Source organism: Stenotrophomonas sp. YJH_SMC_19, assembly GCF_059367915.1.
In genome coordinates this window covers 1-97,435 of the sequence record NZ_JCAFRI010000017.1, presented here as the reverse complement: position 1 = coordinate 97,435, position 97,435 = coordinate 1, and the positions used below count along the sequence as shown (strand labels likewise).

At 67.2% G+C, this 97,435-nt stretch carries 94 protein-coding genes and 1 riboswitch; of the genes, 40 read left to right on the top strand and 54 right to left on the bottom strand.

Annotation, left to right across the window (positions count from 1 at the left end; all coding sequences use genetic code 11):
- Positions 1-118, top strand: a 118-nt coding sequence (locus AC5P5R_RS16635; RefSeq protein WP_143566020.1) for an integrase core domain-containing protein, incomplete at its 5' end; no start/stop codon positions are given.
- 129 nt (positions 119-247) lie between these two features.
- Here the strand turns inward: AC5P5R_RS16635 and AC5P5R_RS16630 are convergent.
- On the bottom strand, positions 248-1,504 hold the full coding sequence (locus AC5P5R_RS16630; RefSeq protein WP_100438971.1) for an MFS transporter: 1,257 nt from the start codon (positions 1,502-1,504) through the stop codon (positions 248-250).
- Between the two features lie 123 nt (positions 1,505-1,627).
- Positions 1,628-2,254: a signal peptidase I gene (gene lepB, locus AC5P5R_RS16625; RefSeq protein WP_005407648.1), complete on the bottom strand. Its 627-nt coding sequence runs from the start codon at positions 2,252-2,254 to the stop codon at positions 1,628-1,630.
- Between the two features lie 175 nt (positions 2,255-2,429).
- Between lepB and AC5P5R_RS16620 the strand changes: the two genes are divergently transcribed.
- Both AC5P5R_RS16620 and AC5P5R_RS16615 read left to right on the top strand, forming a co-directional pair.
- A complete protein-coding gene (locus AC5P5R_RS16620; RefSeq protein ID WP_005411912.1) occupies positions 2,430-2,831 on the top strand; it encodes a hypothetical protein in 402 nt (133 codons plus the stop codon).
- A 3-nt stretch (positions 2,832-2,834) separates the two neighbouring features.
- Positions 2,835-3,281, top strand: a complete 447-nt coding sequence (locus AC5P5R_RS16615; RefSeq protein ID WP_004153636.1) for a 3-dehydroquinate dehydratase — start codon at positions 2,835-2,837, stop codon at positions 3,279-3,281.
- A gap of 380 nt (positions 3,282-3,661) precedes the next feature.
- On the opposite strand, the gene dcp is transcribed toward AC5P5R_RS16615, so the two are convergent.
- The 3 genes from dcp to arfB all read right to left on the bottom strand — a co-directional run bounded on the left by dcp (position 3,662) and on the right by arfB (position 6,968).
- Complete coding sequence (gene dcp, locus AC5P5R_RS16610) at positions 3,662-5,818, bottom strand: peptidyl-dipeptidase Dcp (RefSeq protein ID WP_065183506.1); 2,157 nt, start codon at positions 5,816-5,818, stop codon at positions 3,662-3,664.
- Positions 5,819-5,929: 111 nt separating this feature from the next.
- Positions 5,930-6,532 (bottom strand): lysophospholipid acyltransferase family protein, encoded by a 603-nt coding sequence (locus tag AC5P5R_RS16605; RefSeq protein ID WP_005407645.1) that lies wholly within the window; start codon positions 6,530-6,532, stop codon positions 5,930-5,932.
- 4 nt (positions 6,533-6,536) lie between these two features.
- Positions 6,537-6,968: an alternative ribosome rescue aminoacyl-tRNA hydrolase ArfB gene (arfB, locus tag AC5P5R_RS16600; RefSeq protein ID WP_005407644.1), complete on the bottom strand. Its 432-nt coding sequence runs from the start codon at positions 6,966-6,968 to the stop codon at positions 6,537-6,539.
- A gap of 133 nt (positions 6,969-7,101) precedes the next feature.
- Between arfB and AC5P5R_RS16595 the strand changes: the two genes are divergently transcribed.
- Positions 7,102-7,629, top strand: a complete 528-nt coding sequence (locus AC5P5R_RS16595; protein WP_005407643.1) for a DUF2059 domain-containing protein — start codon at positions 7,102-7,104, stop codon at positions 7,627-7,629.
- Between the two features lie 76 nt (positions 7,630-7,705).
- On the opposite strand, the gene AC5P5R_RS16590 is transcribed toward AC5P5R_RS16595, so the two are convergent.
- A complete protein-coding gene (locus AC5P5R_RS16590; RefSeq protein ID WP_005411909.1) occupies positions 7,706-8,446 on the bottom strand; it encodes a pseudouridine synthase in 741 nt (246 codons plus the stop codon).
- Positions 8,447-8,625: 179 nt separating this feature from the next.
- On the bottom strand, positions 8,626-9,213 hold the full coding sequence (locus AC5P5R_RS16585; protein ID WP_100438973.1) for an O-methyltransferase: 588 nt from the start codon (positions 9,211-9,213) through the stop codon (positions 8,626-8,628).
- A 166-nt stretch (positions 9,214-9,379) separates the two neighbouring features.
- Between AC5P5R_RS16585 and AC5P5R_RS16580 the strand changes: the two genes are divergently transcribed.
- Genes AC5P5R_RS16580 through AC5P5R_RS16565 form a run of 4 tightly spaced genes read left to right on the top strand, consistent with a single transcriptional unit; the run spans position 9,380 to position 12,512 of the window.
- Entirely contained in the window at positions 9,380-9,991 is a 612-nt protein-coding gene (locus AC5P5R_RS16580) for a PIG-L deacetylase family protein (RefSeq protein ID WP_005407640.1), read from the top strand.
- Positions 9,991-11,130 (top strand): glycosyltransferase family 2 protein, encoded by a 1,140-nt coding sequence (locus AC5P5R_RS16575; RefSeq protein ID WP_043035696.1) that lies wholly within the window; start codon positions 9,991-9,993, stop codon positions 11,128-11,130. The genes AC5P5R_RS16580 and AC5P5R_RS16575 overlap by 1 nt, the downstream gene beginning before the upstream one ends.
- Positions 11,117-11,722, top strand: a complete 606-nt coding sequence (locus tag AC5P5R_RS16570; protein WP_087802879.1) for an LbetaH domain-containing protein — start codon at positions 11,117-11,119, stop codon at positions 11,720-11,722. The genes AC5P5R_RS16575 and AC5P5R_RS16570 overlap by 14 nt, the downstream gene beginning before the upstream one ends.
- A gap of 4 nt (positions 11,723-11,726) precedes the next feature.
- Positions 11,727-12,512: a YaiO family outer membrane beta-barrel protein gene (locus tag AC5P5R_RS16565; protein WP_100438974.1), complete on the top strand. Its 786-nt coding sequence runs from the start codon at positions 11,727-11,729 to the stop codon at positions 12,510-12,512.
- A 52-nt stretch (positions 12,513-12,564) separates the two neighbouring features.
- Here the strand turns inward: AC5P5R_RS16565 and ubiB are convergent, their stop codons facing one another.
- A complete protein-coding gene (gene ubiB, locus AC5P5R_RS16560; protein WP_012478774.1) occupies positions 12,565-14,220 on the bottom strand; it encodes a ubiquinone biosynthesis regulatory protein kinase UbiB in 1,656 nt (551 codons plus the stop codon).
- Complete coding sequence (locus AC5P5R_RS16555) at positions 14,217-14,852, bottom strand: ubiquinone biosynthesis accessory factor UbiJ (RefSeq protein WP_005411902.1); 636 nt, start codon at positions 14,850-14,852, stop codon at positions 14,217-14,219. Before AC5P5R_RS16555 ends, ubiB begins: the two co-directional genes overlap by 4 nt.
- A gap of 419 nt (positions 14,853-15,271) precedes the next feature.
- Here AC5P5R_RS16555 and ddlA point away from each other — a divergent pair, with 419 nt between their 5' ends.
- Positions 15,272-16,366, top strand: coding sequence for a D-alanine--D-alanine ligase (gene ddlA, locus AC5P5R_RS16550; protein ID WP_044571124.1), 1,095 nt, complete (start codon positions 15,272-15,274; stop codon positions 16,364-16,366).
- A gap of 76 nt (positions 16,367-16,442) precedes the next feature.
- On the opposite strand, the gene AC5P5R_RS16545 is transcribed toward ddlA, so the two are convergent.
- From AC5P5R_RS16545 to oleC, 3 genes are all read right to left on the bottom strand, one after another.
- A complete protein-coding gene (locus tag AC5P5R_RS16545) occupies positions 16,443-16,598 on the bottom strand; it encodes a DUF1328 domain-containing protein (RefSeq protein ID WP_005407633.1) in 156 nt (51 codons plus the stop codon).
- An 81-nt stretch (positions 16,599-16,679) separates the two neighbouring features.
- Positions 16,680-17,672: a 2-alkyl-3-oxoalkanoate reductase gene (oleD, locus tag AC5P5R_RS16540; protein WP_005407632.1), complete on the bottom strand. Its 993-nt coding sequence runs from the start codon at positions 17,670-17,672 to the stop codon at positions 16,680-16,682.
- The gene (gene oleC / locus AC5P5R_RS16535) at positions 17,669-19,327 is read right to left on the bottom strand and encodes an olefin beta-lactone synthetase (RefSeq protein WP_024956304.1); all 1,659 of its coding nucleotides are present in this window, start codon (positions 19,325-19,327) and stop codon (positions 17,669-17,671) included. Before oleC ends, oleD begins: the two co-directional genes overlap by 4 nt.
- A 104-nt stretch (positions 19,328-19,431) precedes the next feature.
- Here oleC and AC5P5R_RS16530 point away from each other — a divergent pair, with 104 nt between their 5' ends.
- On the top strand, positions 19,432-19,863 hold the full coding sequence (locus AC5P5R_RS16530; RefSeq protein ID WP_100438977.1) for a YkgJ family cysteine cluster protein: 432 nt from the start codon (positions 19,432-19,434) through the stop codon (positions 19,861-19,863).
- A 114-nt stretch (positions 19,864-19,977) separates the two neighbouring features.
- Here AC5P5R_RS16530 and AC5P5R_RS16525 read toward each other — a convergent pair whose 3' ends face one another.
- The 4 genes from AC5P5R_RS16525 to AC5P5R_RS16510 form a co-directional block, all read right to left on the bottom strand.
- On the bottom strand, positions 19,978-20,868 hold the full coding sequence (locus tag AC5P5R_RS16525; RefSeq protein WP_088435791.1) for an alpha/beta fold hydrolase: 891 nt from the start codon (positions 20,866-20,868) through the stop codon (positions 19,978-19,980).
- A 94-nt stretch (positions 20,869-20,962) separates the two neighbouring features.
- A complete protein-coding gene (locus AC5P5R_RS16520) occupies positions 20,963-21,979 on the bottom strand; it encodes a 3-oxoacyl-ACP synthase III (protein WP_049429808.1) in 1,017 nt (338 codons plus the stop codon).
- A gap of 103 nt (positions 21,980-22,082) precedes the next feature.
- Entirely contained in the window at positions 22,083-22,400 is a 318-nt protein-coding gene (locus AC5P5R_RS16515) for a DUF4156 domain-containing protein (RefSeq protein ID WP_005407628.1), read from the bottom strand.
- A gap of 178 nt (positions 22,401-22,578) precedes the next feature.
- A complete protein-coding gene (locus AC5P5R_RS16510) occupies positions 22,579-25,428 on the bottom strand; it encodes a M16 family metallopeptidase (RefSeq protein WP_100438978.1) in 2,850 nt (949 codons plus the stop codon).
- Between the two features lie 415 nt (positions 25,429-25,843).
- On the opposite strand from AC5P5R_RS16510, the gene AC5P5R_RS16505 reads away from it, so the two are divergent.
- Positions 25,844-26,320 (top strand): XAC0231 family protein, encoded by a 477-nt coding sequence (locus AC5P5R_RS16505; RefSeq protein WP_065183503.1) that lies wholly within the window; start codon positions 25,844-25,846, stop codon positions 26,318-26,320.
- 69 nt (positions 26,321-26,389) lie between these two features.
- Positions 26,390-26,869, top strand: a complete 480-nt coding sequence (locus tag AC5P5R_RS16500) for a tRNA (cytidine(34)-2'-O)-methyltransferase (RefSeq protein WP_005407625.1) — start codon at positions 26,390-26,392, stop codon at positions 26,867-26,869.
- Positions 26,870-27,276: 407 nt separating this feature from the next.
- Here AC5P5R_RS16500 and AC5P5R_RS16495 read toward each other — a convergent pair whose 3' ends face one another.
- Complete coding sequence (locus AC5P5R_RS16495) at positions 27,277-28,440, bottom strand: acyl-CoA dehydrogenase family protein (protein ID WP_032965492.1); 1,164 nt, start codon at positions 28,438-28,440, stop codon at positions 27,277-27,279.
- A gap of 257 nt (positions 28,441-28,697) precedes the next feature.
- On the opposite strand from AC5P5R_RS16495, the gene AC5P5R_RS16490 reads away from it, so the two are divergent.
- Both AC5P5R_RS16490 and AC5P5R_RS16485 read left to right on the top strand, forming a co-directional pair.
- Positions 28,698-30,374 carry an electron transfer flavoprotein-ubiquinone oxidoreductase gene (locus AC5P5R_RS16490; protein WP_005411892.1) on the top strand — a complete coding sequence of 559 codons (1,677 nt, stop codon included), beginning with the start codon at positions 28,698-28,700 and terminating at the stop codon, positions 30,372-30,374.
- A 64-nt stretch (positions 30,375-30,438) separates the two neighbouring features.
- Positions 30,439-30,840 carry a c-type cytochrome gene (locus tag AC5P5R_RS16485; protein WP_062606358.1) on the top strand — a complete coding sequence of 134 codons (402 nt, stop codon included), beginning with the start codon at positions 30,439-30,441 and terminating at the stop codon, positions 30,838-30,840.
- On the opposite strand, the gene AC5P5R_RS16480 is transcribed toward AC5P5R_RS16485, so the two are convergent.
- Positions 30,834-34,433 carry an ATP-binding protein gene (locus AC5P5R_RS16480; protein ID WP_062606359.1) on the bottom strand — a complete coding sequence of 1,200 codons (3,600 nt, stop codon included), beginning with the start codon at positions 34,431-34,433 and terminating at the stop codon, positions 30,834-30,836. The two genes, AC5P5R_RS16485 and AC5P5R_RS16480, sit on opposite strands and share 7 nt — an antisense overlap.
- A gap of 75 nt (positions 34,434-34,508) precedes the next feature.
- Between AC5P5R_RS16480 and AC5P5R_RS16475 the strand changes: the two genes are divergently transcribed.
- The 7 genes from AC5P5R_RS16475 to pnuC all read left to right on the top strand — a co-directional run bounded on the left by AC5P5R_RS16475 (position 34,509) and on the right by pnuC (position 43,360).
- Positions 34,509-35,147 (top strand): response regulator, encoded by a 639-nt coding sequence (locus AC5P5R_RS16475; RefSeq protein ID WP_005407620.1) that lies wholly within the window; start codon positions 34,509-34,511, stop codon positions 35,145-35,147.
- Between the two features lie 378 nt (positions 35,148-35,525).
- A complete protein-coding gene (locus AC5P5R_RS16470; protein WP_005407619.1) occupies positions 35,526-36,296 on the top strand; it encodes a hypothetical protein in 771 nt (256 codons plus the stop codon).
- A 112-nt stretch (positions 36,297-36,408) separates the two neighbouring features.
- Positions 36,409-38,400, top strand: a complete 1,992-nt coding sequence (locus AC5P5R_RS16465) for a peptidoglycan-binding protein (RefSeq protein ID WP_100438989.1) — start codon at positions 36,409-36,411, stop codon at positions 38,398-38,400.
- A gap of 245 nt (positions 38,401-38,645) precedes the next feature.
- Positions 38,646-39,053, top strand: coding sequence for a glycine zipper 2TM domain-containing protein (locus tag AC5P5R_RS16460; RefSeq protein WP_060380664.1), 408 nt, complete (start codon positions 38,646-38,648; stop codon positions 39,051-39,053).
- Positions 39,054-39,178: 125 nt separating this feature from the next.
- Positions 39,179-40,303: a phosphotransferase enzyme family protein gene (locus tag AC5P5R_RS16455; protein ID WP_049396233.1), complete on the top strand. Its 1,125-nt coding sequence runs from the start codon at positions 39,179-39,181 to the stop codon at positions 40,301-40,303.
- Positions 40,304-40,426: 123 nt separating this feature from the next.
- Positions 40,427-40,522: riboswitch (TPP riboswitch) on the top strand.
- Between the two features lie 70 nt (positions 40,523-40,592).
- Positions 40,593-42,782, top strand: coding sequence for a TonB-dependent receptor (locus AC5P5R_RS16450; protein WP_100438979.1), 2,190 nt, complete (start codon positions 40,593-40,595; stop codon positions 42,780-42,782).
- 8 nt (positions 42,783-42,790) lie between these two features.
- Positions 42,791-43,360 (top strand): nicotinamide riboside transporter PnuC, encoded by a 570-nt coding sequence (gene pnuC / locus AC5P5R_RS16445; RefSeq protein ID WP_062606404.1) that lies wholly within the window; start codon positions 42,791-42,793, stop codon positions 43,358-43,360.
- A 104-nt stretch (positions 43,361-43,464) separates the two neighbouring features.
- Here pnuC and AC5P5R_RS16440 read toward each other — a convergent pair whose 3' ends face one another.
- From AC5P5R_RS16440 to AC5P5R_RS16420, 5 genes are all read right to left on the bottom strand, one after another.
- Entirely contained in the window at positions 43,465-43,884 is a 420-nt protein-coding gene (locus AC5P5R_RS16440; protein WP_065183499.1) for a hypothetical protein, read from the bottom strand.
- A 180-nt stretch (positions 43,885-44,064) separates the two neighbouring features.
- Positions 44,065-45,039 (bottom strand): Dyp-type peroxidase, encoded by a 975-nt coding sequence (locus tag AC5P5R_RS16435; protein WP_099472754.1) that lies wholly within the window; start codon positions 45,037-45,039, stop codon positions 44,065-44,067.
- Positions 45,040-45,162: 123 nt separating this feature from the next.
- Positions 45,163-45,531 (bottom strand): VOC family protein, encoded by a 369-nt coding sequence (locus AC5P5R_RS16430; protein ID WP_099472756.1) that lies wholly within the window; start codon positions 45,529-45,531, stop codon positions 45,163-45,165.
- 67 nt (positions 45,532-45,598) lie between these two features.
- Positions 45,599-46,366, bottom strand: coding sequence for a helix-turn-helix transcriptional regulator (locus tag AC5P5R_RS16425; RefSeq protein WP_099472759.1), 768 nt, complete (start codon positions 46,364-46,366; stop codon positions 45,599-45,601).
- Positions 46,367-46,487: 121 nt separating this feature from the next.
- Positions 46,488-47,063 carry an OmpO family porin gene (locus tag AC5P5R_RS16420; protein WP_005411880.1) on the bottom strand — a complete coding sequence of 192 codons (576 nt, stop codon included), beginning with the start codon at positions 47,061-47,063 and terminating at the stop codon, positions 46,488-46,490.
- A gap of 206 nt (positions 47,064-47,269) precedes the next feature.
- On the opposite strand from AC5P5R_RS16420, the gene AC5P5R_RS16415 reads away from it, so the two are divergent.
- The 3 genes from AC5P5R_RS16415 (at position 47,270) to AC5P5R_RS16405 (ending at position 49,557) form a co-directional block, all read left to right on the top strand.
- Positions 47,270-48,220 (top strand): DUF2268 domain-containing putative Zn-dependent protease, encoded by a 951-nt coding sequence (locus AC5P5R_RS16415; protein ID WP_099472760.1) that lies wholly within the window; start codon positions 47,270-47,272, stop codon positions 48,218-48,220.
- Between the two features lie 214 nt (positions 48,221-48,434).
- Complete coding sequence (locus AC5P5R_RS16410; protein WP_005407606.1) at positions 48,435-48,707, top strand: hypothetical protein; 273 nt, start codon at positions 48,435-48,437, stop codon at positions 48,705-48,707.
- Between the two features lie 157 nt (positions 48,708-48,864).
- Positions 48,865-49,557, top strand: a complete 693-nt coding sequence (locus AC5P5R_RS16405; RefSeq protein WP_049402849.1) for a L,D-transpeptidase family protein — start codon at positions 48,865-48,867, stop codon at positions 49,555-49,557.
- Between the two features lie 34 nt (positions 49,558-49,591).
- Here AC5P5R_RS16405 and arsH read toward each other — a convergent pair whose 3' ends face one another.
- Positions 49,592-50,320 (bottom strand): arsenical resistance protein ArsH, encoded by a 729-nt coding sequence (arsH, locus tag AC5P5R_RS16400; RefSeq protein WP_100438980.1) that lies wholly within the window; start codon positions 50,318-50,320, stop codon positions 49,592-49,594.
- Positions 50,321-50,337: 17 nt separating this feature from the next.
- Between arsH and AC5P5R_RS16395 the strand changes: the two genes are divergently transcribed.
- From AC5P5R_RS16395 to AC5P5R_RS16380, 4 genes are all read left to right on the top strand, one after another.
- Complete coding sequence (locus tag AC5P5R_RS16395; RefSeq protein ID WP_024957759.1) at positions 50,338-50,667, top strand: ArsR/SmtB family transcription factor; 330 nt, start codon at positions 50,338-50,340, stop codon at positions 50,665-50,667.
- A gap of 37 nt (positions 50,668-50,704) precedes the next feature.
- Entirely contained in the window at positions 50,705-51,208 is a 504-nt protein-coding gene (locus AC5P5R_RS16390) for an arsenate reductase ArsC (protein ID WP_012478747.1), read from the top strand.
- Between the two features lie 8 nt (positions 51,209-51,216).
- A complete protein-coding gene (arsB, locus tag AC5P5R_RS16385; protein WP_076738909.1) occupies positions 51,217-52,248 on the top strand; it encodes an ACR3 family arsenite efflux transporter in 1,032 nt (343 codons plus the stop codon).
- Between the two features lie 481 nt (positions 52,249-52,729).
- Positions 52,730-53,104, top strand: a complete 375-nt coding sequence (locus AC5P5R_RS16380; RefSeq protein WP_099485225.1) for a hypothetical protein — start codon at positions 52,730-52,732, stop codon at positions 53,102-53,104.
- A 60-nt stretch (positions 53,105-53,164) separates the two neighbouring features.
- Here AC5P5R_RS16380 and AC5P5R_RS16375 read toward each other — a convergent pair whose 3' ends face one another.
- The gene (locus AC5P5R_RS16375) at positions 53,165-53,839 is read right to left on the bottom strand and encodes an Ivy family c-type lysozyme inhibitor (protein ID WP_100438981.1); all 675 of its coding nucleotides are present in this window, start codon (positions 53,837-53,839) and stop codon (positions 53,165-53,167) included.
- Between the two features lie 136 nt (positions 53,840-53,975).
- On the opposite strand from AC5P5R_RS16375, the gene AC5P5R_RS16370 reads away from it, so the two are divergent.
- Positions 53,976-54,431, top strand: a complete 456-nt coding sequence (locus AC5P5R_RS16370; RefSeq protein WP_043034939.1) for a YybH family protein — start codon at positions 53,976-53,978, stop codon at positions 54,429-54,431.
- A gap of 149 nt (positions 54,432-54,580) precedes the next feature.
- On the opposite strand, the gene AC5P5R_RS16365 is transcribed toward AC5P5R_RS16370, so the two are convergent.
- The 5 genes from AC5P5R_RS16365 to AC5P5R_RS16345 all read right to left on the bottom strand — a co-directional run bounded on the left by AC5P5R_RS16365 (position 54,581) and on the right by AC5P5R_RS16345 (position 57,665).
- Positions 54,581-55,606 carry an NAD(P)H-dependent glycerol-3-phosphate dehydrogenase gene (locus AC5P5R_RS16365; RefSeq protein ID WP_005407597.1) on the bottom strand — a complete coding sequence of 342 codons (1,026 nt, stop codon included), beginning with the start codon at positions 55,604-55,606 and terminating at the stop codon, positions 54,581-54,583.
- 20 nt (positions 55,607-55,626) lie between these two features.
- Positions 55,627-56,145 (bottom strand): protein-export chaperone SecB, encoded by a 519-nt coding sequence (gene secB, locus AC5P5R_RS16360; protein ID WP_005407596.1) that lies wholly within the window; start codon positions 56,143-56,145, stop codon positions 55,627-55,629.
- A gap of 99 nt (positions 56,146-56,244) precedes the next feature.
- The gene (locus AC5P5R_RS16355; protein ID WP_088430951.1) at positions 56,245-56,682 is read right to left on the bottom strand and encodes a rhodanese-like domain-containing protein; all 438 of its coding nucleotides are present in this window, start codon (positions 56,680-56,682) and stop codon (positions 56,245-56,247) included.
- Between the two features lie 57 nt (positions 56,683-56,739).
- Positions 56,740-57,165, bottom strand: coding sequence for a hypothetical protein (locus AC5P5R_RS16350; RefSeq protein ID WP_005407594.1), 426 nt, complete (start codon positions 57,163-57,165; stop codon positions 56,740-56,742).
- A 32-nt stretch (positions 57,166-57,197) separates the two neighbouring features.
- Positions 57,198-57,665, bottom strand: coding sequence for a YiiD C-terminal domain-containing protein (locus AC5P5R_RS16345; protein WP_088430953.1), 468 nt, complete (start codon positions 57,663-57,665; stop codon positions 57,198-57,200).
- A 35-nt stretch (positions 57,666-57,700) separates the two neighbouring features.
- Here AC5P5R_RS16345 and AC5P5R_RS16340 point away from each other — a divergent pair, with 35 nt between their 5' ends.
- The 3 genes from AC5P5R_RS16340 to AC5P5R_RS16330 all read left to right on the top strand — a co-directional run bounded on the left by AC5P5R_RS16340 (position 57,701) and on the right by AC5P5R_RS16330 (position 60,894).
- Entirely contained in the window at positions 57,701-58,510 is an 810-nt protein-coding gene (locus AC5P5R_RS16340) for a uroporphyrinogen-III synthase (RefSeq protein ID WP_076738908.1), read from the top strand.
- 104 nt (positions 58,511-58,614) lie between these two features.
- Positions 58,615-59,592, top strand: a complete 978-nt coding sequence (locus AC5P5R_RS16335) for a uroporphyrinogen-III C-methyltransferase (RefSeq protein WP_024957767.1) — start codon at positions 58,615-58,617, stop codon at positions 59,590-59,592.
- A 6-nt stretch (positions 59,593-59,598) separates the two neighbouring features.
- Positions 59,599-60,894, top strand: coding sequence for a heme biosynthesis HemY N-terminal domain-containing protein (locus tag AC5P5R_RS16330; RefSeq protein ID WP_005407590.1), 1,296 nt, complete (start codon positions 59,599-59,601; stop codon positions 60,892-60,894).
- 110 nt (positions 60,895-61,004) lie between these two features.
- Here the strand turns inward: AC5P5R_RS16330 and AC5P5R_RS16325 are convergent, their stop codons facing one another.
- Entirely contained in the window at positions 61,005-62,300 is a 1,296-nt protein-coding gene (locus AC5P5R_RS16325; protein ID WP_012478738.1) for an acetyl-CoA C-acetyltransferase, read from the bottom strand.
- A gap of 93 nt (positions 62,301-62,393) precedes the next feature.
- Here AC5P5R_RS16325 and AC5P5R_RS16320 point away from each other — a divergent pair, with 93 nt between their 5' ends.
- A complete protein-coding gene (locus AC5P5R_RS16320; protein WP_005407588.1) occupies positions 62,394-63,281 on the top strand; it encodes a hypothetical protein in 888 nt (295 codons plus the stop codon).
- 493 nt (positions 63,282-63,774) lie between these two features.
- Here AC5P5R_RS16320 and AC5P5R_RS16315 read toward each other — a convergent pair whose 3' ends face one another.
- The 12 genes from AC5P5R_RS16315 to glnA form a co-directional block, all read right to left on the bottom strand.
- A complete protein-coding gene (locus AC5P5R_RS16315) occupies positions 63,775-64,401 on the bottom strand; it encodes a superoxide dismutase family protein (protein ID WP_076738905.1) in 627 nt (208 codons plus the stop codon).
- 31 nt (positions 64,402-64,432) lie between these two features.
- Positions 64,433-65,002 carry a superoxide dismutase family protein gene (locus tag AC5P5R_RS16310; protein WP_005407586.1) on the bottom strand — a complete coding sequence of 190 codons (570 nt, stop codon included), beginning with the start codon at positions 65,000-65,002 and terminating at the stop codon, positions 64,433-64,435.
- A gap of 93 nt (positions 65,003-65,095) precedes the next feature.
- On the bottom strand, positions 65,096-66,544 hold the full coding sequence (ntrC, locus tag AC5P5R_RS16305) for a nitrogen regulation protein NR(I) (RefSeq protein WP_049449860.1): 1,449 nt from the start codon (positions 66,542-66,544) through the stop codon (positions 65,096-65,098).
- A complete protein-coding gene (locus AC5P5R_RS16300; protein ID WP_099523406.1) occupies positions 66,537-67,598 on the bottom strand; it encodes a two-component system sensor histidine kinase NtrB in 1,062 nt (353 codons plus the stop codon). The genes ntrC and AC5P5R_RS16300 overlap by 8 nt, the downstream gene beginning before the upstream one ends.
- A 170-nt stretch (positions 67,599-67,768) precedes the next feature.
- A complete protein-coding gene (locus tag AC5P5R_RS16295) occupies positions 67,769-69,814 on the bottom strand; it encodes a TonB-dependent receptor (RefSeq protein ID WP_100438982.1) in 2,046 nt (681 codons plus the stop codon).
- Between the two features lie 108 nt (positions 69,815-69,922).
- The gene (locus AC5P5R_RS16290) at positions 69,923-70,237 is read right to left on the bottom strand and encodes a hypothetical protein (RefSeq protein WP_021204073.1); all 315 of its coding nucleotides are present in this window, start codon (positions 70,235-70,237) and stop codon (positions 69,923-69,925) included.
- A 109-nt stretch (positions 70,238-70,346) separates the two neighbouring features.
- Entirely contained in the window at positions 70,347-71,513 is a 1,167-nt protein-coding gene (gene mltA / locus AC5P5R_RS16285) for a murein transglycosylase A (RefSeq protein WP_099523422.1), read from the bottom strand.
- Between the two features lie 58 nt (positions 71,514-71,571).
- Positions 71,572-72,060 carry a cytochrome b gene (locus AC5P5R_RS16280; RefSeq protein ID WP_049459772.1) on the bottom strand — a complete coding sequence of 163 codons (489 nt, stop codon included), beginning with the start codon at positions 72,058-72,060 and terminating at the stop codon, positions 71,572-71,574.
- Positions 72,061-72,185: 125 nt separating this feature from the next.
- Entirely contained in the window at positions 72,186-72,932 is a 747-nt protein-coding gene (locus AC5P5R_RS16275; RefSeq protein ID WP_005407552.1) for an N-acetylmuramoyl-L-alanine amidase, read from the bottom strand.
- A 230-nt stretch (positions 72,933-73,162) separates the two neighbouring features.
- Positions 73,163-74,593 carry an ammonium transporter gene (amt, locus tag AC5P5R_RS16270; RefSeq protein ID WP_100438983.1) on the bottom strand — a complete coding sequence of 477 codons (1,431 nt, stop codon included), beginning with the start codon at positions 74,591-74,593 and terminating at the stop codon, positions 73,163-73,165.
- Positions 74,594-74,614: 21 nt separating this feature from the next.
- Positions 74,615-74,953, bottom strand: coding sequence for a P-II family nitrogen regulator (locus AC5P5R_RS16265; RefSeq protein WP_004134334.1), 339 nt, complete (start codon positions 74,951-74,953; stop codon positions 74,615-74,617).
- A 347-nt stretch (positions 74,954-75,300) separates the two neighbouring features.
- The gene (gene glnA, locus AC5P5R_RS16260; protein WP_005407550.1) at positions 75,301-76,710 is read right to left on the bottom strand and encodes a type I glutamate--ammonia ligase; all 1,410 of its coding nucleotides are present in this window, start codon (positions 76,708-76,710) and stop codon (positions 75,301-75,303) included.
- A gap of 223 nt (positions 76,711-76,933) precedes the next feature.
- Here glnA and AC5P5R_RS16255 point away from each other — a divergent pair, with 223 nt between their 5' ends.
- The 3 genes from AC5P5R_RS16255 to AC5P5R_RS16245 all read left to right on the top strand — a co-directional run bounded on the left by AC5P5R_RS16255 (position 76,934) and on the right by AC5P5R_RS16245 (position 79,248).
- Positions 76,934-77,728 (top strand): undecaprenyl-diphosphate phosphatase, encoded by a 795-nt coding sequence (locus tag AC5P5R_RS16255; RefSeq protein ID WP_024956253.1) that lies wholly within the window; start codon positions 76,934-76,936, stop codon positions 77,726-77,728.
- Between the two features lie 73 nt (positions 77,729-77,801).
- Entirely contained in the window at positions 77,802-78,629 is an 828-nt protein-coding gene (locus AC5P5R_RS16250; protein WP_495226406.1) for an META domain-containing protein, read from the top strand.
- 142 nt (positions 78,630-78,771) lie between these two features.
- Positions 78,772-79,248, top strand: a complete 477-nt coding sequence (locus AC5P5R_RS16245; protein WP_043034985.1) for an META domain-containing protein — start codon at positions 78,772-78,774, stop codon at positions 79,246-79,248.
- A gap of 85 nt (positions 79,249-79,333) precedes the next feature.
- On the opposite strand, the gene AC5P5R_RS16240 is transcribed toward AC5P5R_RS16245, so the two are convergent.
- The 9 genes from AC5P5R_RS16240 to AC5P5R_RS16200 all read right to left on the bottom strand — a co-directional run bounded on the left by AC5P5R_RS16240 (position 79,334) and on the right by AC5P5R_RS16200 (position 88,303).
- The gene (locus tag AC5P5R_RS16240; RefSeq protein ID WP_005407546.1) at positions 79,334-79,945 is read right to left on the bottom strand and encodes a YbhB/YbcL family Raf kinase inhibitor-like protein; all 612 of its coding nucleotides are present in this window, start codon (positions 79,943-79,945) and stop codon (positions 79,334-79,336) included.
- 10 nt (positions 79,946-79,955) lie between these two features.
- Positions 79,956-82,025, bottom strand: a complete 2,070-nt coding sequence (locus tag AC5P5R_RS16235; protein WP_012478722.1) for a tetratricopeptide repeat protein — start codon at positions 82,023-82,025, stop codon at positions 79,956-79,958.
- Between the two features lie 56 nt (positions 82,026-82,081).
- Positions 82,082-83,071 carry a YheT family hydrolase gene (locus AC5P5R_RS16230; protein WP_032965474.1) on the bottom strand — a complete coding sequence of 330 codons (990 nt, stop codon included), beginning with the start codon at positions 83,069-83,071 and terminating at the stop codon, positions 82,082-82,084.
- 52 nt (positions 83,072-83,123) lie between these two features.
- Complete coding sequence (locus AC5P5R_RS16225) at positions 83,124-83,915, bottom strand: lysophospholipid acyltransferase family protein (RefSeq protein WP_043034913.1); 792 nt, start codon at positions 83,913-83,915, stop codon at positions 83,124-83,126.
- A gap of 120 nt (positions 83,916-84,035) precedes the next feature.
- Positions 84,036-84,470: a hotdog fold thioesterase gene (locus AC5P5R_RS16220; RefSeq protein WP_005407542.1), complete on the bottom strand. Its 435-nt coding sequence runs from the start codon at positions 84,468-84,470 to the stop codon at positions 84,036-84,038.
- 10 nt (positions 84,471-84,480) lie between these two features.
- The gene (locus tag AC5P5R_RS16215; protein WP_100438985.1) at positions 84,481-86,529 is read right to left on the bottom strand and encodes a phospholipase D family protein; all 2,049 of its coding nucleotides are present in this window, start codon (positions 86,527-86,529) and stop codon (positions 84,481-84,483) included.
- Complete coding sequence (locus AC5P5R_RS16210; protein WP_005407540.1) at positions 86,526-87,143, bottom strand: YceI family protein; 618 nt, start codon at positions 87,141-87,143, stop codon at positions 86,526-86,528. Before AC5P5R_RS16210 ends, AC5P5R_RS16215 begins: the two co-directional genes overlap by 4 nt.
- 4 nt (positions 87,144-87,147) lie before the next feature.
- Entirely contained in the window at positions 87,148-87,624 is a 477-nt protein-coding gene (locus tag AC5P5R_RS16205; protein WP_005407539.1) for a SixA phosphatase family protein, read from the bottom strand.
- A gap of 49 nt (positions 87,625-87,673) precedes the next feature.
- The gene (locus tag AC5P5R_RS16200; RefSeq protein WP_005407538.1) at positions 87,674-88,303 is read right to left on the bottom strand and encodes a nucleotide-binding protein; all 630 of its coding nucleotides are present in this window, start codon (positions 88,301-88,303) and stop codon (positions 87,674-87,676) included.
- A gap of 123 nt (positions 88,304-88,426) precedes the next feature.
- Between AC5P5R_RS16200 and AC5P5R_RS16195 the strand changes: the two genes are divergently transcribed.
- Positions 88,427-89,911, top strand: a complete 1,485-nt coding sequence (locus AC5P5R_RS16195) for an AAA family ATPase (RefSeq protein WP_005411847.1) — start codon at positions 88,427-88,429, stop codon at positions 89,909-89,911.
- 121 nt (positions 89,912-90,032) lie between these two features.
- On the opposite strand, the gene AC5P5R_RS16190 is transcribed toward AC5P5R_RS16195, so the two are convergent.
- Entirely contained in the window at positions 90,033-90,668 is a 636-nt protein-coding gene (locus AC5P5R_RS16190; protein ID WP_005407536.1) for a tetratricopeptide repeat protein, read from the bottom strand.
- A 171-nt stretch (positions 90,669-90,839) separates the two neighbouring features.
- On the opposite strand from AC5P5R_RS16190, the gene AC5P5R_RS16185 reads away from it, so the two are divergent.
- The 3 genes from AC5P5R_RS16185 (at position 90,840) to AC5P5R_RS16175 (ending at position 96,271) form a co-directional block, all read left to right on the top strand.
- Positions 90,840-94,526 (top strand): indolepyruvate ferredoxin oxidoreductase family protein, encoded by a 3,687-nt coding sequence (locus tag AC5P5R_RS16185; protein WP_495226405.1) that lies wholly within the window; start codon positions 90,840-90,842, stop codon positions 94,524-94,526.
- A 161-nt stretch (positions 94,527-94,687) separates the two neighbouring features.
- Positions 94,688-94,945: a helix-turn-helix domain-containing protein gene (locus AC5P5R_RS16180; protein WP_005407534.1), complete on the top strand. Its 258-nt coding sequence runs from the start codon at positions 94,688-94,690 to the stop codon at positions 94,943-94,945.
- Positions 94,946-94,948: 3 nt separating this feature from the next.
- A complete protein-coding gene (locus AC5P5R_RS16175; protein WP_038646246.1) occupies positions 94,949-96,271 on the top strand; it encodes a type II toxin-antitoxin system HipA family toxin in 1,323 nt (440 codons plus the stop codon).
- Here the strand turns inward: AC5P5R_RS16175 and AC5P5R_RS16170 are convergent, their stop codons facing one another.
- A complete protein-coding gene (locus AC5P5R_RS16170) occupies positions 96,272-96,886 on the bottom strand; it encodes a DUF938 domain-containing protein (protein WP_100438987.1) in 615 nt (204 codons plus the stop codon).
- Between the last annotated feature and the right edge of the window lie 549 nt (positions 96,887-97,435).

Sequence of the window (97,435 nt, the reverse complement as noted above, 5' to 3'; positions counted from 1 at the left end):
TTCCGTGCTGACCCAATGGCTGCACCACTACAACTGGCACCGCCCTCACATGGGGATCGGTGGCCAGCCACCTATTTCCAGAGTCCTGCTGAACAACGTGGTGGGTTTACACAGTTAGTCGACTATCGCGCGCAGCGCGGGGTTTTCGCGATCTGATGGAAGAGCAGTCGACTAACAGTCGACTCTACCTCGGCAGACCCGCCACACCGTGGTTGCCGGCCAGCGGCCGGCACTACCGTGCGTTGGGTCACGCCGTGACCGGCTGCGGCGCGCGCTGCTGCAGCGCCCAGACGATGCCACCGCCGATCAGGGTCAGCACGGCGGCGAACGCACACACGCCAAGCCAGTCCCAGGCTGCATAGGCCAGGCCACCCACACCGCCCAGCACGCTGGACCCCAGGTAGTAGGCGAACAGGTACAGCGCCGAGGCTTCCGCACGCATCGCACCGGCGCGGCTTCCAACCCAGCTGCTGGCCACGGAATGACCACCGAAGAAGCCGAAGGTCACCAGTGCGATACCCAGCGCCATCGTGCTCAGCCACGGCATCGCCAGCAGCGCGATGCCGGCGCCGATCAGCGCGAACGAGATCGACAGGATGCGGCCGCGTCCGTAGCGCGTGGCCTGCTGGCCCATCCACGCCGAACTGAAGGTACCCACCAGATAGACGCTGAAGATCAGCCCGACCACGGTCTGGCTGAGATGGTAGGGCGGCGCCAGCAGGTGATAGCCCAGGTAGTTGTAGAGGGTGACGAACACGCCCATCAGTACGAACGAGGTGGCGAACAGCCACGGCAGGCCCGGGTCGGCGAACAGCGTGCGCCAGCGCGACGGCAATTGGCGCAGGCCGCCGCGACGTGCATGGAAGTGCCGCGACGGTGGCAGCTGCAGCCACAGCAGCACGGTGCTGGCCACGGCGATGATCGAGACCACGCCGATGCCCCAGCGCCAGCCCCAATGGTCGGCGATGATGCCGGCCAGCAGGCGCCCGCTCATGCCACCGATGGCGTTGCCGCCGATGTACAGGCCCATCGCCAGGCCCAGCGCGCGGCTGTCCATTTCCTCGACCAGGTAGGTCATCGCTACCGCCGGCACGCCGCTCAGCGCCAGGCCAAGCAGGGTGCGCAGCACCAGCAGCGTGGTCCAGTCGTCCACCAGCGCGGTGCACAGCGACAGCATGGCCGACGCCAACAGCGCAACGATCATCAACGGGCGACGGCCGACCGCGTCGGACAGCAGGCCGGCCAGCAGCATCGCCACCGCCAGCGTGCCAGTGGTCAACGACAGCGACATCGCGCTGCCGGCGGCGGACACGCCGAAGTGACGGCTGAACTCGGGCAGCAGCGGCTGCACCGTGTACAGCAGGCCGAAGGTGGAGAAGCCGGCCAGGAACAGCGCCAGCGCGGTGCGGCGGAAGGCCGGGGTGCCCTGCTGGATGCGGGTGTCGGTGCCGGTATCGAGAATGGAGGGACGGCCTTCAACGGCCGCCGCAGTTTCGCCAGTCATGGAATCGAAGGGCCGGTGGGGACGGCCGGGCGTGGGAGGGAACGGGCCCAGACTAGGCCCGTCCATCCAGTCGATCCATAACCTGATAAGTCAGGATTGATACTCAAGAAGTATCAATTCAGCTTACAGGCGCTGCCACTCGAAACCGTCGCCGCGGCGGTAGTACACCGCCACCGCACGGCCGTAGACCTTGTCGGCATCTACGAAGCCGAAGAAGCGGCCATCGAAGCTGTTGCCACGGTGGTCACCCAGCACCAGCACCTTGCCGTCCGGCACCACCAGGTCGGCGATGTCCGGGCCGCCCCCCATGTCCAGATCGAGGCTGGCACGGCGTTCACCGAAGGCTTCCACATCCTGCAGGTCCGCAGTCTGCAGCGGCTGGCCGTTGATGGTCAGGTGCCCTTCGTGCAGCTGCACATGGTCACCGGCCACTGCGGCAACGCGCTTGATCAGGCGGGTGCCGTCGGCTGGCGAATCAAATACCGCCACTTCGCCGCGCTGCGGCGTGCCGGTGGACATCAGTTCCCTGCTGGTGAATGGCAGGCGCAGGCCGTAGGCGCGCATGTCCACCACCACCCGGTCGCCGGGCTGCAGGGTCGGCTGCATCGAACCGCTGGGCACCACGTAGTGGTTGGCGAGGGTATCGCGGGCGGCGGCGAGCAGGCCGAGCATCACCAGCAACGGCAGCGCCTCCTTCTTCAGCCAGGCCAGCGCGCGATCGGAAAAGGGAGGGCGGGCAACGGCGTCCATGGCAGGCTCCGGGTGGGTGGTAGCTGCATCAGACCACACATGGGGGGAGAGGTTCCCGGTAGCGCCGGGTTACGCAGGTTTTACGCGCGGGACCGGCCGCGGGCATCGCACCTTTACGGCCAGCGCGCGCATCGTGTGCCCACCGCGCCGCAGGGCGCATTCCGCAAGGTGTTGTATGACCCTCCTGGTGATCCGCCACGCATCTTCGTCCGTGCCGCGCCCGCAGCTGCCGGCGCAGCTGAACGGCCATCGCGTGCTGTGCAGCGACTGCGCCAGCCTGTCCGAAGTGCGCCAGTGCCTGTGCCAGCCACAGGCGCGTTCGGCCGACTGGGTGCTGCTGGATGTCGGCGTGGCCGACGAGGCGCAATGGCAGGCCGAGGGCGGTGCGCTGCAGGCGGCGCTGGAACGGCTGCCGGCGCAGTACATCGAGTTGCAGGCACCCAGCGAGCCCGGCCTGGAGGCGCGCCTGCGACTGCAGCATGGCCCGGCGGCGGTGGTCATCGACCAGCGCAGCCAGCAGGCCGGTTATCCGTTGTCGCTGGCCATCGTCGGCCGCCGCCTGGCGCAGGAGGGCTGAGCCATGTCGATCTTCATCATCCGTGGCCCGGAAGCCGCCGGTGCGCTGATCCGTACCGCCATGCCGCTGCCGGCACCGGTACTGAAGTCGTTGGTGCACCGGGCGATCGACGCCGGCACCAGCGTGGCGATACGCGCCTGCGGCTCGGAACAGGAACTGCTGGACGCCCTGCGCGTGGCCGACCACAGCCGCGGCGAGGTGACGCTGCTGGACCCGGGTGCGTGTGCAAACAGCCTGCGTCTTCAGCGCCTGCTGCCCTACCTGCACAACGCCTACGTGGAAGTACATGACGACGGCGCGGTGGCCGAGCCGTGCCTGCCGGCCGGTGTCGGCCAGCGCCTGGGCATCGCCGCCGGGTACGGTGCGCAGAGCTATGTGCTGGCGCTGGACATCGCGCTGGATCACCTGGGGCTGGCCGAACAGGCCAACCGGGTACACGTGGGGACGTGATGGCCGGGCTGTGCCCGGCACCCGGTAGTGCCGGCCGCTGGCCGGCAACCTCAACAGCAACAGCAACAGCCAAAGCCGGTTTCCTGGGGGATGGCGGGGTGGGTCCGGTTGCGGAGACGCTGCAAGTACGTCCCTGTAAGCTTGGCCGCGGCATCCATGCCGCGGACACCCCCGCAACCGGACCCACCCCGCCTTCGACAGATCTCCGCGAACTGTCGGAACAGCATGGCCTGCTTTTGGTAGGTGTCGACCTTGGTCGATACATGGATCCACGCCATGCGTGGATGAGCGGCAAACTGCGGAATCTGTCGATGGTATCGATTCAACGAAAAACGGCGGGGTTTCCCCCGCCGTTATTTCTTTCGTACTCCAGGTCGCGCTTATTTCAGCCCGCGGAACTTCAGCAGCGGTTCCACCGACGGGTCCTTGCCGCGGAAATCGCGGTACAGGGTCGACAGCTCCACGCTGTTGCCGCGCGAGAGGATCTTGTCGCGGAATTCCTGGCCATTGGCGGCGGTCAGGCCACCGTGTTCGGTGAACCACTGGTAGGCGTCATGGTCCAGCACTTCCGCCCAGAAGTAGGCGTAGTAGCCGGCCGAGTAACCGCCACCCCAGATGTGGTCGAAGTAGGTGGTGCGGTAACGCGGCGGCACCTGCGGCAGGTCGACCTTGAACTTCTTCAGCGCGCTCGCTTCAAAGGCGCCGACATCCTGCAGCGGCGCGTCAGCCTTCTGCGTGTGCCAGGCCAGGTCCAGCAGTGCAGCCGACAGGTACTCGGTGGTCGCATAGCCCTGGTTGAAGCTGCGTGCCTTGAGGATCTTGTCGACCAGCTCCTGCGGCATCGCCTCGCCGGTCTTGTAGTGCTTGGCGTAGTTGGCGAACACCTTCGGGTCCAGCGCCCAGTGCTCGTTGAACTGCGACGGGAACTCGACGAAGTCGCGCGAGGTGGCGGTGCCGGCGATCGACGGATACTTCACGTTCGAGAACATGCCATGCAGTGCATGGCCGAACTCATGGAACATGGTGGTGACGTCGTCGAAGCTGATCAGCGCAGGCTGGCCGGCGGCCGGCTTGGTGAAGTTGCAGACGTTGTAGACCACCGGCTTGGCGCCGGTCAGGCCGTCCTGCTCGACGAACACGTCCATCCAGGCGCCGCCGGACTTGCTGTCACGCTTGAAGTAGTCGGTGTAGAACAGGGCCAGCGAGGTGCCGTCCTTGTCGAAGACTTCGTACACCTTCATGTCCGGGTTGTAGGTCGGAATGTCGGTACGCGGCTTGAAGGTGATGCCGTACAGCTGGGTGGCGGCGTAGAAGACGCCGTTCTGCAGCACGTTGTCCAGTTCGAAGTACGGTTTTACCTGCGACTCGTCCAGATCGTACTTGGCCTTGCGCACCTGCTCGGCGTAGAAATCCCAGTCCGAGGCGGCAACCTGGAAACCGCCCTTCTGCGCGTCGATCACCTTCTGGATCTCGCCGGCTTCGGCGCGGGCCTTGGCGGTGGCGGCCGGCACGGTGTCGGTCAGCAGCTTCAGCGCGGCGGCCGGGGTCTTGGCCATCTGGTCGCCCAGCTGGTAGTCGGCGAAGGTGTCGAAGCCAAGCAGCTTGGCCTTCTGCGCACGCAGCTGGGCCAGGCGCTGCACGGTCTGCCGGGTGTCGTTGGCATCGCCGCGCTCGGCGCGGGTTTCCGAAGCCTTCAGCACGGCGGCACGCTGGTCGCGGTCACTCAGCGAGCCGAGCACCGGCTGCTGGGTGGTGTTCTGCAGCGGCAGCAGGAACTTGCCATCCAGCTTGCGCTCCTTCGCTGCGTTGGCGGCGTTGTTGATCGCATCCTCGTCCAGGCCGGCCAGCTTGGCCTTGTCGTCGACGACCACGGCGGCGGCCGCGGTGGCAGCCACCAGGCGAGTATGGAACTGGGTGGAGAGCGTGGTCTCTTCCACGTTGAGCTTGCGCAGCGATGCCTTGTCGGCGTCGGACAGCTGTGCACCGGCGCGCACCAGGCCATCGTAGTAGTGCTCGACCAGGCGCTTCTGCACCGGATCCAGTTCAAGGGTGTCGCGCTGGTCATAGATCGACTTCACGCGCGCGAACAGCTTCGGGTCGAGGTTGATCTCGTCCTGGTGCGCGGCCAGCTTCGGCGCCACTTCTTCCTGGATCTTCTGGCGTGCATCGTTGGTATCGGCCTGGACCAGGCCGAAGAAGATGCGCGACACGCGGGTCAGGGTCTCGCCGCTGCGCTCCATCGCCACGATGGTGTTGTCGAAGGTGGCCGGCTCGCTGCTGTCGGCGATCTTGCGAACGTCGGCCAGGTGCTGGCGCATGCCTTCTTCGAAGGCCGGCAGGTAGTCGCTGTCCTTGATCTTGTCGAACTGCGGCGCCTGGAACGGCAGCGTGCTGGCGCTCAGCAGCGGATTGGTGGAGGCTTCGGCCGGTTGCTGGGCCGGGGCTTTCTGGGCATCGGACACGGGGGTGGACTCCTTGCCGGAACAGGCCGCCAGCGCCAGGCTGATGGCGGCGGCCAGGACTACGGTACGCGACATGTAAAACGCTCCTTGGGCAGACGGTATGGAATACCAGCCCTCCACCCTACTCCTGTCGCGCTCGCCCGGCATGTGCCGGACGTGGCGTCTATGCGACGGCCTGCGACCGGCTCAGACCGTGCCGCGGGTCTTGCCGATCCACGGCCGGTAGAACTCGCGGATGGCGGCCATGTCGGCAGCATCGTCGCCGGTCGGCTGGAACAGCGGGCCGATGCCGATGGTCTTTTCCGGGTAATGGAAATAGGCGGCCAGGATCGGCACATCGGCCATCCGGGCGATCTTCAGGAAGCCGGCCTTCCACTCCTTCACCGCCTTTCGGGTGCCCTCGGGGGTGATGGCGAACCACATCTTCTCGTTGTTGCGCAGCAGGTCCACCGCCTGGCCCACCGTGCCCTGCGGCGAGCTGCGGTCCAGCGGGATCACGCCCAGCTTGTGCAGCAGCGGCCCCAGCGGCCACCAGAACAGCGAGGCCTTGCCCAGCACCTTCACCTTCATGCCCAGCGCGATCTTGGCCGCCATGCCCCACAGGCCGTCCCAGTTGGACGAATGCGGCGCGATGATGAACACCAGGCGCGGGATGTCAGGCAGGGTGCCGGTCACCTTCCAGCCGCCCATGCGCAGGGTGCAGCGCGCCAGCCAGCGCAGGAAGGCGTTGGGTTTGACCTGTGGCATCTGCGGCGGCACGGCCGGCAGCAGCGGAGTCGGGTTGTTCAAGCAATCACTCCCAGTCACGTGATGAGCGCCCGCGCTTGATCTGCGCGCGCCCGCGTTTGGCGTCCAGACGACGCAGTTTCGACCCGAGGGTCGGCTTGGTGGCCTTGCGCGGTTTGGGCACGCTCAGCCCGGCCTGGATGAAGGCCGCCAGCCGCTCGCGCGCATCCTCGCGATTGCGATCCTGGGTGCGGAAACGTTGCGCGTCGATGACCAGCACGCCTTCGCCGGTCATGCGCCGGTCACGCCGCGCCAGCAGGCGCGTGCGCAACGGTTCGGGCAACGAGGGCGAGTTGGCCACGTCGAAACGCAGTTCCACCGCAGTGGAGACCTTGTTGACGTTCTGGCCACCGGCACCGCTGGCACGCACGAACCGCTCGACGATCTCGCCGTCGGGGATTTCAAGCTGCGCGTTGATGGTGACCGGTCCACTGCCCATCCGCGCATTGTAGCGGCAGCCACGTGTCGGAGTGCGCATCGCGCGCCGTATGCCGCCGATCAGGTACCGAACACGCCGCCTTCGCCTTGGCTGCGGGTATGCTGGCCGTCCCATGTACCGCAGGAAGCTTCGCATGACCCGCTCCGCACCCGCCCTGCCCTCCCTGCTGCGCCGCGCCGCCCTGCTGCTGGCGCTGGCCGTGGCCAGTGTCCCCGCCCTGGCCGCGCCGCCGACCGATGGCGACATCAACCGTCTGCTGTCCGCGTCACGTGCGCAGAGCATGATCGACACCATGCTGCCGCAGATCGAGGCGATGCAGCAGCAGCAGTTCCAGCAGGTGGCCGCACAGCGCCAGCTCAATGCCCAGCAGCAGGAGCAGCTGAAGCGGATCCAGGCACGGACCAGCCAGACCCTGCGCCAGGCACTGTCCTGGCAGCAGCTGCGGCCGATGTACGTGGACCTGTACAAGAAGACTTTCAGCAAGGAAGACGTGCTGGCGATGGCCGAGTTCTACGAGAGCGCGGCCGGCCAGAGCCTGCTGGACAAGACCCCGGCCCTGATGCAGAACGTGATGGTGGCGATCCAGGCGCGCATGCAGCCGCTGTTCGCGGATCTGCAGAAGGACCTGGAAGCGATCGTCAACGAGCCGGAAAAGAAGTGAGGTCGTGCCGGCCGCTGGCCGGCAACCTCGTACGGTTGGGATCAGGCAGATGCCGGCCAGCGGCCGGCACTACCGTCTATAGGTCCACCTGCCAGCCGAACAGGTCCAGCGCCTTCTGGAACTCACGATCCAGCGGCGCACTGACATCCACGTTGCCACCCTCAGGATGCGGGAAGCGCAGGCGCTCGGCGTGCAGCAGCATGCGGTGCACGCCCTGCATGCGGAAGATGCGGTTGTGGCGGCCATCACCATGGCTGGTGTCGCCGATCATGTGATGCGACAGGTGCTTGAGGTGCCGGCGGATCTGCCGGAAGCGCCCGGTCTGTGGCTGGCAGCGCAGCAACGCATAACGCGAGCTGGTGAATTCACCGACCGGCACCGACAACTCGCCGGTGGCCAGGCGCTGGAAGTCGGTGACCGCCGGCTTTTTCACCGGTTTGCCCGGGCCGCCGTCCAGATCATGATCGACCTGCCAGGCGAGTTCGGCCGGCCAGCCCCGGCAGACGGTCAGGTAGTCCTTCAGCACCTCGCCACCCATCAGCGCCTTGCCCAGCGCACTGGCGGTCTCGCGGTCAAAGGCCAGCAGCAGGCAGCCACTGGTGGCCCGGTCCAGGCGATGCACGAGGAAGATCGGGCGGCCCAGCTGCTCGCGCAGGCGGTCGGCCAGGAAGTCGTCTTCGCCACGGGCCAGCTTGCTGTCGTGGACCATCAGCCCGGCAGGCTTGTTGACCACGGCCAGGCGCTCATCCAGGTGCAGCAGCTGCAGGGGCGCGGTTTCAGTCTCGACCGCGGCGAGGGTGTCAGGTTCGGTGCTCACGGCGGGATTATCGAGGCTGGGCACTGAATGCGGTAGAGCCGGCCGCTGGCCGGCTGCCTGCGGATCGTCTGGCTGCTGGGCTTGCCGGCCAGCGGCCGGCACTACCAGATCAGGCGCGGCCAGCACTACCGGATCATGCGCGGCCAGCACTACCGGATCAGGCGCGGGCAGCACGGCGGTCAGGCGTTGCGTACGGCCAGCAGCTCGCCGTTGCCCACCGGCACCAGGCTGGTGCTGAAGTCCGGATCAGCGTCCAGCAGCACGCGCAGCGGTTCCATCTCTCCCGCATGCGAGGTGGCGTTGTCCACCACCAGCAGGCCACCCGGACGCAGCACGCGGCGCAGCTGCGGCCACCAGCCGGCGTATTGCCCGCGGTCCGAATCGAGGAACAGCAGGTCAATGCTGGCATCGGCGGCCTCTGCAAGCCACGGCCCGGCATCGTCGTGGACCAGCGTGATGCGATCGGCCAGGCCACTGCGCGCGAAGGTGTCACGCGCCATCGCCGCCTTGTCCTCGGCGTATTCCAGCGTAGTCACGTGGCCGTCGATGGCGGCGGCGGCCTCGGCCAGCCACAGCGTCGAATAGCCGTTGGAGGTGCCGATCTCCAGCACCCGGCGCGCAGTGCCGAAGCGCACCAGCACCGCGAGGAATTCGCCCGTGTCTGGCGTGATGTTGAGCATGCGGCGGCCGCGTTCGACTTCACGGGCGTCGTTTTCGGCACCGAAGTGGGCCAGTTCGTTCTTCAGTTCCGACAGATGCAAGGCCATATCCCCGTGAATTCGCTACGAATCAGCGCCCATTGTGGCCTATGCAGGAACAGTTCCAATAATTCCTAGCTCCGCAGCAACTTCCACGTTGCGATAGTTCCCGCCTCCTTCGCGCGGGGACAGCATGCCTGGCCGCCGCGCACCCGGCTTCCGCTAGGACACGGCCATGACATTGAACATTCTGGCAATCGGTGCCCATCCAGATGACATCGAACTCGGTTGCGGTGGCAGCCTGGCAAAGCTCGCCCGCGCCGGCTCACGCATCCATGCACTGGTACTCAGCCGTGGCGGCCGGGGCTGCCACGCCGGCGTCGACCGCAGCGATGAATCGCACCGCGCCCTGCGCCGGCTCGGGGTGGCCGAGGTGATCCAGCAGGATTTCCCGGACACACGATTCCCCACCTGCCGCAACGACATCATTGCGTCGATCGAACAGGTCTGCACGCTGATCGAACCAGGCCGCATCTACACGATGTGTGGCGAGGATCATCACCAGGACCATCGCACCGTTCACGAAGCGTCGATCATCGCCTGCCGCCACATTCCGCAGATCCTCTGTTATGAGAGCCCCAGCACCCTGCCGCAGTTCGCGCCGCAGGTGTTCGAGGACATCAGCGCGCAGCTGGAGCTGAAGATCCACGCGCTGCGCGAGCATGCCAGCCAAGGCGATCGCCACTACATGCAGGAAAGCCACCTCCGCTGCCATGCGCAGTTCCGTGGTCAGCAGATCGGCATCGGTCCCAGCGAGGGCTTCCTGCCCTACCGTCTGGTGCTTTGATGAAGACGCTGTTGTTCCTGGCCATGTGCGCTTTCATCCTGGTACGAATCTGCGTGCAGGCCTCGCGCAGGCCCAGCACCCGCCTGTACAGCATCGACGCGATCGTGCCGGCCTACAACGAAGCCCCCTGCCTGGAGCGCTCGCTGGCCAGCCTGCTGGAAAACCCGTACGTGGCGCGGGTGATCTGTGTCAACGATGGTTCCACCGACAACACGGCTCAGGTGCTTGATGCGCTGCAGGCGCGCTGGCCCGGGCGCCTGGTGGCCGTGCACCAGGCCAACACCGGCAAGGGGGGGGCGCTGATGCACGGATTGCAGCACGCAACCGCCGAGCAGGTGTTCCTGACCGATGCAGATACCCATATCGATCCGCGCAGCCATGGCCTGGGTTATCTGCTGGCCGAGATCGAGCGCGGCGCCGATGCGGTTGGCGGGGTCCCCTCGTCCAGCCTGCAGGGCGCCGGCTTCCTCCCCCATGTGCGCGCCAGCCTGAAACTGCCGATGATCGTGATCAAGCGCAGCTTCCAGCAATGGCTGGGCGGCGCACCGTTCATCGTTTCCGGCTCGTGTGGCCTGTTCCGTACTTCGGTGCTGCGCAAGGTCGGATTTTCCGATCGCACCCGCGTGGAAGACCTCGACATGTCCTGGTCGCTGGTTGCGCAGGGCTATCGGGTTCGCCAGAGCATCCGCTGCGTGGTCTACCCGCAGGAATGCAACACGCTGGTGGAGGAATGGCGGCGCTGGCGACGCTGGATCGTCGGCTATGCGGTATGCATGCGCCTGCATCGCCACCTGCTGCTGACACGCTTCGGCATTTTCAGCATCCTGCCGATGATGCTGCTCGCCCTGGCCGGCATCATGCTGTCGCTGCAGGTATGGTTCGGCGCGGCCCGGCTGCACGGACCGGGTGGCCTTGCCCTGTCGGTGATGCCGCTGTTCTGGACCGGCATCGTCATGCTGCTGGCAGTGATCAGTGCCATCCACCACCGACGTGCGTGGCTGGTGCCGGCGGCGGCCTTCTCGATGCTGTATGTACTGCTCGCCTATGCGATCTGGCTGTTTCATGGCCTGGCGGGGCTGTTCACCGGCCGCGAACCCGTGCGCGACAAGCCGACGAGGTACCCGCATGTGGTGGAATGACCTCGCCGCGATGGCCGAGGCACTGTCGACACTTGCGCCCCACACTGATCCCGACGCGGGGGTCTCGCCACGGGCCACCCTGCAGGGCGCCGTTCGGATCGGTGCCGGCAGTCGCATCTGCGACGGCGCCCATGTCCAGGGTCCGGTGTCGATCGGCCGCGACTGCCTGATCGGCAACAACGCACTGCTGCGCGGCCCGCTGTGCATCGGTGACGGCACGCGTATCGGCTTTGCCAGCGAACTGAAGAACGCACGGTTGGGCAACCAGGTCAGCATCGGCCCGCAGTGCTTCATCGCCGACAGCCGCATCGATGACCGGGTCTATCTCGGCGCCCTGGTGCGTACCAGCAACCATCGCCTGGATGGGGCAACGGTCACCGTCCACATCGGCGACACCGTCATCGACAGCCAGCGCGACAAGCTCGGCGCCTGGATCGGCGAAGGTGCCGCGCTGGGCGTCGGCGTGATCATCCTGCCCGGCCGCATCGTCGCGCCGGGAAGCCAGTTCGGGCCGCGCATCACCGTGGAACGAAACCTGCCGCCCGGCCGCTACCGGCTGCTGCAGTCATTGCATTCCCAACCCCTGGAGTAACCCCATGCGATTGATCATCCGTGGCGCACTGCCATGCGCCCTGCTGCTGGCTGTCTGCAGCGCCCACGCCGGCGTCGACCGTGTCACGGTGCAGCTGGACCATGCCGACTACAGCGATGGCTTCGGCAAGCGCGACGTACAGACCGTGGACGTGGCCGGACGCAGTGGCGGCAGCAGCTGGCACCTGGGGTTGGCCCATGGCGAGCGTGACTACGGCAGCAGGCGATTCGGCGGCAACCGCATGCAGGGCTCGCTGCACCATCGCTGGAGCCCGCGCCTGTCCACCCGCACCGCTGTCACGGCATCCAACGATGATCCGGTGTTCGTCAACCGCCAGGTGAACCAGGACATCCAGTGGAAAGTGACACCGCAGACCGTACTGAGCGTGGGCGGCAAATACGCCCAGTACCATGCCGGCGCCCATGTGAGCGGCTGGTCGGTGGGTGCCTCGCATTACTTCCCGCGCGTGACTGCCTCACTGCGCCACGAGCGGCACCGCCAGTCCAATGGACCGGATGGGCATGGCACCACACTGTCGCTGCGGCTGAAGGATGGGCAAGGCCGTGGTTCGACCCAGCTGTGGCTGGGCAGCGGCACGTCCGGCTACACCGCCGAGTCCGATCCGCTGCTGCTGCGCGAGCACGATGCACGGCGTGCCTTCCTGCGCCGCAGCCAGCCATTGGGTGAGCATCTGGTGCTGGACGTGGGTATCGGCAAGACCTGGCACAAGACGCGCCTGGACAGCTTCCAGAGTGTGCAGTCGCACCTGGGCCTGGGCTACCACTGGTGAGCCCGTGGTTGGTCGGCGGCATGCAGTGCCGCCGATCTTCAGCCCGCAGGAGTCAGCGCCACCATGCGCGCGCCAGCGCCACCACGCCGACCGCACCGGACAGCCAGCTCCACGCCGGCACGTCGCCCCAGTACCAGCCCGGCGGCTGCAGCACATACATCAGTGCAGCGATGGCGAGCAGGCCCACACCGGTGATCGCGCCCACGGCGCGCTTCTGCAGGCGCTGCAGGCTGGCGTCGAGCGCGACCAGATCGCGCGAACGCATCGCCAGTTCGTGGCGGCCTTCCACCTGCTGGGTCAGCCAGGCGTGCACCAGCCGCGGCATGTCCGGCGCATGGGTCATGATTTCCGGCAGGCGCTTGCCCAGCTCGCGCACCACCCGGCGCGGGCTGTAGCGCTCGCGCAGGATCTTCGCCAGCACCGGCTTGGCCACCGCCCAGATGTCGATCTGCGGGTCCAGCTGGCGGCCGACGCCCTCGATGTTCAGCAGGGTCTTCTGCAGCAGGATCAGCTGCGGCTGCAGCGTCAGCTGGTAGCGCTGCGCCACCCGGAACAGCTTCATCAGCACTTCGGCCAGCGAGATCTGCGACAGCGGACGGGTGAAGTACGGCTCGCACACTGAACGCACGGCCGCTTCCAGATCGTCGATGCGTACGTGGTCGGGCATCCAGCGTGCCTGCACGTGCAGTTCGGCGATGCGGCGGTAATCGCGGTTGAAGATGGCCATGAAGTTCTCGGCCAGGTAGTACTGATCTTCCTGCGACAGCTGGCCCATGATGCCGAAGTCCAGCGCGATGAAGCGCGGATTGGCACGGCGCGCCGGATCGGTGTCGACCCAGATGTTGCCGGCGTGCGCGTCGGCGTGGAAGAAGTTGTCGCGGAACACCTGGGTATAGAACACCCGCACGCCCTTGGCGGCCAGCGCCTTGCGGTCGATGCCGGCCTTGTCCAGTGCAGCGATGTCATCGGACGGAATGCCCCAAACGCGCTCCAGGGTCAGCGCGCGCTCGGCGGTATGGCTCCAGATCACTTCCGGCACGTACAGGTCGTCGCTGTTTTCCCAGAAGCGGCGCAGCACGCTGGCATTGGCGCCTTCGCGCTGCAGGTCCAGCTCGGCGGCCAGGGTGTTCTCGACCTCGGCCACCACTTCGCGCGGCCGGATCTTGTCGGCGCGCGGATGGGTGCGCTCGACCAGGGCGGCCAGCGAATTGAGCAGGGCGATGTCGGCGTCGATCTGCTTCTCGATGCCCGGGCGAAGTACCTTGACCACCACCTGGCGGCCATCGGCCAGCGTGGCCGCATGCACCTGCGCGATCGAGGCCGAGGCCAGCGGTTCGGTGTCGAAGCTGGCGAAGGCCTCGCTGACCGGCAGGCCGAGCGCGTCCTCGACGATGCGGCGCGCGGTCTCGCCATCGAACGGCTTGACCCGGTCCTGCAGCAGGGTCAGCTCGTTGGCCACGTCCGGCGGCACCAGGTCGCGGCGGGTGGACAGGATCTGGCCGAACTTGACGAAGATCGGGCCGAGGTCCTGCAGCGCCAGGCGCAGGCGCGCACCGCGCGACTGCGAGGCGATGCTGGCCGAGGCGCGCGGCACGAACGGCTTGGCCAGGCGCAGCCAGCGTTCGGCCGGCGTGCCCTGCAGCAGGTCGTCGAGGCGGTAACGCAGGATCACCCGGCCGATGCGGCTGGCCCGCAGCACGGCCTTCATGCGGCACCCCGCAGGCGCTGCACGCGTGCACCAAGGCGCTCCACGTCATCGCGCAGCACATCCACGTCGTCGTGGAAGGCATCCAGCTCGGCGCGCGGCACCACATCGCGCGACTCCTCGGTGATGAACTCAGCGGCGCTGTGGGCCAGATCGATCGCCCCCTGGCGCGCGTGCTGCAGGGCGCTGCGCAGGGTGTTGGCGACCTGCACGCCCAGTACTTCGCCGAATACGCTGACGAAAGGCTGCTGCCAGTCCGGATCGAAGCCCTTGGCCAGCTGCTGCAGGCGGCGCGCCAGCTCGGCATCGCCGGCCACGCGCACACGGCCCTTGCCGTTGTTGTCGCCGCGTCGTGCGTTGGCCAGCAGTGGCAGCTGCGCCAGCACGCCGGCCAGGCTGCTGCGCACGGCCAGGTCGGCTTCCTGTGCATCCACCGGGCCGACCCGCAGCTGGTCGCCGTCGACGCTGATGCGCATCGCCAGCGACGGCGCTTCCAGGGTCAGGTCGATATGCCGGCCGTCGAGGCTGGCCAATGCATGGCGGGTATCCGGATCCAGCGCCAGCGCGCGGTTCAGGGCGATCTGCAGGGCGCGGCCAGCGACCGGCTTGAGGGACTTGAGCAGGGAGAGAGCCATGTGTGCATTCTACCTGCGTGGGTGGGGGGCTTGGACCGGGCTGCCGGGCTGCCGCCCGGCACCCGTGGTAGTGCCGGCCGCTGGCCGGCAAGATCAACATCAAAAGCTGGCTATCCGTGGGATGGCGGGGTGGGTCCGGTTGCGGGGGACGCTGCAAGTACGTCCATGTAAGCTCGGTCGCCGCATCCATGCGGCTCACGCCCCCACAACCGGACCCACCCCGCCTTCGACAGTTTCCTGTCGTCCGTGGGGTCGGATCCCGTTGTAGCGCAACGGGCTCCGACCCCTGTTGATGGGCCATGAGGACGGTAGATCCACGCCATGCGTGGATGGATTTCTGGTTCATCTGTGCCTCACGCGGTGGGCCGATGAAGGTTCATGCTATGGGGCCACGCAACGCACAGGACATCGCATTCCCCATGGCACGGACCCGGGTTGGCATCATTTTCGGGGGCAAGTCTTCCGAGCACGAAGTTTCGCTGCAGTCGGCGAAGAACATCCTCGATGCGCTTGATCGCGAGCGCTTCGAGCCGGTGCTGGTCGGCATCGACAAGCAGGGCCAGTGGCATCTGAGCCAGCCGGATACCTTCCTGATCAATGCCGATGATCCGTCGCTCATCGCGCTGCATCGCTCGGGCCAGTCGCTGGCGGTGCGCCCGGGCGCCGAGCAGGCGCAGCTGCAGCCGTCCGATGCGGCCAGTGCGCTGGGCCAGATCGATGTGGTGTTGCCGATCGTGCATGGGCCACTCGGCGAAGACGGTGCGCTGCAGGGGCTGCTGCGCATGATCAACCTGCCCTTCGTCGGTTCGCCGGTACTGGGCTCGGCGGTGGCGATGGACAAGGACGTGACCAAGCGCCTGCTGCGCGACGCGGGGCTGCAGGTGGCGCCGTGGCTGTGCATCCGCCGCCATGAGGCCGCGGAGGTGGATGCCGATGCGGTGATCGCCCAGCTCGGCCTGCCGCTGTTCGTGAAGCCGGCCAACCAGGGTTCGTCGGTGGGTGTGAGCAAGGTCAAGGATGCGGCGGGCTTTGCCGAGGCACTGGCATTGGCGCTGCGCTACGACCACAAGGTGCTGGTGGAATCGGCGGTGGTCGGCCGCGAGATCGAATGCGCGGTGCTGGGCAACGAGCACCCGCAGGCCAGCGTATGCGGCGAGGTGGTGGTGCACGACGAGTTCTACGCCTACGACACCAAGTACATCAATGCCAATGGCGCTGACGTGGTGGTGCCGGCCGACATCGACGCCGCCACCCAGGCGCGTATCCGGCAGATCGCGCGGCAGGCCTACCAGACGCTGGAGTGTGCGGGCATGGCGCGCGTGGATGTGTTCCTCACCGCAGACGGCGAGATCGTCATCAACGAGGTCAACACGCTGCCGGGCTTCACCCGCATCAGCATGTACCCGAAGTTGTGGGGCGCCAGCGGTGTTGACTACACCACGCTGATCACGCGCCTGATCGAACTGGCGTTGGAACGCCATGAGGCCGATCGCGGGCTGCAGAGCGCTGTGTAACGTGGTGATCGCCCGCAGAGTCGAGCATGGCTCGACTCTGCGGAAAGCGATGCCGGCCAGCGGCCGGCACTACCGGCTAGCCTCGCTTGCGGAACATCGAGATCACCGCAAGAATCAGGAACACCACGAACAGGATCCAGGCGATGTTCGTTGCGGCGCCGGCGATACCGGAGAAACCCAGAACGGCGGCGATGATGGCGATGACAAAGAAAATGATGGCGTAATGCAGCATGGCGCTCCTCGCGGGTGGTCGAGCCTTGGATGGCGTGGCTCCATCCTCCCGATCCTGCGGTGTGCAACCAGTGATGGCGATCTATGCAGCAGATGAAGCCTTCAGCCTCCGCAGCCCTTCTTCGATGCTGACCTGCGGCACATAGCCGAAGTCACGGCGCGCCGGCTCCATGCTGTACCAGTGCGGCGTGCACAGCTGTTCGGCCAGGAACCGGGTCAACGGCGGTTCGCCGCGCAGGCGCAGCAGCGGCCACAGCCGCTCGCAGATGGCGCCGATACGGTACGCGGTCTTGAAGCTGATCGCCTTGTCCACGGTCGGTGCACCCACCGCCTGCAGCAGCTTGTTGACCAGCTCGCGCATCGGCAGCGGTTCGCCGTTGGAAATGAAGTAGGCCTTGCCTGCACATGCGGCACCGGGCGCCAGTGCCTCGAAGGCGAGGAAGTGGGCAAGCGCGGCGTTGTCGATGTAGGTGGTATCGACCTTGTTGCTGCCATCGCCCACCAGGCGCAGGCGGCCCTGTCGTGCACGTTCGGCCAGGCGCGGTACCAGTTGCTGGTCGCCAGGGCCCCAGATCAGGCGCGGACGCAGCGCCACCGTCGCCAGCGACGCGTCATTGGCTGCCAGCACGCGCTGTTCGGCAATCGCCTTGGTGGCCGCATAGGGCGCCTGGAAATCTTCGCCGTACGGCACCTCGTCGGCGCCGAGGCCTTCCACCGGGTGGGTAGCCCGGTGCGTCACGCTGGGCGTGGAGGTGTACACCAGCCGGCCGATACCGTGCGCGCGGCAGGCGGCGATGACGTTGTCGGTGCCGACCACATTGGCCTGGTGGTAGCTGTCATAGCTGCCCCACGCACCGGCCTTGGCACCGTTGTGGAATACCGCATCGACGCCGGCCACCGCATGCAGGACCGCCTGCGGGTCGGCCAGGTCGCCACGGATCTGGCCCACGCCCATCACCTGCAGCTCCGGGTAATGGCTGCGGTTGAACGCCAGTACCTGGTGGCCACGTTCGACCAGCCCGCGGCACAGCGCCTGGCCAAGGAACCCACCACCACCGGTGACCAGGATCTTCATGCGCGCTTCTCCAGTTCGGCGCTGGCCCAGACGGCGAGCTTCTCGCGGCCGATCTTGGCGTTGTGACGGATATCGACGGGGAACGCCGGATGCACCAGGAAGTGCTGCAGGCCGGCCTCAGGCGTGCGCGCTGCGGCATGCGCACGCAGCGCTTCCTGCAGCGCCGGGCTGTCGGACTGGCCGCGCAGCAGTTCCACGCACAGCACCGGCACCTGCGCACCGGCGGCGCCGACACCGACCAGCGCGGTGCGCGCCACGCCTGCGACGGTGTTGAACACCGGCTCGACCTGTTCGGTGTACAGCGGTCCGCGCGCGGTTTCCACGCGCTGCGTCTTGCGCCCGCAGAACCACAGGCGACCCTGCGCATCGAAGTAACCGACGTCGCCCATGCGATGCACCACGCGGGTGCTGCCATCGGCCAGCGTCTCGCGGATCTTCGCTGCAGCCGTGGCCTGCGGGCGGTTGAAGTAGCTGTCGGTGGCGGTCGGGCCAGCCACCGTGATTTCTCCCACTTCGCCAACCGCCAGCACGCGCGCCTGCGACCAGTCGGCCAGCGGCGCGTCATCGATGGCGATGATGCGCACTTCGTTCGGCGCCACCACGCTGCCCACGCAGGTGCCGGCGCCGGCCTCGGTGGCGGCGCGCGTGCGTTCCAGCTCGCGGCCTTCGACCACCGCTACCGGCAGGCACTCGGTGGCGCCATACGGCGTCCAGAACTGCGCGTCGGCCGGCAGCAGGCTGCGGATGGTGGCGACCACGTCCGGCGGCACCGGCGCACCCGCCGAGGTCACCCGGGTCACCGTCGGCAGCGGCCGGCCATGCTTCGCCAGCACCCGCATCAGCGCCGGCGAGCCGAACAGCTGGGTCACGCCGAAGCGCTGGATGGCGTCGTGCAGGCGGGCCGGGTCGGCCTGTGCCGGCCGGGTCGGGTCCATGTCCGGGATGACCGAGGTCAGGCCCAGCGCAGGATCGAACAGGGCGAACGGCGGGAAAGTCGGCAGGTCCACCCCGCCCGCTTCCATGCCGAAGGCGCTGCCCAGCAGCTGGATCTGGCCGACGAAGTGGCGGTGGCGGTAGACCACGCCCTTGGGCACGCCGGTGGAGCCGCTGGTGAACAGGATCGCGGCCATGTCCTCGCCGTCGGTGGCGGCCAGCATCGGCCCACCCTTGGCGCCGGCGCGCTCCAGCGCGGCCAGCGTGGTCCCGCCCCAGCCGAGGCGGCGGCCCACGGTCACCAGGCGCGCCGCCGAGGGTGCCCAGCGCAGCACCAGCCGCGCCACGTGCGCCAGCGGAATGCCGATGAAGGCCTCCGGCTGCGCCTCGTCCAGGCACTGCTTCAGCGCGCGCCTGTCGATGCCCGGGTCGACCAGCACCGGCACCGCGCCCAGCTTGAACAGGGCAAACATCAGCAGGAAGAACTCCGGCGACGGCCGCACCATCACCACCGTGCGCACTCCACGGCCGATCCCGTAGCCGGCCAGGCCGGCCGCCATGGCGTCGCTGCGGGCGTCCAGCTGGCGGTAATCCAGGGTCACGTCGTAGGCGGCCATGCCGTTGCCGGCGCCACGGCGGCCAGGGCAGCGGATGGCGATCTGATCAGGCCGTTCACGCGCCAGTTCAGGCAAGCGGGCGGCAATATTGCAGGGTCGGTTCATCCGTTCATTGTCGCCGCTTACGGAATTTCTTGCGCGGCGGCCCACTTCGTGGAAAATCCGCACCCTCGTTCCTGATTCCGACTGCCGCCCGAGGCGGCTTGCCCATGCAACATCCCTGCATGACCTGCGGCGCCTGCTGCACCCAGTACCGCGTGGCCTTCCACTGGATGGAATCAGACGAGGTCACCCCCGGCGGCGTGCCGCACCAGCTCACCGAGGTGCTGGACCCGCACCGCCTGTGCATGCGCGGCACCCATTCCAAGCCGGTGCGCTGCGTGGCGCTGGATGCGCAGATCGGCGTGTATTCACGCTGCACCATCCATCCCAACCGGCCCAGCGTGTGCCGCGAGGTGGATGCATCGTGGGAGTATGGCAAGGCCAGCCCGCAGTGCGACAAGGCGCGCATCACCTATGGCCTGGATCCGTTGACGCCGGCCGACTGGCGCTGGCGCGATGACGCCGACAACGACGACGACCATCCGGACGACAACGGCAACAGCCCTTCCTCGCCGCCGCAGGCGCCGGTCGCCGCGTAATGGTAGTGCCGGCCGCTGGCCGGCAACCTCATCAACCCTTCGGGTGTGCCGACCCACGGTCGGCACCCACCGGAAGAGGAAGGGGTGGGTGCCGACCGTTGGTCGGCACACCGATCAGATCGGGTTGGCGTCCAGGAACGCGCGGATCTCCGGCACCAGCACCTCGTGCTTGTCTTCCAGCACGTAGTGGCCGGCGTCCTCGAACGCATGCACCTGGGCCCGCGGCAGCGCGGCCTGGAAGCCCTTCAGGAAGTGGTGGTCGAACACGAAGTCGCGCAGGCCCCAGCCGAGGAAGGCCGGCCGGTCGGCGAACGACGGCAGCGCCTTGCCGGCACGCTCCAGCAGCGACCACGCCTTGTCGGCCGGCGACAGCGGGATGTCCTGCATGAAGCGGATGGTGCTGATGCGGTTGGCCCAGCTGTTGTACGGCGACACGTAGGCGCGGCGCACGTCGGCCGGCATCTTCCGCTCCACGCCCAGCCACGAGGCACCGGAGGAGAACGCGTTGAAGGTGCGGATGATCCACTCGCCGATCTTCCAGTGGCGGCCCAGCGCGATCTGCCACGGCATCTTCTTCGCCGCCGGCATCGGGAATGCAGCGGTATTGAGCACCACCAGGCGCTTGACCTGGTCGTGGTGCGACAGCGCCCAGCCGAAACCGATCATGCCGCCCCAGTCGTGCACCGCCAGGGTCACCGGACCGGTGATGCCCAGGTGCTTAAGCAGCGCATCGAGGTCGTCAACGCGCGACTGCAGCGTGTACTCGTAGCGGCTGTCATCGGGCTTGTCCGACAGGCCCATGCCGATGTGGTCCGGCACGATGCAGCGGTACGTGTCCGACAGGCCGGCGACCAGCGTGCGCCAGTAATAGCTCCACGACGGGTTGCCATGCACCATCACCACCACCTCGCCGTCGCGCGGGCCTTCGTCGAGATAGTTCATCGACAGGCCGGGGCGTACCTCGAAGCGCTGCGGGTGGGCGGGGTAACCGGGAAGCTGGGACATCGGATCGCACCTGTAGAAAGGGCCGGTAAACCGGCCCTTGAACACTTGGAAAAATCATCGCTGCCCGTCGTGCAGCAGGTCAGCGGTGACTCTTTTACCAGACCACTTCAGCCATCGAGCAGTTCAGGCCCGAGCCGATACCCAGAAGCGCGATGCGATCGCCCTTCTTCAGCTTGCCCAGCTGCTTGAGCTTGCTCAGCACGATCGGCACCGAGGCCGGGCCGATGTTGCCGTGCTCGCCGAAGATGGTCATCACCTTCTTCGGGTCGATGCCGAAGTTCTTGATGAACGCCGCGGTGTGCGGCTGGCTGACCTGGTGGATCACGAACTGGTCCAGCTCTTCCACGGCCCAGCCCAAGGCGATCTTGGCAGCGCTGAAGGTCTTCTGTGCCAGCTTGATGCCTTCGATCAGCAGCAGGCGGGTGTCGGTGACCATGCGGTCCAGGTTGCCCAGGCACAGCTGGTTCCACTCGGTGGCCGAGCGCGTCACGCCGCCCTTGTAGCGCGGCGCGTCCGGCACCAGCTCCGAGCGCGCCATCACCATCGCCGCGGCACCCGAACCGGTGGTCAGGGCGGCTAGCTCGTTGCGGAAATCGTCGGCGGTGACGTCCGGGGCGGTCATGCGCTCCAGGGTCTTCTCGTACACCAGGTTGGCGGTCTCGCCGTCCACCACCAGCGCGTAGTCGATGTCACCGCGCTCGATCATGCGCGCGGCGATGTCCATGCCGTTGATGAAGGCCAGGCAGGCATTGGCGACGTCGAAGGTCATGCACTCGTCGCTGACGCCGAGGTTGCCCGAGACGATGGAAGCCGTGGACGGCTCCAGGTAGTCGCGGCTGACCGAGGTGTTGACCAGCAGGCCAACCTGCGTCGCATTGATGCCTGCGTCTTCCAGTGCCTTGCGGCCTGCCATGGTGGCAGCGTCGGACGCCAGCACGCCGTTGTCCCACAGGCGGCGCGCGTGGATGCCGGCGATGTCGCCGAGCACGTCGGTGCGGATACCCAGGCGATCCAACGTCGGCTGCAGGCGTTCGTTGATTTCCTTGGTGGTCAGCGTATGCGGCGCGTCGACGTGTGCCAGGCCGGCGATCGAGACATTCTTGAAGAGCATCGAGGTTAGCGCCAAGGCTCAGGCAAAAGGGGGCGCTATTCTATAACCCCCGGGGCCTTCACCGCATCTTTACGAATTCAGCCTTGGCCGTATGGTGAAGCGTTCAGCGCGGCGGGCACTGGAATGCGGCGAAGCGCTGGCTGCCATCGGCCGGGGCCGCGGCGGCCTGCACGGCATTGGCGCCTGCGCTCGGGGCCTCGTTGCGGGCCAGGGTTTCCAGCTCTTCCTGCACGCGCAGCGGGTTGCGGTTGTAGAAGCCGACCTTGCTCTTCACGGTCACCACCACCTCGCCCTTGGCGATGCAGCCAGCGGGAACCGGGCCTGCCGGCAGCACGCGGGTCGCCTTGCCGGCCGGTTCGATCGGCACCCAGGTACAGGCGGTGACGGTGAGCAGCAGGGAGGAAAGCAGCAGAACGCGCATGGGCAGATCCTGGAAGGGTATGGAGGGATTCTGCCTGAACCGCCTGAATCGGGGGTAGCCGGTGGGGGAACGGATCCCCCGCAGGGGGTTGTGACCCCGCCTTCGGGTCACGGCGTTGCCGGCCAGCGGCCGGCACTACTTGGGGAGGCCTGCCCGCGGGGGCGGGCAGGCGCATCCCTTATTTCTTGACCGGGTTGCCTTCGGCGTCGATCACCGTCACCTCGCCCAGGTTCAGCGCACGCACGGCCGCTTCGGTCTGCTTGAGATCACCCACCACCACCCAGGTCAGCGCCTGCGGCTTGATCTCGGCGGCGGCCTGCTGCACCTGCGCCGGGGTCATCGCCTCGATCTCGGCCTTGCGGCGCAGCACGTAGTCGTCCGGACGCTTGAACTGCACGATCGAACCGATGGTCGAGGCGACCGCGCTGGCGGTCTCGTAGGCACCGGGCAGGCTCAGGGTCTGGATGTTGCGGATGCGGTTGACCTCGGCGGCGGTGGCCGGCTTGCTGCCATCGGCGAACGCGGCGATTTCCTTGCGCATTTCCGCCATCGCCGGGCCGGTCTTGTCGATCTGCACCGGCGCGCTGGCCATCCACGGGCGCTGGCCCACCGAGTTGATCGCGCTGCTGCGCGCACCGTACGACCAGTGCTTGTCCTCACGCAGGTTCATGTTCAGGCGCGAGGTGAAGTCGCCGCCGATCACGCCGTTGGCAATATCGAAGCGGGTCGAGCTGGTGGCGCTGGACGGCGCCACCACCTGCCCTGCGAACAGGTTGGCCTGCACCGCACCCGGCTGGTCGATCAGGAACACGCGCGGGCCCTTCGGCAATGCCACGTCGGTGGCGGCCTTCACCTGCGGGGCGTCGCCCGCAGCCTTCCAGTCGCCCAGCTGCTTGTCCAGCAACGGCACGATCTCGGCCAGGGTGGTGTCACCGACCACGATAAGGGTGCCGTTCTGCGGGCGCAGCCAGTCGTGGTGGAAGTCGACCAGGTCTTCGCGGGTCAGGCCGTTGATCGCTGCTTCGTCACCGCTGCCGGTGAACGGAATGGCATACGGGTGGCCCTTGCCGTACAGCAGCGGCGGCAGCACGCGCATCGCCACCGCACCCGGGTTGACCTTCTCCTGCTGGATGCCGGCAATCCAGCTCGCCTTGACCCGGTCGATCTCGCCCTGCTCGAAGCGCGGTTCGCGCAGCAGGTCCCGATACAGCGCCAGCGACGGTGCCAGGTTTTCCTTCAGCGCCGACAGGTCCACGCTCATGGAGTCCAGGCCGGCCGAGGCATCCAGGCTGGCGCCCAGTGCGTCAGCAGCATCGGCGAAGGCCAGCGAGCCGAGCTTGCCGGCGCCTTCGGTCATCAGGCTCATGGTGAAGTTGGCGGTGCCCGGCTTGCGGCCCTGGTCGGCGCTGAAGCCACCCGGGAACTGGTAGCTGAACTGCACCACCGGAATCTCGTGGCGCTCGGCCAGGATCACCTGGGTGCCGTTCTTCAGCGTGGCGCGCTGCAGCGCCGGGAACTTCAGCTGCGGGAACTCGCGGGTCTGCGGTACGCCGGCCTTGCGGTCGACCTGCTCGGGCAGCGTGCTGTACTTGGGATCCACCGCCGGCACGCTGAACGGCTTCGGCGCCTGGCTCGGGTCTTCCTTCAGCGCCACGCGCTCACCCGGTGCAATCACCAGGGTGTGGCTGCCCTTGTCCAGCCACTGCGCGCCCAGACGGCTCAGATCAGCAGCACTGGCCTTCTCGATGTTGGCCAGCGAGGTGCGGAAGCAGCCCGGGTCGCCGGTGAACACCGCGCACTCGGCCAGTGCGTCGGCCTTGCCGCCGAAGCCGCCGATGCGTTCGATGCCGCGGATGAAACCGGCGCGGGCACCGGTCTTGGCGCGTTCCAGCTCGGCCGCGGTCGGGCCCTGCTTGATCAGCCGGTCCAGTTCCTCGTCGATGATCTTCTCGACCTTGGCAGGGTCCTGGCCCTGCTTGACCGTCGCCATGATCACGAAGTTCGAACCCAGCTGCGACGTCGACAGGCCTGCCGCGATGCTGTCCACCAGCTTGTCCTGGTGCTGCAGGCGCTGGCTCAGCCGCGAGGACTTGGCACCGCCCAGTACCTGCGCGAACAACTGCAGCTGATCGACCTCGGTGGTACCGACCTGCGGCACGTTCCAGGCGCGGTAGATACGCGCCTGCGGCACCTTGTCGGTCATCGTCTCGCGCGTGTCGGCGCTGCGCTTGGCCACGTTCACCGCCGGCTGCGCCATGGTCGGGCCGGCCGGGATGCTGCCGAAGTACTTGCCAACCTTTTCCTTGGCGGTGGCCAGGTCTATGTCGCCAGCCAGCACCAGCACGGCGTTGTTCGGGCCGTACCAGGTGCGGAACCAGGTCTTCACGTCATCCAGCGACGCCGCGTTCAGATCGTTCATCGAACCGATCACGCCGTGGTGGTACGGGTGGCCAACTGGATACAGCGCCTTGTTGAGCTGGTCCCAGGCCTGGCCGTAGGGCTGGTTCTCGCCCTGGCGCTTCTCGTTCTGCACCACGCCACGCTGCTCGTCCAGCGCCGCCTGGTCGATCGCACCGACCAGATGGCCCATGCGGTCCGATTCCATCCACAGCGCCATGTCCAGCGCAGTGGTGGGCACGTTCTCGAAGTAGTTGGTGCGGTCGGTATTGGTGGTGCCGTTCTGGTTGGTGGCGCCGACCTGCTTGAACGGCTCGAAGAACTCGCCGTCGTGGTTTTCGCTGCCCTGGAACATCAGGTGTTCGAACAGGTGCGCGAAGCCGGTGCGGCCGGCCGGTTCGTCCTTGCTGCCGACGTGATACCAGACGTTGACCGCGACGATCGGCGCCTTGCGATCGGTGTGCACGATCACGCGCAGGCCGTTGGGCAGGGTGAACTGCTCATACGGGATATCGACCTTGGCCGGTGCGGCCGGCTTTGCCGCCAACGCATGGGAAGGCACAAGCGTGCCCAGGGCGGTGCTGAGGGCAACGGCCAGCAGCGCAGTGCGCGGGCGAAGGGCGAGAGACATATCCGGATCCTTGGTCACATAGGTGAACCCCGATCCTAGCGTGCGCGCGCAACGGCAGGAATCGGTCGCCAGTCACTGGGGGTGTTTGCCCCTGTGCGCCATCCGCAGCGCCGATCTGCCCTGTCCGAGCCGTCACAAGCACCCGCCAGCAACGTCCGGACAGTGTCCGCAGCACATCGAATGGACAGGTGTCCGCCCGCCGGACACTTTTCGATGACCATAAAACCCTTGCAAATCAATGATTAAAAGTTGGCACGGGGATTGCTTGGTAGTTCCTGCACCAGGAAGGGCTTCAGACAAAAGCTGACTGAAGACTGAACAAACGCAGGAAATCGAAAATTTTCCTTGCAAGCCCAGAATTGGTGTACTACCTTACTACCACACCACTGATCACCAACACTAAACAGGCCCCGTCATGAACGCCAAGACCATTGCCATCGCCATCGCCCTGATCGCCGGCACCGCGGTTGTTTCGTCGGTGCAGGCCTCCGAATCCATCAAGACCCTGTCCACCGTGCAGGTTCGCCCGGCCGCCGACCAGTTGGCCCAGCGGGCCTGGGAACAGGCCAGTGGCATCCCGACCCTGGCCACCGTGGAAGTGCGCCCAAGTGCCGACCAGCTGGCCGAGCGCAGCGGCTACGTCGCCGCCCCGGTCGCCGCCGCGATGCCGATCACCACCCTGGCCTCGGTGGAAGTGCGCCCGAGCCTGGAACAGCGCGTCGCCCTGGCCGCCGAGCTGGAAGCCCAGCGCTACGCCGCCACCCTGGCCGCAGCCGCCACCAGCGTCGCCAACCAGGTGATCGTCAACCTGCCGGCCCTGCAGGTGCGTCCGAGCGCCGCCGACCTGCAGGCCCTGGCCACCGAAACCGCCCAGGTCCTGCTGCGCCCGTAAGCGGTGCCGCCCTGCCTCGCGCAGGGCGTGCGCCGTAAAGGCGGCGGTCGTCGCAGGTACACTGCGCCGATGAATGCCGCGCCCCAGTTCCACGTGATCCTGTTCCAACCGGAAATCCCGCCCAACACGGGCAATGTGATCCGGCTCTGCGCCAACACCGGCGCGCAGCTGCACCTGGTCGAGCCGCTCGGCTTCGCACTGGAAGACAAGCAGCTCAAGCGCGCCGGCCTGGACTACCACGAGTATTCGCGCCTGCAGGTGCACCCCGACCTGGACACCGCGCTGGCGCGGATCGCACCGAAGCGGTTGTTCGCCCTCAGTACGCGTGCCAGCGTCCGCTATGACAGCGTGGCGTTCGAAGACGGTGATGCCTTCCTGTTCGGCCCGGAAAGCCGCGGCCTGCCGCAGGACGTGCTCGATGCCTTGCCCGATGGCCGCCGCCTGCGCCTGCCAATGCGGCCGGACAACCGCAGCCTCAATCTTTCCAACACCGTTGCCGTGGTGATGTACGAGGCGTGGCGGCAGCACGGGTTTGCCGGCGGGGCGTAACGCCACGCGTCTCTCTTCTGCCTGGTCGTTGCTGTGGCGGGCGCATGCGTTCATGGGCGTTACTTTTCTTTCCGCGCGGAAAGAAAAGTAACCAAAAGAAACGCGCCGCCATCCGCGAGCCGGTGCTGCGCACCGGTGCCCTGCGCTCCTCGGCCCGCCGGGGGGCGGCGCGGAACTCGCTGCGCTCAGACACCCGCGCCTCTTCGCCCCCGCCGGACCTGCGGTGCTCGGCTCGCTTCAAGGCGGACCCAACAGCCGCGCGGTACAGGCTGTCCTTGAACCCATCTCGGTACAGTGCGCGGTTCGATACACCGATCGCTCGCCTGCGAGTACGCTACTGGGCAATGCCGGCCAGCGGCCGGCACTACCAACTCAATGCCGGCCAGCGGCCGGCACTACCGGTGCACTCAGAACGCGTTGATGCCGGTCAGTTCGCGGCCGATCACCAGCTGGTGCACGGTCTCGGTGCCTTCATAGGTGATCACCGATTCGAGGTTCAGCGCGTGCCGGATCGCCACGTGTTCGGTGGTGATGCCGGCGCCACCCAGCAGGTCACGGCATTCGCGGGCGATGTCGATCGCCATGCGGCAGTTGTTCCACTTGGCCAGGCTGACCTGCTGCGGCTGCAGCTGGCCGGCCTCCTTCAGGCGGCCCAGCTGCAGGGCCAGCAGCTGCGCGGTGGTGATGCGGCGGGCCATCTCGGCCAGCTTGATCTGCGCGCTCTGCGTGGCCGCCAGCGGGCGACCGAACAGCACGCGCTCCTTGGCATAACCCAGTGCTTCATCCAGGCAGGCAATCGCCGCACCGATCGGGCCCCAGCTGATGCCATAGCGGGCCTGGGTCAGGCAGCCCAGCGGCCCCTTCAGGCCCTTCACGTTCGGCAGCCGGTGGCTGTCAGGCACGCGCACGTCATCGAAGAACAGCGCCCCGGTCAGCGATGCGCGCAGGCTCATCTTGTGCTTGATCTCCTGCGTGGTGAAGCCGGCCATGCCCTTTTCCAGCACGAAACCCTGGATGCCGTCCTCGGTCTGCGCCCAGACGATGGCCAGGTCGGCCACCGGGCCGCTGGTGATCCACATCTTGCTGCCGCTGATGCGCCAGTCGCTGCCGTCGCGCACCGCGCGGGTCTTCATGCTGGCCGGATCGGAACCCCCATGCGCCTCGGTCAGGCCGAAGCAGCCGATCAGCTCGCCGCGCGCCATCGCCGGCAGCCACTGCCGGCGCTGTTCCTCGCTGCCATAGGCGTAGATCGGGTACATGCACAGCGAGCTCTGCACCGAGACGAAGCTGCGCAGGCCCGAATCGCCGCGCTCCAGCTCCTGGCAGATCAGGCCGTAGCTGACCGCGCCGAGGCCACCACCGCCGTACTCGGTCGGCAGGGTCGCACCGAGCAGGCCCAGTGACGCGATCTCCGGCACCAGTTCATCGGGGAAGCGGGCCTGGTCGAAGGCATCGCCGATGATCGGCAGCACGCGCTCGTTGGTGAAACGGGCGACGCTCTCCTGCACCGCGCGCTCTTCCTCGTTGAGCAGGGAACGGACATCGAACAGATCGTACGGATGCAAAGCCATGGCACTCACGCGCAGTCAGGACCGGGCCATTGTCGGTCATCCGGGCAGAGCGTGCCGACCAAGGTCGGCACCCACCAGAGCTGCGGCCCTACGCTGCATTGCAGCAATCCGGGTGTGAACATCGGCGATCTAGCTCGATCACGCGCGTCCCGGTACCCTGACACATTCAAACAACCGTTTCGCCCGTGGCCGCACGCGCGATTCCCAGGCACCGCCGGTGGCCCCGATGCCGGCCCTACCCACGAGTCATGCAATCGATGAGCGCTGAAGCCAACGCCCTGCCCCCGCGTGAAGTAATGGAATTCGACGTGGTGATCGTCGGCGCCGGCCCCGCCGGCCTGGCCACCGCGATCCGCCTGCGCCAGCGCGCGATCGAAGCCGGCCGCGAGTTGTCGGTGTGCGTGCTGGAGAAGGGGTCCGAACCAGGCGCGCACGTGCTGTCCGGCGCGGTGATGGATCCGCGCGCGCTGACCGAACTGTTCCCGGACTGGGCCGAGCGTGGCGCACCGCTGAAGCAGAAGGTCACCCGCGACGAATTCCTGTTCCTCAGCGAAACCGGCGCACGCAGCACGCCCAACGCGCTGCTGCCGGAGTGCTTCCACAACGAAGGCAACTACATCATCAGCCTGGGCGAAGTGACCCGCTGGCTGGCGCAGCAGGCCGAGGCGCTGGAAGTGGCGATCTTCCCGGGCTTCGCCGCCGCCGAAGTGCTGTATGGCGACAACGGTGAAGTGATCGGCGTAGCGACCGGCGACATGGGCATCGAGAAGGACGGCAGCATCGGCCCGGCCTTCGAGCGCGGCATGGCGCTGCACGCCAGGTACACGATCTTCGCCGAAGGCGCACGCGGCCACCTCGGCCGCCAGCTGATCGCCCGCTACAAGCTGGACGAAGGCAAGGACCCGCAGGCCTACGGCATCGGCATCAAGGAACTGTGGCAGATCGACCCGGCCAAGCATGAGCCGGGCCTGGTGGTGCATGCCGCCGGCTGGCCGCTGGACAGCGACACCTACGGCGGCGCGTTCCTGTACCACGCCGACGGCGGCAAGGTCGCCATCGGCTACGTGGTCGGCCTGGACTACAGGAACCCGTGGCTGAGCCCGTTTGAAGAGTTCCAGCGTTTCAAGACCCATCCGTCCATCCGCAAGCACCTGGAGGGTGGCACCCGCATCGGTTACGGCGCGCGTGCGATCACCGCCGGTGGCCTGCTGTCGCTGCCGAAGACCGTGTTCCCCGGTGGCGCGCTGGTCGGCTGCGAGGCCGGCTACCTCAACGCCAGCCGCATCAAGGGCAGCCACGCCGCGATCAAGACCGGCATGCTGTGCGCCGACGCCGCGTTCGATGCACTGGCCGCCGACCGCCAGCACGATGAACTGAGTGCCTACCCGACGGCGTTCGAAGCCAGCTGGCTGTTCACCGAACTGCAGCAGGCCAAGAACTTCAAGCAGTGGTTCAAGAAGGGCCAGACCGTGGCCACGCTGATGACCGGCGTGGAGCAATGGCTGCTTCCCAAGCTGGGCGTGCGCAACCCGCCGTGGACCCTGCACCGCACCCAGCCCGACCACGCCTGCCTGGAACCGGCGGCCAAGCACACCCGCATCGCCTACCCGAAGCCGGATGGCGTGCTGACTTTCGACCGGCTCAGCTCGGTGTTCCTGAGCAGCACCAACCACGACGAGAACCAGCCCAGCCACCTGACGCTGAAGGACCCGAGCATTCCGGTGAAGGTGAACCTGGCCGAGTACGCAGGCCCGGAAGCGCGCTACTGCCCGGCCGGCGTGTACGAGTTCGTTGGCGAAGCCGACAGCGCGCGCCTGCAGATCAACGCGCAGAACTGCGTGCACTGCAAGACCTGCGACATCAAGGACCCCACCCAGAACATCGTGTGGGTGACCCCGCAGGGCGGCGGCGGCCCGAACTACTCGGGCATGTGACGCCACGGGCTGCGACCGAGCGTCGCAGCCCGTCGCCTGCCGCGCACCGCTATCCTGCCCGCCCATGCGTGCATCATTCCTGCTCATCGCTGTTGCCGTGGCCCTGGCCGCCACGGCCTGCCGGCGCCCGCCTGCAGCGCCCGCCACGCCGGAACAGGCGCAGCAGCAGGCCATGCAACGCGCGTTCGAGTTGTGTGCCGGCTGCCACACCGTGCAGCCTGGCGGCATCCACCGCTTCGGCCCGAACCTGCACGGCGTGATCGGCCGGCGCGCCGGCAGCCTGCCCGACTACGGCTATTCCGACGGCATGCGCCGCGCCGACATCACCTGGTCCGCGCAGACCCTGGATGCGTTCCTGCAGTCACCCACCCATGTTGTACCGGGCACACGCATGTACAACGCCTTCCCCAGCGCCGAACGCCGTGCGCTGGTGATCGCCTACCTGCAGCAGCAGTCGGCTCAGTGAGCCAGGCGCTGCAACTGCTGTTGCAGCCGCGCCACGAATGCCGCCACCGCGGTGAACAACGGCACCGGATCGGTCTCGGCCGCATCCTGCAGGCGCTCGACCAGGGCATTGGCCTGCGCAGCCAGCACCGTCGCTCCCACCGCGCCCAAGCCACCGGCCTGGCGATGCAGGTGCAGCGCGGCAGCCTCACGGTCGCCGGCCTCCAGCGCGCACTGCACAGCGGCCAGGTCACCTGCACTGGCCTGCAGCAGGCTGTCGCGCAACTGCTCGGCGACCGCACGTGAGCCGAAGCGCCGCTGCAGGCTGTCCAGATCGGGCAGCGTCCTGTCATCGACGGCAGCGGACTCGGCCAGCGGCTCCTCGAACCGTTGCCCCTGCGCCTGCGGCAACCAGCGCAGCAGTGCCGCGCGCAGTGTCGCCAATGACAATGGCTTGGCCAGCACCTCATCCATCCCGGCTTCACGGCAACGACGTGCATCGTCGTCCAGCACGCTGGCGGTCAGCGCCAGTACGGTCAGCCGCGGCTGGCCGTTGCGGCCTTCGCGTTCGCGCAGCAGGCGGGTGAAGGCGAAACCATCCAGTACCGGCATCCGGCAATCGGTAATGACCAGATCAAAGTGCTCCGATGCCAGGCGATCCAGCCCCTGCTGGCCATCGCCGACCAGCACATGTGGTACACCCAGTTGCTGCAGCCGCCAGGCCATCATCGCCTGGTTGGTCGGATGATCTTCGATCACCAGCACGCGTGCCTGGCGCAGCGCCGGCGGCAGCAGCGCCGCCTGTTCCTGCTCGGCGACCAGCGCTTCAACATCACTGCTGCCGGCTTCCACCAGCGACAGCCGCACCTCGGCGCGGGTGCCCTCGCCCAGCGTGCTGTGCAGTTCCAGCTCGCCGTCCATCATCTGCACCAGGCGCTGGCAGATGCTCAGGCCCAGGCCGGTTCCACCATGGTCGCGCTGGATGTACGCACCGGCCTGGGTGAACGGCGCAAACAGGTGCTGCAGCTGTTCCGGTGCGATGCCGATGCCGGTATCGGTGACGCTCAGGCACAGCGGCTGGCTGCCGTCTTCGGCGGTCGGCCCCAGCACTTCCAGCTGCAGCCGCACTTCGCCGCGCACGGTGAACTTGATGGCGTTGCTGAGCAGGTTGAACACGATCTGGCGCAGACGCACGCCATCCACTTCGTGCGCGGCTGCCAGCTGCGGATCGATCTGCACGTGCAGGCCCAGCCCACGTGCACTGGCCTGCGCCGACAACAACCGGCACACGCTTTCCAGCAACGGCCGCAGCGGCTGCGGTACCGGCTCCAGCCGCAATGCGTTGGCCTCCAGCCGCGAGTAGTCAAGGATGTCGTCAAGGATCTGCCGGAGCATCTGCGCCGAATCCTCGATCACGCCAAGGATGCGTTTCTGTTCTGCATCCAGCGGTGAGTGCGCCAGCACTTCCAGCATCCCCAGCACGCCACTCATCGGCGTGCGGATCTCATGGCTCATGGTGGCCAGGAAGCGGGATTTCGCCTCGGCCGCCTGCTCGGCCTCGGCCTTGGCTGCGGTCAGGGCGTCCGCTTGTGCACGAGCCTCGCTGGCATCCACCCAGTAGCCACTCCAGGTCACCACACCGGCTTCGGCGGCATAGGGTTGCGCCTGGGTGCGCACCCAACGCGGGCCCGCTCCATCGCCCCGCAGGCGGAATTCCAGCATGAGCGGTGCGAACTGGTGCGCGGCCTGTTCGACCACCTGCAGGATGCGCGCGCGATCGTCCTCTTCGACGCGTTCCAGCAACATCGTGGCGTCCTGCTCAGCCTGCTGCCGGGTGATCCCGAACAGCGCCTGGAGGTCACCGGCAATGAACGGGAAGCTGAGCGTGCCATCAACCTCGCGACGGGCCTGGTAGACCACGGCAGGCAGGTTGTCGGTCACTTCGGCCAGGCGCTGCTCCAGCTGGCGGCGCCCGGCCACCTCGCGACGCAGGCGCCAGTAGCCGATGCCATGCACCAGCAGCGCGGTCAGCAGCACCAGCAGCAGCGGTACACCCCAGCGCAGCGTGCTTCGCCAGTCGATGCCGTTGTGGTACTCCACCGCCAGCCAGTCGCCGCGCAGCGCTTCGCGCTCGCGTGGCGTCATCTGCAGCAGCAAGCGATCGAAGGTCGTGGCGAGCGCCGCATGCCGGCGCTCCACGGCCAGTGCCAGCTGGTCGTTGAAGCCCGCGGGCGCGGCAACCTGCAGGCGCCCCGGGAAACGCGTGCGCAGCAGGTGGTCGACCAGGGCCAGATTGCCCACGTAGGCGTCGGCCTCGCCATCGATCAGGCGTTGCATGGCCTGTTCGGCGCTGCGCGCGGCGACGATCCTGGCCTGCGGCGCCTGCTGCAGCACGTAACCGCGTACGCGCTCCGGATCCGACAGCAGTACGCGCTTGTCCTGGAGGTCGGACAGGCCCAGCAGCGCCGGGCTGTCGTGGCGGCTGACGATCACGTTCGGCACGCTGATGAAGGGTTGGCTGTACACCCAGTCCGGGCCCAGATAGTGCGAATCGACCGGAATGCCCATCACCGCCTGCAGCTCGCCGCGGCGCGCCTTCTCGCGCACCTCGTACCAGTCATGGCTGTTCTGCGCCTGCAGGTTGGCACCGGCCTGCATCAGCCGCGCCAGGTACTCGCTGGCCAGGCCGCTGGGCCTGCCATCCTCGTCGGCGAACGACAATGGGGCGGCGTTCGGCGCAAAGCCGATCTTCAACGGCTGTTGCAGAACCCGCTTCTCGGCCTGGCTGAGCGCCAGCTGCGCCGATGCCGACCACTGCGGCAGGGGCAGCCAGCGTTGTGCCAGTGCATCGCGCTGGGCCTGGCTGGTCGCGGCCAGCGCCAGGTCCAGCGCTTCGGCCAGCGGTTGCTTGCTGTTGGGAACGCCGAAGTGCATCCGTTCGGGAGGCAGGTCGCTCGGACGCAGCAGGACGACACCCTGCAGGTGCTGGCGTGCGATCAGTTCGGTGGCAACGTAGGCATTGCCTATGTAGACATCAGCTTTGTCGTCTCTGACCATCTGCAGCGCAGCCAATGAGCTGTTTGCGACAAGCTGCACCGCACGCGGGAAACGTGCCCGCACCTGCGGTCCGGTCAGGAAATCCTGCTCGATGACCACCCGCAATCCGTCCAGGTCGGGCATGTTCGAAGCACGCAGATCGCCCGGCCTCCCCACCAGCGCCAACGGCGCCTCGCCATAGGCAGCGGTATAGACCATGCACTGGGTGCGGTCGGCACTGAGACCGACATTCATTACCACGTCGATCTCGCCACGACAGGCCGCATCCAGCACGGATGTCCAGTCGGAATAACGCCTCGCCTCGACCTTCACGCCCAGCTGACGGGCGAGAAGCGACAGATAATCCGGCCCCAGGCCAACCTGCTGGCCATCACGGAGGGACTCGAACGGCGGCCAGCCGCTGTCATACTGGCCCACGACGATGCTTGGATGGGCGGCGAGGTACTCGCGCTGCAGGGGACTGAGCGGCAACAGCCCAGGCACTGCCTGTGCCAGCGCCACGGGCAGCACCAGCACGGCCAGCAGCAGGACCAGCCCGCGAACAGCCCAGCTACGCATCGGCGTCGATCTCCTAGAATCCTGACAGGGCCGCGATGGTCGCGGCCCGGCTTGCCCGGTGGCCATACTAGAGCAATGAGCTTGCGCATCATCATCGCAGACGACCACCCTGTGGTCCGTATCGGTACCCGCGCCGTCATCGAATCGAGCGGGGTCGGCCGCGTGGTCGGCGAGGCTGACAGCGCGCAGGCGCTGATGGCCCTGCTCGGCAGCCAACCCTGCGACCTGCTGGTGACCGACTATTCCATGCCGGGCAGCCCACAGGCCGACGGCTTCGCCATGATCGGCATGATCCGCCGCCGCTTCCCCGACCTGCCGGTGCTGATGCTCAGCGTCTCCAACAACCTGGCGATCCTGCGCATGGTGCTCGACAGCGGCGTGCTCGGCCTGGTCGACAAGAGCTCGTCGATGGACGAACTGCCGCAGGCCATCCAGGCGGTCTATCGGGGCCAGCCCTACATCAGCCGGAGCCTGCGTGAGCGGGTCGAGGCTGCGGGCAGCTGGCGCATGCGCGAGGGCGACGGCAAGCCGTTGTCGCCACGCGAGGTGGAAGTGCTGCGGCTGCTCGGCACCGGCATGACAGTGAAGGAGATCTCGCTGCAGCTGCACAAGAGCGTCAGCACCATCAGCCGGCAGAAAGGCGACGCCATGCTCAAACTGGGCCTGAAGGGCGACGCCGAATTGTTCGACTACCTGCGCGACGGCAAGATCTGAGAACCAGATCACACTGTAAGGGCATCTGTCACCGCCCTCTTTGACCGGCCGCCGTTCTGTGCCAAGATGACCCGGCATGGGTTTTCAATGCGAGGTCGAAGGAATCGACCGGCTCATGTCCTCGCTCCCGTCCCAGGTGGATGGGGTGCGGTTTCCTGCCGGCCGTCTGGCCCGGCAACGCTGACCATGGAGAGGCGCATGCATCACCCCCCCGAGCCATGTTGGACCCTGCCGTTGCGGCCCCTGCGCGCATTCGCGGCGTGCCTGCTCGTCTCTCTTTCCGCTGCGGCCTGCAGCGCCGCCGATCCGGCCCCCTCGTCCTCCCAGCCTGGCGCTCCCGTGCAGGCTGCCGATGCGCCCCGACAGGATGTTGCCCCGATGCAGAACACCTCTCCCGACACCGCCGTCACCCCGCCCGACGCGCCGACCGTGATGTATTTCACCTACCAGGTGGACGGTGATGGCGCGACCTCCTACGAGGTCCAGAACGGCAGCGTGGCGACCTTCTGGTTCGGCCACACCTTCACCCTCGATGGCACCACGTATTACACGGGTTTCTCCTGGGATACCCGCGAGCACTACGGCAAGCCGGGCGAGCAGTCGCCGGCTGGCCCGGATGATCGCGCCAACCTCGCCGAGGCCACTTTCGTGCTGGCCGGCGCCGACGCGAAGAAGCCATGGAAGTTCCGTGGCCAGGAATGGACCATCGGCGCGCTGGGCGCGTACGACAAGGCCGACGATGTCGATACCCGGCGCAAGCCGCTTGAACATCGCACCGCCGACGGTCGCCTGCTGCTGGCGGTGCCGACCAGCAGCTTCGACCGCGGCATCAGCAGCACCGGCTATGCACTGCTGCTGTTCAACCCCAAGCGCAGCGAAGACGACGTGGACAGCAAGGTCTGGCGCTATGTCGGCTCGGTGCGTACGGGCGAGGACAACAGCGCCGCCTGCGACGAAGGCAACGTGATGCCCTGCACCGACAGCGATGGCGAACTGGCCTTCGCTGCCGACGGCAACGGCCTGCCGCGACTGACCGTGACCTTCAAGGGCACCACCATCGAAGGCCCCGGCAAGACCCGTGCACTGGGCGCCGGCGACGCCGTGCACTACACCTTCGACAGCGCGACCCAGCAGTACGTCGCGCCCTGATAGCACCCGCCCACGCGCGGGTTTCCTGTTGACCGACATGTTCTTGACTCACGGATGAGTCCGGTTGGCGATTCGCGGCATGCGCCGCTCCATCAACCCCGAGGAAAACGTCATGGCACAGCATGACTACAGCAGAAAGGAAGTCCTGGACATCGTCGAGCAGGTCGCCCGGCAGAAAGGCCTTCCGGTCGATGACTTCATGCGCTTCGCGCACATCGAGACCGGCGGCACCTTCAACGAGCGCGCCCACAACACCTCGTCCGGCGCCAAGGGCCTGTTCCAGTTCGTGCCCGGCTCCGCGCGCCAGTACCACCTGACCGGCCACGAGTTCGACCCCACCCGCAACACTGAAGCGGCCGCGCAGATGTACCAGGACAACCTGGACTCGATGGCACGCCGCAACGAGCGCACCGGCAACCCCTACCTGTCCGGCGGCGACACGCCCACCGGGCTGGACCTGTACCTGGCCCACCAGCAGGGCAGCGCCGGCTATGGCTCGGTACAGACCGCCATTGCCACCGGCACCTTCGGCGTGGTCCGCAACAGCCACGGCGAAGAGATCAACATGCGCCGCAACGTGCTGAACCAGATCGGTTCCGACGCGAAGGCGCTGACCGGCCACACCCTGGCCGAGATGCGCGGCATGAACGACGGCGACCTGGCACGCACCTTCTCCAGCTACTACATCCACAAGTACGCGGCGATCAGCATTCCGGAAAAGAACATCGAACCGCAGGCGGTGGCGCAGGGCCAGGGCCAGACCCCAGCAGCGCCTGCACAGGCCAGCGCAGCCGTGGTGGCGGGTGCAACCACGCTGGCGGCAACTGCAACGGCGGCTGCCACACCGAAACCGGGCATCGAACTGCAGGCCGCCTACGAGGCCGGCGTGAAGTACGACCACGTGAAGTACGCCATCAACATTCCGGGTCACGCGCTGTACGTACCGGGCAAGACCGGCAAGAACGTGGAGCAGGGTTACATCGACTGTTCCGGCTGGGTCGGCACCCTGCAGAACCGGACCATGGACGAGATCAACCAGAAGGCCGGGCACGCGGTGTTCAGCAAGGCTGATCGCATCGACCTGGGCAACCTGGGTTCCGGCGGCATCGTGCGCAAGGCGTTCGACCAGTCCGGCGTGCTGCTGGACCGCGACGCGATCCTGAAGCCCGATGCGCTGAAGGAAGGCATGATCATCGGCCTGGATACGGCCAGGACCCGCCACGAGCACTGGAACGGCATCGACCACATCGTGATGGTGGTGCGCGACCCCACCACCGACAAGCTGCTGATCAGCCAGTCCTCCGGCAGCAAGGGCGTGCACACCATGCCGGTCGAGGACTACCTCAAGCAGGTGAAGGACCACCCGAACTGGAAGCTGTACGCCTCCGATCCACTGTCCAAGGCGCGCGACCTGCTGGAAAACCGCACCCCATCGCACGAGCAGGCCCAGGGCAAGCCTGCCGCCGAGCACAAGGCCGCTGCCACGCCGCACGCCGAACTGTACAAGCAGGGCGCGCACAGCGAAGGCGTGCGCAAGGTGCAGGAACAGCTGGGACATCTGGGCTACGTCGGTGCCGACGGCAAGCCGCTGGTCGAGGATGGCCGCTTCGGCCGCAACACCGACGCGGCGGTGCGCCAGCTGCAGAAGGACAACGGCCTGGTGGCCGACGGCATTGTCGGGGCGAAGACGCTGGAGGCCATCAAGGAAGCCCGCGAGCGCCCGCTGCTGAACGACGAACGGCACCCGCGCAATCCGCTCTTCATCCAGGCCAGCAAGGGTCTGGAACTGTTGCCGGCCGGCACCTTCAAGGATCGCCACGCGCTGGAAAGCGCCGCGGCGGCCCTGACCAAGGAGGCGCATGCCGCCGGCCTGCAGCGCATCGACACGGTGGTGCCCAGCCCGAACGGTGAACGCCTGTTTGCCGTGCAGGGCACGATCGGTGACCCGGCGGCCAGCCGCGTGGCGGTGGAGGCCCGAGCCGCCAGCGAGCAGAGCATCGCGCTCAGCAGCGGTGCCGTGCAGGGCGCGCCTAACGTGCTGCACCAGCAGCAGGACGCCCAGCAGGAGCAGGCCCGGCAGGCACAGAAGGCGATGGGCGTCTAAGCCCGCAACGCCTTGGCAGAGAAGGGAGGGCCACGTCCGCGTGGCCTTTTCCCTTTCTGCCAGCTGAGCGGCCGAGGCCGCTTTCAGCCTTGCTTCATGCCGCCTGCCGCTAGATGAATGCGCAAGCCGCACGGTGGACCAGGCAATGTTCCGGCAATGTTGGAACGCCAGCGTGGTCTCCACGGCAGCCGGGGCGCCCGCGCCCTCCCTGCCCAGCGTGGCATGCACCTCACAGGAGAACGAACATGCTCAGTACTTCCACACTCAGCTTCCGTGGTCTGGCGATGGCCCTGGCACTGGTGGCCGGTATCGCCGTGGTCAGCGATGCCAGCGCGATGTCGAGGAAGGACAAGCGCACCCTGGTCGGCGCCGTGGTCGGTGGCGTGGCCGGCAACCTGCTCTCCAACGGTGATCCGGCTGCCACCGTCGGCGGCGCCGTGGCCGGCGGCGCGATCGGCAACCTGACCACCTCCGACCGCCGCGACCGCCGTTACTACGACAATCACCGTTACGACGACCGCTACGATCGCCGTTACGACCGTGGCTACTACCGCAGCGGCTACTACGACCGCGGTGATGACCGTCGCTGGCAACGCGAGCGCTACTACGACAACCGCTACTACCACGACCGCGGTCGCCATCGCGGCTGGTAAGCAGCGCGGCATCTTCCATGCCGATGCACGGACGGGCGGGTCGATGACCCGCCCGTTTGCGTTGGCCGCGTGCATGGCGTTGAATGCGCAGCCTTGGATGTGACTTTCCCCACTGGGGCTGCGGCATGACTTCTTCCTCCCACCGCGTGCAGGGCCTCAACAACGACGAGGTCGCTGCCGACTGGCCACCGATCAGCGCGGCGGACATCGCGTGGCTGCGCCAGCGCTACCCGCAGCTGCACATCGGCAGCGAACCGCGCTGGCACAGCCCGCGGCCGCTGTCGGCTGCCGCCATCGTCAACGGCGCGAACGGCGCGGTGTTCGTCAAGCGCCATCACCACAGCGTGCGCAGTGCGGCCTGCCTGGAAGAAGAGCACCACTTCATCGCCCATCTCGCCGCAGCGGGCGTACCGGTGGTGCAGGTGCTGCCAGCGGCCGATGGCCACACTGCGGCCGAACATGGCGAATGGACGTTCGAGCTGCATGCGATCGGCGTCGGCGAGGACCTGTACCGCGACGCCGTGTCGTGGTCGCTGCTGACCGATGTCGCGCAGGCCCGCGAAGCCGGGCGCACACTCGCGCAGCTGCACCGGGCCGCCGCCAGCTACCACGCGCCCCAACGCAGCACCCATGTGCTGGTCGCGCGCGACGATCTGATCCGTGCCGACGATCCGATCGCGGCCATCAAGGCAGGGCTGCACGAGCGTCCCGGGCTGGCCCGCTATCTCGCGCGCATTCCATGGGAAGCGCAGCTGCAGCGCGACGTGCTGCCGTGGCATGCCGGCCTGGCCGAGCGCCTGCGCGATGAGCCACGATTGTGGGCGCACAACGACTGGCACGTTTCCAACCTGCTGTGGCGCGATGGGCAGATCAGTACCGTGCTGGATTTTGGCCTGGCCTCGCCCACCAGTGCGCTGTTCGACCTCGCCACGGCGATCGAGCGCAACGCGGTGGCGTGGCTGGAACTGGAGCGCGGCATGGAGACGGTGCGCATCGATATCGCGCTGGCCCTGCTCGACGGCTATCGCCAGGTGCTGCCGCTGTCGGCGGCACGCGTGCACCTGCTGGCCGACCTGCTGCCGATGGTTCATTTCGACTTCGCACTGTCCGAAGTGGAGTACTTCGAAGGCGTCACCGGCTCGACCGCCAATGCCGACGTCGCGTGGCAGCCCTTCATGCTGGGGCATCCGGCGTGGTTCCACAGCGCGCCGGGACAGGCACTGCTGCAGGCGCTGCACGCGGCGGCGTGACCCGGTTGGCGCACCATTGGGGTCAGATCCCTTTCCTGCGGAAAGGGATCTGACCCCGCAGCCTGGACCCCGCAGCCTGAAGGACGTCGGCTCGCAAATCCGTACCATTTGTAGTGAAATGGTCACCTGAAGCGGGGGTGCCTGGATCTGCCAGGCTGAGAGAGTCCCTTGGAACCTGATCCGGTTTGCACCGGCGTAGGGAGCTTTGAGCCGCAGCCACACCCCCATCATGGGCCGGTGCACCTGCGCGCCGTCGCTTCGTCTCCCTTGTTGTCCGAAGACGAACCGAATGAACCGCTGCCTGCGCCCCACCCTGCTCTCCCTCGCCCTCTGCGCCGCGCTGCCGCTGCACGCCAGCGAGGCCGAGGCGTCCCCTGATGCGGCTGCCGCCGGCGCCGAGCGCTCGCCCACCGAACTGGCGGCGGTACGCGTGCAGGCCGGCAAACCGAAGGCCGATACCTCACGCGTGAACGCCTTCGGTGGCGGCAGCTGGAAGGACACGCCGGCCTCGGTGAACGTGCTCGAGCGCGATTACCTCGACCGCCGCCAGGTGCGTTCGCTGTCCGAGCTGGCCAGCAACGATGCCTCGCTGGGTGATGCGTATGCGCCGGTGGGTTACTACCAGAACATCGCCATCCGTGGCTTCGCGCTGGACGCGGCCACCGGCTACCGCTTCAACGGCCTGTCCATCGCCGGCGAACAGCGCCTGGCGCTGGAGAACGTGCAGTCGGTGGAGATCCTCAAGGGTGAAGCCGGCCTGGCCGCAGGCGTGATGGCGCCGGGCGGCATCATCAACTACATCGGCAAGCGCCCGGCCGAAGTGCGCACCGCCACGCTCGGTACCGATTCGGAAGGCTCGCGCTACGTCGCCGTCGATGTCGGCCACTGGATCACCCCGCGTTTCGGCCTGCGCCTGAATGCCGCCTGGGATTCCAGCAATTCCTACGTCGAGCACGCCGATGGCCGCCGTAACTTCTACTCGCTGGCCGCCGACTGGCTGATCGGCGAGCGCGGCAAGCTGGAAGTGGATGCCAACTACCAGACCAGCTCGCAGCGTTCGGTGTCCGGCTACCAGCTGCTGGGCGCACGCGACCTGCCGCGTGGCATCGACCGCGAGCACCTGCTCGGCTACCAGCCGTGGCAGCGCCCGGTGGACATCGCCAGCACCAACATCACCGCGCTGCATACCTACGACTTCAACGAGGCCTGGCAGTCGCGCGTTTCGGTCGGCCACAGCCGCTCGGTCATCGATGACAACGTCGCCTTCGCCTATGGCTGCTACTACGCCGTGCAGTGCGCCGATGGCAGCGTGCCGGGCAACTACTTCGCGCCCAATGGCGACTACGACGTCTACGACTACCGCAGCCCGGATGACACCCGCCGCAACCAGCAGGCCCGTGCCGAGCTGCGTGGCCGCTTCGAGACCGGCAGCGTCGGCCATGAGCTGACCGTCGGTGCCGACTACTTCCGCCGCACCGTGGACAAGCGCCCGAGCGTCAACGAGTACGTCGGCACCAGCAACATCCACGAAGCACCGGTGCCGGTGTTCGCGCCGTCGCCGAAGATGCCGGGCCCGTCCGCACGTCGCCTGGACAGCCGCCAGACCGCGTTCTTCGCGCTGGACCGGATCAGCTTCGGCGATGACTGGCAGTGGCTGGCCGGTGGCCGCTTCGTGCGCCTGGACGAGCGTGCCTACGACAAGCGTGGCACCCCGCAGCGGCACAGCCGCCTGTCGCGCTTCCTGCCGCAGACTGCGGTGGTGTGGAAGGCCACCGACCAGCTCAACGCCTATGCCAGCTACGTGCGCGGCATTTCGCTGGGCCAGGAAGCGCCGTTCTGGACCAGCAACGCCGACACCTTCCTGCCGTCGGTGCAGTCGCGGCAGCTGGAAGTGGGCGTGAAGTACGTGCCGGTCGAGGCGCTGACCCTGGGCGCGGCGGTGTTCCGCATTTCGCAGCCGTACCAGTACGCCAAGCCCGACAACAGCGACGTCGGCTACACCTTCGTCGAGGAAGGCACCCAAACCCACACCGGCCTGGAGCTGACCGCCAACGGCCAGCTGACCGACGCGCTGCAGATCGTGGCCAGCGCCAGCGTGCTGCAGGCGCGCGCGCGCGACACCGGTACCCCGGCCTATGAAGGCCATCAGCTGGTGAACGTGCCGAAGGTGCGCGCCAGCGTGCACGTAGCCTACGCGCTGCCGTTCGTGCAGGGCCTGGACGTGACCGGCGGCTGGCGCTATGCCAGTGCCAACGTGGCCCGCGCCGACGGTGGCGTGCGCGCACCCGACTATTCAGTGTTCGACGCTGGCCTGCGTTTCCAGCATCGCCTGCGTGAGCGCGCAGTGACCTGGAACCTGTCGGTGGACAACGTGTTCAACCGCTTCTACTGGCGCGATACCGGCAGCAGCGGCGGTGACTACTACCTGTTCCCCGGCGCACCGCGACAGGCCCGCCTGTCGGTGACGTTCGCGCTGTGAGCGGCGTGATGCTCGAGTGGACCGCCGCACTGTGCAGCATCCTCGGCGTCTGGCTGATGGCCCGGCGCCGGCTGGCGGCGTGGCCGGTGGGCCTGCTGTCGGTGGCGCTGTATGGCCTGGTGTTCGCCGAGGCCAAGCTGTACTCGGACACCCTGCTGCAGATCGCCTTCGGTGGTTTCCTGGTCTATGGCTGGCTCAACTGGCGGCAGCATGCCGCCGATGAAGGCAGCATCCGCATCGTGCCGCTGGCACGCGGCATGCTGCTGCGCGACCTGGCCATCGGCCTGTGCGGTGGCGTGGTGCTGGGTGCAGCCATGCACAGCTTCACCGACGCTGCCCTGCCGTGGTTGGATGCGCTGCTGACCGGTCTGAGCCTGGTCGGGCAATGGTGGCAGGCCCGCCGCCACGTGGCCTGCTGGTGGGTGTGGATCGCAGTGGACGTGGTCTATGTGGGTGCGTACCTGTTCAAGTCGCTGCACGTGACCGCCGCGCTGTACGTGTTCTTCCTCGGCCTGGCCGTGTTCGGCCTGCGCGCATGGAGCGCCGCCGCTCGCGAGCCACAGGTGGCAACGCAGTAGAGCCACGCCATGCGTGGCTGGGCCACTGGTAGTCGCCAACCTTGGTTGGCGTGCGTGCCGACCAAGGTCGGCATCTACCCAGAACATCCACGCATGGCGTGGATCTACTTCGGCTCCAGCACCAGGCCCAGCCGCAGCGGCTGGCGCATGTCGGCTGGCGGAGCCGCCTGCAACGGTGCGGCCTGCAGCGTCGCACGCAGGTCAGCATCGACCTGGGCATCACCCAGGCTGTCGAATTCCAGCTTCGAGATGCGGCCATCCGCCGCGATCCACACGCTCACCGGTAGCGGCGTCGGTGCGTCCGGATGTGCCTGCAGCCATTCCAGCACGCGCTGCGCCTGCGGGTCCTGCTCCTGCTGCAGGCGCTGCTGCAGCTGCCCCCCCACGGCGGCGGCATAGGCCATCCAGTGTGCAGGAGCTTCCTGCGCGGACACCCCGGCGCTACCCAGTGCCAGCGCACCGAACAACCCGGCCAGTGGCCGCCACCAGCGGCGTGCACCGGTTGTGTTCCTTGCCATCGCCATCGCCCGCCCCTGCGCTCTCATCCAACCGCTGATGGTCGGCGCGGTAGATGACAGACAGATGGCGGTACAGTAGAGCCACGCCATGCGTGGCTGCTACGGGCAACGTGCGCACCATCCACGCGTGGCGTGGATCTACTGGAACAGAGCGGCCAGTAGCATGCGCAAGGACGAGAGCCGCGATCAGTCGCCCAGGTCGGCCAGCACCTTGCGCGAGGGCGCGAAGAAGGTCACGCCGGTGGTGGCGGTGGAGAAATCAAGGATGCGGTCATGCAGCGGTGCGGGATTGCCGATGAACATGCGCTCGAGCATCTTCTCGATCACCCACAGGCGGCGCGTGTAGCCGATGAAGTAGGTGCCGTACTCGCCGCGACCCGGCTTGGCGAACGGCATGTTGTCGCGCAGGATCTCGTGCTCGCCGTCGGCATCCTCGATGGTGCACAGCGTCTTGTGCGACTTCTGCGCATCGGCCGGCGCATCGTCCAGCTCGATGTTGTCGTGCTTGGTACGACCGATGATTGCTTCCTGCGCCTCGGTCTTCTGCGCGCGCCAGGCATCGAGGTTGTGCAGGTACTTCTGCACCACCACGTAACTGCCGCCGGCATGTTCCGGATCCTCTTCACCCACGATGGTGGCTTCCGGCAGTGACAGCCCTTCCGGGTTGGCGGTGCCGTCGACGAAATCGAGCAGGTCGCGGCCATCGAAATAGCGGAAGCCGGCCACGTCATCGACCGTCTCCACCGCATCGCCAAAGGCCATCAGCAGGTTGCGCTCGAACGCCACGATCAGATCCATCGTGCGTGCACGGATGTGGTACAGCAGGTCGCCCGGCGTGGACACAGCGGTATGGGTCGCGCCCTTGATCTCGCGGAACGGCTGCAGCTCACGCGGTGGCGTGGTGCCTACCAGCGGCTTCCACACGCGGTGGCCGATGGCCACGTTGCAGGTGAAGGTGCGTTCGATCTCGCGGATGGCGGTGTTCTTGATCAGGTCGTCGGTGCTGGCCAGCACCTCGCGTGCCTTGGCGATCGACGCCTCGTCATCCTTCACCTTCAGCACCAGGAACGCCGCCGAATGGGTCAGTGGCGCGGTGATCTGCTGCGGCTCGTTGTCGAGCGTGTGGTTGACGGCGGTGATCGGTGCGGGCTGGGAGTTCACGGCGGTTCCTGCTGGCTTGAGGCGGACGCATCGCGTGTGGCGATGTGCGGGCGATCATAGCGGAACCGCCTGACCGGGGACGGAGCGGTTCTCGTTCCGTCCACCGACGAAGCTACGAAGGCCTCAGTCCACATCACTCCAGACCGCCAGTTCGTAGCCATCCAGATCGCGGAAGTGGAAGCGGCGACCACCGGGGAAGGCGAACACCGCCTGCACCACCTCGCCACCGGCGGCCACTACGCGTTGCTGCGCATCGGCCAGGTCCGCGCAGTAGAGGATCACCAGCGGTCCTCCCTGGGCGCGCAACGGCGCGTCAGACACGAAGCCACCTTTCAGGCGGCCATCGTCGAACTCGGTGTAGGCCGGTCCATAGTCGGTGAAGCGCCAACCGAACACCTCGCCGTAGAAGCGCTTGCTGCGGGCGACGTCGGCGACGTTGAATTCGATGTTGTCGATGCGGCGTTCGGCATCGTGGGGTGCGGCAGGATTCATGGCGTGGCTCCGTGGTGGGAGCCCAGCATCGATCAATGCAGCACCGTGGTCTTGAACAAAACGGCCATCATTGCCCCCACTCCAGGCGCAGCTCGCTGGCGGTCATGCCCGCCAGTTCGCGCGCCTCGCGGCTGAGATGGGCCTGGTCGGCATAGCCGGCATCAGCAGCCAGCATCGCCAACGAATGCTGTGGCAGCGCGCGGCTCTGGCGCAGGAAACGTTGCAGCCGCAGGATCCGCTCCAGCGTCTTGGCGCCGTAGCCGAACTGCGACTGGCTGAAACGCCGCAGGCTGCGCGGGCTCAGGCCCAGGTGCGCCGCCAGCGTATCCAGCGTGGCGTGACCCGCGGCGAGCGCCTGGAACAGGACATGGCCGCGCTGCGCCGGCGTACCCAGCGCGGCCGCACCCATGTGCTGTTGCAGGCAGTGCGCCATTCGCTGCAGGCGCTGTGCAGGCGCGGTGTCGCCGATGGAGGCCGCCGCCTTGTTCGCCCACGCGCCCTTCAGGTCGGCCAGTGGCACGGCCTGGCCGATGATCCCGGCCAAGGGCAGGCCCAGCGCGGCCAATGCCTGGCCGGGACGGAAGCGTGCGCCCAGCACCTGCGCACCGGGTGCCAGCGCCGGGTGCGCGGCCACGCGGTCCGGGCCGACGACGAACAGCGCACCGTCGCGCCAGAGGATATCCACGCAGCCATCGGGCAATACGGTGATGTGCCCATCGGCATCGGCAGGAAGCTGGCTCTGCCACAGCTGGCCAAAGTGGCCGCGCAGCGGCGCAGGCGCCAGATGCTCCTGGTAGGTCGTGCCGGTGCCTGCAAGAGAGGAAGGGTCGCCCATGCCGCATTGTGGCGCCACGGGGCCCATAAAAGTGAAGCCCGGCGCGAGGCCGGGCTTCGGTTGGCGTGTGGGAGAGAGAGAGTCACACGCCAGCACAACACGCACTAACGACAGGCGTTTGTTACCAGGTGAAGCGCGGGCCCACGAACCACTCGCGGTCGCCGGCCTTGGCCAGCTTCACTTCGCCACTCAGGCCCCAGTTCTGGTTGAACTTGGCGGTGGCGCCGACACGGCCATAGAACTCGCCGTCCGGGTTGATGCCGTGCTTCTTGGTGTAGTCCTCGTAGCCGGCCATCACGTAGCCTTCCACGTACGGGTTGAACGCGGTGCGCACGCCAACTTCGGTCGAGTAGCCGTTGAAGTCCAGGCCATGCTTCATGTCGAACTTCTGGTACGCAACGCGAGCCACCAGGTCGGTGTTCGGTGCGATGCCGTAGTTGTAGCCGGCGCCGATGCGCCACTGGTCGACGTCATTCTTGAACTTGTCGGTCTCCTGCGCGCTGTAGTCGCCGAAGATGTGGAAGTTCGGGTGCACCGCCACCGAACCCTTCACCTTCCAGCCATCGGCGTCGCCGCCCTTGGCATCGGTGTTCACGTAGCCGCCTTCAACATAGTTGTACGACAGGCCATCGGTTGCCGATGCAGCGAACGGCAGAGCAGCCAGAAGACCCAGGGCGAGCAGCGAATTCTTGTTCATCGGGACACACCTTTAATTATTTTGGTTTCGTCGGCCGCCTCCCGGGAGGGGGAGAGAGAAGAGGCGGTCGACAGGTGTGAATTATCCGTTAGGGGGTCTAATCAACCCTGAATATTGAACTGACTGGTGTATAAATAAGGCTGGCGTTCAGGGAACTCCGCATGGGACCGCTGTCGGCTTCTTACGCGCACCACGCTCGATGCGTGATGCGGGCACTGATCCTGATCGCCTCGCCGGTTGCGCTACTGCAGGCACAGGCCGCTGAGCGCATCGTTTCTGCCAGGCACATCGTCGTACAGACAGACGATGTCACGCGCTTCTTCAAGGTGCTGGACGCCAACCAAGGGCGCCCAAGCGCCGATGATCTGCAACACGGCTATCTGGATGCGGGTACGGATGCCCTGCGCAGCTTCACCGACCGCCGTATCGGCTCGATGGAGCGGCTGGCCAGGGCCATCCAGGACAAGCCGGCATTGTTTGCGAAAGCGAGAACCTGCGCGACCGCATTGCCATCGATCCGCACGCGCGTCGCCGCTGCCGTCGATCGACTTGGCGCCCTGTTGCCGTCTGCGCGCTTTCCCCCGGTCACCGTACTGGTGGGCCGCGGCAACAGTGGTGGCGTGACTACCGAAGCAGGTGTGGTCATCGGACTGGAAGCACTGTGCAACGCCGACTGGATGCAGACCGATGTAGGTGACCGCTTCGTGCATCTGATCGCGCATGAGTATGTGCACGTGCAACAGCCCGGTGCACGCGTGGACATCGAGCAGCCCACCCTGCTCTATCAGACCCTGCTGGAAGGGGGCGCCGAATACGTGGCCGAACGGAGCTCCGGGCAACCGGCCAACGCGCATCTGCAGCGTTGGACACAGGGTCGCGAGTGTGCGCTGGAGCGCGCGTTCCTGCAGGACAGCATGGGTACCGATCTTTCAAGGTGGCTGTACAACGGTCCCGGCGACGATGCGCGCCGCGGAGATCTCGGCTACTGGATCGGCTACCGCATCGCCCATGCCTATGTTGCGCGCGCGGCCGACACGCGCAGCGGCGTCGCCGAACTGCTGGATGTCCAGCCTGGGAACGCTGCAGCGCTGCTCGAAGCAAGTGGATGGCAACCTGCGTGCGGAGCAGGCGGAAGCACGCAGACGCGCATGCCGTGATGCCGGCTTCATGCAGGTGAATGGGTAACGTTTAACAGGCACAAGGCGCTCCGCCGATGCAGATCAGTTCGCTTGATCCCGCTTGTTAAGGTTTGTTGGTCTACAGGCCTTCACAGCCCATCCACGTACTCAAATTCCAGCTGAAAGCACGGGCTGGCGCCGGGAACAAACGCCGCTATATTCCAGCTTCCCCAGACGAAGGAGGGAGTTGGAAATGAAACTGACCAAGCAGCACATCAACGCAGCACGCGCCATCACCGTCGCCATCGTGGCCACCGTAAGCCTCGGCGCTTGCGCCACCTACAAGGACGAGTTCGCAACCATCAACTCGCGCCTCGATCAGCTCGACGTAAAGGTGCAGGGCGCTGCCCAGAGTGCCGAGTCCGCCAACCAGTCGGCGCAGCAGGCCAACCAGCGTCTGGACCAGATCGAAGGCCGCGTACAGCAGCTTGAAAGGGCACCGGCCGGTCGCAAGCCGCGCGGCTGATAGCTCCCTCATCCTTTGAATTGATCCACCTCTGTATCGGGAACCAGTGGCCTTCGCCGGCCACTGGCATCCTTCCACCCAGGATTGCATTGCAAGGAGCCGTCCCATTCGTACCTCCTCCTCCCCTGCACGCCGCGCCCTCCATGCCGCACTGGCGATGGCACTGGCCGTTGCGTGTAGCGGCGCAGCCAGCGCCAAGGGCAAGGACAAGGAAGCCCCTGAACAGCGAATTGCCGCCGTTGATGAACTTCCACCCGACCAGAGCGTGTCCGAAACAGTGATCGAGCTGGCCGGCTGGGTGGTTGCCAGCAAGGACAACCAGGGCTACCCGTTCGCAATCATGGACAAGGCCGCCGCGCAGGTCCTGATCTTCGGCGGCGACGGTAAGCTGCGCGGCGCGGCACCGGCGCTGTTCGGTTCGGCCATCGGTGATCACTCGGCCCCTGGTGTTGCCAAGCTCGCACTGAGCGCGATTCCCGGCCATGACCGCACCACCCCTGCCGGCCGTTTCATTGGTGGCTACGGCCCCTCCGACGATGCCGGGCGCGTGCTGTGGGTGGACTACGATTCCGCCGTCTCGATGCACCCGCTGCCGCCAGGCACCCCGAAAGAGAAACGCGCCCAGCGGCTGGCAACGCCGACGCCGGACGACAACCGCGTCACCCACGGCTGCATCAACGTCTCGCCCGCGTTCTACGAGCAGATCGTGCAGTCCACGTTCGAGAAGGGCGGTGTGTTCTACATCCTGCCGGACAAGGATTCGATCGCGAAGACGTTCCCGGAGTTCGCGCAGAGCCGTGGCGATGCAAAGGACGAAGACGAGAAAGGCGCGCGGCGCGCAAGCAAGTAGAAGTGGGTAGTGGAAAGCGTTTGCGTACCGGAAGTCAGGAAGCCGCAGCGCCCGCCGCCCGCGCCAATGCAGCGGCATGCGCATCGCCCTTCCTCTCGCTGTAACGGTCCACCAGGTAGTCCGTCCTGCCACGCGTCAGCAGCGTGAACTTCACCAGCTCTTCCATCACATCCACCACCCGATCGTAGTACGGCGAGGGTTTCATCCGGCCGTCGTCATCGAATTCCTGCCAGGCCTTGGCCACTGACGACTGGTTGGGGATGGTCAGCATGCGCATCCAACGGCCGAGCACACGCAACGTGTTGACCGTATTGAACGACTGCGAGCCGCCACTCACCTGCAGCAGCGCCAGCGTCCTGCCCTGCGTGGGCCGCACGCTGCCATCTTCCAGCGGCAACCAGTCGATCTGGTTCTTGAACACGCCGGTGACCGTGCCATGCCGCTCGGGGCTGACCCAGACCTGGCCTTCCGACCACTGCGACCATTCGCGCAGTCGCTGCACTTCAGGGTGGTGCGGGTGCACGCTGTCCAGCATGGGCAGCGCATGCGGATCGAACACGCGGGTCTCGCACCCCAGGTGACGCAGCAATCGCTCGGTTTCCAGCGCCAGCTTGCGACTGAACGACTGCGGCCGAAGCGAGCCGTAGAGCAGGAGGATGCGTGGCGGTCCCGGATCTGCCGCGGCGAGCTGGTGGTGATCGGGCTGGGGCAGCGAGGCGTCTACCAGATTCGGTAGATGGGGGCTTGTGATGGGCTTATTCATTCGATTATTCTAGAAATATGGAAACGTTGAATGCAATTGCTGCCCTGACTGCCCTGGGCCATGCCACCCGCCTGGCTGCCTTCCGCTTGCTGGTGGAGGCTGGCCCGGCAGGTCGCATGGCGGGCGACATCGCCACGGCCCTGCAGGTGCCCCCAGCCACGCTCAGCTTCCACCTGAAGGAGCTGGTGCAGGCCGGCCTGGTGGAGAGCGAAAGCCAGGGTCGCCATGTCTGCTACCGCGCCAACTTCGATGCGATGAACGGCTTGATCGAGTACCTGACGCACAACTGCTGCGCGGGCTCGCCAACCGAGCAATGCATGCCCACGGCGCCCGCCTGCAAGGGCTGACCCCACACAGATCCTCTCCTCTCAAGGCAATTGCTCCATGACCCGCAATGTCCTGTTCCTCTGCACCGGCAACAGCGCCCGCAGCGTGCTTGCCGAAGCCACCCTGCGTGCATGGGGCGGTGATCGCTTCAGCGCATTCAGTGCGGGCAGCCAGCCCAATGGCCAGATCAACCCCTTCGCGCTGGCCCAGTTGCAGGCCGAAGGAATGCCCATTGAAGGGCTGCGCAGCAAGTCGTGGGATGAGTTCGTGGATGCAGCACCGATGGATCTGGTGATCACCGTGTGTGATGCAGCCGCAGCGGAAGCCTGCCCTGTGGTGTTCGGTGACTTCGTCCGCAGCCACTGGGGCCTGCCCGATCCGGCCGCCGTGGCAGGCAGCGATGCCGACAAGACCGCAGCCTTCGCGCTGGCTCATGCCATCGTGAAGGCGCGACTGCGTGCATTGCTCGCCTTGCCTGACTCATTGTGGTCCGACCGCGAAGCGCTGCAGCACGCGCTGGATCAGATTGGACAGTTGCAGCCGACCGACAGCATGCCGTGACTTCCCGCATGAATCTGTTCGAACGCCACCTGACGCTTTGGGTCGGGCTTTGCATTGCGGTCGGCACGCTGCTGGGCCACTTCCTACCCGGTGCTTTCGCGGTGCTGGCGTCCGCCGAAGTCGCCAAGGTCAACCTGCCGGTTGCCGCGCTGATCTGGCTGATGATCATCCCGATGCTGCTGAAGGTCGACTTCCGCGCGATGCGCCAGTTGCAGCAACACTGGAAGGGCATCGGGGTAACACTGTTCATCAACTGGGCGGTCAAGCCGTTCTCGATGGCGCTGCTGGGCTGGCTGTTCCTGCGCCATGCCTTCGCGGACTGGCTGCCCGCAGCACAGATCGACAGCTACATCGCCGGTTTGATCCTGCTGGCGGCCGCGCCCTGCACTGCCATGGTGTTCGTCTGGAGCAACCTGTGCCGCGGCGATGCCAACTTCACCCTGAGCCAGGTGGCGTTGAACGACGCGATCATGGTGGTCGCATACGCACCGGTGGTGGCGCTGTTGCTGGGCCTGTCAGCGATCACTGTGCCGTGGGACACGCTGCTGTTGTCGGTGGGTCTCTACATTGTGGTGCCCGTGCTGGTGGCCGCCCTGCTGCGGCACTGGATCCTTTCGCGCAGCGGCGAGGCGGGCCTGCAGCGTGCGCTTCGAAGGCTGGGACCGCTGTCCCTGTCAGCGCTGCTGCTGACGCTGGTGGTGCTGTTCGGGTTCCAGGGCCAGCAGATCGTGAAGCAACCGCTGGTGATTGCGTTGATTGCAGTGCCGATCCTGATCCAGGTCTACTTCACTTCAGGCCTGGCCTACCTGCTCAACCGCCGCTTGGGCGTGGCGCATTGCGTGGCCGGCCCGTCAGCGCTGATCGGGGCCAGCAACTTCTTCGAGCTGGCTGTGGCCACAGCGGTGGGACTGTTCGGCGTGCACTCGGGAGCGGCGCTGGCCACCGTGGTGGGTGTGCTGATCGAGGTACCGGTCATGCTGTCCGTGGTGCGGATCGTGAACCGTACACAAGCCTGGTACGAGAGACGCGAAGAGCACTGACAGATCAAAGTGTGTGGGAATCGATTTACGTTCTTCGCCCCGCACTGTCGTCATCGACTTGGTGGGGTGCCCGTACGCCACGTCATCAACTTCGACCCATGTCGCATATTCCCCATGCCGCTACGGCCGTTGCGGCGCCTGCGTCTGCGACAGCTTAACAGCGTGCAAAAATGCCAGAAGCGTCTTTGATCAAGCGTTGAATGCAACTGTTCTGATTGGCACCGCGCAGCAGCACGCGTACAGATGACGTGCCATCGAAAAAGGATGGCCGGGCTTCGAAAACCCGTGCGCTTGTTTGACAACGCTTGCCCGCCGGCGTCACCCCTCGTGGCGCCGGCGGGCAATCCGTCTGCCGGCTATGGCGGGCGGAGCGTGGAGGCCCTGTGCCTGCCGGTTTCAACAAGCGCCCGGTTTTCGAGCCACGTCTCCGCCCGCCACCTTTGCGTGGCGGCTGCCGTCTGTCCTGCACGGAGCCTTTGCCATGAGCACCCCCGAATCCTCCCGACTACGCGCGCAGTACGTGCCCGCCAACGCGGACGCGCCTTCGGAAGCACCGCACCCGCACGATCCGCACGGTTTCATCGCCACCCTCGACCGCATTAGCAAGGGCGCCGCCGCCGACGGCCAGCCCTGGCCGGAACGTCATCAGATGCCCGGCCGCCGCGTGGCCTTGGCCGACGCGGACTGCGCATTGACCGGCCTGCGCGTGGCGCTGGAAATGCTGCTGGCTGCCGAGCGCGTGCGCCAGAACGGACCCGACGAGGAGTACGTGGGCGACCGGGTGATGGAGGGCCTGATGATGGTCAGTCTGTCGCTGACAGCACAGGTCAGCGCACGCATGCGGCCGGAAGGGTGATACGGGGAACAACGCTCACTGCAACGCCGGGCACGGCCCGGCGCTGCGGCGCGCGCCACATCACTCGCAGAGTGCGCTGTCTTCCTTCAACGCGGCATCCTGCAGTGGCTGGCGCTGTTCGATCTGCGCACGTTGTTCCGCCGTCGGCTCGCCCAGCCACCATACACGGCAGCGCGCGGTAAGACGGCCAACCATCTTCGACTGATCGGGCGAATACAGCATCGCCAACGCGGTGCCGGGGCAGTCGTGGGCCTGGCAGGCGGTATAGAACCACCACGGCTCACCCTGCAGCACTACCAGTTCGCCAGGACCGCTGGGCCCGCTCAACAGGCGTTCGCGCAGCGATGGAATCTCCTTGTCAGCGGATTCGGCTGCGGCCGTGTTCTTCATCAGGGCGTTGAACGCGGCCAGCACCTTCGGATCCTTGCGGCCGCAGTCGTCCACAGTATTGCCGCCCACCAGGGTGAAGAAATGCGTCGCCAGCGGGTTGTCCGCGCAGGTGAGTTCCCCGCCGGCGCTCGGGTCTTCCGGTTCGCCTTCGTTGTCCCACACCGAGGGGTCCACACCGTCTTCGGCGGACGGTTCCTTCTCGACCACCGTCGCTACGGCGGCCGGTGCTTCGGTGGTCGGCGCTGGCGCCACAGCAGGTGCAGTCTCGCCAGTCTTTTCCGGTGCCTGTCCGCAGGCTGCCAGCAGCGCGGCCATCATCGCCATCCCTGTGATTCGCATCTTCATTCCGTGTCCTTGTCTGATCTGCGCTGCATCCACCAAATCGGCGGCCGCGTGATTCTAACCAGCGGCGCGCTAGGATGCGTCTGAAGCCTTCCCATCATCGCCAGGGCCTGGACGCATGCGCCGCACACGACTCGCCATGATCTTCTGCAGTGCCCTGCTGATGGCATCGCCGGCAATTGCCCACGATGCCGAAGGCGCGAAGCCCGCACAGCCGCTTCCCGATATCGCGCTGCCCGCACCGCTGGACCGTGTACTGCGCGACTACGAGCAGGCGTGGCGCACGGGTGATGCCAAGGCATTGGGTGCGCTGTTCGCCGAGGATGGCTTTGTGCTGCAGAGCAACCAGCCGCCGGTGCGCGGCCGCAGTGCGATCGAGGCCGCGTATGCCGGCCAGGGCAGCAGTCCGTTGCGGCTGCGTGCCTTGGCGTATGCGGTGGAGGGGAATACGGGCTACATCATTGGTGCGTACAGCTACGGCAACAACGTGGGCGATACCGGCAAGTTCACGCTCACGTTGAAGCGCGTGGGGGATGGGCCGTGGCTGATCTTTTCGGACATGGACAACACCAGCGCGCCGCCGCGGGCGCGGTGATCGGCGTTGCAGTAGATCCACGCCATGCGTGGATATGCAGGGCGCGTGATGCCAAGCAAGCTTGGCACCCACCAAAGCCTGTCTCCCGTCCGGCACCCGCGTGTACTCCCTGATGAAAAAACCCCGGCACGTAGCCGGGGTTTTTCGATTCACTTGAACAGCGTGTCCGGGTATTCCGGTTTCTGTTCCCGCGCCAGCAATGCGCGCAGGCCTTCTTCCGGCGTCTGCTCACCGTGCAGCACGGCACGCACGCGGTCGGAGATCGGCAGGTCGATGCCATGGCGGCGCGCCTGTCGCATCACTTCGTCGGCGGTCTGCACCGATTCGACCACCTGGCCGATTTCGCGCACGGCGTCCTGCAGCGTCTGGCCACGGCCCAGGGCCAGGCCCAGGCGGCGGTTGCGCGACAGGTCGCCGGTACAGGTCAGAACCAGATCGCCCAGGCCCGCCAGGCCCATCAGCGTTTCCGGCTTGGCACCGATGGCAGCGGCCAGACGCAGCATCTCGTTGAGGCCGCGCGTGATCAGGCCGGCACGGGCGTTGAGGCCCAGCTGCATGCCATCGGCCACGCCGGTGGCCACGGCCAGCACGTTCTTCATCGCGCCGCCCAGCTCGGCACCGACCATGTCGTCGCCGGTGTAGGCGCGGAACGCCGGGCCATGCATCGCCTCGGCCACCGTCTGCGCGAACTCGGGCACGTCGCCGTGCACCGTGATCGCGGTCGGCAGGCCCTGGGTGACTTCCTTGGCGAACGACGGCCCGGTGACGACGGCCAGCGGCACGTCCTCACCCAGCACTTCGCGCGCCACTTCATGCAGGAAGCGGCCCGAACCGGGTTCGAAGCCCTTGGTGGCCCAGGCCACGCCGGCACCGGCCGGGCGCAGCGGCGCCAGCGCACGCACGGTTTCGCCGAAGGCATGCGAGGGGGTCACCACCAGGATCCAGGCCGCGCCCTCCACCGCCGACGCCAGGTCGGTGGTGGCACGCAGGCTGTCCGGCAGCGGGATGCCCGGCAGGTAACGCGGGTTCTCGTGGCGCTGGTCGATGGCTTCGACCACGGCAGCATCGCGCCCCCACAGCACGGTCGGATGACCGTGCCGTGCGAGCAGGCTGGCCAGCGCGGTTCCCCAGGAACCGGCGCCAAGCACGGCGATCTTGTCAGCGGTAGTGCTCATCCGTGACGTCGCGGCAGGAATCAGGCGTTGCCAGCCGGCTCGGAGTCAGCCAGCGACGGTGCGTCGCCCTGCTCCTGGCGCTGGCGCAGGGTTTCTGCGTACAGGCCTTCGAAGTTGATCGGCTGCAGGAAGAACGGCGGGAAGCCGCCGGCCTGGATCAGGTCGCTGATCAGCTGGCGCACGTACGGGAACAGGATATTCGGGCACTGGGTGCCGAGCAGCACGTCGATCGACTGCGGGTCCAGGCCGACCAGGCCGAACACGCCGGCCTGCTTCACTTCGGCCACGTAGGCGGTGCGCTCACCGGCCTGGCAGGTCAGGGTCACGGCCAGCACGACTTCGAAGGCGTTCTCACCCAGGCGCTGCACCTGCTGGTTCAGGTTCAGCTGCAGCTCCGGCTGCACCTGGTCATTGAAGATGGTCGGGGCGTTCGGCGACTCGAAGGAGACGTCCTTGACGTAGATCTTCTCGACGGTGAAAGCGGGGCCGGTGGCGGCATCGACCGGCGCAGCAGCGCCGTTGGTGATCTCTTCGGACATTTCCAGTAACTCCAATGAATGCAATGAAAACGATGGTCGAATTACTGCGATGGGGGCGGGATCAGGCCCATACAAGGCCGGATCCGCCACCTGCGGCAATCAGTTGCGGCCCTTGACCAGCGGCAGCTCGGCCTGCTGCCAGGCGGGAATGCCGCCCTCGAGCACGTAGACCTTCTCGAAGCCGGCCTTCTTCAGCGCCTTGGCGGCGGTTTCCGAGGCATTGCCGCTGCGGCACACCAGCACCACCGGCGACTGCTTGGCGTTGGCCACCAGCTTGTGGTCCGGGCCGAAGGCACTGGCCTGGGCGTTGCGGCTGCCGGCAATGTGGCCCTTCTCGAAGTCACCGCTGGCCGACAGGTCGACCACCACCGTGCCGCCCGCGTTCATCAGCTGGGTCAGTTCGGCGGGCTTGATGCCCTTGAAGCCCCGGAACAGGCGGCGGATCTCGGTGACGATGATGGCCACGGTCAGGCCGACCAGGGCCGCGGACAGCATCGGGTTTCGGCCTGCAAAGGCCAGCAACTCTTCGTAATTCACTCAGGTCACGGGTCGATTAAGCGGGCGCCGATTGTCGCACAAGCCGGACGCGGCCCGTCACTGCCCCTTCCACAGGTCCGGCAGGCCGGCGGTCTGCCACCAGCGCTTGGCCTCCGGATCCCAGCGCCAGCGCTCGACCACCATCACGGTGCGTTCGGCCTGGGTGTTCTGGTTGATCACCCCGATTTCGACCCGGCGCTCGACCAGGCCGCCTTCCAGCGCCGCGCTGCTGCGCTCGCGGTAGGACGACACGCGCAGCTGCGCGTAGCGGTTGAGCTCGAACTCGGTGGGCGGCTTTTCCTTGCGCAGCTTGGGGTCCAGATAGCCGATGGCATCGTCCATGCTGCCCCAGCGGATGGTGGCGCCGTAGGCGATCTGGGTCTCTTCCAGCAGCTTGCGCTGCTTGCGGCTCAGGTCGTCGGCCGAAGCCACGGCGCTGACCAGCAGCAGGGAACACATCAGGAACTGGATGAGGCGGCGCATCGGTGGTTTCCCCAGAACGTCAGCCTGCCATCCTACCCTTTGGCGAAGGCAACAAAGCGACCGCTGAACTCGGCGGCAGGCTTGCCATCGACACCGGGCTGGGTGGCGATGATGCTGATGCGGGCCTTGCGGCGCTGGCGGAAGGTGTTCAGGAAGGCGTCCCAGCCGGTGGCCTCGGCCGCTTCGGCGTGGGCGTGCAGGTCTTCGTAGACCGGGGCCAGGTAGCGCAGGTTGCTGTCGGCCACGTAGACCTCGGCATCGTGGCCGGCCAGGCGCAGGCGCAGGCTGACCAGCGCCCAGCCGGACAGGGTCAGCACCGAGGCCAGGCTGCCACCGAAGGCGTTGCCCTTGTCGTTGACGTTGGCGGCCAGCGGCGCGGTGATGCGCAGCACGCCGTCGGCATAGCCGTCGAGCTGGATCTGCATGGCGCGCACCGCCGGCATGCAGTCCAGCACGTCCTGCAGGGCGGCCAGCGAGGAAGTCAGAGCATCAACGGACATCGGAGCAGAGACCACGACAACGAAGGGCCCGCATAATGCAGGCAATGGCCGACCATACGATACCCACTGGCGCCGCCGGTTCCGAGCCGGGCTGGACCTTCATTTCGCTGCGACCGCAGGGCCAGAATTCCGCACTGCGCCGCGCCGTTGCTGGGCTGGGCGGGCATGTGGTGGCCCTGCCACCCTGGCGCCTGCAGCGCTTGAACGGCATGCCAGTGGTGCGTCAGCTGCAACGCGCGCTGAACTGCGATCGGGTGGTGTTCACCAGCCCGGCCGCCGTGACCGCGGCCGCCACCCTGCTGCCACTGGCCGAGGCGCAACGCAGCCCGTGGCTGACCGTGGGCGAAGGCACCGCGCGCGCACTGCGGGCGCAGGGCGTCGGCGAGGTGCATGCACCGCAGCGGATGGACAGCGAGGGCCTGCTGGCGCTGCCGGTGCTGGCCGAGGCGCGGGGCCTGCGCATCGGACTGGTCACCGCGCCCGGCGGACGCGGGCTGATTGCTGCACACCTGCAGGCCGCAGGCGCCACGATCGAACGTGCCGATGTCTACCAGCGCCGCCTGCTGCGCCTGTCGCCCCGCACGCTGGTTCGATTGGCGCATTCAGCGCAGCCGTGGGTGTTGGCGGCGAGCAGTGGTGAGGCGTTGCTGCATTTCTGGCAGCAGCTTCCGCCGGCATTGCAGCAACGCCTGCAGACCCAGGCCACCGTCGTCGTGGCCAGCGAACGGCTGGGCGATCAGGCGCATGCACTGGGGCTGCAGCGCGTGGTGCGCGCGGCCGGGCCCACCACGGCACAGCTGGTGGCCGCTGCACACGCCACGCTCACCGTCCCGGCAGCGACCTGAACAGGGACGTGGGTCACGCTTGCCGCTGTGGTCGGCAACAGTGATGCTGTGCACAACGCGGCCTGCCGGATCCTGACCGGCGACGTTGCCGACAAGGAAGCCCTATGAACGAGACTCCGCCCGTTTCCCCGCCCCGTCGCCCCGCGCGCTGGCTGCTGCCGCTGGCCGGGGTGGTCGTGCTTGGCGTGGGCGGCTATGCCGGCTGGTACGTCTGGCAGCAGCAACAGCACGAACAGGAAGCGCAGGCACAGACCATGGCCGTGCAGCTGCAGGGCCTGGAGGCGACGCTGGATGCACTGCGCCGCGACCAGCGCGCGACCAGCCAGCGCCTGCAGGATGCGGCGACCACCAACCGCGTGCTGCGCGACGAGATGCTGGGCCTTTCGCAGCGCAGTGCGCTGCTGGAAGAGAACCTGGCCAAGCTGGCCGACAGCGCCAACCAAGGCCGCCAGGCGGTACAGCGCGATGAGGCCGAACTGCTGCTGACCCAGGCGGCGCAGCGGCTGAATTATGCCGACGACGTGGAAGGCGCGCGCCGCCTGTATGCACAGGCCGCCACCGCGCTGGCCGATCTGCCCGACAGCGATGGCCTGAACCTGCGCCAGGCATTGGTGCAGGAGCGCGATGCACTCGATGCGCTGGGCGCCGGCCCGCGCGTGCGGTCGCTGCAGCGGCTGGATGCCTTGGCCAGGGCACTGCAGGGGCTGCCGTCGCAGGTGACCGGCAACGCTGCGACCGACACCGCAAAACCGTGGTGGCAATCGACGCTGGCCCCGTTCGTGGACATCACCCCGAGCCGCCAGAATGGCCCGCTGACCGCCGCCGAACGTCGCAATGCCGACGACGCCCTGCAGCTGGAACTGACCCTGGCGCGCGCCGCGATCGAACGCGGCGACCGCACGGGCCGCGATACCGCACTGGAACGCGTGGAGCACTGGGCACAGCGGCGTTGGCCGGATTCACCGGCCCTGCGCGCGCAACGTGCTGAACTGAAGGCCTTGCGCGAGCTTCCGCTGCAGGCCAGCAACACCGTGCTTGGCAGCACCCTGCAGCAACTGCGCACCCAGACCGACCGGAGGTAGTCCCGCATGAAACCCCTGCAATCCCTGGTTGTGCTGTTGCTGGCGGTGGCCATCGGCGTGGTGGCCGCGCAATGGCTGGGCGCCGATGACCTCAACCGTTTCGGTGAAGTAACCCTGCGCTACGGCGGTTACGACTACCACAGCAACCTGCCGAAGGTGGCGCTGCTGTCGGTGATCGCAGTGCTGGTGCTGTGGCTGCTGTGGAGCCTGATTGCCGCACCGTTCCGCGCCTGGGGCCGCTACCGCCGCAAGCAGGGCCGGGTGCGCCTGATCGACGGCCTGCAGGCCTACGAGCACGGCCAGTGGCAGCGTGCCGAGAAGCTGCTGGATGGCGCTGCCAAGGACCCGGAAGTGAGCGCGGTGGCGCTGGCCAATGCCGTGCGCAGCGCACAGGCACGTGCCGACGGCCCCGCCGGTGAAGCGCTGCTGCAGCGTCTTGGCGAGAGCGATGCCACCCTGCAGGCGCTGCTGCGCGCCGAACAGCTGCTGGCGCGCGATCTGCCGGTGGATGCGATCAACGCATTGGACGTGGCGGCGATCCAGCCGCTGCCGCCGCGCGGCCTGTGGCTGCGTACCGAAGCGCTGGCGCGTGCCGGCCGCGCACACGAGGCCTATGGCCAGCTGGGTGCGCTGCGCCAGAGCAAGGTACTGCCGGCCGAATCAAACAGCGAACTGGAAGCCCGCCTGGCCGCACAGGCGCTGCTGGAAGCGGCCGACGTCAACGCATTGGCCGCACAGTGGGAAGCCACGCCGAAGGCGCTGCGGCCGACCCCGGACGTGGTGGGCGCCTATGCCAGCCGTGCGGTGGCCCTGAACTGGGATGAGCCGGCGCTGCTGGCGCTGGAACAGGCGCTGGACCAGCGCTGGGACGACGAACTGGTGGCGCTGTACGGCCGCCTGCCGGCCGAGCGCCTGGCAACCCGCCAGGCCAACCTGGCGCGCTGGCGCAATGTGCATGATGGCTCGGCCGCACTGCATCTGGCGCAGGGCCGCGTGGCCCTGGCCCAGCAGCAGTGGGATGCCGCCGATACGTTCCTGCACGAGGCCATCGCCGCCGGCGCCGGTGCCCCGGCGTGGGAAGCGCTGGGTGAACTGTTCGCGCAGCGTGGCGAGCACGCGCTGGCCGCGCAGTGCCTGGCCAATGCGCTGCGACTGCAGCGCGGCGAGGACAGCGTGGCGCTGGTGCGCGGCAGCGAGGCGCCGCTACGTGCCACGGTGGAAGAGCAGCCGATCACGGTGCAGCCGCCGGTGTATGACGCCAACGAAGAGCGCGACGAGTTCGGCAACCCGCGGTTGCCGTGAGGCGTGCCGACCAACGGTCGGCACCCACCGGAGCAACAAAAAAAACGCCGCCCATTGGGCGGCGTTTTCGTGCCAGCGCTGCCGGCCAGCGGCCGGCACTACCGTGATGCTCAGCGTTCGACGATCGCCACCACGCCCATGCCGCCGGCGGTGCAGATCGACACCAGCGCGCGGCCACCGCCGCGTTCGGCCAGCTGCTTGGCTGCGGTAGCAATCACACGTGCACCGGTGGCGGCGAACGGATGGCCGGTGGCCAGCGACGAGCCCAGCAGGTTGATCTTGTCCGGGTCGATACGGCCCATCGGTGCATCCAGGCCCAGGCGGTTGCGGCAGTAATCCTCGCTCTCCCACGCACGCAGGGTGCACAGCACCTGTGCAGCGAAGGCCTCGTGGATCTCGTAGATGTCGAAGTCCTGCAGGGTCAGGCCATTGCGCTTGAGCATCTCCGGCACGGCCACGGTCGGTGCCATCAGCAGGCCTTCGCCATGCACGAAGTCCACCGCAGAGACGTGCGCATCGCGCAGGTACGCCTGCGGCTCATGGCCGTGCGCACGCGCCCACTCTTCACTGGCCAGCAGCACCGCGGCGGCGCCATCGGTCAACGGCGTGGAGTTGGCGGCGGTCAGGGTGCCACGGCCGGAGACCTTGTCGAAGGCCGGCTTCAGCGTGGCCAGCTTTTCCAGCGAGGTATCCGGACGCAGGATGTTGTCGCGCTCGACGCCACGGAACGGTGCGATCAGATCGTTGAAGAAACCGCGCTCATAGGCAGCGGCCAGCTTCTTGTGCGAGGACACCGCCCACTCGTCCTGCGAGTCGCGCGAGATGTTCCATTCCTTGGCCATGTCCTCGCAGTGGTCGCCCATGCTCTTGCCGGTGCGCGGCTCGGCCACGCCCGGGAACTCGGGCTTGAGCTCGGAGAACTTGAAGCCGGAAGTGAGCGCGCGGATCTTGTCGCCAGTGCTCTTGGCACGGTTGGCGGCCAGCAGGCGCGCGCGCAGCTTCTTGCCGTAGACGATCGGCACGTCGGAGGTGGTGTCCGAACCGCCGCCGATGCCCGATTCGATCTGGCCCAGCGCGATCTTGTTGGCGACGGTGATGATGCTGTCCAGCGAGGTGCCACAGGCGCGCTGCAGTGTGATGCCCGGGGTCAGCGGCGACAGGCCGGACGACAGCGTGGCTTCACGGCCCAGGTTCCAGTCGCTGGAGTGCTTGATCACCGCACCCATCGCCACTTCACCCAGCTGCTGGCCGTGCAGGCCGAACCGTTCGACCAGCGCGCCCAGCGTACGGACCGACATGCCGAGGTTGCCGACATCCGAATACGCGGTGTTCTGGCGGCAGAACGGAATGCGGACGCCACCGAGGATGGCGACGGGACGAGCGTTGGGCATGGAGATACCTGGCATGGATGAGGGTGTCTGCAACATGGCCTGCACGGCGGAGCAGGCATAATGGAGCCAAGTGTAGCTGCCGCCCTGTGATGGGCCAACCGTGGAACCATGAGCAAACCCGACCCCGCGATGAATGCCCTTGGCGTGCTGGCCCTGGAACTGGCCGGCGGTGAAATCCCCCGCCAGGCGGTACTCAGCGCCGAACAGGCCGGTGAACTGGCCGATCGCGTCGGCCGCGACCTGTCCAAGCTGGTGCCGCAGGTGGCCGAGCTGGACCTGGTGTTCGCCGCCGCCCATTTCGACCCGGCCGAAGTGCTGCGCCCGGGCTGGCCGATCCACCGCCGCCTGGAAGAACTGCAGATGCGTGCCCCGGGCCGCAACCAGGGCCCGCGCCTGCTGGCCTTTGGTACCGACGCCCAGGGCGACGTGCCGCTGCCGTTCCAGGCCGACGCCAGCCTGGTGGGCGGCGGCCTGCGCGTGGTGCCGTTCCTGCTGACCGGCAGCGACGTGGCGACGACCAATGCGGTGGCCGAGGCGCTGGAAGACACGCTGCTGGCCAACGGCATGGCCCATGCCGACACCGCGTTGATGGCGCAGAACACCTTCGGTGCCCGCATCGAGCACGCGCGCTATTTCACCGTGAATGATCTGGCCGCGATGATGTCGATGCAGTACGACAACCAGGGCCTGGCCGCACTGTGGCCGCTGATCGAGACCGCGATCATGGCCCCCGGTGAAGACGAATGGCTCAACGCCGCGCCCGAGCCGCTGCTGCGTTACACGCATGGCGAAGCACGCATGGCGCTGTTCGATCCGGCCGGCTGGTGCGCGCACTACGATCACGGCAAGAACGATTGCGACCGCCTGAAGGGCATCTACGAGCAGTTCCTGATGCGCCAGCGGCAGATGGCCGCCGTGCTGGAAGCACATGGCGTGCCGGTACTGTTCGTGCACTGCGAGGCCGGCCAGGACGCGCGCGAACTGCTGGCGCGCTGAAGGCGGGTAGTGCCGGCCGCTGGCCGGCAACATCTGGATCTACGATTGCCGGCCAGCGGCCGGCACTACCGATCAGGAAAAACGCCGGCTTGCGCCGGCGTTTTCCGTTTCAGCAGAAATAGCCGCAGTGCTGTTCGTGCACTGCGAGGCCGGCCAGGATGCGCGCGAACTGCTGGCGCGCTGAAGGCGGGTAGTGCCGGCCGCTGGCCGGCAACATCCGGATCTGCGATTGCCGGCCAGCGGCCGGCACTACCGATCAGGAAAAACGCCGCCTTGCGCCGGCGTTTTCCGTTTCAGCAGAAATAGCCGCAGTGCTGTTCGTGCACTGCGAGGCCGGCCAGGACGCGCGCGAACTGCTGGCGCGCTGAAGACGGGTAGTGCCGGCCGCTGGCCGGCAACCTCCGCATTTGCGATTGCCGGCCAGCGGCCGGCACGACCGATCAAGAAAAACGCCGGCTTCTGCCGGCGTCCTCCGTTTCCAGCAGGAGCGCGCTTACGGCGCCTTCTGGATCACCGCACACGCCAGGCGCGCGCCGGCATTGCCGGTCGGCTGGGTCTTGTAGTCATCCGCATCGGCGTGGACGATCAGGCCACGGCCGATGATGTCGAAGTCATCACCCTTGCCGATGTTGACGTTGCTCGACACCGGGCCGTCGATGGTGGCCACGCCCTTGTCGTCGGCCTTGATGTTGGGCATGTCGCCGCCGTGGTGCGGATCGGTGGCGACATTGCCGTGATCCTGCTTGCCCGGGTTGAAGTGGCCACCGGCGCTCATGCCGTCCGGGGCGCTGCAGTCGCCCTTCTCGTGGATGTGGAAGCCGTGCTCGCTGCCCGGCTTCAGGCCGCTGATCTGGCCGGTCACGTGGACCTTGCCGTCAACCACCTTGAAGGTGACGCTGCCCTTGGTCTCGTTACCCTGGGTCGGTGCCAGTTCGGCGGTGGCGGTGGCATCGGTGGCCGCTGCAGCGGCCGGCGCCGGCGTTGCGGCCGGTTCGGTGGTGGCGCCGTCGGCCGGTGCGGCCGGCGGGGTTTCAGCCTGCGGCGCGGCCGGCTGCTGGCTGCAGGCCGCCAGGCCCAGTGCAGCAATGGCTGCGAACAGCGACGTGTGGATCAAACGCATGGAATCTCTCCCTGGATGATGCCTGCAGTGATCAGCGGACAACCCGGATCACGCCACAGGCGATGCGGACGCCGGCATTGCCGGCGGGCTGGCTGCGATAGTCGTCGGCGTTGGCATGCACGACCAGTGCACGTCCGGCGATATCGGTGGCGGCGCCTCCGCCAAGGGTAACGCCCTTGAGGTGGATATCGACGTTGGCGCGGCCCTGGGCGTCGGCACGCAGATTGTCCATGTCGCCCAGGTGGTGCTTGCCGGTGCCGGCGCGGCCATGCGCAGCGCCACCGGGATTGAAGTGATTGCCGGCACTGCTGGCATCCACCGCACTGCAGTCGCCGCGCTCGTGGATGTGGAAGCCGGCCTGCTGCATCGGCTGCAGGCCACCGATCAGGCCGGTGATGTGGATACCGCCGGGCTCCACCATCAGTGCGATGCGGCCACTGACAATGCTGGCCGAGGCCGGCGCAAGATTGGCCTCGCCCTGCTTCGCTGCGCTGACCACGGTCGGCGGCGGCGGAGTAGGTTCGGTCTTTTTCGGCGCGCTGCCGCAGGCAGACAGCAGCACGGCGGCGGACAACGGCAGGATGGCAAAGGACAGACGCATCAAGGACTCCTTGCAGATGACACTAAGCGTTGCATCGTCCATGAACGATCAACAGTTCGGCAAGCGGGCGCGAGGATCGCGTGCAGGGGCCGTTCAATGGCCCCCGCGGCGGCGTCCGGCGCCCAGCTTGCGGGTAAGGGTATTGCGGCCAAGGCCCAGGCGGGCCGCGGCTTCGGCACGGCGGCCGTGGGTGATCTGCAGCGCGGCCTCCAGCAGGGCATGGTCGACCCGCTCGCGCACCTGCGCGTGCAGCCCTTCTACGCCTTCGGCCAGCTGACGGCGTGCCCATTCGGCCAGCAGCGCTTCCCACTGCCCCGGATCGGCGATGGTGGTGCTGCTGCGACGACCGCGCGTACGGTTGAGCGCGGTATCGACGTCGGCCACGCCGATGGTGTCGGCGGCCGCCAACGCCGCCATCCGCCAGCACACGTTTTCCAGTTCGCGCACGTTGCCCGGCCAGTCGTGTTCGCGCAGCGCCTGCAGTGCGGCCGCGGTCAGGCGCTTCGGCGGCGTATCCAGCTTGCGCGCGGCGGCGGCCAGGAACGTACTGGCCAGCTGTGCGATGTCCTCGCGGCGCTCGCGCAGCGGTGGCAGCTGCAGGCGCACCACGTCGAGGCGGTGCAGCAGGTCGGCGCGGAACTTTCCTTGTGCAACCAGCCCTTCCAGGTCCTGGTGGGTGGCGGCGACCACGCGCACGTCGACGCGGATCAGTTCACGGCCACCGACGCGGAAGAACTCGCCCTGCGCCAGCACGCGCAGCAGCCGGGTCTGCAACGGCAGCGGCATGTCGCCGATCTCATCCAGGAACAGTGTGCCGCCATCGGCCTGCTCGAAGCGGCCGATATGGCGGCGCTGCGCGCCGGTGAAGGCGCCGGCCTCGTGGCCGAACAACTCGCTTTCCAGCAGCTCGGACGGGATTGCAGCGGTATTGAGCGCGACGAAGGGCCCCTGCGCGCGCGGTGATTCGCGATGCAGCGCATTGGCCACCAGCTCCTTGCCGGTGCCGGTCTCGCCGGTGATCAGCACCGCCAGCGGTGCCTGCGCCAGGCGACCGATGGCGCGGAACAGCGCGCGCATCGGCGGGGTATCGCCCACCAGTTGCGGCGGTTGGTCGCTATGCGCTTCGGCCGCAGGTGTGGCCGCTGCCAATGCCGGTGCGACGGCCGGCAGCACCCGTTGCGCCAGTGCCACCGCATCGTCCAGATCGAACGGCTTGGACAGGAATTCATGCGCACCACCGCGGAACGCGCCGGCCGTGCTGGCTACATCGGTATAGGCCGACATCACCACCACCGGCAGCTGCGGCAGCGCGGCCTTGAGCTTGTCCAGCAGCACAAGGCCATCGTCGCCGGGCATGCGCACATCGGTGAACAGCAGCGCCGGTGGCGGGCCTTCGCTCAACGCCTGCAGGGCGGGTGCGGCGCTGTCGAAATCCAGGACCTGGTAGCCCGCCTCGCGTAGCGCGGTGCACAGCACGAAGCGCACGGCCCGATCGTCATCGACCACCCAGATGCACTGCGGGGACGAAGAGGACTCAGACATCGCGCGGGGCCTCCTCGGCCGGGGCAGCGCCGCTGACGATCGGCAGCAGCAGAGTGAACACGGTATGGCCCGGGCGCGAGCGGTAGGTCAGCGTGCCGCGATGCTCGCGCGCCACCTGCTGGGCCAGCGCCAGACCCAGGCCAGTGCCTTCGGCACGGCCACTGACCAAGGGCAGGAACAGGTGTTCAGCCAGTTCCTCGGGAACGCCACGGCCGTCGTCGGCGATTTCCAGGCGCAACGCCAGCGTGTGCAGCTGCTCGGCAATGCGCACGCCATGCTCCACCCGGGTACGCAGGGTGATGTTGCCGGCGCCGGCCTGGATCGCGTTGCGCACCAGGTTCCAGACCGCCTGGGTGAGGCGGTCGGCGTCACCATGGAATTCGGGGATGCTGGGGTCGTAGTCACGCTGCAGGCGCACCGCCCAGCCGGCTTCGCTCTCGGCCAGGCGCAGCACGCGTTCCAGCGCGGCATGGATGTTCAGTTCGGCATGCGGCGCGGCCGGGGCCGGCGACAGCAGCTGGTCGAGCAGGCCGTTGAGGCGCTCGATCTCCGAGCCGATCAGTTCGATCAGCTCACGTTCGCTGGCGTCGCGCTGCGCCGCACGCCGGGCAAGCAGCTGGGCCGCGCCCTTCAGTCCGGCCAGCGGGTTGCGCAGCTCGTGGGCCAGGCCCTTCAGCGCCGCGCTGAGCGCGCTGGGCAGCGCCTGGGTGGGATCGAGTCCTGGGAACTCATCGACCGGATGCGCCTCCAGCAGCCAGCCGCCATCGTCGCGGCGGCTCATCCAGCCCTCGGCGAAGCGCGGCGCCTCGCCGGGCACCGCCAGCGCCAGCCGGTTCAGGCGCAGGCTGTCGCGCTCGTCGCGGGCCAGGAAATGGGCCAACGCCTCGCCCTGCACTTCCAAGGCGACCAATGGCCGACCCAGCAGGCGCCGGACGCTGACGCCCAGCCAGCGGGCGAAGGCCGGATTGCAGCCGGCAATGCAGCCATCGGCCCCGGCCCAGGCCAGCGGCGTGCCCAGGGCATCGAGGGACGGCGGGGGTGCGGGGTCGGACATTGCACCAATGTAGTGCAAAACGGGGGTTCGGGGTCAGAGCCCTTTCCTCGGGGAAAGGGATCTGACCCCTTGCGCTGCGGGGTCCGGGGTCGGATCCCATTCCGTCAGGAAAGGGCTCTGACCCCTGCCGCAGGTCGAGCAAGCTCGACCACTACCAGATGCGTGGCCGGTTACAGCTTCATGTTCAGGCCGACGAACACGCTGCGGCCCGGGGCCGGCGAGAACATCGGGCGGGCGCTGTCCCAGAAGAAGCTGTCGTACCAGGCGTAGGCGTACTCGCGGCCGGTAACGTTCTTCAGCTGCAGGTCCACGCTGAAACGCGGGGTGAGCTGATAGGCAGCACTGAGGTCGAGCACGGCGAAACCTCCGAACTTGCCGGCCACGTTGCGCTCTTCCAGGTAGTAATCGCCCTGTGCACGCGCCTGCAGGCCCAGCCGCAGCGCGGCCGTGGCGCGGTAGTCCACGCCCAGATTGCTGATATGGCGCGGGGTGGCAGCCACTTCGCGGCCGTGCAGGGAAATGCCGGCATCGCGGTCGTCGCGGGTGATCTTCGCTTCCTGGTAGGCGTGCGAGGCCCATACCGTCCAGTCGTCGCCCAGTTGCAGGCTCAGCTGCGCATCCACCCCGCGTCGGCGGGTCTTGCCCAGGGTGACCGTGGTGCCGGTGGCCGGCATGTTGGATACCTCGTTTTCCGCGTCCTGCTGCCACACCGCCAGGCGCGCCTGGGCGCCCTGGAACGGCTGGAACTTCAGGCCCAGCTCCATGCCGGTATTGGTGGACGGCTGCAGCGGCGCCTGCCCCGGAGTGAGATAGGCCGGTGCGGTGGAGCCGGTCAGCACCTGGAAGGTGCGGCCCCAGTTGGCATAGACGTGGGTGGTCTGGCCCAGGCTGTGGATGACGCTCAGCTTGGGCTGACCGATGGTGCCGTAGTCCTGCAGGCGTCCGCGGACGCCGTTCATCAGGTGCGTGCTGCCACTGAAGCGATCGATACGATAGGCCGGCACGATCTTCCAGGCCTCGACGGGCTGGTAGATGGCCTGCACGTAAGCGCCCCAGTTGTCGAAGCTGTGGCGATCGTTGTTCTGCACCCGCGCCGGCGGCTGGCTGAAATCGGTGGGTTCGGCGTAGGCGTAGCGCTCGCGGATGTAGCCGTTGTCCTGCTGCTCGTAGTTCAGGCCGCCCTCGACAGTAAGCGCGGAGCTGGCCTGCCAGGTCAGGGTGCTGAGCAGTCCGGCCTGACGCTCGTCCCACATGCGGCGCTGGCGCGGCAGGTTGCCGGTGGGCAGGTCGCTGAAGGTCACGCGGCGGTCGTCTTCGTAGCGGTTGTAGTAGAGCCGCGTGCCGAAGGTGAGTGCGTCGGACAGCTTCAGGTCGACGTGCGCGGCGATCTGCCGCATGTCGCGGTCATCGCCATCATTGCCGTTGCGCAGCTCGCTGCCACGGCGGTGCGTGCGCAGTTCCTCAGCGGTCATGAAGCCGGGTTCGTCGGCCTCATGGTGATAGGCGCGCGCGGTCAGGCCCACGCGCAGCCCTTCGTCCAGCGTGCCGAAGAACCACTTGCCGCCCAGTGAATACTTCCTGGAGGTGTCGTGGTCGCGATAACCATCGCTGGCCTGGGTGCCGACGAAATAGTTCTGCGCGAAGCCATTGGCTTCGCGGCCAACCGCCAGCTGTGCATCACGGGTGTTGTAGCTGCCGTAGGCCAGGCGCGCATCGGTGTAGCTGCCGCCCTGACGCGTACCGAAGTTCACGTTGCCACCGATGTTGTGCAGCCCATAGCGCGGGTCGTTGGTCCCGCGCACCACTTCGATGTAGCTGATGTCCAGCGGGAACAGCATGTCGATGAAGCGCTGGTTGCCGCTGTTGACGTTGCTGGGGATGCCGTCGATGAGGGTCTTGATGGCGTTGAGGTAGCCCTCGCCGTTGAAGGCGCGGAAGCTGACCTTGCCCGATTCGGCACCCTGCCGCGTTTCGGTGAGCTGGATGCCGGGCATCTGCCCCAGCAGCTCCCAGCTGTGCGAGACGTTGCGGTCTTCGATCTGGTCCGCGCCGAGCACGTCCACCGAAGTCAGCACCTGGTGCGCGCTGAGCTGGCCTTCGCCATGCTGGTGCACCTGCACCTTGCCGAGGGTGAGCGCGGCATCGGCGGACTGTGCGAAAGCTTCAGGGGCGAGCGGAGCGGCCGCCAGGGCGGCCACAAGGGTGGGAGTCTTCATGGGAAGGGGCGGCTGCGGTGAAACGTAATCATATAACATTTCACATGCCCGCTTTTTGCAGCGTCGAGCAAGGCTCGGCGCTACAAGGGCGGGTGCCGGGGGCTTGGATTACACCGGGTAGCCGGTGGCTTCCCGTGCTTTCTTCCAGGCGGCTTCGAATTCACGCGCGGAGATTTCGTCGTCCTCGTCGAAATCCAGGAACGACACCGGCTGGTCGGCCAGCAGGAAGCGGTCGTCGCTGTGGGCATGCTCGTCGGCCCAGACCATCCTGGTGCCGTAGATTTCCACCTGGCGCACGATCTTCTCGCCACGGGCTTCCATCAGCACGTTGCCCTTGCCCAGGCCCGATTCGGCCCAGTGCTTGTAGTACTTCTTTGCGGCGGATTTCGCGCCGGGTTTTGCGTTGTGCTTTGCGTAGGTCATTGCAGGGGTCCTGGCCGCAGGCGCGGCCGGAAAGTTCGGAATAGCGCCATTATCAGGCATCCGGGGGTCAGAGCCCTTTCCTTTGGAAAGGGATCCGACCCCTGCTGCTTCAATTCGGCAGGGGCACGCCCTTCGGCCACAGCATCCAGATATTGCCCTTCTGCTTCATGTCGCCGGCCAGCTTGCCGGCGGCATCCCCGCTGCCCCAGTACAGGTCGGCGCGCACCTCACCGGCGATGGCGCCGCCGGTGTCCTGCGCGGCCACCGGTCGCACCACCGGGCTGCCGTCCGGGCGCGTGGTGGAGAGCCACAGCAGGCTGCCCAGTGGCACCACGCTGCGGTCCACCGCCACGCTGTAGCCGGCGGTGAGCGGCACGTTCAGCGAACCACGCGGGCCTTCCGGGCTGTCCGGGTTGCGCACGAAGAACACGTAGCTGGGGTTGCTGCGCAGCAGTTCCGGCACGCGCGCGGGATTGGCCCGTGCCCAGGCGCGGATCGCGTCCATGGTGACGTCTTCCTTCTTCAGCTGGCCCTGGTCCACCAGCCAGCGCCCGATGGCGCGGTAGGGGTGGCCATTCTGTTCCGCATAGGCCAGACGCACCTGCTTGCCATCGGCCAGGCGCACGCGGCCGGACCCCTGGATCTGCAGCAGCTGCAGGTCCATCGGGTCGGTCAGCCAGGCCAGCACCGGGGCGTTGGCGCCCTTGGCCGCGATGGTGCCGGCGTCGTCATAGGGCTTGAGCACCTTGCCTTCGACGCGACCGCGCAGGCGCTTGCCCTTCAGTTCCGGGTAGAGGCTGTCCAGCTGCACCACCACCAGATCATCCGGCGTGCCGTAGACCGGTACGGTCGCCGTAGCGGTACGGGTCAGGCTGCCGGCATAGATCGGCTCGTAGTAGCCGGTAATCAGTCCGTCGGCCTGGTGGCCACCGGCACGCAGCGCATAGGCATCAAGGTCGCGCTGCAGGAACTGGCGGATCGCGGCCGGGTCCTTGTCTGACACCGCTGCGGCGGTGGCGCAGGGTTTGGCCCAGACCGCATCGTTCTTCAGGCGGGTGCAGCTGCTGCGCCAGGCAACGAAACCGGCCTGCAGATCGCTGTCGGAGACGGATGGCAGCGCGCTCCATGCAGCCTTGGCATAGGTGGCCGCGGGCGGCGTGACCGGCGTCGGCACTTCAGATCCGGTGCGGGGGGCGGTGGTGGCGCAACCGGCGAGCACGGCCGCTGCCAGCAGGATGCAGTGCCTGCGCTTGAAGAAGGTGGCGGAATCGATCATGCCGCCATGGTGGCGGGCCGGCCGCTGGCGAGCAAGCCATGCCAGGAGTCCGCGTTCATCACCAACGCATCCGGCCCAGCACCGGATTGCCCGCCAGGTGATGCCGGGCGACGGCCGCCACGTGCAGTGCAACCAGGCCCGCCAGCACCATGCAGGCGTATTTGTGGGTGGCGTTGAATGCAGCGGTGGCCACGGGTTCGGAGAGCGGCGCGGGGATCACGACAAGATGGAACACGTCGATGTCCCGTTCCATCATCAGCACACCGGTTACCAACACGACGGTGGTTACCGCGTAGAGGGCCCAGTGCGCGATTCGTGCCACCGCCTCGCCAGGATTGTGGCGACGGCCGCCGGCGATCGCCAGGCACAGGCGCAGCACGAAGAACGGAATCAGCACCGTGGTGAGCGAGACATTGATGAAGCCGATGCCCTGCTTGAGGCCGGCCGGGGCATCGGCGAATGCCACGTAGAAGCCACTGAACGTAGCCCACAGGATAATGGCGGCAGAAAACCAGTGCAGCAGCACCTGTGTTCTGGAATAAGGCATGGCGTGTCGCTCCGGCAATCAAGCGCAGCGACCTTAGACGTTTGCCGACGCGTACTGAATCAGACACCTTGCAAATGCAGGCCGCACCGCTGCAATTCCCAACGCAGGTCACGCCCTGCCGGCGATCACGGCGTCTGCAGCAGAAGCGAATGCAGGATGCGGGCGTCCTCTGCGTCCAGCGTCATCGGCAGGTCGTCGCGGCCACGGAAGCGGCGGTGGAAGGCGGCGACGGTGGCTTCGCGGTTGTCCAGTGGATAGCCGAAGCGGGCCAGCGCATTCCACGCGTCGAAGCCTTCCGGTGCCGCGCCGTCGGCGGCGCGCGGCCACACCCCGAAGCCGGCCTCGGCCAGCTGCTGCCAAGGGAAGAAGCGGCTCGGATCCTGCTTGCGCGTCGGCGCCAGGTCGGCATGGGCGATGACCTGACGCGGCGGGATGTTCAGGCGGGTGGTGAGATCGCGCAGCAGCAAGATCAATGATTCGATCTGCGCCTGGCTGAACGGGCTGCGGCCATCGTTGTCGAGCTCGATGCCGATCGAGGCCGAGTTGAGATCGGTGATGGTGCCCCAGCGCCCGGCACCGGCGTGCCATGCACGGCGCTCATCGGCGACCAGCTGGTAACGTCGGCCATCGGCGCCGATCAGGTAGTGCGCACTGACCGGCCCACCGCTGTTGGCGGTACGCAGCGTATGCAGGCTCTGCTGCACCGACTTCTGCTCGGTGTGGTGGATGACGATGATGACCGGCGTGCGCGCGTTCTGGTTGGGTGATGGCACCCAGGTGGCGAGCGGGTTGCGGGTTTCCTGCGGCGCGGAGGCACAGGCAGCCAGCAGCAGGCAGGCCGAGAGCATCAGGACAGTGCGGATCGGGTGCATGGCCTGATTGTGCGCGATCAGGCGCGATGATGCATGTCACAAGGAAGATTCTGTAGGTCCACGCCAGGCGTGGATGCGCCACTCCGGCTGTGCCGACCAACGGTCGGCACCCACCAGAGCAGACCCAGACCCCGTGCCAAGCAAGCTTGGCACCTACCAGAACGAGGACAGTGGAAGTGCCGACCAACGGTCGGCACCCACAACATCAATGCAATAGCTCTGCCGCTACTTCAGGCCTCGTAGGCGGATTCGCCGTGCGAAGTCACATCCAGGCCGGTGCGTTCGGCCTCTTCGGTCACGCGCAGGCCGACCACGACCTTGACCACCAGCAGGATGACCGCGGTCACCACCGCCGACCACACCACGGTGAGGCCGACGCTGACCACCTGCACCCACACCTGGTGGGCGATATCCAGACCGGCCTTGGTACCACCCAGCGACTGTGCACTGAACACACCGGTGAGAATCGCGCCGACGATGCCGCCGACACCATGCACACCGAACACGTCGGCAGTGTCGTCCACCTTCAGCAGGCGCTTGAGGCCGGTCACGCCCCAGACGCAGACCACGCCGGCGACGAAGCCGATGATGATCGCGCCGAGTGGGCCGACGGTGCCACATGCCGGGGTGATGCCGACCAGGCCGGCCACCGCGCCCGAGGCCGCGCCCAGTGCCGACGGCTTGCCCTTGCTGATTGCTTCCACCAGCGTCCAGCCGAGCACCGCAGCTGCCGTAGCCAGCACGGTGTTGAGGAAGGCCAGCGAGGCCACGGTATCGGCGGCGGCAGCGGAACCGGCATTGAAGCCGAACCAGCCCACCCACAGCAGCATCGCGCCGATGTAGGTGAACGGCACGTTGTGCGGCTTCAGCGCGGTCTGGCCGTAGCCCAGGCGCTTGCCGACAAACCAGGCAGCCACCAGGCCGGCAACGCCCGCATTGATGTGGACCACGGTGCCGCCGGCGAAATCGATCGCGCCCAGCTCGCCCAGGTAACCGCCACCCCAGACGATATGTGCCATCGGGATGTAGCTGAGGGTGAACCACAGCGCCGAGAACAGCAGCACCGCGCGGAACTTGATGCGCTCGGCGAACGCGCCGACGATCAGTGCGGTGGTGATGCCGGCGAAGGTCGACTGGAAGGCGACGAACAGGTAGTCCGGCAGGCCCTTGATCGGCGTGTTGCCCACCGACTCCGGGGTGAAGCCCTTGAGGAAGGCGAATTCGGTGAACGAGCCGAAGAACGGATTGCCGGCGCTGAACACCGCGCTGTAGCCATAGGCCACCCACAGCAGCAGCACCAGCGAGAACACCACCAGAATCTGGCTGAGTACCGACAGCACGTTCTTCGAACGCACCAGGCCGCCGTAGAACAGGGCCAGGCCCGGCACGACCATCAGCAGCACCAGCAGGGTGGACGTGAGCATCCAGGCCACGTCGCCATGATCATAGGCGGCGGCCGCTTCGGCCACGGCCGGCGCCGCGGCTGCCGCTGCAGGGTCCTGCAGCGGTTCAACGGCCACGCTTTCGCTCGGCAGTGGCGACACCTGCGCCTGGGCTTGGGCATTGCCCGGCCAGGCACCCGCAGCCAGCGCACTCAGCAGCATCAACAGGCACACGATATGGAACCGGGCTTGCCACCCGGTGAGAAGGCGCATCTTCATGGGGGAGTCTCCGGAAGGGGGTTACAGCGCGTCGGCACCGATTTCGCCGGTGCGGATGCGGATGACCTGTTCGACGGCGGTGACGAAGATCTTGCCGTCACCGATCTTGCCGGTGCCTGCCGACGATTGGATCGCTTCGATCACCGCATCGGCACGCTCGTCGGTGACTACGGTTTCGATCTTGATCTTGGGCAGGAAATCGACGACGTACTCGGCGCCGCGATACAGCTCGGTGTGGCCCTTCTGGCGGCCGAAGCCTTTCACTTCGGTCACGGTAATGCCCGACACGCCTGCGTCGGACAAGGCCTCGCGGACCTCGTCGAGCTTGAACGGCCGGATGATGGCGGAGATCAGTTTCATGCGCATGTCCCGAGGGTGGATGGGGCCAGCACGCCAGCGCGCGTTGGCATCAGGCAACCACGGGTCATCAGGATGATGACCGTGGCTGTTGCACCGGACACGTACAGGGCCGGGACGGCCGTGCCTCTCTCCTTGCACGACCGACGCGGGAGGGAGGGCGGCCCTGGTCGCGTATCCGGTCTTTCTCTTGCCCCTGGATAAGCGGGCCAATGGCCCGCGTTCCAATGCAGCGGACTGACAGTCCGCTCTACAACGGCGGGCCTGCGCCCGCCTTGCGGCTCCCCAGCCGCGAAAACGGAAGCGATGGCGGCGGGTGGGAGGGGGAAGCCCACCGCCATCGCATCCGGTCAGCTGGCGTAGTACAGCTGGTATTCCAGCGGGTGGGTGGCCGCGCGGAACTTGGTCACCTCCTGCATCTTCAGCGCGATGTAGCCGTCGATGAAGTCATCGCTCATCACGCCACCGGCCTTCAGGAACTCGCGGTCCTTGTCCAGCGCTTCCAGCGCCTGGTCCAGCGAGGAGCAGACCTGCGGGATCAGCTTCTCTTCTTCCGGCGGCAGGTCATACAGGTCCTTGTCGCTCGGTGCTCCCGGGTCGATCTGGTTCTTGATGCCGTCCAGGCCGGCCATCATCAGCGCGGTGAAGGTCAGGTAGCCCGACTGGATCGGATCCGGGAAGCGCATTTCAATGCGGCGCGCCTTCGGGTTGGACACCCACGGAATGCGGCACGAGGCCGAACGGTTGCGGGCCGAGTAGGCCAGCATCACCGGCGCTTCGAAGCCCGGCACCAGGCGCTTGTAGCTGTTGGTGCCCGAGTTGGCGAAGGCATTGATGGCCTTGGCGTGCTTGAAGATGCCGCCGATGTACCACAGCGCCAGCTGGCTCAGGCCGCCGTAGCCGTCACCGGAAAACAGGTTGGTGCCGCCCTTGGACAGCGACTGGTGCACGTGCATGCCGCTGCCGTTGTCGCCGACGATCGGCTTGGGCATGAAGGTGACGGTCTTGCCGTTGCGGTGCGCGACGTTCTTGATCACGTACTTCATGCGCAGCAGTTCGTCGGCCTTCTGCACCAGGGTGCTGAACTTGGTGCCGATCTCGCACTGGCCGGCGGTGGCCACTTCGTGGTGCTGCACTTCCACTTCGATGCCGACCTGTTCCAGGGTCTTGCACATCTCGGCGCGCAGGTCGTGCAGGGTGTCGGTCGGCGGAACCGGGAAATAGCCACCCTTCACGCCCGGACGGTAACCGCTGTTGGCGCCGTCGTACTTGGCGCCGCTGTTCCAGGCGGCTTCTTCGGAATCGACCTTGAAGAAAGTGTTGCCCATTTCATTGGCGAAACGGACCGAGTCGAAGATGAAGAATTCCGGCTCCGGGCCGAAGAACGCGGTTTCGGCGATGCCGGAGGACTTCAGGTAGGCCTCGGCGCGCTTGGCGATGCCGCGCGGGCAACGGCCATACGGCTGCATGGTGGCCGGGTCGAGGATGTCGCAGCTGATCACGATGGTCGGATCGGCGTAGAACGGGTCGACGTAGGCGCTGGCGGTATCCGGCAGCAGCACCATGTCCGACTCGTTGATGCCCTTCCAGCCGGCGATCGAGCTGCCATCGAACATCTTGCCTTCTTCGAACAGCGACGGTTCGACGATGCTGACCGGGAAGGTCACGTGCTGCTCGACACCACGCATGTCGACAAAGCGCAGATCGACGAATTCGATCTGGTTGTCCTTGATCAGCTTCTCAACGTTTTCCACGGACATCGGTACGACCTCGGATGGGGATGAATGCCTGCTGAGGTAGAGCAACGACCGTGCCAACTTTTCAGATGCCGCAAGTCATTGATTTCATGAAGGCCGCCCCGTGCGGGTGCAGAACGCGGCGCACCAAACGAGTGCACCAACCACCAGACGCACCCGTTTGGTGCAGCGCGGATCGTCTATCCTCTCGCCCTTCTTCCTTCCGCCGCGCGTGCACGCACCGTCCATGTCCGACCTGCTCTCCGCCCTGCTGCTGGGCATCCTCGAAGGCTTGACCGAGTTCCTGCCGATCTCCAGCACCGGCCACCTGCTCATCGCCCAGCACTGGCTGGGTGCCCGTTCGGACTTCTTCAACATCGTCATCCAGGCCGGCGCCATCGTGGCCGTGGTACTGGTGTTCCGCCAGCGCCTGCTGCAGCTGGCCACCGGCTTCAACCAGCGCGGGAACCGCGAGTACGTGTTCAAGCTGGGCGCGGCGTTCCTGGTCACCGCGGTGGTCGGCCTGGTGGTACGCAAGGCCGGCTGGTCGCTGCCGGAAACGGTCAGCCCGGTGGCCTGGGCGCTGATCATCGGTGGCGTCTGGATGCTGCTGGTGGAGGCCTACACCGCGCGCCTGCCCGACCGCGACCAGGTGACCTGGACGGTGGCGATCGGCGTCGGCCTGGCGCAGGTCGTGGCCGGCGTGTTCCCCGGCACCTCGCGCTCGGCCTCGGCCATCTTCCTGGCCATGCTGCTGGGCCTGAGCCGCCGCGCGGCCGCCGCCGAGTTCGTGTTCCTGGTCGGCATTCCCACCATGTTCGCCGCCAGCGCCTACACCTTCCTGGAAATGGCCAAGGCTGGGCAGCTGGGCAGCGAGAACTGGACCGACGTGGGCGTGGCCTTCCTTGCCGCGGCCGTCACCGGCTTCGTCGTAGTGAAGTGGCTGATGGGCTACATCAAGTCGCACAGGTTCACCGCCTTCGCCATCTACCGCATCGCGCTGGGCGCGGCACTGCTGCTGTGGCTGCCTTCCGGCAGCTGAACAGCACCGGGGCATGGCAACCCCGTTGCCGGCCCTACCCCGTTTCCCCCACGGTTCCCCAAGGAGAATCACCATGAACCGCAAGCTCACCCTGCTCCTCCCGCTGGCCCTGATGGCCGCCTGCAGCCAGACCCCGGCACCGGCCGGCACCGGCGGCGGCGACGTGGCCCCGGCCGCGGCCAAGGCAGCAGACCAGCAGACGCTGGCGCACCTGGATGCGCAGCGCCTGCAGAGCCAGCACTGGCTGCTGCAGCAGGCCACCGGCGCCGACGGCAAGCGCATCGACGCGCTGTTCGCCCGCGAGGACAAGCCGGTCACCCTGGACTTCGCTGATGGCCGCCTGTCGGTCAGCAACGCCTGCAACCACATGGGTGGCGGCTACACCCTGGCCGACGGCAAGCTGACGGTCAGTGCGATGGCCTCGACCATGATGGCCTGCAACGACAAGGCGCTGATGGCGCTGGACGAGGCTGTGTCGAGCCGCCTGCAGGGCGAGCTGAAGGCCGAGCAGGATGCCGATGGCAAGCTGACCCTGACCACCGCCAAGGGCGACGTGCTGGTGTTCAACCCGGAACCGACCGCTGAAACCCGCTACGGCGGCGCCGGCGAAACCGTGTTCCTGGAAGTGGCTGCGAAGACCGAGAAGTGCTCGCACCCGCTGATCCCGGACTACCAGTGCCTGCAGGTGCGCGAAGTGAAGTTCGACGACAAGGGCCTGAAGCAGGGCGAGCCGGGCAAGTTCGAGAACTTCTACGGCAACATCGAGGGTTACACCCACGAAGACGGCGTGCGCAACGTGGTGCGCGTGAAGCGCTACGAGGTGAAGAACCCGCCGGCCGATGCGCCGCCGCAGGCGTACGTGCTGGACATGGTGGTCGAGTCGGCCATCGAGAAGAAATAAAACGATGGAAGGGCGGCCGAGAGGCCGCCCTTCTTCATGGTCGGTAGGGCCGGCCGCTGGCCGGCTGCCCTGCGCGGCACTGCCAACACACGGATGCTGCCGGCCAGCGGCCGGCACTACGCGGATGCATCGGGAGATCGGCATGAAGCACGTCCCCGTCCTCATCATTGCTGCGCTGCTGGCCATGTCCGCGAATGTGGCCGCTGCCAGCACGCCCAGCACGCCCAGCACCGATCAGCTTGAAGCGCACCTGTGGCAACTGGTGCGTGCCACCAACGCGCAAGGAAAGCGCATCGACGCGTTGTTCGTCCGCGGTCGCGCGCCCTACACACTGCGCTTCCAGTCCGGTTTCATGAGCGAGTTGAACCTGTGCAACCACGTCAGCAACGAGTACCGGCTGCAGGGCAACCTGCTGATCCTGCGCAACAGCGTGCAGACCACAGCGCTATGCGTCGATCAGAGACTGCCCACGCAGCAGAAGCTCGCCGGAAAGCTGATGCACGGCGAAGGCTCGGCACCGACGCTTGCGCTTGACGACCGCGGCGCGCTGGTGCTGCGCAACGCGAGAGGCGACACCGCAGTGTTCGAACCGGCGGCGCTGCAAGCGGATGGAAGGTAGGGCCGGCCGCTGGCCGGCATCTTCCCTGTGTTGCCGCCGTTGCCTGCAGCAGCCGGCCCGCGGCCGGCTCTACCCTGTGTGCTGCTCAGCCCAGCGCCGGGTTCAACGTGTAGGTGCCGTGCAGTGCGGCTTCGGCCAGCACGTGGCCGTGCATGGCGCGGTACGCGTCGGCGGCGGTGAAGCGCTGCGGCAGGTCCAGCGACGCCACGTCCAGCGCGAATACCCGGAAGAAATAGCGGTGCATGCGCTCGTCGTTGAACGGCGGATACGGGCCGTCATAGCCCAGGTAATCACCGGCCATGTCCGGGTTGCCCGCGAACCAGCCGGTGAAGTCGTTCAGGCCCTGGCGGCTGCCGGCCGGGCCGGCGGGTGCGGGCTTGCCCTTCACCACGAAGCCGTCGCTGCAGCTGCCAGCGGCGATCTCCTGCACCGTGGCCGGGATATCGGCCATCACCCAGTGCACGAAATCGCAGCGCGGCTGGTCGCGCGGCACGCTCATGTCGCTGCGGCCAACCGTCTCCGGCACGGTCGGTACGTCCGGGTCCACGCATACCAGCAGGAACGAACGGGTGCCGGCCGGCGCCCCGCTCCAGGCCAGGTGCGGGTTGCGGTCCGGGGCGAAACCGTTGGCGTCGCCCGCGGCGAACTCACGATCGATCGGTGCGCCGTTGGTCAGGCTGTGGCTGGTCAACTGCATCGGACTCTCCTCACTCTTCCGGGTAACCCAGGCGCACCGCAACCGGGGTGAGCTGGGCGAAGGCGGCGCTCATCACGTCGCGGTAGTTGCGCCAGTGGCCGGCCGGCAGGCGCGGGGCTCCCAGCTGTGCCGCCGGCGGCATCGGCCGCTCGAACAGGCGGCCCAGCAGTTCGGCCATCGCCTGCGGATCGTTGCCGATCTGGTCGATGCGCAGCAGCACGTGCGGGTACAGGTCGTCCTCATGCAGCGTGGCGATCTGGGTCAGCGCGCGGGTCAGCCATTCACTGGCTTCGGCCAGCGACGTCATCGCCAGCGGCGCGGCGGCACCGTAGGCCACCCAGTCCAGCAGCATGTCGCGCGGGTCGCGCAGCACCAGCACCAGGCGGCCCTGCGGCAGCTGCGGGCGCAGCGCCCACAGCAGGGCGTTGTCCCACCACAGCAGCCAGTCGATCACGGTGTCGCTCTGCAGGCCACGTGCCGGCAGCTGTTCACGCCAGCGCTGCACCAGCCGCTCCGGCGTCAGCACGCCTGAGGCCAAGTCCTGCAATGTGTTGTAGTTCTGGAACGCATCATCGGGCGGCGTGTTGGTGTAGCGGTCGCTGCGCAGCACCGGGCTGGCAGCAGCCAGGCCGGTCGCCACCCGCTCAACGCCCGAACCCGGCGGGCCCCAGAGGAAGATCGGCGCGGAGCTGGCATCGCCGTCGATGCTGCCCTTGTCCGGCCAGCTCGGCGGGGACTTGGCCTGTGGCGGCAGTGGCAAGCGCTGCGGCGCCTGGTCAGCCTGCAGCGACAGCCAGGTGCGCAGGGCGTCCTGCGGCTGCCCGGCGCGGTCCTGGATCTCGCCCATCCACGTCCGCAGGTCGGCGCGATGCTCTTCCGGCGCCAGCTCGATCAGCGCCTGCACGCGGGCCACGGCGGCGGCGGGATCGCGCTGCAGCAGGCCTTCGACCAGCCGCGTCTCGCCGCTTACGCGGCCCGGTTCCAGGCTGACGATGCGTTCGGCGATCGCTTCGGCCTGAGCATGTTCGCCGGCCATGTCATGCAGGCGCAGGCGCGCCTCCAGGGCCGGCAGATGCGCGGGCATCGCCGCCATCCAGCGCTCGACCGCGGTCACGGCGCTTTCGCTGCCCACCTGCTCGATGGCCAGCCGTGCCAGCCACACATCGTGCAGCTGGTCATCGGTATCCAGTACCGCATCCAGGCGTGCACGCGCTTCATCCTCGCGCCCCAGGCGCTGCCATGACATCAGCAGCAGCTGCAGCACCTGGCGGTCTTCCGGCTGCGTCTCCAGCAGCGGCAGCAGGTAGTCCAGGGCCTGCAGCGGCTGGCCATTGCGCAGCGACAGTTCACCCGCCAGGCGGCGCATCGACGGTACGTCCATCTCCGGCTGCTGCAGGGCCACCTGCATGGCTTCGGCGGCGGCAGGTACGTTGCCCTGGCGCAGTGCCAGCTGCACCACCAGCCCATGCAGCGAGGACAGCGACGGATTGAGTTCCAGCACGCGGCGGAACGACTGCTCTGCAAACGCCAGCATGTCCTTGCCCAGGTAGGCAAAGCCCAGTGCGTACAGCACGCGGGTATCGTCCGGCAGTGCCTTGCTGGCAGCCGACAGCAGCGCCAGTGCACGGTCGGCGTCACCGCGGCGCAGTGCAACCATGCCGTCGATGGTCAGCAGTTCCGGATGATCCGGCTCCACGCGCGCGGCCAGGGTGGAGATGCGCTGCGCTTCGTCGAAGTCATTGCGGCCGATTGCCAAGTGCGCCTGCATCAGATAGGCGGAGAACGAGTTCGGATCGAGGCCGGTGGTGCGCACCAGTGCTTCGTCGGCACCCTCGAACTGGCGCAGTGCCAGCAGCAGGCCGGCATGTTGCAGGTGCAGCTGGGCGTCGTCCGGGGCCAGCCGCAGCGCCTGCTGCAGGGCCTCCATCGCCTCCTCGGCGTTGCCCTGCTGCTGCAGCGCAAGCGCCAGCCAGCGGTGGGCGTTGGCCTGGCCGGGTTCGTCACGGGTCCACGCCTGGGCCAGCTGCACGGCCTGGTCGGCCTGGTTCTGGCGCAACGCTTGGATGATCTGGTCTTGCATGGCAGTCCGGTTCAAGTGCAAAGCCGCATTGTAGCGGGCTGCGCGCTGTCGCCGGTTCAGGCCTGCAGGACCCGCTGCAGGCGCTGGGCGACCCAGCGCTCGGAGAAGCCGTCGCCGCGCCAGTTTTCGATGAACCCGCAGTGGCCGCCCCAGCAGGCGGTTTCCAGGCGCGCCTGGCCCGGCAGCTGCCAGTTGCTGAAGGTCGCGTACGGAATCACCGGGTCATCCTGCGCCATCAGGATGTCGGCCGGTACCTGCAGGGTCGACAGGCGGTCGCCGGCGATCGAGTAGCCGTCGAAATAGGCCTGCAGCGAACCGAAGCTGGTGTGGCGCTCGACCAGCCAGGCGGTCAGCGCGCGGATGTCCAGCTTCAGCACGCGGTCGTCGCAGTCGCTCAGCTCGGGGAACAGATCGCGCTTGCGGCGCAGCGAGCCGGCCCACTTGCGGCGGAAGTACCAGTCGTACATCGCCGGGCCGTTCTCGATGCTCTCCATCGTCAGCGCCGGGTCCAGCACCGGGCACACCGAGGCGACGCGCAGCAGCGGCACGCCGGCCGCCGGCGCGCGCAGGGCCAGGCGCAGCACGAAGTTGCCACCCAGCGAATAACCGGCGGCCACCAGCGGCAGCTGCGGCCAGCGCTGGGCGATATCGCCCGCGGCGTGCACCACTTCATCGATGAGATTGGAGTGGAAGATGCCGGGGTTCAGGTGATGGGTGTTGCCGTGGTCGCGGAAGTTCAGCCGCACCACGTCGAAGCCCTGCTCGATCATGCGCGCGGCGGCCATGCGCATGTAGCTGGATTCGGCACTGCCTTCCCAGCCATGCAGCAGCAGCGCGATGCCCTTGGGCTCGCGGCCTTCGACATGGCTGTGCCAGCCCTGCAGGCGCACGCCATCACCACCATCGAGGATCAGCTCTTCGCTGACCGCACCGGTGGCCGCCAGCAGCAGCAGGCCGCGCTGCAGGCGCATGCGGCTGGAGCTGAGCATCGACTGCAGGTGCGGATTGCGCAGCCAGCGCGGCGGCTGATAGTCAGCCGCATGCAGCGTCGGCGTACCGGCGTCCAGGACAGGTGGCGGGATCAGGGCCACCGCAGCCTCACCCGGCGCTCATGGCCGCCACGATGCGCGCGCGCGAGGTTTCCGCGATGCGCCGACGGCCTTCCAGGTCCTGTGCACCGATCGGCGCCAGGAAGTGCACTTCCGCACGTCGCACCGGCTCGCCGAGCAGGCGCAGGAAATTGGCAAAGAAGCTCTCGTTCGGACCGAACGCGACGATGGTCTGCGCGTCGCCCTTCGCCCCGTACACCAGGGCCACCGGCTGCACCGGCACGCCGGTCTCGACCGCGGCCTGGAAGATGCGGGCGTGGAACGGGCCCACTTCGTGACCGCCGCGGGTCCGCCCTTCCGGGAACACGCCCACGGCCTTGCCCTCGCGCAGGCGGTCGGCCATCACCTGCATCACGCCACCGAGCGATTCGGTGTTGCCACGCTGGTGGAAGATGGTCTGGCCACGCGCGGCCAGCCAACCCACCAGCGGCCAGCTGGCGATCTCGCGCTTGGCGACGAAGCCCATCATGCGCTGGCTGTGGAGGATGCAGATATCCACCCAGCTGACATGGTTGGCCACGAACAGCACGGCTCCGGGCAGCGGCGCGCCGACCTGCACCAGGCGGAAGCCGAAGATCCACATCAGCCCGCCCTGCCACCAGTTGACCACCTTGGCGCCGAAGGTCGCCTCGCCCACGCGCAGTTCGCCCCACGGCGGAAGCATGCCGATCAGGATGAGCGGCAGGAACACGATGATGTGGACCAACAGCAGCGGTACGCGGTACAGGTAACGGCACACACGCGCCACGCCGCCACGGGGGGCCGGAGTGGGGGAAGTCATCCGCGCACGATACCGGAGGGCCGTCATCGCTGCCAGCCGATTTAGGCCATAACCGCCATCGACCGGGGCAATCGGCGGGGAACGCTGGGTTCCGCTGCCGTCAACGAGCCCCAGGGGGGCTCAGCCGTGACCGGCAGCCACCACCGCCAGGGTCAGCCGCGAGATGCATACCAGGCGGCCCTGCTCGTCCTCGATGCGGATCTCCCACAGCTGGGTGCTGCGGCCGACGTGCAGCGCGCGGGCGGTGCCGGTGACCGTGCCCGAGCGCACGGCGCGCACGTGGTTGGCATTGATCTCCAGGCCTACGCAGACCTGCTTGCCGGTATCCACGCACAGGTTGCCGGCGCTGCTGCCCAGGGTCTCGGCCAGCACCACCGAGGCACCGCCGTGCAGGATGCCGTAGGGCTGGCGGGTGCGCTCATCCACCGGCATGGTGGCCTGCAGCCAGTCCTCGCCGGCGGCACTGAAGACGATGCCCAGGGATTCAATCGCCGTGTTGCGGCTGAGCGCGTTGAGCTGCTCGATGGAAACGGCTTCGCGGAACACCTGGGCCATGCGGGTACCTTCAGAGGATGGGAACGAGACCGGCGCCGAATGCGGTCAGCATGCGCACCAGCAGCCACTTCGGGCCGACGTTGACTTCGGGGAAGTCGCCGACGGCGACGTAGCAGCGATGGAAATCAGGATCCTGCCGCGGCAGCGGCTGCGGGCACTCCGGGCCGGGCTTGAACTCGTAGTCGGTGGCGTAGCGCCAGGGCCAGAAATCAAGGATGGGCAGCGCTTCGGAGGCCTTGCCGACGCTGTAGTTCAGCCCCGACAGCACCGGTGGCTTGGCCCGTGGCGCCACCGTCCAGGAGTTCTGTGGGTGGGTGTCACGCAGGATGCTCTGCGCCAGTTCCTCGGCAAAAACCGGGTCGTCGATGATCACCGCGCCTTCGGTGTTGTAGTTCTCGCTGCGCGGATCGAAGTTGTGGGTGCCGACCACGCCGATGCGGCGGTCGACCACCAGCGACTTGGCGTGCAGGCCCATGCGCGCGCCCTTGCGGGTGACCGGCAACGGCTTGTTGACCGCCTTGCTGCCCAGGAACGACGGCCGCGTCTCGGTGCGCAGCAGGCGCGTTTCCACCTCGCTGCCGGCGGCGCGACGGCGTGCGCGTGCGTTGTCGTAGGCACCATCGCTGTGGCGATTCAACGGGCCCTGCCTGCTGCCGGCATCCGAACCACTGCTGCTGCCACCGCGTGCGTTGCTGCCGGCAGCACTGCCACCGATCAGCGGATTGCGATCGCCCTCGTCTTCCCCCCCGGGCGCAGCGATCGGGTCGGGCAGCAGGTTGCGGTAGTCAACCGGCGCGTCCAGCGGGAACGGCTTGTATTCGAAGATGTTGAAGCCCAGTTCGCGCATGTTGCGCCGCTTGTACTTGTACGACAACGCATACACGATCGGGTTGTCAGTCGCCGCCAGGCTGTTGCTGGACACCACCACGCGCGGTGGCTGCGGGCGCTTGCGCAGTTCACGGAACAGCTTCTGCGCCGGCTTGGACAGCACCAGGTACGGCGTCTGCAGGATCACTTCCTTCTGCGCACTGGCGATCAGCGCATCCAGCTGGGGCTCGGTCACATGCTGGCCGGCCAGCGGTGCATCGGCCTTCTCGCGGCGATGCTTGCGTGGCAGGTCGGCCACGTAGCGCACCGAAGCCACCGGTAGCGCGGTATCCACGAAGGAACGGGTGACGAACTCGGTGTCGTTGGCTTCGGCACTGACCCGCTGTACCCGTTCCGGGCGGCGGAAGCTGGCCGGCGGCAGCGTTGGCACGCCCTCGCGCAGCAACGTGCGGCCCACGTCGTTGAGGCGCTCGGCCGGCACGCTGCGGTGTGCGCGCCAGAACGCGTCGAAGTTGGCCGCCATCGCACGTGCTTCCGGGCCGGCGATGAGTACATCGCGGTCGCGGAAGTTGTACTCGCGGTCCCAGTCGTAATAGTCGTCCTGGTAGTTGCGGCCACCGACCACGCCGATCGCATCGTCGATCACCAGCAGCTTGTTGTGCATGCGCTGGTTGAACCGGCGGAAGCAGCACAGCACGCTGCCGGCATAGTCGAAGTAGTTCAGCCGGGCCTTGCCGAAGGTCGGGTTGTAGACCCGCAGCTGGAAGTTCTGGTGGGCGCCGGACAGGGCGCCGAGGATCTGCAGGTCGGAGATCGCCGAGAGCTGGTCGATCAGCAGCCGCACCTTCACCCCGCGCCGCGATGCGGCCAGCAGTTCGTCGATGACCAGACGGGCGCTGTCGTCCTTGTCGAAGATGTAGGTCTGCAGGTCGATGCTGCGGGTGGCGCTGCGCAGCAGGTTCAGGCGTGCGACCAGGGCGCCCTCGCCCTCATCGAGCAGGGTGGCGTAGTGGCGCGGTCGTTCCGGGGTGGATTCGGTGAACGCCCGGCCGGCCAGCGCCCGCAGCGGCGAATCCTGTGCACAGCGGTCTGCACGCTGGCAGTCGACCACGGTCGAACGTGCCTGCACGGCGATTGCCTCGGCGCGGTCGCGCTCGGCATTCGACAGCGATGCACAACCGCTGCCCAGCAACACGGTTGCCAGCGCCAGTACACGCAGCAGGAGGTTCACGGTTTCGGCGCCTCGCTCAGGCGCGCACGCAATACGAAAGTCACTCGGTCACTCAAGGCAAGCTGCCAGCTGTCCATGCCATACCGGCCTCGCTGCACGGTACCGCGGCTGACGACGTCGCAATCATAGCCGGGTCGGGCGCACTCCGCCTTCTCGACCTTCAGTGTCTCGGGGTGGCTGATCCCGCGCAGGGTCAGCCGGCCGTTGATGTCGCCACCGCTCTCCACGGTTTCCGGCCAGTACGGCAGCGAGTCGAACTCGACCACCGGATGGCGGCCGGCATCAAAGAACTCCTCGCCGCGCATCCACCCGGTATAGCGCGCCTTGCCGGGGATCTCGACCGAGCGCGTGAACATCTTCAGGTGCACCTGGTGGCGGCCGTCGGAGAGGATCTCGATGCGTCCTTCGAAGTGCGGGAACAGGCCTTCGATACGCTGCCCGAAACGGGTGCGCACCTCGAAGCCGATCTGCGAACGCTGGGTATCCAGGCGCATTACCCGGTGCGCTTCGGCGACCACCGGTGGCAGGGTGGTCGGCGTGGGCACGGCCGCCCAGGCCGGGCCGAGTGCCAGCAGCGCGGGCAGCAGATAGCGGCTGCGCCGCGCCAGGCTCATCGGATCACGGCCACCAGAATGCGTTCAGGCTGGCCACGCCTGGCTCGATCGAGGCCTCGCGCGGGAAGCCGAGCACGGCGATGCCGGCCGGCGGCATGCCGCGGTAGTCGCTGCTGGTGCCCTCGGTCATCAACGCCACCAGCCGCTCCAGGCCCGGGTTGTGGCCGACGATCAGCACCCGGTCGAGATCACGGCGGTCGTCCACCAATGCCGCCAGGGTGCCGGGGGTGGCTTCGTAGATGCGGTCTTCCAGGCGCTTTTCCACGTAACCGATGGTGCCGAGCACGGCTTCCAGGGTTTCGCGGGTACGCCGCGCGGGTGAGCACAACACGCAGTCCGGCAGCAGGTTGTTCTCCTTCAGCCACTTGCCGGCGGCTTCGGCTTCGGCGAGCCCCACCGGCGACAACGGCCGGTCGAGGTCGGCCTGGCCGGGGGTAGCCGGTTCGGCATGAGCATGGCGCAGCAGGATCAGTTCACGCATCGCGGGTTTCCATGAAGAAGAGGATGCAGCAGAAAGAGTGACGCAGGCATCAAAGCTTGAGCCAGGACAGCAGCGGCTCCCAGTCGGCCTGATGCTCCCGCACCTGGGCCGAGCGGTAGTCGAACAGGCTGCGGCCGAGGCCGGTCATGACCACGTAGCTCTGGCTGTCACGCAGCTGCGCGACCACCGGGTACGGCCATTCGGCCAGCATCTGCAACGCCTGCTGCGAGGTCTGGGTCCAGGGCTTGGTGCGGTTGAGGACCAGCCCCACCGGCAGCTTGCGGCTGTGCACCCGCGGGTTCTGGGCCAGGCTGTTGAGGAAGCCGACGATGGCTTCGATGTCGAGCGCCGAGGGCAGCACCGGCACCACCACCGCGTCGGCAGCGTCAAGGAAATGGGGGATATCGTCGGCCAACGCGCCCGCCGGTGCGTCGATGATGACGGTTTCGGTGCCATCGGGCAGCTTCTGCGCCCACTGCTTCTTCCGATACACATCAATGGGGAGCACCGCGCTTTCCAGCCCGGCCCGCCGTTGCGCCCAGCGGGTGCTGGAGCCCTGAGGGTCGGCGTCGGCGATCACCGTGGCCCTGCCCTGCAATGCCGCGTACGCGGCCAGGTGGGTGGCGACGGTGGTCTTGCCCACCCCGCCCTTGGAACCGGCCACCAGGATCGTCTTCATGCCAGCCTCGCTTCCGGGTACGTGCCCCGAGCGTACACCGGCGGTGGTGACGGGAGGTAGCACCGCGCTGAACCTGCGGCCATCGCCTTTGCTATCGTGGCGCCCCCGAAGGATCGAACCGGCATGAGCGAGCTGCAGGACCTGAGCGCACTGATCCGCGCCAACACCCCCCTGATCGTGATCGAGACCCAGGACGAGGGTCGCATCGTCGACCTGTTCCGGCAGACGCTGATGCACGTCTGGCGGGCGCTGCACCGGTGGTCGATCACCGAAGGCCTGCGCCGCATCGACCTGGACAGCGAAGATCCGCCGGCCGGGCCACCCGACGCCAGCGCGGCCCTGCAGATGATCCGCCAGGCCGGGCAGCGCGGGGTCTACCTGCTGCTCGATTTCCACCCCTACCTGGGCTATGCCAGCCACCAGCGCGCCCTGCGCGACCTGATCCAGCGCCGTCACAGCGAACCGCACGTGCTGGTGCTGATCGGCGCCAAGGTCGAACTGCCGGCCGAGCTGGAAGCGCTGGCGGTCCGCTTCAACCCGCGCCTGCCCGATGCCAACGCCCTGCTGAAGATGCTGCGCGAGGAGGCCGATGCCTACGCCCGCGAACATGGCGGCCGCCGCGTCGAAGTCGACAGCGAGGCGGTGAAGAAGATCCTGAAGAACCTGCAGGGCCTGAGCCTGGTCGACGCCCGGCGCATCGCCCGGCAGCTGATCTACGCCGACGGCGCGCTGCGCGACGACGACCTGCCGCAGCTGGCACGGCTGAAGTTCGAGCTGCTCAACCGCAGCGGCCACCTGTTCTTCGAGCATGACAGCGCGCGGTTCGGCGACGTGGCCGGCGCCAACCGGCTCAAGCGCTGGATCAACCAGCGGCGTGTGGCGTTCATCGCTGGCTCCGCACCGGCCGGGCTGGACCCACCGCGCGGCATGCTGCTGCTGGGCGTGCAGGGTTGCGGCAAGTCGATGCTGGCCAAGGCCACCGCCGCCGGTTTCGGCGTACCGCTGCTGCGCCTGGACGTGGGCGCGCTGTACAACAAGTACCACGGCGAGACCGAGGCCAACCTGCGCCAGGCCTTGGCCTCGGCCGAGCAGCTGGCGCCCTGCGTGCTGTGGATGGATGAAATCGAGAAGGGCCTGGCCAGCGGTGGCGAGGACGGTGGCGTGTCACGCCGCGTGCTGGGCCATCTGCTGACCTGGATGGCCGAGCGCAAGGCACCGGTGTTCATCGTGGCCACTGCCAACCAGGTGCACGAGCTGCCTGCCGAGCTGCTGCGCAAGGGCCGCTTCGACGAGATCTTCTTCGTTGACCTGCCTTCGCCGGAGGTGCGCGTGGAACTGCTGCGGCTGCACCTGGGTCGGCGCCAGCTCAATGCCGACGACTTCGCGCTGCCGGCGCTGGCGGCCGCGGCGAATGGTTTCTCAGGTGCGGAGATCGAGCAGGCGATCGTGGCCGGGCTGTATGCGGCGCACGCCGAAGGGCGGCCGCTGGATACCGAGCTGCTGATGAACGAGATCCGTGCGACGCGGCCGCTGTCGGTGCTGATGGCCGAGCAGGTCGAGGCGCTGCGGGCGTGGGCATCGGGGCGGACGGTTTCCGCGGACGATTGAGGTTTCCCGCGAACGGCGCAGCCCCTCGTGGCGGCTGGTTGGCTGTGAACATCAAAAAGCCACGCTTGGCCGGGCGGGGTGGATTCGCGGGGGACGCCGTGAACCCGGCCGAACCCCTCCCTCAGGGCCACGCAGGCGGGGCCGCCGCCCAGGCCTGCTGCACTTCGGCCAACGACGCGCGCTCATCCTCGCGCCACTGCGGCAGCAGCTGCGCGTAATTGGCACTGGTGCTCCATTGCGACGGCTCGGTACGCACTGCTGCGGCATACCACTGCACGGCCTCCTGCTTCTGCCCCATCCGCCATAGGGCCAGCGCGTACGTGGGTGGCACCCAGCTGGGCTTGCTGCGCGCATTGCCGGCCGACGACAACCATTGCTCCAGCGCCGCCTCCGGCTTGCCCTGGCGCAGCAGGTCCCAGCCATAGTTCCAACGCACGCTGCGGCCCGCGCTGCTCTGTGCCGGCGCCTCCTTCAGGGCCTCGCCATACAGCTGGTCGGCCAGCTCGGCACGGCCCTGGGTGCTGGCCACCGAAGCCAGCTGCACGGTGGCTTCCACCGCGCGCCGGCCGCGCTCGCGCAGCCTCACCAGCTGGGTGACCAGCTCATCGCCTTCGCCCTGCATCGCCACCATCGGTGCCGCCGCCAGGTCGCTGTCGAAGTAGAACTCCTGTGGTGCCGGCATGGCCGGCGCGGCCCACGCCGTGGCCGCTCCCGAGGCCAGCAGCACGCTGGCCAGGATCTTTCCTGGAACTGACATCCCTTCTCCCCAGGCTGCACAACCGCAGCCTCCCTCTCTCGCCCCGATCCTAACCCCAGCAGCGGCGCGGGCGCGAGTGCCGGGCCCACCACGGCCCCGCTGCTACAATTCGCGCCTTTCCCGCCGCGTGCCTGCACGCGGCCGGTGCCAGCCGATCCTACCGGGCCAGCCATGACCAGTACCGCGCAACTCACTTCGCCCTCTTCCGCCGACCTGCTCGACCGTGATTACACGCTCGACCACAAGTACACCCGCAACGAGGGGCGGATCTACCTGAGTGGCGTGCAGGCACTGGTGCGGCTGCCGCTGATGCAGCGCCTGCGCGATGCCGCCGAAGGCATCGACAGCGCTGGCTTCGTCAGTGGCTACCGTGGCAGCCCGCTGGGTGGCTTCGACCTGGAACTGTGGCGCGCGCGCAAGCATCTGGAAGCGGCCAAGGTGAAGTTCACCCCCGGCCTGAACGAGGACCTGGGCGCCACCATGGTATGGGGCACCCAGCAGACCAACCTGTTCCCCGGCGCCAACGTGCAGGGCGTGTTCGGCATGTGGTACGGCAAGGGACCGGGCGTGGACCGCTGCGGCGACGTGTTCAAGCATGCCAATGCGGCCGGCACCTCGCGCCATGGTGGCGTGCTGGCACTGGCCGCCGATGACCATGCCTGCCGCAGTTCGACCCTGCCGCATGGCAGCGAGGACGAGTTCGTCAGCGCGATGATGCCGGTGCTGAACCCGGCCGGCGTGCAGGACATCCTCGACATGGGCCTGCTGGGCTGGGCGATGAGCCGCTATACCGGCCGCTGGGTCGGCTTCAAGACGATCGCCGAGACGGTGGAATCGTCGGCGTCGGTGCAGGTCGATCCGATGGCGCGCCGCATCGTGCTGCCGGAAGACTTCGAGATGCCGTCGGGTGGCCTCAACATCCGCTGGCCGGACCCGCCGCTGGACCAGGAAATGCGCCTGCACCGCTATGCGGTGAAGGCCGCGCAGGCCTTTGCCCGCGCCAACGGCATCGACAAGGTGGTGATGGATGCGCCGCGCGCGCGGCTGGGCATCGTCACCACCGGCAAGAGCTACCTGGACGTGCTGCAGGCGCTGGAGTACCTGGGCCTGGACGAAGCCGCGTGCGCCGACATCGGCATCCGCGTGTACAAGGTCGGCATGACCTGGCCGCTGGAACCGCAGGGCATCGCGCGCTTCGCGCAGGGCCTGGAAGACATCATCGTGGTGGAGGAGAAGCGTGCCTTCATCGAGCGCCAGATGAAGGAACAGTTCTTCAACTGGCCGGCCAGCTGGGGCCAGCGCCCGTCCATCGTCGGCAAGTACGACGAGAGTGGCGAATGGATCCTGCCGTCCACCGGCGAACTGACCCCGGCCACCATCGCCGGCGTGATCGGCCGCCGCATCCAGAAGTTCTTCAACAACGAATCCATTGAACAACGCCTGCAGTGGATGCAGCAGAAGGAAGCCGAGCTTGCGTTGCCGCGCGCCAGCTTCCCGCGCGTGCCGCACTACTGCTCGGGCTGCCCGCACAACACCTCCACCCAGGTGCCGGAAGGCTCGCGGGCACTGGCCGGCATCGGTTGCCATTACATGGTGACCTGGATGGACCGCAGCACCGACACCTTCACCCACATGGGCGGCGAAGGCGTGACCTGGGCCGGGCAGGCGCCGTTCACCGATACCCCGCACGTGTTCCAGAACCTGGGCGACGGCACCTATTTCCACAGCGGCTCGCTGGCGATCCGCCAGGCGGTCGCGGCCGGCGTCAACATCACCTACAAGATCCTCTACAACGATGCGGTGGCGATGACCGGCGGCCAGCCGGTGGACGGCCCGCTGAGCGTGCCCGACATCGCACGGCAGATGCGCGCCGAAGGCATCCACACCATCGTGGTGCTGTCGGACAACATCGGCAAGTGGACCGGCCAGCGCGAGCACTTCCCCAGCGACGTGGAGTTCCACGACCGCAGCGAACTGGAGGAGGTGCAGAAGCGCCTGCGCGAAGTGAAGGGTGTTTCGATCCTGATCTACGAACAGACCTGCGCCACCGAGAAGCGTCGCCGCCGCAAGCGCGGCAAGCTGGAAGATCCGCAGAAGCGGGTGCTGATCAATTCGCTGGTCTGCGAGGGTTGCGGCGACTGCGGCAAGAAGAGCTTCTGCGTGTCGGTGCTGCCGAAGGAAACCGAGTTCGGGCGCAAGCGCGAGATCGACCAGTCCAACTGCAACAAGGACTATTCGTGCGTGAACGGCTTCTGCCCGAGCTTCGTCACCGTACACGGTGGCCAGCCGCGCAAGGGCAGCAAGCGCGATGCCTCCACGCTGCTGGACAATCTGCCGGCACCAACCATCCGCGGCACGCTGGAACAACCCTGGAACATCCTGATCACCGGCGTCGGCGGTACCGGCGTGGTGACCATCGGTGCACTGCTGGGCATGGCCGGCCACCTGGAAGGCAAGGGCGCGACCGTGCTCGACCAGACCGGCCTGGCGCAGAAGGGTGGCGCGGTGACCACGCACATCCGCATCGCACGCCGCCCGGATGACATCCACGCCGTGCGCATCGCCGCCGGTGAAGCCGACCTGGTGCTGGGCTGCGACATGGTGGTGGTCAACGACTACTGGGCGCTTTCGAAGGTGCGCGCCGGCCGTTCGCAGGTGGTGCTGAACACCTACGAAGCGATGCCGGGCACGTTCACCACCCGTCCGGACATGCAGTTCCCCGCCGCCGACATCATCGCCGGTGTGCGCGTAGCCCTGGGCGGCCAGGAGCCGCTGCTGCTCGATGCCACCCAGCTGGCCACCGCGCTGCTGGGCGATGCCATCGCCGCCAACCTGTTCATCCTCGGCTACGCCTGGCAGCAGGGCCTGGTGCCGCTGTCGTTCGAGTCACTGATGCGCGCCATCGAACTCAATGGCGCCGCCGTGGCGATGAACCAGCAGGCCTTCGCCTGGGGCCGCCTGGCCGTGGTCGACCCGCAGGCCGTGCAGCAGGCCGCCGGCCTGGTGCGCAACCGCCACACCGATACCGAGTCCACCCCCGGCCCGCTGCACCCGCTGCCGCCGGGCGAGTGGGAAGGCAATGAATGGGGTGCGACCGCGGCACCGCGCAACACCGGCGACGAACGCGAGCTGCGTGGCCTGCCCTCGCACGGTGGCGACGTGGCATTCCTGCCGCTGGACGACGCACGCCTGTCGCGTTCGCTGGACGAAATGATCGAGCGTCGCGCCGCCTTCCTGGTCGATTACCAGGACGCTGCCTATGCCAAGCGCTACCGTGATCTGGTGGCACGCGTGCGCGCCACCGAGGCCGAGCGCATCGGCGGTTCCACTGCGCTGACCGAGACCGTCGCCCGCTACCTGTTCAAGCTGATGGCCTACAAGGACGAGTACGAAGTGGCCCGCCTGTACACCAGCGGTGACTTCCAGCGCCGCCTGCAGCAGCAGTTCGAGGGCGATTACCAGTTGCGCTTCCACCTGGCGCCGCCGCTGTTCGCGAAGAAGGACGAGCAGGGCCGGTTGCTGAAGAAGGAATACGGCCCGTGGATGTTCAAGGCCTTCAGCCTGCTGGCCAAGCTGAAGTTCCTGCGTGGCGGCCGACTCGACGTGTTCGGCCGCACCGAGGAACGCCGCATGGAGCGCAAGCTGATCGGTGACTACGAGGCGACCGTGCAGGTGCTGCTGGATGGCATGGATGACGACCGCCTGGCGCTGGCGGTGGAGATTGCCAGCATCCCCGAGCACATCCGCGGCTTCGGCCACGTCAAGGAAGCGCACTACGAACAGGCCAAGGCGCGCGAGGCTGCCCTGCTGGCGCAGTGGCGCAACCCGAAGGCGCTGCACATCGTGCAGGTGGCTTGACGCGGCGCTGCGTCATGGAAAGGCAACCTATAGGTTGCATAGCGATATAGCAATCGATAGGTTGCCTCCTCAGCGAGAAAGCGATAGGTTGCTTGTCGTAAAGCAACCTATCCTTTGCGTACGCGTTGGCGTACGGTCATCTTTCCTTGAGGACTGCCGGTATGGACAGGCCGCTGCACACAGTGAGGACAGCCCAACAACTTGCGCCCCTGATGCGTGCTTTCCGGCGCCAGGCGGGCCTGAGCCAGGCTCAGCTGGCGGAGCGACTCGGGATCAGCCGCCAGGCAGTGGGCGCGCTGGAACGCGACCCTGCATCGGCAAGTTTTGAACGCCTGATGCGGATCTGGGCGGTGCTGGGTCTGGAGGTCAGCCTCCAGCAACGAAGTCCCCAGGAGAACACGTCGTCATTGGAGTGGTGAGCCATGGGTACGCTGCAGGTCTGGATGAATGGTGTGGAAGTCGCACTTTGGGATGATGTCCGGAACGGGTCATCCCGGTTGTCGTATGTCAGCCAGTGGATCAGCTCGCCCCAGTCCCGACCGTTGTCGCTCTCTCTACCCCTGCTCCCAGATGGCGAGAGCCATCGGGGCAACGTCGTCAACGACTACTTCGATAACCTTCTTCCCGATAACGTCGCCATACGCAACCGGATCCGCGACCGGTTCGCCACGCGCGGCAGCGATACGTTCGATCTTCTTGAAGCCATTGGACGGGATTGTGTCGGCGCAGTGCAGCTGTTGCCGCCTGCGCATCCACCCGAAGACATCCAGCAGATCACGTGCGAGGTGTTGGACGAAGCAGGTGTCGCTACGATCCTGCGTCAGGTGACGACAGGGAACCTGCCTGGCGCACCCAGCCGTGATGATGCATTCCGCATTTCCATCGCCGGTGCGCAGGAAAAGACCGGTCTTCTGCTGCATGCTGGCAAATGGTGCATTCCTACCGGCAACACACCATCCACTCACATCTTCAAGCTGCCGCTTGGCATTGTTGGCAACATGCGGGCAGACATGCATCAGTCCGTGGAGAATGAATGGCTGTGCATGCATCTGCTTTCCGCCTTTGATATCCCCGTGGCCGAGACGCAGATGGGCCGCTTCAACGACCAACGTGCTCTCATTGTCGAGCGGTTTGACCGTCGCCTGTCTGCCGACCGCCGGTGGTGGCTGCGACTGCCACAGGAAGACATGTGTCAGGTCTTTGGTCTGCCGGCTGCCAGAAAGTATGAATCCGATGGCGGCCCCGGTATCGTTCCGATCATGGATCTGCTTCGACAGTCCGAACACCCCGAGGATCGCGCGATCTTCTTCAAGACGCAGATTCTTTTCTGGATGCTGGCCGCAACCGACGGCCATGCCAAGAATTTCAGTGTTCACCTGGAAGCCGGTGGACGCTTCCGCCTGACGCCCGTCTACGACGTGCTGTCGGTATATCCCATCCTCGGCAGGGGACCCAATCAACTCGATCCACGAAACGCACAGCTCGCCATGGCCGTACATGGCAAGAACCGCCACCGGAAACTGCACCTTGTGCGACGGCGGCACTGGAATGAAACCGCGCGCGCCTGCGGCGTTGCCGATGGTGCAGAACCATGGATCAAGACATTGATCGCGGCCGTCGAGCCCGCCATCCAGCAGGTCACCCGTCAGCTCCCGGATGACTTCCCCTCAAACGTGTCCGAACCGATTTTCAACGGACTTCGTGCTGCGGCAGCACGCCTTTCCAGCATGGCCCCCGAGGCTTGATCACCCAAACCGCCACAGCAGGAGGCGGTTGTTGGCCGGCATCGCCACGTCGCGCAGGCGGGTGAAGCCGTTGTCCTCGGCCAGCGCCTGCACGGCTTCCACATCGCGGATGCCGCTGCGCGGGTCACGTGCCTTCAGCCACGCATCGAACTGCGCGTTGCTGTCGCTGGTGTAGCGGCCGCCGTAGTTGAACGGGCCGTAGACCGCCAGCAGCGCACCGTGGCGCAGCAGCGGCGGCAGCGCGGCAAACAACGCCTGCACGTGCTCCCAGCCCATGATGTGCAGGGTATTGGCAGTGAACGCCGCATCGAACGTGCTGCCCTGTGGCAGGCTGAGCCCGGGCGCCGGTGGCAGTTCCACCTGCAGCGCCGCCGGCGGCAGCAGGTTCAGCAGCGCCGCCTCGGCGCGCCAGGCCTCGATGCCGGGCAGATGGTCCGGGTGATCGCTGGGCTGCCAGCGCAGCCACGGCCAGCGCTCGGCGAAGAAGGCCGCATGCTGGCCGGTGCCACTGCCGATCTCCAGCACCCGATGGCGGTCGCCCATCCACGGGTCGAGTGCGGTGGCGATGGGTTCGCGGTTGCGCTCGCAGGCTTCTGAATTCGGCTTGCTCGACATCAGGACGGGGTCCGGGCGGGGTCGGCTCCATTGTGCACGAGGGGGTGTTGCTCGGCAGGGCTGCGCCCTGCACCCGCAGAAGCCGGAGCAACGGCAACAGCCAAAGCAACAGCAACAGCGGGCTTCCTGTGGGATGGCGGGGTGGGTCCGGTTGCGGGGGACGCCGTAAACCCGTCCGTGGGGGCTTGGCCGCGGCATCCATGCCGCGGACACCCCCGCAACCGGACCCACCCCGCCTTCGACAGTTTTCTGCGATCTGTTGGAACGGCTCCTGGGTTCAGATCCGTTTTCCGCAGGAAAACGGATCTGAACCCGGATACATTTCGATATCTGACAGACGTGTCGACCAAGGTCGACACCTACCAACAGCCGAGTGAACCTGTCGAAGGTGGGGCGGTGTCGGATTGCGGGGTGTCTGATCTGGCCCCCTGAAAACGGACGCCATGAAGCCGTTTCAGGCGGCAGCCCGGAGCTGCCGGGCGTAGTTGTTAGGCGAGTGGTAGCCCAGCGCCGAGTGTAGCCGGGCTGGATTGTAGAAGCCGTGGATGT

Excerpts from the sequence above, each read along its gene's own strand:
- AC5P5R_RS16630 (WP_100438971.1), bottom strand. The coding sequence starts at position 1,504 with ATGACTGGCGAAACTGCGGCGGCCGTTGAAGGCCGTCCCTCCATTCTC.
- lepB (WP_005407648.1), bottom strand. The coding sequence starts at position 2,254 with ATGGACGCCGTTGCCCGCCCTCCCTTTTCCGATCGCGCGCTGGCCTGG.
- AC5P5R_RS16620 (WP_005411912.1), top strand. The coding sequence starts at position 2,430 with ATGACCCTCCTGGTGATCCGCCACGCATCTTCGTCCGTGCCGCGCCCG.
- AC5P5R_RS16615 (WP_004153636.1), top strand. The coding sequence starts at position 2,835 with ATGTCGATCTTCATCATCCGTGGCCCGGAAGCCGCCGGTGCGCTGATC.
- dcp (WP_065183506.1), bottom strand. The coding sequence starts at position 5,818 with ATGTCGCGTACCGTAGTCCTGGCCGCCGCCATCAGCCTGGCGCTGGCG.
- arfB (WP_005407644.1), bottom strand. The coding sequence starts at position 6,968 with ATGGGCAGTGGACCGGTCACCATCAACGCGCAGCTTGAAATCCCCGAC.
- AC5P5R_RS16595 (WP_005407643.1), top strand. The coding sequence starts at position 7,102 with ATGACCCGCTCCGCACCCGCCCTGCCCTCCCTGCTGCGCCGCGCCGCC.
- AC5P5R_RS16585 (WP_100438973.1), bottom strand. The coding sequence starts at position 9,213 with ATGGCCTTGCATCTGTCGGAACTGAAGAACGAACTGGCCCACTTCGGT.
- AC5P5R_RS16580 (WP_005407640.1), top strand. The coding sequence starts at position 9,380 with ATGACATTGAACATTCTGGCAATCGGTGCCCATCCAGATGACATCGAA.
- AC5P5R_RS16575 (WP_043035696.1), top strand. The coding sequence starts at position 9,991 with ATGAAGACGCTGTTGTTCCTGGCCATGTGCGCTTTCATCCTGGTACGA.
- AC5P5R_RS16570 (WP_087802879.1), top strand. The coding sequence starts at position 11,117 with ATGTGGTGGAATGACCTCGCCGCGATGGCCGAGGCACTGTCGACACTT.
- AC5P5R_RS16565 (WP_100438974.1), top strand. The coding sequence starts at position 11,727 with ATGCGATTGATCATCCGTGGCGCACTGCCATGCGCCCTGCTGCTGGCT.
- ubiB (WP_012478774.1), bottom strand. The coding sequence starts at position 14,220 with ATGAAGGCCGTGCTGCGGGCCAGCCGCATCGGCCGGGTGATCCTGCGT.
- AC5P5R_RS16555 (WP_005411902.1), bottom strand. The coding sequence starts at position 14,852 with ATGGCTCTCTCCCTGCTCAAGTCCCTCAAGCCGGTCGCTGGCCGCGCC.
- ddlA (WP_044571124.1), top strand. The coding sequence starts at position 15,272 with ATGGCACGGACCCGGGTTGGCATCATTTTCGGGGGCAAGTCTTCCGAG.
- AC5P5R_RS16545 (WP_005407633.1), bottom strand. The coding sequence starts at position 16,598 with ATGCTGCATTACGCCATCATTTTCTTTGTCATCGCCATCATCGCCGCC.
- oleD (WP_005407632.1), bottom strand. The coding sequence starts at position 17,672 with ATGAAGATCCTGGTCACCGGTGGTGGTGGGTTCCTTGGCCAGGCGCTG.
- oleC (WP_024956304.1), bottom strand. The coding sequence starts at position 19,327 with ATGAACCGACCCTGCAATATTGCCGCCCGCTTGCCTGAACTGGCGCGT.
- AC5P5R_RS16530 (WP_100438977.1), top strand. The coding sequence starts at position 19,432 with ATGCAACATCCCTGCATGACCTGCGGCGCCTGCTGCACCCAGTACCGC.
- AC5P5R_RS16525 (WP_088435791.1), bottom strand. The coding sequence starts at position 20,868 with ATGTCCCAGCTTCCCGGTTACCCCGCCCACCCGCAGCGCTTCGAGGTA.
- AC5P5R_RS16520 (WP_049429808.1), bottom strand. The coding sequence starts at position 21,979 with ATGCTCTTCAAGAATGTCTCGATCGCCGGCCTGGCACACGTCGACGCG.
- AC5P5R_RS16515 (WP_005407628.1), bottom strand. The coding sequence starts at position 22,400 with ATGCGCGTTCTGCTGCTTTCCTCCCTGCTGCTCACCGTCACCGCCTGT.
- AC5P5R_RS16510 (WP_100438978.1), bottom strand. The coding sequence starts at position 25,428 with ATGTCTCTCGCCCTTCGCCCGCGCACTGCGCTGCTGGCCGTTGCCCTC.
- AC5P5R_RS16505 (WP_065183503.1), top strand. The coding sequence starts at position 25,844 with ATGAACGCCAAGACCATTGCCATCGCCATCGCCCTGATCGCCGGCACC.
- AC5P5R_RS16500 (WP_005407625.1), top strand. The coding sequence starts at position 26,390 with ATGAATGCCGCGCCCCAGTTCCACGTGATCCTGTTCCAACCGGAAATC.
- AC5P5R_RS16495 (WP_032965492.1), bottom strand. The coding sequence starts at position 28,440 with ATGGCTTTGCATCCGTACGATCTGTTCGATGTCCGTTCCCTGCTCAAC.
- AC5P5R_RS16490 (WP_005411892.1), top strand. The coding sequence starts at position 28,698 with ATGAGCGCTGAAGCCAACGCCCTGCCCCCGCGTGAAGTAATGGAATTC.
- AC5P5R_RS16485 (WP_062606358.1), top strand. The coding sequence starts at position 30,439 with ATGCGTGCATCATTCCTGCTCATCGCTGTTGCCGTGGCCCTGGCCGCC.
- AC5P5R_RS16480 (WP_062606359.1), bottom strand. The coding sequence starts at position 34,433 with ATGCGTAGCTGGGCTGTTCGCGGGCTGGTCCTGCTGCTGGCCGTGCTG.
- AC5P5R_RS16475 (WP_005407620.1), top strand. The coding sequence starts at position 34,509 with ATGAGCTTGCGCATCATCATCGCAGACGACCACCCTGTGGTCCGTATC.
- AC5P5R_RS16470 (WP_005407619.1), top strand. The coding sequence starts at position 35,526 with ATGCAGAACACCTCTCCCGACACCGCCGTCACCCCGCCCGACGCGCCG.
- AC5P5R_RS16465 (WP_100438989.1), top strand. The coding sequence starts at position 36,409 with ATGGCACAGCATGACTACAGCAGAAAGGAAGTCCTGGACATCGTCGAG.
- AC5P5R_RS16460 (WP_060380664.1), top strand. The coding sequence starts at position 38,646 with ATGCTCAGTACTTCCACACTCAGCTTCCGTGGTCTGGCGATGGCCCTG.
- AC5P5R_RS16455 (WP_049396233.1), top strand. The coding sequence starts at position 39,179 with ATGACTTCTTCCTCCCACCGCGTGCAGGGCCTCAACAACGACGAGGTC.
- AC5P5R_RS16450 (WP_100438979.1), top strand. The coding sequence starts at position 40,593 with ATGAACCGCTGCCTGCGCCCCACCCTGCTCTCCCTCGCCCTCTGCGCC.
- pnuC (WP_062606404.1), top strand. The coding sequence starts at position 42,791 with ATGCTCGAGTGGACCGCCGCACTGTGCAGCATCCTCGGCGTCTGGCTG.
- AC5P5R_RS16440 (WP_065183499.1), bottom strand. The coding sequence starts at position 43,884 with ATGGCGATGGCAAGGAACACAACCGGTGCACGCCGCTGGTGGCGGCCA.
- AC5P5R_RS16430 (WP_099472756.1), bottom strand. The coding sequence starts at position 45,531 with ATGAATCCTGCCGCACCCCACGATGCCGAACGCCGCATCGACAACATC.
- AC5P5R_RS16425 (WP_099472759.1), bottom strand. The coding sequence starts at position 46,366 with ATGGGCGACCCTTCCTCTCTTGCAGGCACCGGCACGACCTACCAGGAG.
- AC5P5R_RS16420 (WP_005411880.1), bottom strand. The coding sequence starts at position 47,063 with ATGAACAAGAATTCGCTGCTCGCCCTGGGTCTTCTGGCTGCTCTGCCG.
- AC5P5R_RS16415 (WP_099472760.1), top strand. The coding sequence starts at position 47,270 with ATGCGGGCACTGATCCTGATCGCCTCGCCGGTTGCGCTACTGCAGGCA.
- AC5P5R_RS16410 (WP_005407606.1), top strand. The coding sequence starts at position 48,435 with ATGAAACTGACCAAGCAGCACATCAACGCAGCACGCGCCATCACCGTC.
- AC5P5R_RS16405 (WP_049402849.1), top strand. The coding sequence starts at position 48,865 with ATGGCACTGGCCGTTGCGTGTAGCGGCGCAGCCAGCGCCAAGGGCAAG.
- arsH (WP_100438980.1), bottom strand. The coding sequence starts at position 50,320 with ATGAATAAGCCCATCACAAGCCCCCATCTACCGAATCTGGTAGACGCC.
- AC5P5R_RS16395 (WP_024957759.1), top strand. The coding sequence starts at position 50,338 with ATGGAAACGTTGAATGCAATTGCTGCCCTGACTGCCCTGGGCCATGCC.
- AC5P5R_RS16390 (WP_012478747.1), top strand. The coding sequence starts at position 50,705 with ATGACCCGCAATGTCCTGTTCCTCTGCACCGGCAACAGCGCCCGCAGC.
- arsB (WP_076738909.1), top strand. The coding sequence starts at position 51,217 with ATGAATCTGTTCGAACGCCACCTGACGCTTTGGGTCGGGCTTTGCATT.
- AC5P5R_RS16380 (WP_099485225.1), top strand. The coding sequence starts at position 52,730 with ATGAGCACCCCCGAATCCTCCCGACTACGCGCGCAGTACGTGCCCGCC.
- AC5P5R_RS16375 (WP_100438981.1), bottom strand. The coding sequence starts at position 53,839 with ATGAAGATGCGAATCACAGGGATGGCGATGATGGCCGCGCTGCTGGCA.
- AC5P5R_RS16370 (WP_043034939.1), top strand. The coding sequence starts at position 53,976 with ATGATCTTCTGCAGTGCCCTGCTGATGGCATCGCCGGCAATTGCCCAC.
- AC5P5R_RS16365 (WP_005407597.1), bottom strand. The coding sequence starts at position 55,606 with ATGAGCACTACCGCTGACAAGATCGCCGTGCTTGGCGCCGGTTCCTGG.
- secB (WP_005407596.1), bottom strand. The coding sequence starts at position 56,145 with ATGTCCGAAGAGATCACCAACGGCGCTGCTGCGCCGGTCGATGCCGCC.
- AC5P5R_RS16350 (WP_005407594.1), bottom strand. The coding sequence starts at position 57,165 with ATGCGCCGCCTCATCCAGTTCCTGATGTGTTCCCTGCTGCTGGTCAGC.
- AC5P5R_RS16345 (WP_088430953.1), bottom strand. The coding sequence starts at position 57,665 with ATGTCCGTTGATGCTCTGACTTCCTCGCTGGCCGCCCTGCAGGACGTG.
- AC5P5R_RS16340 (WP_076738908.1), top strand. The coding sequence starts at position 57,701 with ATGCAGGCAATGGCCGACCATACGATACCCACTGGCGCCGCCGGTTCC.
- AC5P5R_RS16335 (WP_024957767.1), top strand. The coding sequence starts at position 58,615 with ATGAACGAGACTCCGCCCGTTTCCCCGCCCCGTCGCCCCGCGCGCTGG.
- AC5P5R_RS16330 (WP_005407590.1), top strand. The coding sequence starts at position 59,599 with ATGAAACCCCTGCAATCCCTGGTTGTGCTGTTGCTGGCGGTGGCCATC.
- AC5P5R_RS16325 (WP_012478738.1), bottom strand. The coding sequence starts at position 62,300 with ATGCCAGGTATCTCCATGCCCAACGCTCGTCCCGTCGCCATCCTCGGT.
- AC5P5R_RS16320 (WP_005407588.1), top strand. The coding sequence starts at position 62,394 with ATGAGCAAACCCGACCCCGCGATGAATGCCCTTGGCGTGCTGGCCCTG.
- AC5P5R_RS16315 (WP_076738905.1), bottom strand. The coding sequence starts at position 64,401 with ATGCGTTTGATCCACACGTCGCTGTTCGCAGCCATTGCTGCACTGGGC.
- AC5P5R_RS16310 (WP_005407586.1), bottom strand. The coding sequence starts at position 65,002 with ATGCGTCTGTCCTTTGCCATCCTGCCGTTGTCCGCCGCCGTGCTGCTG.
- ntrC (WP_049449860.1), bottom strand. The coding sequence starts at position 66,544 with ATGTCTGAGTCCTCTTCGTCCCCGCAGTGCATCTGGGTGGTCGATGAC.
- AC5P5R_RS16300 (WP_099523406.1), bottom strand. The coding sequence starts at position 67,598 with ATGTCCGACCCCGCACCCCCGCCGTCCCTCGATGCCCTGGGCACGCCG.
- AC5P5R_RS16295 (WP_100438982.1), bottom strand. The coding sequence starts at position 69,814 with ATGAAGACTCCCACCCTTGTGGCCGCCCTGGCGGCCGCTCCGCTCGCC.
- AC5P5R_RS16290 (WP_021204073.1), bottom strand. The coding sequence starts at position 70,237 with ATGACCTACGCAAAGCACAACGCAAAACCCGGCGCGAAATCCGCCGCA.
- mltA (WP_099523422.1), bottom strand. The coding sequence starts at position 71,513 with ATGATCGATTCCGCCACCTTCTTCAAGCGCAGGCACTGCATCCTGCTG.
- AC5P5R_RS16280 (WP_049459772.1), bottom strand. The coding sequence starts at position 72,060 with ATGCCTTATTCCAGAACACAGGTGCTGCTGCACTGGTTTTCTGCCGCC.
- AC5P5R_RS16275 (WP_005407552.1), bottom strand. The coding sequence starts at position 72,932 with ATGCACCCGATCCGCACTGTCCTGATGCTCTCGGCCTGCCTGCTGCTG.
- amt (WP_100438983.1), bottom strand. The coding sequence starts at position 74,593 with ATGAAGATGCGCCTTCTCACCGGGTGGCAAGCCCGGTTCCATATCGTG.
- AC5P5R_RS16265 (WP_004134334.1), bottom strand. The coding sequence starts at position 74,953 with ATGAAACTGATCTCCGCCATCATCCGGCCGTTCAAGCTCGACGAGGTC.
- glnA (WP_005407550.1), bottom strand. The coding sequence starts at position 76,710 with ATGTCCGTGGAAAACGTTGAGAAGCTGATCAAGGACAACCAGATCGAA.
- AC5P5R_RS16255 (WP_024956253.1), top strand. The coding sequence starts at position 76,934 with ATGTCCGACCTGCTCTCCGCCCTGCTGCTGGGCATCCTCGAAGGCTTG.
- AC5P5R_RS16250 (WP_495226406.1), top strand. The coding sequence starts at position 77,802 with ATGAACCGCAAGCTCACCCTGCTCCTCCCGCTGGCCCTGATGGCCGCC.
- AC5P5R_RS16245 (WP_043034985.1), top strand. The coding sequence starts at position 78,772 with ATGAAGCACGTCCCCGTCCTCATCATTGCTGCGCTGCTGGCCATGTCC.
- AC5P5R_RS16240 (WP_005407546.1), bottom strand. The coding sequence starts at position 79,945 with ATGCAGTTGACCAGCCACAGCCTGACCAACGGCGCACCGATCGATCGT.
- AC5P5R_RS16235 (WP_012478722.1), bottom strand. The coding sequence starts at position 82,025 with ATGCAAGACCAGATCATCCAAGCGTTGCGCCAGAACCAGGCCGACCAG.
- AC5P5R_RS16225 (WP_043034913.1), bottom strand. The coding sequence starts at position 83,915 with ATGACTTCCCCCACTCCGGCCCCCCGTGGCGGCGTGGCGCGTGTGTGC.
- AC5P5R_RS16220 (WP_005407542.1), bottom strand. The coding sequence starts at position 84,470 with ATGGCCCAGGTGTTCCGCGAAGCCGTTTCCATCGAGCAGCTCAACGCG.
- AC5P5R_RS16210 (WP_005407540.1), bottom strand. The coding sequence starts at position 87,143 with ATGAGCCTGGCGCGGCGCAGCCGCTATCTGCTGCCCGCGCTGCTGGCA.
- AC5P5R_RS16205 (WP_005407539.1), bottom strand. The coding sequence starts at position 87,624 with ATGCGTGAACTGATCCTGCTGCGCCATGCTCATGCCGAACCGGCTACC.
- AC5P5R_RS16200 (WP_005407538.1), bottom strand. The coding sequence starts at position 88,303 with ATGAAGACGATCCTGGTGGCCGGTTCCAAGGGCGGGGTGGGCAAGACC.
- AC5P5R_RS16195 (WP_005411847.1), top strand. The coding sequence starts at position 88,427 with ATGAGCGAGCTGCAGGACCTGAGCGCACTGATCCGCGCCAACACCCCC.
- AC5P5R_RS16190 (WP_005407536.1), bottom strand. The coding sequence starts at position 90,668 with ATGTCAGTTCCAGGAAAGATCCTGGCCAGCGTGCTGCTGGCCTCGGGA.
- AC5P5R_RS16185 (WP_495226405.1), top strand. The coding sequence starts at position 90,840 with ATGACCAGTACCGCGCAACTCACTTCGCCCTCTTCCGCCGACCTGCTC.
- AC5P5R_RS16180 (WP_005407534.1), top strand. The coding sequence starts at position 94,688 with ATGGACAGGCCGCTGCACACAGTGAGGACAGCCCAACAACTTGCGCCC.
- AC5P5R_RS16175 (WP_038646246.1), top strand. The coding sequence starts at position 94,949 with ATGGGTACGCTGCAGGTCTGGATGAATGGTGTGGAAGTCGCACTTTGG.
- AC5P5R_RS16170 (WP_100438987.1), bottom strand. The coding sequence starts at position 96,886 with ATGTCGAGCAAGCCGAATTCAGAAGCCTGCGAGCGCAACCGCGAACCC.